The organism is Pseudomonas poae RE*1-1-14 (genome assembly GCF_000336465.1).
In the GTDB taxonomy this organism is placed as follows: Bacteria; Pseudomonadota; Gammaproteobacteria; order Pseudomonadales; family Pseudomonadaceae; genus Aquipseudomonas; species Aquipseudomonas poae.
In genome coordinates, this window is the sequence record NC_020209.1 from 4128025 (window position 1) to 4243367 (window position 115343).

Here is a 115343-nt window from a genome sequence, read left to right on the forward strand (position 1 = left end):
TACCAACGGAGGTGTGAATGATGCCGTTTTTGTCGGTGCGATAACGAACCTGACCAGCCTTCGCGTTTTTAACAGCGGTGGCTACGTCTGGCGTTACGGTGCCGACTTTAGGGTTAGGCATCAGGCCGCGTGGACCCAGGATCTGACCCAACTGACCTACAACGCGCATCGCATCCGGGGAAGCAATAACGACGTCATAGTTCAGGTCGCCGCCTTTCATTTCGGCAGCCAGGTCGTCCATGCCAACGCGATCTGCGCCGGCAGCCAGAGCAGCTTCAGCTGCCGGGCCTTGGGTGAAGACAGCTACACGTACAGTCTTGCCAGTACCGTGTGGCAGCACAGTAGCGCTACGAACGACCTGGTCGGATTTACGTGGGTCAACACCCAGGTTTACAGCAACGTCAACGGACTCGCTGAACTTGACGGTCGACAGCTCGGTCAGCAGGGCAGCAGCGTCTACAAAGTTGTAGGCCTTGCCTGCTTCGATTTTGCCGGCGATAGCCTTTTGGCGCTTGGTCAGCTTAGCCATTACACACCCTCCACGTTAAGGCCCATGCTACGAGCAGAACCGGCGATGGTACGCACGGCTGCATCCATATCAGCTGCAGTCAGATCCGCGTTTTTGGTTTTCGCGATTTCTTCCAGCTGAGCACGGGTAACAGTGCCAACCTTAACGGTGTTAGGACGAGCGGAACCGCTAGTCAGACCAGCAGCTTTCTTCAACAGAACCGAAGCCGGTGTCGACTTGGTTTCGAAAGTGAAGCTACGGTCGCTGTATACAGTGATGATCACTGGAGTCGGCAGACCTGGCTCAAGACCCTGAGTACGGGCGTTGAAGGCCTTGCAGAATTCCATGATGTTCACGCCGTGCTGGCCCAGAGCTGGACCGACGGGTGGGCTAGGGTTGGCCTGAGCGGCCTTCACTTGCAGCTTGATGTAAGCGGTAATCTTCTTGGCCATGAGGCACTCCAATTACGGGTTCGAACGCCTCGAAAGGCTCCCCGGCTACTTGCGCGTTTATCCCAGTGACGACAAAACCCCACAGCCTAAGGCTGCGGGGTTGGGATGCTTTGCCAGCTAGACCTTTTCGACCTGGCTGAACTCCAACTCCACCGGAGTGGAGCGACCGAAAATGAGCACTGCCACCTGGACACGACTCTTTTCGTAGTTAACTTCTTCGACAGTACCGTTGAAATCAGCGAACGGACCATCTGTGACACGAACAACCTCACCCGGCTCGAACAACGTCTTCGGCTTGGGCTTGTCGCTACCATCAGCAACACGACGCAGAATCGCTTCCGCCTCCTTGTCGGTGATAGGAGCAGGCTTATCAGCGGTACCGCCGATGAAACCCATCACACGAGGAGTGTCCTTGACCAAGTGCCAAGTACCTTCATTCATGTCCATCTGAACCAGCACGTAGCCAGGGAAGAACTTGCGCTCACTCTTGCGCTTCTGGCCATTCCGCATTTCAACCACTTCTTCAGTGGGAACCAGAATTTCGCCAAAGCCATCTTCCATGCCTGCGAGCTTTACGCGCTCCAGCAAAGAGCGCATAACATGCTTCTCGTAACCAGAGTAAGCATGCACAACGTACCAACGCTTAGCCACGGGACACCCTTAGCCAACAATCAAGGAAACAAGCCAGCCGAGCAAGGAATCGAGCCCCCACAACAGCAACGCCATAACCAGAACAACAGCTACCACAATCAACGTGGTCTGCGTGGTTTCTTGGCGAGTCGGCCAAACGACTTTACGGATTTCGGTACGAGCTTCCTTCACCAACACTGCGAAAGACTTACCCTTTGCAGTCTGCAGACCTACAAAAGCAGCTACAGCAGCCAGGGCAAGCAAAGCGAGTACACGGTACAGGATCGGCGAAGCAGAATAGTACTGGTTGCCAACAACGCCTACGACCACCAAAGCGACAACAACAAGCCACTTGACCAGATCGAAACGAGAGCTTTGAGCTTCAGCCTTAGGAGTCATCTGTGAAGATCCTGTGAAAAGAAAGCCAGACACATTACGTGAATCTGGCAGGTCAGGAGGGAATCGAACCCCCAACCTACGGTTTTGGAGACCGTCGCTCTGCCAATTGAGCTACTGACCTAAAACAAAATCAGGCCGACCATTATGCAGGCCTGAAAAAGACTTTACAACAACCAACCCAAGAGACCTGAATCCACCTAGCTTTAAAGCCAGAAGCAAAACGATCAAGCCGAGGCAGCCGTTAAAACAAAGGCAGATATTTTCATATCTGCCTTGTTATATGGAGCTCTTGAGCGGATTTGAACCGCTGACCTCACCCTTACCAAGGGTGTGCTCTACCAACTGAGCTACAAGAGCAAAACACTGCGCACAACCTGCAAAATCTGGAGCGGGTAGCGGGAATCGAACCCGCATCATCAGCTTGGAAGGCTGAGGTTCTACCACTAAACTATACCCGCGGAGCTTGCAGCTCACGCTAAAAATGGTGGAGGGGGAAGGATTCGAACCTTCGAAGTCGTAGACGTCAGATTTACAGTCTGATCCCTTTGGCCGCTCGGGAACCCCTCCTAAGCGAGCCGGCATTTTACATTACGCCGACCTTCTGTCAAGCATTTTCTCATTTAAAAATATGAGGTTAGCTGCGTTGACGCTGCCTCGCAGTAAAAACTTAAAAGCTCTTCACTGCGAAGCGGGCGCCATTCTATGCAAACTATTCGCGAGTTGCAATGCCTTCGCACAGCATTATTTTACGTTTTAACCCATTGAATTCCTTAGCAAGGTTTTCAAAGGGCAGATCGTTAGCCAGGCGCCGACTCTCTGGCGCGACTCTAAGCCAGTAACCCACCGCATCTACTGTATTCAGCGACTGGACGCTTACCTTTATATCCAGACTCACTAGACGCTGTTCAAGGGTCTGCGCCAGCCTGACATCAGTAAAACCACCGATGTACATACAGGTGTTCTGTTCTTCTGACGTTTTTGCTTTGTCTGTGCGAGCCACCGCATCGGTCGACTCACTTAAGAGGCGAATGTCCCGCTGAGTACCCCGATACAAATTCAGCGGCGTAACGTCCTTGGCGCGCAGTGGCGCCTCTTGCTGATGCCATATGTAATAAAAGACGTTGAGAACGAGCAAAAGCAAAAACAGCCAGCGCATATTCACCTCAAGATAAAGGGCATGCCATTGCCAACCCGACGAATACAAGATCAGGAACCAAACGAGCTTGTGGAACAGCGTCAAATACCAGCTCGGCATCTCCACCCGTCAGGAAGACAGTAAATTCATCCGCCCAATAGCTACGGGCCAGCTCGAGCTGAGTCAATACAAACCCCTGGAGCATCAAAGTACACCCGCGCTCGACCGCCTCGGCGGTTGTTCGACCAGGGTGGAAACACTCCAACGCGCGCTCTGCTGCCGTATCGTCGTAGCGTATCTTGCGGGTGTGCGTTCGTAACTGGTTACGCATCAGCGGCATACCAGGACAAATAAATCCACCCAGATGCTCGCCATCGGCTGCAACGAAGTCTGCAGTGGCAGCGGTTCCGAAATCGAGCACCAGACATGCCCCTGCAGCCAGGTTGTATCCGCCAAGCACTGCCAGCCAGCGATCAAGTCCAAGCCGCTCGTAATCCTCGTATCCGTTACGCACTCCAGCCATCTCCCTGGCAGAAGCCGCACAAGACACATCAACTCCAAATGCCTCCTCCAGTGTCGCGACCAACTTGTTGGTTTCCTCTGAAGCGCGAACGCTTACGAGCCGGCAGCGCTTAAGTAGCAGGCCAGGAATGGCTACCAGACTGTCGATAAGAGCGCTATCCGAGCCTACAATACCTTCTGCATAGGCAATCGCTTTATCCGAGCCGATTACGCGCCACTTGATAAAGCTATTCCCACAGTCGAGCTCAAGAATCATCACGCAACCTCAGGCTTAACTCACCGCCACTGTATATTTTTTCGACACCATCAACATCCAGGCGCAAAGCACCCTGACGATCCACTCCCAAGACGACACCATCTACCTGACTGACACCTGCAATGAGCGACACAGCCTTACCCTGCCACAGATGATTGAGCTCCCACTCTTCCTGAAACGCTGAAAAGCCTGAAGCCTTATGTCGCTCTAGATAGCCGCATAGCTGCAGGCTCAGTCGCGCAACCAGATTATTGCGATCAACCGATGCACCAGTCTCCAGTTGCACCGATGTCCACTCCCGATCAACATCGGTAGCCTTCTGCATATTCGCGTTGATACCAACACCTAACACGACGTGACAAATATCAGCAGGATCACCCACTAGCTCTAACAAGGTGCCGGCAATTTTCTTTTGTCCGACCAGAACGTCATTCGGCCATTTCAATGCAGCACCCTGCACTCCCGACTCCCGCAATGCGTGCATTACGGCCAATCCGACAACGAGACTTAACCCCTCCAATTGTCGCAAACCACCCTCGACTCGCAGAACGAGGCTGTAATAGACGTTCTGCGCAAATGGGCTAACCCACTTACGACCGCGCCTCCCCCTACCGGCCGTTTGCCGCTCCGCCAATATAAGGAACGGAGCCTCCTCACCGGCACTGACAAGGCGCAAGGCCTCAGCATTGGTGGAGTCAATCGAATCGAAAATTTGAACAGGCCATGACAGAGCGGCCGCATTCAATGCGATTTCGTCAGCACTCAAGAACACAAGCGGCGATCCCAACTGGTATCCGCGACCACGGACTTTGTGGATAGGTAAATTCAACTCTGCCTCAAGATTCTGCAGCTGCTTCCAGACAGCACTGCGACTGACTCCCAGGGCAGCGCCCAGCGCTTCTCCTGAGTGGAATCGACCATCTTTCAGAAGTTTCAACAACGTCAGCATGCACGTATCGCCTCGCAAAGAGGCACGCATGATAGCCATGCGCAGAGTCATTGCATAGAAAGGCCGAACGCAGGGGCGCCGAGAATGGCAGTAGACACACCATCAGACTTTCCGATCGCCCAAAACAAAACCCCATCTGCTTTCGCAAATGGGGTTTCGGAATTTAATCTTGACGATGACCTACTCTCACATGGGGAAACCCCACACTACCATCGGCGATGCATCGTTTCACTACTGAGTTCGGGATGGGATCAGGTGGTTCCAATGCTCTATAGTCGTCAAGAAATTCGGGTACTGAGTCGTGACCAGATGGCCTCGCTTCAGCAAATTGGGTATGTGACAGCTGTCGGTGTTTTGTGAGCGTCGAACTTTCGGTTCATCTCGTCTTCACACACCGCAATCTGGCCTTTCGACGCAAATTGCTTGGGTGTTATATGGTCAAGCCTCACGGGCAATTAGTATTGGTTAGCTCAACGCCTCACAGCGCTTACACACCCAACCTATCAACGTCGTAGTCTTCGACGGCCCTTCAGGGAACTCAAGGTTCCAGTGAGATCTCATCTTGAGGCTAGTTTCCCGCTTAGATGCTTTCAGCGGTTATCTATTCCGAACATAGCTACCCGGCAATGCCACTGGCGTGACAACCGGAACACCAGAGGTTCGTCCACTCCGGTCCTCTCGTACTAGGAGCAGCCCCTCTCAAATCTCAAACGTCCACGGCAGATAGGGACCGAACTGTCTCACGACGTTCTAAACCCAGCTCGCGTACCACTTTAAATGGCGAACAGCCATACCCTTGGGACCGGCTTCAGCCCCAGGATGTGATGAGCCGACATCGAGGTGCCAAACACCGCCGTCGATATGAACTCTTGGGCGGTATCAGCCTGTTATCCCCGGAGTACCTTTTATCCGTTGAGCGATGGCCCTTCCATACAGAACCACCGGATCACTAAGACCTACTTTCGTACCTGCTCGACGTGTCTGTCTCGCAGTCAAGCGCGCTTTTGCCTTTATACTCTACGACCGATTTCCGACCGGTCTGAGCGCACCTTCGTACTCCTCCGTTACTCTTTAGGAGGAGACCGCCCCAGTCAAACTACCCACCATACACTGTCCTCGATCCGGATAACGGACCTGAGTTAGAACCTCAAAGTTGCCAGGGTGGTATTTCAAGGTTGGCTCCACGCAGACTGGCGTCCACGCTTCAAAGCCTCCCACCTATCCTACACAAGCAAATTCAAAGTCCAGTGCAAAGCTATAGTAAAGGTTCACGGGGTCTTTCCGTCTAGCCGCGGATACACTGCATCTTCACAGCGATTTCAATTTCACTGAGTCTCGGGTGGAGACAGCGCCGCCATCGTTACGCCATTCGTGCAGGTCGGAACTTACCCGACAAGGAATTTCGCTACCTTAGGACCGTTATAGTTACGGCCGCCGTTTACCGGGGCTTCGATCAAGAGCTTCGCGTTAGCTAACCCCATCAATTAACCTTCCGGCACCGGGCAGGCGTCACACCCTATACGTCCACTTTCGTGTTTGCAGAGTGCTGTGTTTTTAATAAACAGTCGCAGCGGCCTGGTATCTTCGACCGGCATGAGCTTACGGAGCAAGTCCTTCACCCTCACCGGCGCACCTTCTCCCGAAGTTACGGTGCCATTTTGCCTAGTTCCTTCACCCGAGTTCTCTCAAGCGCCTTGGTATTCTCTACCCAACCACCTGTGTCGGTTTGGGGTACGGTTCCTGGTTACCTGAAGCTTAGAAGCTTTTCTTGGAAGCATGGCATCAACCACTTCGTGTTCTAAAAGAACACTCGTCATCAGCTCTCGGCCTTAAGATCCCGGATTTACCTAAGATCTCAGCCTACCACCTTAAACTTGGACAACCAACGCCAAGCTGGCCTAGCCTTCTCCGTCCCTCCATCGCAATAACCAGAAGTACAGGAATATTAACCTGTTTTCCATCGACTACGCTTTTCAGCCTCGCCTTAGGGACCGACTAACCCTGCGTCGATTAACGTTGCGCAGGAAACCTTGGTCTTTCGGCGTGGGTGTTTTTCACACCCATTGTCGTTACTCATGTCAGCATTCGCACTTCTGATACCTCCAGCAAGCTTCTCAACTCACCTTCACAGGCTTACAGAACGCTCCTCTACCGCATCACTTACGTGATACCCGTAGCTTCGGTGTATGGTTTGAGCCCCGTTACATCTTCCGCGCAGGCCGACTCGACTAGTGAGCTATTACGCTTTCTTTAAAGGGTGGCTGCTTCTAAGCCAACCTCCTAGCTGTCTAAGCCTTCCCACATCGTTTCCCACTTAACCATAACTTTGGGACCTTAGCTGACGGTCTGGGTTGTTTCCCTTTTCACGACGGACGTTAGCACCCGCCGTGTGTCTCCCATGCTCGGCACTTGTAGGTATTCGGAGTTTGCATCGGTTTGGTAAGTCGGGATGACCCCCTAGCCGAAACAGTGCTCTACCCCCTACAGTGATACATGAGGCGCTACCTAAATAGCTTTCGAGGAGAACCAGCTATCTCCGAGCTTGATTAGCCTTTCACTCCGATCCACAGGTCATCCGCTAACTTTTCAACGGTAGTCGGTTCGGTCCTCCAGTTAGTGTTACCCAACCTTCAACCTGCCCATGGATAGATCGCCCGGTTTCGGGTCTATTCCCAGCGACTAGACGCCCTATTAAGACTCGCTTTCGCTACGCCTCCCCTATTCGGTTAAGCTCGCCACTGAAAATAAGTCGCTGACCCATTATACAAAAGGTACGCAGTCACCTAACAAAGTAGGCTCCCACTGCTTGTACGCATACGGTTTCAGGATCTATTTCACTCCCCTCTCCGGGGTTCTTTTCGCCTTTCCCTCACGGTACTAGTTCACTATCGGTCAGTCAGTAGTATTTAGCCTTGGAGGATGGTCCCCCCATATTCAGACAAAGTTTCTCGTGCTCCGTCCTACTCGATTTCATGACTAAGAGATTTTCGCGTACAGGGCTATCACCCACTATGGCCGCACTTTCCAGAGCGTTCCGCTAATCTCAAAGCCACTTAAGGGCTAGTCCCCGTTCGCTCGCCACTACTAAGGGAATCTCGGTTGATTTCTTTTCCTCAGGGTACTTAGATGTTTCAGTTCCCCTGGTTCGCCTCTTACGCCTATGTATTCAGCGTAAGATAACCATCTTATGATGGCTGGGTTCCCCCATTCAGACATCTCCGGATCAAAGTCTGTTTGCCGACTCCCCGAAGCTTTTCGCAGGCTACCACGTCTTTCATCGCCTCTGACTGCCAAGGCATCCACCGTATGCGCTTCTTCACTTGACCATATAACCCCAAGCAATCTGGTTATACTGTGAAGACAACATTCGCCGAAAATTCGAATTTCTCAATTAAGAGAACTCACAAATTTTACCTTAGCCTGATCCGTTACCAGTGAAAGTAACGTTCAGTCTATCTTTCTATCACATACCCAAATTTTTAAAGAACGATCTAATCAAAGACTAGAAATCAACATTCACCATCATCACAATGGAATGCTCATTTCTAAGCTTTCATACAACAGAAGCAGTAGTGGTGGAGCCAAACGGGATCGAACCGTTGACCTCCTGCGTGCAAGGCAGGCGCTCTCCCAGCTGAGCTATGGCCCCGTATTTCTACAGGCGTTTCCCACACAAAATTGGTGGGTCTGGGCAGATTCGAACTGCCGACCTCACCCTTATCAGGGGTGCGCTCTAACCAACTGAGCTACAGACCCAATTTCGGGCTGCTTCTTATCGTCTTCTTCAATGAATCAAGCAATTCGTGTGGGAACTTATGGAGCAGCTGATGTCGTCGATTAAGGAGGTGATCCAGCCGCAGGTTCCCCTACGGCTACCTTGTTACGACTTCACCCCAGTCATGAATCACACCGTGGTAACCGTCCTCCCGAAGGTTAGACTAGCTACTTCTGGTGCAACCCACTCCCATGGTGTGACGGGCGGTGTGTACAAGGCCCGGGAACGTATTCACCGCGACATTCTGATTCGCGATTACTAGCGATTCCGACTTCACGCAGTCGAGTTGCAGACTGCGATCCGGACTACGATCGGTTTTATGGGATTAGCTCCACCTCGCGGCTTGGCAACCCTCTGTACCGACCATTGTAGCACGTGTGTAGCCCAGGCCGTAAGGGCCATGATGACTTGACGTCATCCCCACCTTCCTCCGGTTTGTCACCGGCAGTCTCCTTAGAGTGCCCACCATGACGTGCTGGTAACTAAGGACAAGGGTTGCGCTCGTTACGGGACTTAACCCAACATCTCACGACACGAGCTGACGACAGCCATGCAGCACCTGTCTCAATGTTCCCGAAGGCACCAATCTATCTCTAGAAAGTTCATTGGATGTCAAGGCCTGGTAAGGTTCTTCGCGTTGCTTCGAATTAAACCACATGCTCCACCGCTTGTGCGGGCCCCCGTCAATTCATTTGAGTTTTAACCTTGCGGCCGTACTCCCCAGGCGGTCAACTTAATGCGTTAGCTGCGCCACTAAAAGCTCAAGGCTTCCAACGGCTAGTTGACATCGTTTACGGCGTGGACTACCAGGGTATCTAATCCTGTTTGCTCCCCACGCTTTCGCACCTCAGTGTCAGTATTAGTCCAGGTGGTCGCCTTCGCCACTGGTGTTCCTTCCTATATCTACGCATTTCACCGCTACACAGGAAATTCCACCACCCTCTACCATACTCTAGTCAGTCAGTTTTGAATGCAGTTCCCAGGTTGAGCCCGGGGATTTCACATCCAACTTAACAAACCACCTACGCGCGCTTTACGCCCAGTAATTCCGATTAACGCTTGCACCCTCTGTATTACCGCGGCTGCTGGCACAGAGTTAGCCGGTGCTTATTCTGTCGGTAACGTCAAAACAATCACGTATTAGGTAACTGCCCTTCCTCCCAACTTAAAGTGCTTTACAATCCGAAGACCTTCTTCACACACGCGGCATGGCTGGATCAGGCTTTCGCCCATTGTCCAATATTCCCCACTGCTGCCTCCCGTAGGAGTCTGGACCGTGTCTCAGTTCCAGTGTGACTGATCATCCTCTCAGACCAGTTACGGATCGTCGCCTTGGTGAGCCATTACCCCACCAACTAGCTAATCCGACCTAGGCTCATCTGATAGCGCAAGGCCCGAAGGTCCCCTGCTTTCTCCCGTAGGACGTATGCGGTATTAGCGTCCGTTTCCGAACGTTATCCCCCACTACCAGGCAGATTCCTAGGCATTACTCACCCGTCCGCCGCTCTCAAGAGAAGCAAGCTTCTCTCTACCGCTCGACTTGCATGTGTTAGGCCTGCCGCCAGCGTTCAATCTGAGCCATGATCAAACTCTTCAGTTCAAACATCTTTGGGTTTTTAAGAAACCCTAAACTTGGCTCAGCAATCGTTGGTTATTCTTTGATTTCTCGCGGAGTAACTTGTGATGCTGATAATCTTGTTGACTATCAGTCTGACTCCACAAGCACCCACACGAATTGCTTGATTCAGTTGTTAAAGAGCGGTTGGTTAAGATCTTTCGTCTCAACCGAGGCGCGCATTCTACAGCAGCCTCATTTGCTGTCAAGTGATTATTTTCAGAAGCTTTCGAAGAATTCTTCAACAACTTCAACCACTTGCGCTTCCGATCTCTCGTCAGCGGGAGGCGAATTCTACAGCGTTACACGCTGCTGTCAACACCTCTTTTCTCCGCTTTCGACCGAGAAGATCGAAACATTAATAGCGCCAAACAACACCGCACTATCAACTCCTTCTGGGCTTCGATGACCTGAAGCAACTCGCTGCCGAATTCTGCGTAACCACTTGTTTACCAAGGAGTTTTCCGTTTCGACTGCGCCGGAAGTGGGGCGAATTATAGAGAGATATAAAACGCCGTCAACACCTAATTTCAGTTTTATTCGGATTTGAGCGTAATACGCGCAAATGCCTTCTTGCCTGCCTGGCAAATGTGGGTCGCGCCCAGTTCGTATATAAAGGCGCGATCCACAACCTCACCATCTATACGCACACCGCCAGAACCCAACAGGTCACGCGCAACCGCCGAGTTCTTCACCAAGCCTGCCTTATTAAGGACAGCCGCAATCGGCATCGCCTCTGCCGCGGTCAGTTCGATCTCCGGCAAATCATCCGGCAGCTCGCCATCTTTCATACGGTTACCGGCAGCACGGTGAGCATTCGCCGCAGCCTCTTCACCATGAAAGCGCGCGACAATCTCTTCAGCCAGCTTGATCTTCACGTCACGCGGATTGGCGCCCGCCTCGACTTCAGCGCGCAGCGCATTGATCTCATCCATCGAGCGGAAGCTCAACAGCTCGAAGTAACGCCACATCAACGCATCCGGAATCGAAACCAGCTTGCCGTACATCACGCCCGGCGCTTCCTGGATACCCACATAGTTACCCAGGGACTTCGACATCTTCTTGACGCCGTCCAACCCTTCCAGCAACGGCATGGTCAGGATGCATTGGGCCTCTTGCCCATACGCACGCTGCAGCTCACGGCCCATCAGCAGGTTGAACTTCTGATCAGTACCGCCCAACTCAACGTCCGCACGCAATGCTACCGAGTCATACCCCTGAATCAGCGGATAGAGGAACTCATGAATAGCGATCGGCTGATTGGTGGAATAGCGTTTATCGAAGTCATCACGCTCAAGCATGCGCGCCACTGTGTACTGAGACGTCAGGCGGATAAAATCCGCCGGCCCCATCTGGTCCATCCAGGTGGAGTTGAACGCCACTTCGGTCTTTGCCGGATCGAGAATCTTGAAGACCTGAGTTTTATAGGTCTCGGCATTGTCGAGAACCTGCTCACGGGTCAACGGCGGGCGTGTAGCGCTCTTCCCGCTCGGATCACCGATCATCCCGGTGAAGTCACCTATAAGGAAGATGACCTGATGCCCCAACTCCTGGAACTGACGCAGCTTATTAATAAGCACGGTATGCCCCAGATGCAGATCCGGTGCCGTCGGATCAAAGCCGGCCTTGATACGCAGAGGCTGGCCACGCTTGAGCTTTTCGACCAGCTCGGCCTCGACCAACAGTTCTTCCGCACCACGTTTTATCAGCGCTAGCTGCTCTTCAACCGACTTCATAACAGACCCGCAAGGCTCAGATTCAAAAGGGGAACAACCATACAAGATCAGGGACTAATTACAAGTTTTGCCCTGCGCACGGACACCGTTGGGCAAGCCCAGCGTTCGCGAGCTTGCGCCACAGATGATTTGGTTATATTTTATACAGTTATTTCATCTTCATCATGTCATTCATCTTTTCCATTTCATCTTCAAAGTCAAAAATTACCTATGACCACTGAACCGTCTAAAGCGCCACCGCTTTACCCGAAGACCCACCTGCTCGCCGCAAGTGGTATCGCCGCCCTTCTTAGCCTGGCACTCCTGGTATTCCCTTCCAGTGACGTAGAAGCCAAACGAACCTCCCTGAGCCTTGAGCTGGAAAGTCCCGCTGATCGACTGACACAAGATCAAGACGCTTCCGACGCACAACAAGCCACAAACGCTGCGACAGAATCACCATTTGCCCAGATAGAAAACACACCAGAAGATACCCGGCAAGCCGAAGCAAAGCCCGCAGCTGACAGCGCCAAGAACCCGCAACACCGCGAAGTGATCGTAGCCAAAGGCGACACGCTTTCCACTCTGTTTGAAAAAGTCGGCCTTCCTTCCGCCACCGTTGGCGAGGTATTGGCCACTGACAAACAAGCCAAGCAATTTACCCAACTCAAGCGCGGTCAGAAGCTTGAGTTCGAACTGACCCCAGACGGCCAGTTGAGCAACCTGCACACCGCTCTCAGCGACCTGGAAAGCATCAGCCTGAGCAAAGGCGCCAAAGGTTTTGCGTTCAATCGCGTAACCACCAAACCCGTGATGCGCTCCGCCTATGTGCACGGCGTGATCAACAGTTCCTTATCGCAATCGGCTGCCCGCGCGGGCCTGTCCCACAGCATGACCATGGACATGGCCAGCGTGTTCGGCTACGACATCGACTTCGCCCAGGACATCCGCCAGGGTGACGAATTCGATGTGATCTACGAGCAAAAAGTCGCCAATGGCAAAGTGGTCGGCACCGGCAATATCCTTTCCGCACGCTTTACCAACCGCGGCAAAACCTACACCGCCGTGCGCTACACCAACAAACAAGGCAACAGCAGCTACTACACCGCCGATGGCAACAGCATGCGCAAGGCGTTCATCCGCACCCCGGTCGACTTCGCCCGTATCAGCTCGCGTTTCTCCATGGGCCGCAAACATCCCATCCTGAACAAAATTCGCGCGCACAAAGGTGTCGACTACGCGGCCCCTCGCGGCACGCCCATTAAAGCGGCGGGTGACGGCAAGGTATTGCTGGCAGGGCGCCGTGGCGGATACGGCAACACCGTGATCATCCAGCACGGCAACACCTACCGCACCCTGTACGGCCACATGCAAGGCTTCGCCAAAGGCGTCAAGACCGGCGGATCGGTCAAACAGGGCCAGGTAATCGGCTACATCGGCACTACCGGCCTGTCTACCGGCCCGCACTTGCACTATGAGTTCCAGGTCAACGGCGTGCACGTGGATCCATTGGGCCAGAAGCTGCCAATGGCTGACCCGATCGCCAAGGCCGAGCGCGCGCGCTTCATGCAACAGAGCCAGCCGCTGATGGCGCGCATGGATCAGGAGCGCACCACCTTGCTGGCCTCGGCGAAGCGTTAAGGGATGCCTCTATATATAGGTGTGATGTCCGGGACCAGCCTTGATGGCCTGGATATCGCCTTGATCGAACAGGACTCGGCGGTCAACCTGATCGCCACCCACTACACCCCCATGCCGGATACCTTGCGCGCCGAGCTGCTCAGCCTGTGCGCCAGCGGCCCGGACGAAATCGCCCGCTCCGCCATCGCTCAACAGCACTGGGTGGAACTTGCCGCCAAGGGCATCAGCGCATTGCTGGCTCAGCAAAACCTCAAACCTCAGGATATTCGCGCGATTGGCAGCCACGGCCAAACCATTCGTCATGAGCCCGCACGCGGCTTCACCGTACAGATAGGCAACCCGGCGCTGCTCACCGAGCTCACCTGCATCACTGTGGTAAGCGACTTCCGCAGCCGTGATGTCGCGGCCGGCGGCCAAGGTGCGCCCCTCGTACCCGCGTTCCACGAAGCGCTGTTTGGCGAACGTACCGGCAACCGTGCGGTATTGAATGTCGGAGGCTTCAGCAACCTCAGCCTGATCGAGACGGGCAGACCTGTAGCCGGTTTCGACTGTGGCCCGGGCAATGTCTTGCTGGACGCCTGGATTCACCTGCAACAGGGCGAGCACTTTGACCGTGACGGCCAATGGGCGGCCAGTGGCAAGGTAGAGCCTGCGCTACTCAGCGCGCTGCTCAGCGATCCGTTCTTTATGACCAAAGGCCCAAAAAGCACGGGGCGCGAAGTGTTCAACCTGCCATGGCTGCAACAGCATCTTGCGAAACTGTCAGCCTTCGAACCCCAGGATGTACAGGCCACCCTGCTCGAGCTGACCGCACTGACCATCGTCCACGCCCTGCAAGCCGCGCAACATCAGACCGAAACCCTTTTGATCTGCGGCGGCGGCGCCCATAACGCCACGCTGATGAAGCGCCTGGCCGCACTGCTTCCTGCCACCCAGGTCAGCAGCACCGCCGTTTATGGCGTTGACCCGGACTGGGTGGAGGCAATGGCGTTCGCCTGGCTGGCCCACTGCTGCCTGGAAGGCATCGCCGCCAACCGCCCCAGCGTCACCGGCGCCCGTGGGTTGCGAGTATTGGGCGCGATCTATCCCGCCTGACTGACCGCAAAACCGGCAGACAAAAAAACGCCGCTTGAACGATCAAATCCAAGCGGCGTTTTATAGGCGGTGCGAACCCGTTTATCGATCAGATCGAAAACGAAGACCCGCAACCACAGGTCGTCGTCGCGTTAGGGTTCTTGATCACGAAACGCGAACCCTCCAGACCTTCCTGATAATCCACCTCGGCACCTGCCAGGTACTGGAAGCTCATCGGGTCCACGACCAGGCTCACGCCCTCGCGCTCAACGATAGTGTCATCGTCGGCCACATCTTCATCAAAGGTAAAACCATACTGAAACCCTGAACAACCGCCGCCCGTAACAAATACGCGCAGCTTCAAGCGATCATTACCCTCTTCATCGACCAGGCTCTTCACCTTGTGCGCAGCACCTTGGGTGAATTGCAAAGCCGTGGGGGTGAAGGATTCAACGCTCATGCTGATAATCTCCCGGCGTAACGCCGCCATATGCGTAATGGCCGGTATTATCCGCTTCTCCTAGAAAAGCGGTCAACTATTGTTACGGTATAGCAAATCGGCCATGCGCCTATAAAGACACAAAAGGCCCGATTAACGGGCCTTTGCACCTTTGCAGGAAATGCCTTAAGGCAACATGCCCGCGTGGGAAAGCCCCAGCTTCTCATCCAGGTCAAACAGAATGTTCATATTCTGCACCGCCTGGCCCGATGCGCCCTTGACCAGATTATCGATCACCGACAGTACCACCACCAGGTCACCATCCTGCGGACGATGTACCGCAATCCGGCACACATTGGCGCCGCGCACACTGCGGGTTTCCGGATGACTGCCGGCCGGCATCACATCGACAAACGGCTCATTGGCATAGCGCTTTTCGAACAGCGTCTGCAGATCGACCGAACGATCGACCACTGTTGCGTACAGCGTGGAATGAATACCGCGAATCATCGGCGCAAGGTGCGGCACGAAGGTCAGGCCCACGTCCTTGCCCGCTGCCCGGCAAAGGCCCTGGCGAATCTCCGGCAAATGACGATGCCCTTTAACGGCATAAGCCTTCATGCTTTCGGCAGTCTCGGCGTACAACGAACCTACCGCCGCACCACGACCGGCGCCGCTCACTCCCGACTTGCAGTCTGCGATCAAACGTGAAGCGTCCGCCAGCCCGGCTTCCAGCAAAGGCAGAAAGCCCAGCTGGGTTGCGGTCGGGTAACAACCTGGCACCGCAATCAAGCGGGCTTGCCTGATCTGCTCACGATTGACTTCCGGCAGGCCATACACCGCCTCCTCCAGCAACTGCGGCGCGCCGTGCGGCTGGCCGTACCACTTGGCCCACTCATCGGCGTCCTGCAGGCGGAAGTCGGCAGACAGGTCGATGACCTTGGTGCCGGCAGCCAGCAGTTCGCCGGCCAACGCATGGGCTACCCCGTGAGGAGTGGCAAAGAACACCACATCACAGGCGCCCAGCGTCTTGACGTCGGGCACGCTGAACGCCAGGCCGTCGTAATGGCCGCGCAGGTTCGGGTACATGTCCGCAACAGCCAGGCCGGCCTCGGATCGAGAGGTGATGACCACCACTTCAGCCTGTGGATGCTGGGCCAACATACGCAGCAATTCGACACCGGTGTAACCCGTGCCGCCGACAATACCGACCTTGACCATAACCCTGCCCTCAACGAACCACTGGAAAGCCGTCGATAATAGGGGTCGTATCGCCCTGCGACAACCGTCAACGTGACGTATGGGCGCATCAGCCACTACTATCCTCACTACCGTGAACCTGGGAATAACTAGAAATGCTATATCTATGGATCAAAGCCTTCCACATCATCAGCATCGTCTGCTGGTTTGCCGGGCTGTTCTACCTGCCCCGCCTGTTCGTCTACCACGCTCAAAGCGAGGACACCGTCAGCAAGGAACGCTTCAGCGTCATGGAGCGCAAGCTGTACCGCGGCATCATGGGGCCGGCGATGATCGCCTCACTGGTGTTCGGCATCTGGCTGATCGTCCTCAACCCGGGCATCTTCCAATCCGGCGGCTGGATCCACGCCAAGCTGACGCTGGTGGTATTGCTCATCGGCTATCACCATATGTGCGGCGCTCAAGTAAAACGTTTCGCCCGTGGCGAGAACACCCGCAGCCACGTGTTTTATCGCTGGTTCAATGAAGTGCCTGTTCTGATGTTGCTGGCTATCGTCATTCTGGTGGTGGTCAAACCGTTCTAAATGCAATGAGGCCAGGGTGTCGGCGAGACCAACGACCTGCCCGGCGTAGAACTCGTTGCGCGCCTGGATGCCGAATACCGCACGGCGCGCGAGCAGACTGCACAGTTGCGCTGATCACGCTGATACACTCGCCGGGCCCGCCGATAAAGCAGGCCGGCCCACCTTCCCTTACGACTGACAAGGATGCCCGCATGAGCGACAACCGTTTCAAGATTGTGTTTGACGGAGCCCTGCTCCCGGGTGTCGAAAGCACCACCGCCAAATTGAATCTGGCCGAACTGTTCAAGAGCGATGTGGCCGCGATCGAGAAACTCTTCACCGGCCGCCCGGTCGCGCTCAAGCGCGATCTGTCGCGGGCCGATGCCGAGACCTACCTCACCGCGCTGAAGAATGCCGGGGTCGATGCCCGTATCGAGGCGGAGCAACCCGTTGCTTTCAGCCTGGCTGAAGCTCACGAAACCGGCTCTACCGACTTCTCCCGCCCTGCCGCTTCTCCCTATGCGCCACCACGCGCCGCCGTCGGTGATGAACTGCCGGAATTCGCCGACTTGAAGGTGTTCACCATCAATGGGCGCATCGGGCGCCTGCGCTACCTGGCCTGGACGCTGGTGCTGACCATCGCCATGCTGGTGGCGGGTGGCATCATCAGTACCGCCAGTTTCGCCGTGGCGACCGCCTCGCCGACAGCGGCCATCATTCTCGGCGGCGTGCTGGGTTTCGCCCTGTTTATCGCACTGATCGTGGTCAGCGTGCAGATCGGCGTGCAGCGTCTGCACGACCTGGGCTGGTCCGGCTGGCTGTACCTGTTGAACCTGGTGCCGCTGGTCAACAGCGTATTCCCGCTGCTGATGCTGGTACTGCCAGGTAACGCAGGCGCCAACCAATATGGCGCTCCGCCTCCGCGCAACTCCACTGCGGTCAAAGTGCTCGCGACGCTGTGGCTGGCGTTCATCCCAGTGATGCTGGCAATCGTGGTGACATTGGGCATGAACGGCTACCTGGACCAGCTCGAAGCCAACATGGACAGCAATTATGAAAGCAGTTCGGTCATCACCGATGAGGCCGGCGACCAAACCGTCATCATGGAGGATGAAGACGCGCAAAGTGCTGACGACGCAGGCGAACCTGTAGACTCTCCGGAACAGTAAAGAAACGCCCGCCGCCTGTGACGCCTCTGTCACAGGCAAGGCGGCGTTGCGATGGAGAAAGGCATGACCCGTTACGCTCTGATCACCGGTGCCTCAAGCGGCATCGGCTTGGCCCTGGCCGAAGCCCTGGCTCGGCGTGGCCGCAGCTTGATTCTGGTGGCCCGCCAGCGTGATCAGTTGGAAAGCATTGCACTCGAATTGACTCAACGCTTTGGCGTGGAGGTGCTGTTTCGAGCCTGCGATCTGGGCGAACCATTGCGCTTGTCCGGCTTTTTGCTGGAGCTGGAAGAAGGCGAGCGGCAGATCGACCTGCTGGTCAACTGCGCCGGCATCGGCACCAGCGGGCCGTTCCTGGCCCAGGACTGGATGACCGAGCAGGACCTGATTGAAGTCAACATCCTCGCCCTAACCCGCCTGTGTCACTCACTGGGCAACGCCATGGCGCTGCAGGGCGGCGGGCAGATTCTGAATGTGGCCTCCGTTGCGGCGTTCCAACCCGGCCCGTGGATGAGCAGCTATTACGCCAGCAAGGCTTATGTGTTGCACTTCTCCGAAGGCTTGCGCGAAGAGCTCAAAACCTGTGGCATCAAAGTATCCGTGTTGTGCCCCGGCCCCACGCGCACTGCATTCTTCGGCACTGCACAAATGGACACCGCCAGGCTCGACCGCAGCCAGCAACTGATGAGTCCCGAAGAAGTCGCGCTGTACGCCGTGCGTGCCCTGGAAAAGAACAAAGCCATCATCATTCCCGGTCGACGCAATCGCTGGCTGACATTCAGCTCCCGTCTCAGCCCGCGCTGGCTGACACGCAAGATCGCCGGCGCCATCAACAAGGCCTATTGCCTGCGCTGACCGCCTGGGTACACTCACTCGCATACCAATAAAGGGAGAAACCGCTGTGGATACTCTGTTCACCAAGATCATCAACAGAGAAATACCTGCCAACATCATCTACGAAGATGAACAGGTTCTGGCCTTCCACGATATTGCACCGCAGGCACCGGTACATTTTCTGGTGATTCCAAAAAAACCCGTCCGCACACTGAACGACCTGACCGAGGACGATAAGGCGCTGGCTGGCCACATCCTGTTCACGGCTCAGCGCCTGGCGCTGGAACTGGGCTGTGAAGCAGGGTTTCGGGTGGTCATGAACTGCAACGAGATGGGCGGCCAGACCGTTTATCACATCCATATGCATGTACTGGGTCAGCGCCAGATGAACTGGCCACCGGGCTGAAACAGCCTATTGCGTAAGGTCGTGGCCGCTGGCCGTGACCTCGTGCCCCCTGACTGCGCGCAAACGCTTCGCCCTCTCTTGCGGTAGACTGGCCGCTGAGATTTTTCCCGGAGGTCTGCATGACTACCCAACGTCACTACTCGCCGATTGACCGCCTGCTGCTGCAAGCCGACACCGCCATGCGCACGCTGCTGCCCTTCAGCGGCCAGCCTCACCGGCCCTCGCCGGCCATCGTGCAACCCGATGCCCAAATGAGCACCACCGAGACGCGCCATGTCGCCGGCCTGATGCGCATCAACCATACCGGCGAAGTCTGTGCCCAGGCGCTGTATCAGGGTCAGGCCCTGACCGCCAAGCTGCCGCAGGTGCGCGCAGCGATGGAGCACTCGGCCGAAGAAGAAGTTGACCATCTTGCCTGGTGTGAGCAACGCATCCGCCAACTGGGCAGTCATCCCAGCGTACTCAATCCGCTGTTCTATGGTTTGTCGTTTGGCATCGGCGCTGCCGCCGGCCTGATCAGCGACAAGGTGAGCCTGGGGTTTGTCGCCGCCACCGAACATCAGGTATGCAAACATCTGGATGAACACCTCGAACAATTGCCGGCCGAAGACGAAAAGTCCCGGGCAATCCTCGAACAGATGCGCATTGATGAAGCCCACCACGCAGACAGCGCGCTGGACGCCGGCGGCTTCCGCTTCCCGGCGCCGGTGCGGTTCGGCATGGGCCTGCTGGCCAAGGTGATGACCAAAAGCACCTACCGCATCTAACAGGAGCGAGCATGCTCGCTCCTGTCGCTCAACCCAGTTCGATAATCTCGTAATCATGGGTGATGGCCACACCGGCCGCACCCAGCATGATCGACGCCGAGCAATACTTCTCTGCCGACAGCTCGATAGCCCGCTTGACCTGGGCCTCCTTCAGCGCCCGCCCCTTCACCACAAAATGCATGTGAATCCGGGTAAACACCTTGGGATCTTCGGTGGCGCGCTCGGCCTCCAGAAACGCTTCGCAGCTCTCCACGGCCTGACGGGACTTTTTCAGGATACTGACCACGTCGAAATTGCTGCAGCCACCCACGCCCAGCAGGAGCATTTCCATCGGCCGCACGCCGAGGTTGCGGCCACCCGCTTCCGGCGGACCGTCCATCACGACCACATGGCCGCTGCCCGATTCACCGAGGAACATGGCTTCGCCCGCCCATTGGATGCGTGCCTTCATCGCCCAGACTCCACTGCTAAAAAAGGGTCGCCAGCTTAGCACAGGGCCCGGCAGCCACAGTGTTTGGCACCACCCCGATCAATAAAAGCGTTTACCCGATAAATTGTCTAATCGAGTCAGAATGTGTCTGTTAAGCTGGCGCCAATTCGATGGCGTATTGCCACCCTTCGGAGACCATAATTCCAATTCCTTCGCGTCTCCTTTCGGGAAACAACCATGGTTGCCCTTACTCCCACACCCAAGATCAAGAATCTCGACAAGCTGTTGATGCATTGCCAGCGTCGACGCTACCCGGCCAAGCACAACATCATCTGCGCCGGCGAACGCTCCGAAACACTGTTTTTCATCATCAAGGGCTCGGTCACCATTCTGATCGAGGACGATGACGGCCGCGAGATGATCATTGCCTACCTCAACACCGGCGATTTCTTCGGCGAGCTGGGCCTGTTCGAACAAGCCGGCAAAGAACAGGAACGCAGCGCCTGGGTACGCGCCAAGGTCGAATGCGAAGTGGCCGAGATCAGCTATACCAAGTTTCGCGAACTGTCCCAGCAGGACCCCGACATTCTGTATGCCCTGAGTGCTCAGATCGCCCAGCGTCTGCGCGACACCACGCGCAAGGTCGGCGATCTGGCGTTTTTCGATGTCACCGGCCGCGTGGCCCGTTGCCTGTTGGAATTGTGCAAACAACCCGATGCCATGACCCACCCGGATGGCATGCAGATCAAAGTCACGCGGCAAGAGATAGGACGCATTGTCGGCTGCTCACGGGAAATGGTCGGCCGCGTGCTCAAGGACCTGGAAGAGCGCAACCTCGTGCACGTCAAAGGCAAGACAATGGTGGTGTTCGGCACGCGTTAAGCGGGCATGAAACCGGCGAGCATCTGACGGTACAACGTGTCGAGCCTGGGGATGGCATCCGGCGCGGCATAAGCCTCATGCAAAGCGATATGGCTGTCGGCGCGCACCCGCTGCTCCAGGCCACAGGCTTGATTGAACCGATTGACCGCCGCAATCAATGCCTCGCGATCGTCATCCAGCAATAACGCGCCGTGCACCAGTCCCACCGGGCGACCGCCGCTTTGCCGCCAGCGCTGGGCGGTGCCTACCATCTTGCGGCCGTTGAGATTGACGTTGTAACGCCCGTCGCAGAAGGCGCCCTCGACTTCACCCACACTGGCATCGCCGCCCAGCTCAATCAGCAAGTCACAGATCGGCTGGCACAAACGCTGATAACCGGTTTCGATCCGCCCCTGGTCACCTTCGCTGCGGGGTGGCGCATAGACCAGCGCGATATTCACCGTGGCGCCCGACTGCGGCACCGGCTCACCGCCGGTTTCGCGCAGCAGCACCGGCCAACCCGCCTGCGCGGATACCTGGCTTGCCGCCTCGAACGCCGGCAACCGGCTCAAGCGACGCGGCATCACCAGGGCCTGGTCAGTGGGCCGCCAGAACAGCAACCCGAATGCCTGCTCGCCTGCGCAAACGGCGGCCAGCAAATCCTGCTCGGCGGCAAGGCCAGCTTCAACAGTCATTGCCATCGGTTGAATCATCCGCTGCCTCCCTGAATATCCTCAAACCCAATGTGAGAGGGGGCTTGCTTCCGATAGCGGAGGCTCAGTCGAAATACCCATCAACTGAACGACTGCCATCGGGAGCAAGCCCCCCCACCGGTTGACCGTGTTTCAATCAGTCCAGTGTCGATCCGCCAACCGGCACGCCACGCTCCGGGAAGAACAGCCGTTGCAGCTCCGCTCCAGGATGCTCGGCGCGCATGAACGTCTCGCCTACCAGGAATGAATACACCCCATTGATTTCCATCAGCTCCACATCGGCACGGTTGGCGATGCCACTCTCGGTGATCACCAGGCGGTCACGCGGAATGCGTGGCAGCAGGTCGAGGGTGGTTTCCAGGCTGACTTCGAAGGTGTGCAGGTTGCGGTTGTTTACCCCAACCAACCGCGTGTCGACGGTGTTCAATGCGCGCTCCAGCTCATCGCCATCGTGCACTTCAACCAACACGTCGAGACCGACGCTCTTGGCCACCGCCGCCAGCTCGGCCAGCTTCACGTCATCCAGCGCGGAGACGATCAGCAGTACGCAGTCGGCGCCCAGGGCACGGGCTTCGATGATCTGATACGGGTCAACCATGAAATCCTTGCGGATCACCGGCAGCTTGCACGCCGCCCGCGCCTGCTGCAGGAACAGGTCGGAGCCCTGGAAGTAGTCGATGTCGGTCAGCACCGAGAGGCAGGTCGCCCCGCCCTTCTCGTAACTGGCGGCAATTTCGGAGGGAACGAAGTGTTCACGAATTACGCCTTTGCTCGGCGAGGCCTTTTTCACCTCGGCGATCACCGCAGGCTGCTTGAGCTTTGCCTGGGCGATCAAGGCATTGGCAAAACCGCGCGGGGCATCGGCAACTTTCGCCTGCGCTTCCAGCTCGGCCAGGCTCACGCGCGCGCGGCGCTCGGCGACTTCTTCTGCCTTGCGGGCCAAAATCTTTTGTAGAACGGTTGGCACACTCATCCTTCATTCTCCATCTTGAATACCGCAGTGAATGCTCCCAGCTCCTCGAGTTTTTCGCGAGCCAGACCGGTGTGAAGTGCATCGTGAGCCAAGGCGACACCCTCTTTAAGACTATAGGCATGGTCGGCGGCGTAAAGTGCCGCGCCGGCATTCAGAACAATCATCTCAGCTGCTTTTTGACCGTTCTCGGTCTTGCGACGCCCCAGGGCATCGCGGATCAACTCCAGGGACGCGGCGGGGCTTTCCACTGCCAGGCCGTGCAGGCTCTGGCTCTTCATGCCGAGGTCTTCAGGTTCGACCCAATACTCGGTGATCTGGTCGTTTTTAAGCTCCGCCACAAACGTCGGCGCCGCCAGGCTGAATTCGTCCAGGCCATCCTTGGAATGCACCACCAGCACATGCTTGCTGCCCATGCGTTGCAACACTTCGGCCAGCGGCCGGCACAGGGCCTCGCTGAACACGCCCACCACCTGATGCTTCACACCGGCCGGATTCGTAAGCGGGCCAAGCATGTTGAACAGGGTGCGCAGGCCAAGGTCCTTGCGTGGACCGGCGGCGTGCTTCATCGCGCCGTGATGGGACTGGGCAAACATGAAGCCGATGCCGACGCTGTCGATGCAGCGCGCCACTTGCACCGGCGTCAGGTTCAGGTAGATGCCTGCCGCTTCCAGCAGATCGGCACTGCCGCTCTTGCCGGACACCGCACGGTTACCGTGTTTGGCCACCGTGCAGCCCGCCGCCGCAACAACAAACGAAGACGCCGTGGACACGTTGAAGATATTCGCGCCATCGCCGCCGGTACCGACCACGTCAACCACGCCGTCGAGGGTTTTGAGTTCAACCTTGTCCGCCAGCTCGCGCATTACCGACACAGCGCCGACGATCTCGTCGATGCTCTCGCTCTTCATGCGCATGGCCATCATGAACGCGCCGATCTGTGCGTCGGTGCATTGACCGGTCATGATCTCGCGCATCACATCGCTCATTTCCGCGGTGCTCAGGTCCAGGTGGCCAACGATACGGCCCAGGGCAGTCTTGATATCCATGAAAAGTCCTTAGCGCGTGCCGCCGCTCTGCTTGAGAAAGTTGGCGAACAGCTCGTAACCCTGCTCGGTCAGGATCGACTCAGGGTGAAATTGCACCCCTTCGATATTCAGCGTCTTGTGGCGCAGGCCCATGATTTCGTCGACCGAGCCGTCTTCCAGCTGGGTCCAGGCGGTCGGTTCCAGGCACTCGGGCAGGGTTTCACGCTTGACCACCAGGGAATGGTAACGGGTCACTGTTACGGGATTGTTCAATGCCTGAAAGACGCCAAGGTCCCTGTGGAACACCGGGCTGGTCTTGCCGTGCATCACCTGGCGCGCGCGCACCACATCACCACCAAAGGCCTGGCCGATGGACTGATGGCCCAGGCACACGCCCAGGATCGGCAGCTTGCCGGCGAAATACTGAATGGCTTCGAGGGAGATGCCCGCCTCGGTCGGGGTGCAGGGACCAGGCGAAACCACGATGCGCTCGGGGTTCAGCGCCGCGATCTGCGCCACGCTCAGTTCGTCGTTGCGCACCACCTTGACCTCGGCACCGAGTTCGCCCAGGTACTGCACAACGTTGTAGGTAAAGGAATCGTAGTTATCAATCATCAGCAACATGTGGGTTCAAACCTCTTGAATTCACTGATTTCGAATGTCCGCCTTCCAGGGCGTGACCCGCTGCCGAACGCACGTTCCAGTTGCCGGCCGAGCCGACACGGGGCGTCAAACAAAGGGTGAAGAAGGCAAATCGGTACAGGTCCGGCGAGGCCGGCAGGGAACAGTCAGGCGCGCCAACGCCAACGGGCGTGAGCCTTGATGACGCGCATCAAGAGTTTGCTGATGATCAACACGGGGAGGGTCTCGTTCATACGTTGGGGCACAGTAGCCTAGCCTCGCGAGCGGTGCAATATCGCCGCGCAAATACCCGAGCAGGGCTGCATTGGTTTATAGGAAAAAGCTGTTTTCACTTGAAGAACATTCTCAATGTCTGGTTAATGTTTCGCTTCCGATACAACAAAACCAAATGGAATTTGTCATGCAAAGACCCGCCCTTCTCGCTCCGCTCGCCGGCTGCCTGTTGTCCCTGGCCTGTGCCCAGGCGTTTGCAGCCTCCTCGCCCTATTCAACCATGGTGGTGTTCGGCGACAGCCTGGCCGACGCTGGCCAGTTCCCGGACGGTAATGCCGGGTCGACGCTGCGCTTTACCAACCGCACCGGGCCGAACTTTCAGGGTGACTTCGGTTTGGTCTCATCGACCTTGCTCGGCACCCGGCTGGGCGTTGCACCCAACGACCTGAACGCCTCCACCTCACCAGTGCGCGCCGCCCAAGGCCTGCCCGACGGCAACAACTGGGCGGTTGGCGGCTACCGTACCGACAACATCCTGGACTCGATCAACTCGATCTCCAACGCGACGATCCCGCCCAACAACCCGGGCGGTGGCACGGTGCTGCGCAGCCGCCAGGGCTACCTGCCGGCCAACGGCGGGCGGGCGGATCCAAACGCGCTGTATTTTCTCTCCGGCGGCGGTAACGACTTCATTCAAGGCCGCGTCCTCAGCGCGGGCCAGGCCGTCGCCGCTGGCAGTCGCCTGGCCGACAGCGCCCAGGCCCTGCAGCAGGCCGGCGCCCGCTACATCATGGTGTGGATGCTGCCCGACCTGGGGCTCACGCCGGCCATCAACGGCACACTGCTGCAGGCGCCGAGCTCGGCCCTCAGCAGCCTGTTCAACCAGTCGCTGGTGCAACGGCTGTCGCAGATCGACGCCCAGATCATCCCGCTGAACATTCCGCTGCTGCTCAATGAAACCTTCGCCAACCCCGGCCGCTTCGGCCTGGCCACCGGGCAGAACCTCACTGGCACCTGCTTCAGCGGCAACGGCTGCACCGCCAACCCGACCTACGGCATTGGCGGCACCACCCCGGACCCGACCAAGCTGATCTACAACGACGCCGTGCACCCCACCATCGCCGGGCAACGCCTGATTGCCGACTACGCCTACTCATTGCTGTCGGCGCCCTGGGAGCTGACCCTGCTGCCCGAAATGGCCCAAGGCACCTTGCGCGCCCACCAGGACGAACTGCGCAACCAGTGGCAAGCCGATAACGGCAACTGGCAGGCGGTAGGCCAATGGCGCGCGATCGTCGCGGCCGGTGGTCAGCATGTGGACTTCAATCATCAGGACAGCGCCGCAAGCGGCGACGGCACCGGCTACAACCTGAACGTCGGCGGCAGCTACCGGCTCAACGAGGACTGGCGTGTTGGCGTGGCAGCCGGTCTGTACCGCCAGACCCTGGAAGTCGGCGCCAACGATTCGGACTACAAGCTCAACAGCTACATGGGCACCGCCTTCGCCCAATATCAGCAAAATCACTGGTGGGCCGACGCCGCCTTGACTGGCGGCAAGCTGGACTTCGACAGCCTCAAGCGCAAGTTCGCCCTGGGCGTCAGCGAAGGCTCCGAAAAAGGCGACACCGACGGTTGGCTGTGGGCCTTGAGCGGCCGCCTGGGCTACGACATTGCCGCGCCAGGCAGCGACTGGCACCTGTCGCCGTTCATCAGCGCCGACTACGCGCGGGTCGAAGTCAACGGCTACTCGGAGAAAGACAACCGCTCCACCGCACTGACCTTTGATGACCAGCAACGCGACTCCAAACGCCTGGGCGCGGGCCTGCAAGGCAGCTACCGGGTAACGCCACAAACCCAGGTGTACGGCGAAGTGGCTCACGAGCATGAGTTCGAAAATGACACGCAGAAGGTGAACATTTCGCTCAACAGCGTGCCGGGCATCGACTTCAAGCTCGACGGCTATACGCCACGCAGCAACTCGGATCGCCTGAGCCTGGGCGTCAGCCACAAGCTCACACCGGAACTGGCGTTGCGGGCGGCGTATAACGTGAGGAAGGATGACAACCTGACCCAGCAGGGGGTCAACGTTGGCGTGAGTCTGGATTTCTGATGCAGTCTTGAGCGCTGTACAACGCAACTGTGGGAGCTGGCCTGCCAGCTCCCACATTTTGCTCAATGCCAGCCTTTAGCTTTGCGGGGTTTGCTCGGCCAGGGCCACCGCCCGGAACATTGCCCGACGCTTGTTCAGGGTTTCTTCCCATTCAAGGGCCGGTACTGAGTCGGCGACAATCCCGCCACCCGCCTGCACATGCAGTTCGCCGTCCTTGATCACCGCAGTGCGAATCGCAATCGCCGTGTCCATGTTGCCGTTCCACGCAAAATACCCCACGGCGCCGCCGTAGACACCGCGCTTGACCGGCTCCAGTTCATCGATGATTTCCATTGCCCGGATCTTCGGCGCGCCCGACAAGGTGCCCGCCGGCAGAATCGCGCGCAGCGCGTCCATGGCGGTCAGCCCGGCCTTCAACTGGCCGGTGACGTTGGAGACGATGTGCATCACGTTGGAATACCGCTCGATCACCATCTTCTCGGTCAATTTCACCGAGCCGATTTCCGAGACACGCCCGGTATCGTTACGGCCCAGGTCGATCAGCATCAGGTGCTCGGCAATTTCCTTGTCGTCGCTCAGCAGGTCTTCTTCCAGCGCCAGGTCGGCTTCTTCGGTCGCACCACGGGGGCGCGTGCCGGCAATCGGGCGCACGGTGATCAGGTTATCCTCGACGCGCACCAGCACTTCCGGCGAACTGCCCACAACGTGGAAGTCGCCAAAGTTGAAAAAGTACATGTACGGCGTCGGGTTGAAGCAGCGCAGCGCGCGATACAGGTCGATCGGCGCGGCCTTGAAGTCGATGGACATGCGCTGCGACGGCACTACCTGCATGCAGTCACCGGCGAGGATGTATTCCTTGATGGTATCGACTGCGCGCTCGTAGTCATCCTGAGTAAAGCTGGAACGGAAGACTGGATCGGCAGCCGGCGGACGGCTGAGGTCCAGGCCGCGACGCGGGGTGATCGGCTGACGCAGTTTGTCCAGCAAGGCTTCGAGGCTGGCCAGGCCCTGCTCGAACGCATCGGCCTGGGCCGGGTCGGCGAGCACGATGGCGTGCATCTTGCCGGCCAGGTTGTCGAATACCACCACCGCGTCGGAGACCATCAGCAGAATGTCCGGCACGCCCAGCGGGTCCGGGTTCGGGCATTTGCCCAGGCGCTTTTCCACGTAGCGCACGCAGTCGTAGCCGAAATACCCCACCAGGCCGCCGTTGAAACGCGGCAGGCCCGGGATGGTCGGCACGTTGTAGCGGGCCTTGAAGCTTTCGACAAAGGCCAGCGGGTCTTCCACGTCATGACTTTCGATCTCGACGCCATCGAGGGTGATGCTCACGTGGTGATCATGCACCCGCATCACCGTGCGACACGGCAGGCCGATGATCGAGTAACGGCCCCACTTCTCGCCGCCCTGTACCGATTCGAGCAGGTAGGAGTTGGGCTCGTCGGCCAGTTTCAGGTAAATCGACAGCGGCGTGTCGAAGTCGGCCAGGGTGTCGCAGGCCAGGGGAATACGGTTATAGCCGGCAGCGGCCAAACGCAGGAATTCTTCGCGGGTCATGATGTGCCTCGTGGCATGAGGGTCTAGCGGTCGGGTAAGCAAACGTGCCGCAGGGTGCGGCCAGGAGCAGTCAGGCGCGCCAACGCCAGCGGGCCAGGGCCTTGATGACTTTCATCCAGAGTTTGCGGGTAACCACCACGATGGCATTTCCAGAAGGGGACGGGTCGATGTCGGGCAACGTTATCCCAGCGCCCGCTCCCAGGCAACCGGGGATTAGCAAACGCAGATCATCAATCACCAGCGCCGGCGATTCTTCGGCAATCGGCCGGCCATGGTTGTAGCCATAACTCAAGGCCACGCACTGCACGCCTGCGGCTTTCGCGGCCTGCACATCGCTGCGCGAATCGCCGACGAACAACGACTGGGACGCGGGAATATTGGCCATTTTCATCACGAAAAACAGCGCCGCCGGGTCGGGTTTCTTCTGCGGCAAGGTATCGCCGCCGATGATCCAGCGGAAATAACGACCGATTTTCATCTGGTCCAGCAGCGGCGCGACGAAGCGCTCCGGCTTGTTGGTGATCAGGGCCATTTCCACGCCCTTTTTGTGCAACCACTTGAGGGTGTCGCGCACGCCGGGATACACCACCGTCAATTCATGGCTGCTTTCATAGGCCGCATTGAACAGTTCCAGGGCGTGCTCGGCCTCCACCTCGTCGACACCCGAGGCGTCGATATGGTTGGCCAGGGCCCGGCGCACCAGCATCGGCGCGCCATTACCGACCCATTCGCGCACCGCCTCGATCCCTGCCGGCTTGCGTCCCAGCTTGAGCAGCATGGTGTCCACCGCCGCGGCCAGGTCAGGCACCGAATCGATCAAGGTACCGTCCAGATCGAACATCACCAGCCGTGGCAGCTTGCCGGGGAACAGCTGCTCGAAGCCGCTCATGGACGCGTCAGCGCCAGTTCGGCGCGCATCGTGTCGATGACCTGCCGATAGTCCGGTGCATTGAAGATCGCCGAGCCGGCGACGAACGTGTCAGCGCCGGCCGCGGCGATCTCGCGGATATTGTTGACGTTTACCCCGCCGTCGATCTCCAGGCGGATATCCCGCCCCGAGGCATCGATCAGCGCCCGCGCTTCACGCAGCTTGTTGAGGGTGCCCGGGATGAATTTTTGCCCGCCAAACCCCGGATTGACGCTCATCAGCAGCACCATGTCGACCTTGTCCATCACGTACTCGAGTACGCTCAGGGGGGTGGCCGGGTTGAACACCAGGCCCGCCTTGCAGCCGCCTTCGCGGATCAGTTGCAGGGTGCGGTCGACGTGCAGCGTGGCTTCCGGGTGGAAGGTGATGTAAGTGGCGCCAGCCTCGATGAAGTCACCGATGATGCGGTCGACCGGGCTGACCATCAGGTGCGCGTCGATCGGCGCGGTGATGCCGTACTTGCGCAGCGCCGCGCAGACCATCGGGCCGATGGTCAGGTTGGGCACGTAGTGGTTGTCCATGACATCGAAGTGCACGAAGTCGGCACCGGCGGCCAACACCTTGTCCACTTCTTCACCCAGGCGGGCGAAGTCGGCGGAGAGAATCGATGGAGCAATGACGAAGGGCTGCATGACGCACCTTTTCTGAGCTAAATCACGATGGCGCGCATTGTATACCTCATGCTTTGCCGCGCGCACCGTGACCTCGCTCACGGATCAGAAAGCGGCCCGGTAGATTTTCTCGATATCCGCCGCGCTGAGCTTGCGCGGGTTGTTGCGCATCAGGCGCTCGATGCCCGCCGCTTCCACCGCCATGGCCGGGATCGCGTCCTCGGGCACCCCGAAACTGTGCAGCCCGGCCGGAATTTCCACGGCGGCGCACAGGCGCGTCATCGCCTCGACAGCCTGATCGGCGGCGTCATTGGCGCTCAGTCCGGTGACATTGACGCCCATGGCCTGGGCTATGTCCTGCATGCGTTCGACACAGGCCAGTTTGTTCCAGTGCATCACGTAGGGCAGCAACAGCGCGTTGCTCACGCCGTGGGCAATATTGAAGCGCCCGCCCAGCGGGTACGCCAGCGCATGCACCGCGCCCACGCCGGCATTGCCGAACGCCATGCCGGCCATCAGGCTGGCGGTGGCCATATCGTCACGGGCCTTGAGATTGGCCGGGTTGGCATACGCCTTGGGCAACGCGTTGGCGATCAGCTTGACCGCGCCAATGGCCAGCGCATCGGTGATCGGCGACGCGTTCAGCGACAGGTAGGACTCGATGGCATGCACCAGCGCATCCAGGCCGCTGGCGGCGGTGACGCTGCGCGGGCAGGTCAAGGTCATTTGCGGGCTGATCAGCGCCACATCCGGCAGCAGGTAATCGCTGACGATGCCCTTCTTCAATTGCGCAGCCTTGTCGGAGAGGATCGCCACATTGGTGACCTCCGAGCCGGTGCCGGCCGTGGTGGGGATGGCGATCAGCGGCGGCCCCTTGCGCGGCACCTGGTCGACGCCGAACAAGTCCGCCAGGGCGCCGTGGTAACCGGCATAGGCCGCCACGCTCTTGGCGATATCGATGGCACTGCCGCCGCCCAGGCCGATAAGCCCGTCGTGCCCGCCGTCGCGGTAGACCTGCATGCAGTCTTCGACGATGGCGATTTCCGGGTCGGGCAGCACGCGATCGAAAATCTCATAGGTGCGCTCGCCCAAGTGTTCGAGCGCCAGCGCCACGGTGCCGGACTTGACCAGCGCGGCATCGGTGACGATCAGCGGGTTATCCACATCCAGGCGCGTGAGTTCGGCGGCGAGTTGCTCGATGGCGCCAGCGCCAGTGAGCAGTTTGTGGGCGATCTTGAATGAGGAAGTACTCATGTGCGCGGCCTCTTATCGGTGATGGGCTGGCACAAGGATAGCTGACAGATGAGAGTTGTCTGCCATTCAGCATCTGAATGCATACCCTCCCACAATGGATCTCATTTCTAGACCTGTGCCGTCCGCAGTTTCTCGCTGCGCCCACGCAACCATTCCAGCGTCAGCAACAGCAGCACCGAGAACCCGATCAGCAGGGTCGCCGCCGCTGCAATCGTCGGGCTGAGGTTTTCGCGGATACCGCTGAACATCTGCCGTGGCAGGGTCGCTTGTTCGGGGCCGGCGAGGAACAGCGTCACCACCACCTCATCGAACGAGGTGGCAAAGGCGAACAGGGCCCCGGAAATCACCCCCGGCGCAATCAACGGCAAGGTCACCCGACGAAACGCGGTCAACGGTGAAGCCCCGAGGCTCGCCGCCGCGCGCACCAGATTATGGTTGAACCCCTGCAAGGTCGCCGACACGGTGATGATTACGAACGGCACACCCAGCACCGCATGCACCACGATCAGCGAAAAAAAGCTGTTGCCCAGCCCCAACGGTGCGAAGAACAGGTAACTGGCCACGCCGATAATCACCACCGGCACTACCATCGGCGAAATCACCAGGGCCATCACCAGCGCCTTGCCGGGAAAATGGCCACGCGTCAGACCAATCGCCGCCAGCGTGCCGAACACCATCGCCAGCACGGTGGCCGCCGGCGCCACGATAATGCTGTTCTTCAGCGCGCGCATCCACTCGGCCGAGGCAAAGAAGTCCTCATACCACTGCAGCGAAAACCCCTGCAACGGATACACCAGGAAACTGCCGCTGTTGAACGACAGCGGGATGATCACCAGCACCGGCAAAATCAGGAACAGCAGGATCAGGCCGCACAGCACCCGCAGGCTGTAGAACCACACCCGCTCCACCGGGGACATATAAGGACTCAGCATCGCAAGGTCTCCTCAGCTCAGGCGCAGGCGGCTGGCGCCCACCAGCCGGTTGTAGATCAGGTACAGCAACACGGTGGCCAGCAGCAGCAGGCCGCCCAATGCCGTGGCCATGCCCCAGTTGATGCTGGTGTTGGTGTAGAACGCCACGAAGTAGCTGACCATCTGGTCGTTCGGGCTGCCCAGCAGGGCCGGGGTGATGTAGTAACCAATCGCCAGGATGAACACCAGCAGGCAGCCGGCGCCGACACCGGCGTAGGTCTGCGGGAAGTACACCCGCCAGAAACTCGCGAACGGATGGCAGCCCAGGGAAATCGCCGCACGCATGTAGGTGGGCGAAATCCCCTTCATCACGCTGTAGATCGGCAGAATCATGAACGGCAGCAGGATGTGCACCATGGAGATGTAGACCCCGGTGCGGTTGAACACCAGTTCCAGCGGGCTGTCGATCAGGCCCAGGCCCATCAGCGCGCTGTTGATCAGGCCGCCGGACTGCAGCAACACGATCCACGCCGCCACCCGCACCAGAATCGACGTCCAGAACGGCAGCAGCACCAGAATCATCAGCAGGTTGCTTTTGCGCGCCGGCAGGTTCGCCAGCAGGTAGGCCAGCGGATAGGCCAGCAGCAGGCAGATCACGGTGATCACCAGGCCCATCCAGAAGGTACGGGCGAAGATGTCCAGGTAGATCGCCTGGTCAGGCGTGGCCGGAGCGATCTCGCCGAGGTCGTCGATACGGTGATCGACGGCCGCCAGCAGGTAGTACGGCGTCACGCTGCTGGTATTGCGCCGGATCGCCTGCCAGTAAGCCGGGTCGCCCCAGCGTTCGTCGAGGTTTTCCAGTGCCTGTTTATAAGAGCCGGGCGTTTCGGCAAACGGCAACGCCCGCGCGGTTTTCGTCAGCAGGCTGCGATAGCCGGCCAGTTCCATGTTCAAGCGTTTGGACAGATCGCCCAGGGTCTGGTTTTTACGCGCCTCGCCCAGGTCTTCGCTGAGCGCCTGGTACACCGGTTCGCCCGGCAGGCCGCGTCCGTCCCACGCCGTCACGGCCACCACGGTACGCGGCAAACCGCCCACCACTTCCGGGTTGCCGACACTCTTGAACAACAGCGCGACGATCGGCACCAGAAACACCAGCACCAGGAACAGCACCAGCGGCGCAATCAAGGCCTGGGCCTTCCAGCGGTTGAGCCGCTCGGCGCGCGCCAGGCGCTGCTTGAGGGTGGGGATGGCCATGACAAACTCCGAAAATATGGGTGGACGCGCGCCCTGTGGGAGCTGGCTTGCCTGCGATGGCATCGACTCGGTAAATCAGTTGCACCGAGGTGTCTGCATCGCAGGCAAGCCAGCTCCCACATGAGCCGGTTTTGCCAGAAGGTTATACGGTGTTACTTGGCTGCCCAGGAATTGAAGCGCTGCTCCAGCTGCTCGCCGTTATCGGCCCAGAAGCTCACGTCGATCTGCACCTGATTGGCGATGTTTTCCGGGGTGGTCGGCATATCCTTGAGGATGTCCTTGGCCAGCAACGGCACCGCCTGGGTGTTCGCCGGGCCGTAGGCGATGTTTTCCGAGTAGGTCTTCTGCTGCTGCGGCTGCACCGAGAAGGCGATGAATTTCTTCGCCGCTTCCGCGCGGTCCTTGGCCAGGCCTTTAGGGATGGCCCAGGCGTCGAAGTCGTAGATGCCGCCGTTCCACACGACTTTGAGGTTGCTTTCTTTCTGCACGGCGGCAATGCGACCGTTGTAGGCCGAGCTCATCACCACGTCACCCGAGGCCAGGTACTGCGGCGGCTGTGCGCCGGCTTCCCACCACTGGATCGACGGTTTGAGTTCGTCGAGCTTCTTGAAAGCGCGGTCCTGGCCATCTTTGCCAGCCAGTACTTTGTACACGTCCTTGGGCGCTACACCGTCGGCCATCAGTGCAAATTCCAGGGTGTACTTGGCGCCCTTGCGCAGGCCGCGCTTGCCAGGGAATTTCTTGGTGTCCCAGAAATCCGCCCAACTGGTCGGCGCGCTGGTCAGCTTGTCGGCGTTGTACGCCAGCACGGTCGACCACACGAAGAAGCCAACGCCACACGGCTGGATCGCGCCCTTCACGTAGTCGGCGGTGTTGCCAAACAGTTTCGGGTCCAGCGGCTCAAACATGTCTTCGTCGCAGCCACGGGACAGTTCCGGCGACTCCACTTCCACCAGGTCCCAGGACACGCTCTTGGTGTCGACCATGGCTTTGACCTTGGCCATCTCACCGTTGTATTCACCAGCGACGATCTTGCCGTTGCCTGCACTCTCCCACGGCGCGTAGAACGCCTTGACCTGGGCCGCCTTGTTCGCGCCACCGAACGACACCACGGTCAGGTCGGGACCTGCCATGGCCTGTGTGGCGCCCATCAAGCCAAGTGCCAGGGCCGAATACTTAAGGGATTTCAACATTGTTGTGCTCTCCACGTGCAGGGTTGGTGAAGCCAGGGGGCGATCAGTTCGCCTCTAGAAGTGGGTCGAGTGCGCGAACGTGCTCGACTTGCCAGCCAATCGGTACCACGTCGCCGACCGCCAGGGCCGGGTCCAGCTCGGCAATCGGTTGTTTCACAAAGAAATCGGTCTTGCCACAGACTTCCAGGCGCACGCGCACGTGGTCGCCCAGGTAGATGAACTCCGCCACGCGCCCGGAGAAACGGTTGACGCAGCGTTCGCTGGTGCCATTGAGGCTGACGCGCTCCGGGCGCACCGACAGGGTGACGGGGCCGCCGACCTGGCCGACGTTCACCGCCAGCGCCTCGACCTTCTCGCCCCGCGCCAGCTCCACCACGCAACGCTCGCCGGTGTGGCTGTGCAGACGGCCATTGAGGCGGTTGTTCTCGCCGATAAAGTTGGCAACGAAGGTGTTTTTCGGTTCTTCATACAGGCTGCGCGGCGCGGCGATCTGCTGGATTTCGCCCTGGTGAAATACCGCCACGCGGTCTGACATGGTCAAGGCTTCGCCCTGGTCGTGGGTCACGTACACCACGGTCAAGCCGAGGCGCTGGTGCAGGTGCTTGATCTCCATTTGCATGTGTTCGCGCAGTTGCTTGTCGAGGGCACCGAGGGGTTCGTCCATCAACACCAGCTGTGGCTCGAACACCAGCGCCCGGGCCAGTGCCACACGTTGTTGCTGGCCGCCGGACAACTGCGCCGGGTAGCGCTGGGCGAAGGCATCGAGCTGGACCATGCTCAGCACGCGTTTGACCCGCTCGCTGATATCGGTCTTGCTGAGCGAGCGTACCGACAAGGGAAAGGCGAGGTTTTCGGCGACGGTCATGTGCGGGAACAGCGCGTAATTCTGGAACACCATGCCGATATCGCGCTTGTGCGGCGGCACGTTGTTGATGGAGCGCCCGGCCAGCAGGATCTCCCCGGCGGTGGGCGTCTCGAAACCGGCGAGCATCATCAGGCTGGTGGTCTTGCCCGAGCCGGACGGCCCGAGCAAGGTGAGGAACTCGCCCTTGCGAATCTCCAGGTTGAGGTCCTTGACGATCAGGTTCTCGCCGTCGTAGCTCTTCTGCACGCCACGAAAGCTGACCAGCACATCATTTGAATCCACCTCGCTCATACCCGCACCTTTGTGTTTTGGACTGCCGTGGCACAAGCGTAGTCCAGGCGCGAGGCCCCGCAAATCGGGGGCCCGGAGAGAATCGCATCAGCCGGATGGACGATAATGGGTAAGGATTGCCCTACACCGATGGCGGGCATTGGACGGTGCCGCTGCAAGGCGCGAGCTGCACGCGGCAGGAATGGCGCAACGGTGGGTTTTCGGGACGTCGTTATTGGATATGCCGCTAAAGAAGCTTGTGCTCCATGGCGTACTTCACCAACTCGGCCAATGAGGTGATATGCAGCTTCTGCATCAACCGCGCCTTGTGGGTGCTGATGGTCTTGTTGCTCAGGGCCAGTTGCTGGGCGATGTCATTGACGTTCGCGCCCTGGGCCAGGCGCTCGAACACCGAAAACTCCCGCTCCGAAAGCAGCGAATGCAGCGGCCGCGAGTCGGTGAGGCCGACTTCGAAGACCATCCGGTCGGCCAGGTCCGGGTCGATATAGCGCCCACCCGCCGCCACCTTGCGAATCGCCGCCAGCAGCAGCGCGGGGTCGCTGTCCTTGGTGGCGTACCCTGCCGCACCGACTTTCAGGGCGCGCGCGGCCATCTGCGCTTCGTCGTGCATCGACAGCACCAGGATCGCTGGCGGATCGTTCAGCGCGCGAATACGTGCAATCGCTTCCAGCCCATTGACGCCCGGCATCGAGATATCCAGCAACACCACCTCGCAGGGCACGTGGCGCAAGGTCTCGAGCAACTGCTCGCCGTTACTGGCCTCGCCGACCACCAGCAGGTCTTTGGCCAGGCCGATCAATTGCTTGATGCCTTCTCGAACAATGGTGTGGTCTTCGGCAACCAGTACGCGGATCACAGGCGTTTCCTTTTGTAGTTAGGCATCCAGCGGCACCGTGACACTCAGGGTGGTGCCCTCCCCCAACGCGCTGTCCAGGGTCAACCGCCCGCCCATGATCAGCACCCGCTCGCGCATGCCCACCAGGCCGAACGACACCGGGCGCTCGCCGGTCTGGACGAACCCCACACCGTCATCGCTGATGCTCAGCCGCAGAGACTCGCCGTCTAGCGCCAGGGTCAGCTCGACAGTATGCGCCTGGGCATGGCGCATCACATTGGTCAGCGCCTCCTGCAGGATACGAAACAGGCCGATGGCCTTGGCATCACTCAGCGTCGGCAGGTGTTCCGGCACCTGCACCAGGCAGGGAATCTGCGTGCGCGCTTCGAAACGCCGCGCCTGCCATTCGATGGCCGAACCGATCCCGGCGTCCAGAATCGGCGGGCGCAGGGCCGTGGCCACGTCGCGCACCAGTTGGAACAGCTGGGCGATCAGGCGCTTCATGCTGTTCAAACGCTCATGCAGCCCAGGATCCAGCTGCGCATAGGCCAGCTCGCACATGGAGGTTTCCAGCTTGAGTACCGTGAGCATCTGCCCGAGCTCGTCGTGCACCTCGCGAGCGATGCGCGCCTTTTCTTCTTCGCGCACGGTTTCCAGGTGGGCCGAGAGCTCGCGCAGCTGCGCTTCGCTTTGCAACAAGGCGGCGAGGGTGCGGCGCAGTTCGGTGACGTCATTGAGGTAGACCACCAGGTATTCGGCTTCGGCAAAGCGCAGAAAACTCAGCGACACCGTGACTGGCAGGACGCTGCCATCGGCGCGCGTGCAGTCGGTGGCGAAGTTCTGCGGTGCCTCTTCGTTGGCCCGCGCGCGCTTCCACAGGTTGAGCCAGCGGTCCATGTCCAGCGTGGGATCCAGCGCGACCAGTGGCCGTTCGATCAGCGCCCCGGGGCCGTAGCCGAGCATGCTTTCAGCCGCACGGTTGGCATAGCGCACATGGCTGTCCCAATTGACCCAGAGGATGCCAACGGTGCTTTGATCGATGGAGAACTGCGTCAGCCGCAGCGCTTCAGCCCCGGCGGCGCGGGCGGCACTTTCTTCACGGGCGGCCAGCAGGCTGCGTTCGAGCCCACGCTGCTGACGACGCTGCCAGGCCACCAGCGTCAGGCTGGCAAACAGCAACAGGCCCAGCAGCAGGCAGAGGTTTTGCCACAGACCAGGGGATGCGGACAGCCGTGGATACTGGGGTTGCAGCCAGCGATTGTGCAATTGATCGAGGTCGCGCGCGGGGATGGCGCGCAGGGCGCCCTGCATGATGCCCGCCAACTGCGGCCAGTCGCGGCGCGTGGCCACCCGCAGCAATTGCGGCAGGCCGACATCGCCGACCACCGCCAACCCCGCGAACTCCGCCTCGCCCGACAGGCGGCTCAGTTGCGCTTCGTCCACCACCGCATAGCGGGCCTGCTGGCTCACCAACAATTGCAGGGCCTGGCGCTCCGTGGGCACGCCCTGCAGGTTGAGACCGGGATAAGTGCCGCGCAGGTAATCGGCCACTGCGCTGGGCATGCGCACGGCAATGCGCGAGAGGCTGTCGAGCTTTTCCAGTTCCACCGCGCCGCCGCCCTCGCGGGTGCCGACGACGTGTTGCGGCACGCGCATGTAGGGATCGCTGAACGACCACAGGCGCAAGCCGGCCGGGGTTTGCTGCAAGCCGGGGGCGATGTCGATCTCGCCGTCGCCCAGGGCGGCTTCGAGCTGCTCCTGAGTGGGAAAGTTGCGCCATGACAGCTCGATGTTCAGCGCTTTGGCCAGCCACTGCATCAATTCCACATTGGCCCCGGACAAGCGCTGCAACCGCCGGTCGTATTGTGCATACGGCACCTGCAGCACCAGGCCGACGCGCAGTTGCGAATGTCCGGCCAGCCATTCCCGTTGCTCGGCGTTGAGCTGCGCCTGCGGAATGCCCGGCGCAGGGGCGGCTTTGGCGATCAAGGCGAGACACAGACAGCCGATAACCAGCAAACAGCGAAAACCCATGATCACGTCTCACGTCACTGACAAATACTGACCAACCCATTAGGCTGCTGGAATCATTCCGGCCGGGAAGCAACGATGCCATCACACAACCGCTCAGCAGTGCCAGCATTGTGCCTGTCGCTGTTATTTACCAGCGCCTTTTCTGTCCAGGCCGCTGACGCCCCTGAGCCCGCCACCGAAAAACCGGCCGAGCGCCAGCCCCTGGTGGAGCGCAGTCAGGAAGAATCCACGGCCCTTGAACGCCAGATCCCGCGCGGCGAGCAGCAACAGTTGCAGGCCGGCAGCGAGTCATTTTTGGCCCTGTGGAAGCCGGCCAACAGCGCCGAGCCCGAAGGCGTGGTGATTATTGTGCCGGGTGCCGGGGAAACCGCGGACTGGCCGCAGGCAGTCGCGCCGTTGCGGCGTAAATTGCCGGATGCCAACTGGGGCACTCTGAGCCTGTCGCTGCCGGACGTGAACCTCGACACCCTGCCGCCTCGGGTGGCCGAATCGCCCAAGGTCGCCGTCGACACCAGCAGCAAGGAAGGCAGCACCGCCGCCAAGCCGATCGAACAGGCCGCCAGCGCCGAGGCCGAAGGCACCGACCCGGCCGTGGTACCCGGCGCCGATGAACAGGACAAGACCGACGCCAAGCGTATCTTCGACCGCATCGATGCCGCCGTCGCCTTCGCCCAGACCCAGAGCGCGCGCAGCGTGGTGCTGCTCGGCCACGGCACCGGTGCCTGGTGGGCCGCGCGTTACCTGAGCGAAAAACAACCAGCCCAGGTGCAGAAACTGGTGATGGTGGCCGGCAAGACCCCGCCAGCCCGACAGCCGGACCTGCTGCAACTGGCACCGGCGCTGAAACTGCCGACTGCGGACGTCTTCTATCAAGACAGCGCAGCCGCCAGCAAAAACGCAATGGCACGCAACCAGGCCGCCAAGCGCGCGAAAAATGAGGGTTACAAACAGGTGTCGCTCAAGACGCTGCCCGGCAACAGCTCTGCCGAGCAGGAGCAGCTGTATCGCCGGGTTCGCGGCTGGCTGAGTCCGCAGGGCAGTGCCGACTGACGTTGTTGCTCAACCACGGCGTAGCCCCAGTAAATCAGGGGACACTTGTGGGGCAAGCCCCAATGCCGTTCAGTTAAGCGCAGAGTCCCTGTGGCGAGCAGGCTTGTCCTGCGTTGTGCTGCGCAGCAGCCCCAAAACCAGGCGCTGAGCCTTATCAGGTACACCGCGTTTTGCTGGATTGGGGGCGCTTCGCACCCCAACGCGGGGCAAGCCCGATCGCCACAAAGGCGTTGGGGCGGGAGCAACTTTCATCGGGTTGTCATTTCGACACGGTCAGCGAAAATCCCGCCGCTCGCGAATCAGCGCATACGCGTTGTGCAACTCGCGGGTGCGTTCGGTGGCCTCGCGCACTTGTGCGGGGCTGGCGCCTGAGCCGGCGATTTTATCCGGGTGATGGCGGCTGAGCAGACGACGGTAAGCACGCTTGATCACCGAAGGCTCGCTTGTGGCGGTCACCCCCAGAATGCGCAGAGCGTCCTGATAGGCGCCGCCCCGGTTGGCCACCGGCTTGCGCTCCGGCGCATAGTCGGACGCCAGCGCCTGCAGCTGTTGCGGGGTCCAACCCAGCCATTTGCCCCACAGGTCGATGAGGTCGCGCTCGGCGTTATCCGCCTTGCCGTCCGCCCAGGCCATGCGCCAGCAGGCGCGCAGCACGCCCTCCGCCGCATGGGGCTGGGCCTTGAGTACGCGCAGATAGGTGCGCACCCGGTCGGATCCGGACTTGCCACGGTTAAAGGCGGCAATCGCCCGACGCCGGGCTGGCTCGCTCATGTCCAACGCGCGCATTTCCTGGCGGGCCTGCTGGATATGCCCTTCCACCACCTGGCCGTTGCTCTTGGCCAGGCGGCCCAGCAGCACGAACAACAGTTCGTCGTTGCGCAACGCCGGACGCCCGCCCAAGCGTTCACGCACCTGCGCCCAGCTTTGCAACTGCAAGCGACGGTCCAGCGCCTGCCCCAGCAATGCACCCAACAAAGCCCCCGGAATACTGGCAATGGCATAGCCAGCCCCGGCGCCGATCAGCGTCCCTGGCCACAACATGCTAACGCCCCGCTGTCAGCAGGGTTTCGACTTGCGCCAGGCGCTCCAGCGTGCCGACATCAATCCAGCGTCCCGTCATGTGCTCTCCCGTTACCTGATCCCTGGCCATCGCCTCGCGCAACAACGGCGCGAGTTTGAAGGCGCCAGCGCTGCAACCCGCGAACACGCGTGGGTCGAGCACTGAAATGCCACTGAAGGTCAAGTTATCGGCACCGGGCGCCGCATCATGAAGCAGCCCGTCATCCAGGTAAAAATCCCCGCCCGAAGGATGATGCGCCGGGTTGTCCACCATCACCAGGTGAGCCAGGCCCTGAATGGGCTGCTTGAGTCGGGCGAAATCGTAGTCGGTCCAGATATCGCCATTGACCACCAGAAACGGCTCATCCCCCAGCAGCGGCAAGGCCTGGAAAATCCCGCCGCCGGTTTCCAGCGGTTCGCCCTCAGGGGAATAACGGATGCGCACGCCGAACTGCGCGCCGTCACCGAGGTAGCGCTCGATCTGCTGGCCGAGCCAGGCATGGTTGATCACGATGTCGGTAAAGCCGGCCCTGGCCAGCGCCTCCAGGTGGTATTCGATCAAGCGCTTGCCGCCGGCCTGCACCAGCGGCTTGGGCGTGTGCAGGGTGAGTGGGCGCATGCGCTCGCCCTTGCCGGCCGCCAGGATCATCGCCTTCATGGCAAGGCCTCGGCCGGTTGACGCAAGCTGCAAAGCAGTTCACCCAGCGCATCGAGTTCGGGGCGCTCGGCGAGGACAGCTTCTATATAAGCAAAGAAACGCGGCACATCCGCCAGGTAACGCGGCTTGCCGTCGCGATGACAGATGCGCGCGAAGATGCCGATGACCTTGAGGTGACGCTGCACGCCCATCAAGTCGCTGGCGCGCAGGAAGTCGTCGAAATCCGCCTGCACCGGGATGCCCAGCTGTACGGCGCGCTCCCAGTAACCGCGCTGCCATTCACGCACGCGGGCCTGGGGCCAACTGAGGAAGGCGTCCTTGAACAGGCAGGTGATGTCGTAGGTCACCGGACCATAAACCGCGTCCTGGAAATCCAGCACGCCGGGGTTGGGCGTGCTGAGCATCAGGTTGCGCGGCATGTAGTCGCGATGCACCAACACCTTGGGCTGGGCCAGGGCGCTGTCGATCAGCCGGTCGCTGGCGCGCTGCCACAGCGCCTGCTGCTGCGGGTCCAGTTCGAGGCCCAGGTGCCGACGCACATACCATTCGGGGAATAATTCCAGCTCGCGACGCAGCAAGGCCACATCGTAACTGGGCAGCGGTTCGTCCATCGGCAGTTGCTGGAAGGCCAGCAAGGCATCGATGGCATCGGCGAACAAGGGATCGGCATTTTGCGTGTCGATCACGTCAAGGAAGGTCTTTGTGCCCAGGTCATTGAGCAAAAGAAAGCCGCGCGGCAGATCTTCTGCATAAATTTTTGGGACATTTATTCCTGATTTCGCCAGCAAATAAGCGATATCGACGAAAGGTTTGCAGTTTTCCTGGGGGGGTGGCGCGTCCATCACAACCAATGTGCGGCCGCCGCCTTCCCAGCGGAAGTAGCGCCTGAAACTCGCGTCGCTGCTGGCCGCGGTCAATGTGGCCGGGGGTACGGGGCCCCAGTCCTGAGCGTTGAAAAGGATCGGCAACTGCTCATCCAGCCAGACTTCCAGCTGTTGTAAACGTAGATCGTGCTCGGGCATTACAAGGGTCTCCGACGGCGCTAGCCGTCAAGCGGGGCATGCTTTATTATCACGCATCTTTTTCAGACCATCGAGAGGCGTGCGGCCCAAACCGCGGGCAGATGGCACGCAGGAAGCCCGGACTAATAAGATGGCATTGAAATCCCCCGCGTTTCGTAGAAAATTTCCGTTGCTGGTAACCGGCAGTCTGCTGGCCATGCAACCTTTCGCCACCTCATTCGTGGTCGCCGCGGAACAGTATGACTGCTCAGTCTCTGCTTCGGGTGCCTGGGATTGCGCGCCGAAAACCGCCGCCGCCCCATTACCACCGCGCCCGGTGCATGACGGCGCCGCCGCAAGCTCGGCCAACAGCACGGCCCAGGCCGCTGCGGGTGGCACTGCCGAGGCCGAGCCGAAGACGGCGCTGGTCACCGAATCCAAGGGCCGTGGCCTGCGTTCGCGCAGCGCCGACTACAGCCACCTGGACTGGGTGCCTCGCGACAAGCTGACCGCAGCCCAACTGGCCGAAACCGGCCCGTATTGCGGCGGTGCGTACATCGAGCCGATTCGTCCTGGCATGAACGACAAGACGGACAAGAGCGACGCGCCCACCTTCATCGGCGCGAAGGCCTCTCGTTATGAGCAGGAATCCCAAGTCGCGACGCTGGCCGGTGACGTCGTCATGCGCCAGGGCAGCATGCAGCTCGAATCCCAGGAAGCCAGCCTGTACCAGGCCGAGAACCGTGGCGAGCTGAACGGTAATGTGCGTCTGCGCGACAACGGTGCGCTGATCGTCGGCGACCGTGCCGAGGTTCAGCTGGACACCGGCGCCGCACAAATCGACAACGCTGAATACGTGATGCACAAGTCGCGTATCCGCGGTAACGCGCTGTACGCCAAGCGTGCCGAAAACGCGATCATCCGCCTCAAGGACGGTACGTACACCACCTGCGAGCCGGACAGCAACGCCTGGCAACTGCGCGGCAACAACATCACGTTGAACCCGGCCACCGGTTTCGGTACGGCCACCAACGCGACGTTGCGGGTCAAGAACATCCCGATCCTGTACACCCCGTACATCTACTTCCCGATCGATGACCGTCGTCAGTCCGGCTTCCTGCCGCCGAGCTTCGCCACCGGCAGCGAGAGTGGCTTTGCACTGACAACGCCGTACTACTTCAACCTGGCGCCGAACTACGACGCCACGTTGTACCCGCAGTACATGACCAAGCGCGGCCTGTTGATGGAAGGCGAATTCCGCTACCTCACAAAGTCCAGCGAAGGCCAGTTCGGTGGTGCGTACCTCAACGACGACAGCGACGAGCGCAGCAAGCAGACGGATTCGGAAAAAACGCGCTACATGCTCAACTGGCAGCACAAGGGCGGGCTGGATTCGCGCGTGCTCACGCAAGTTGACTACACCAAGATCAGCGATCCTTATTACTTCCAGGACCTTAAGTCCAACCAGATCGGGATCGAGACTTCGGACTTCGTCAATCAGCAGGGCTCGGTGTCTTATCGTGGCGACAGCTATCAGGCACGTCTGAACCTGCAGGCGTACCAGTTGGCAACCGTGACGCAGATCACTCCCTACGACCGCCTGCCACAGATCACCTTCAACGGCGCGTTGCCTTACCATCCTGGCGGCCTGGATTTCAATTACGAAACCGAAGCTGTCAGGTTTGAACGCGACCTCATGTCCGGCAACTATGTCGACAAGGATGGCGGACCGGTCAACGCGGATGGCAGCATCGGCACGCGTCGTTTGGATAACAACGTCCCGGGGCTGACTCGTGCAAATGGTACGCGCCTGAATCTTGCCCCAAGCATGTCGCTGCCGATGAACTGGACTTACGGCTTCATCACGCCGAAGCTCAAGTACGTATACACCAAATACGATCTTGACCTGGACAGCAAAGGCAAGAGCGACATCATTGCAGCGCAGAATGCAGCAACGGCAGCTTCCCCTTACGCCGGCGGTGTATTCAAAAGCTCTCAGGATCGCGCAATCCCTATAGCCAGCATCGACAGCGGCCTGTACTTCGACCGCAAGACCAACTGGTTCGGCAAGGACTACAACCAGACCCTCGAGCCGCGCGCGTTCTACCTCTACGTCCCGAATAAAGACCAGAGCGACATTCCGGTCTTCGACACCAGCGAAAACACGTTCAGCTACTCCTCGCTGTTCCGCGACAACCGCTTCAGCGGCAGTGACCGGATCGGTGACGAGAACAAGCTGTCCCTGGGCGTAACCAGCCGCTGGATCGAAGATAACGGCTTTGAGCGTCAGCGCGTGGCTATCGGCCAGGCCCTGTACTTCAAGGATCGCAAGGTTCAACTGCCTGGCATTCTGGCCGCTGACCGCGACGACGCCAAGACCGACGTATCGCCAATCGCCCTGGACTACGAGTTCCGCTTCAACCGCGACTGGCGCGCCACTGCCGACTACAACTGGGACCCCGAGAGCCATGCTCCACGTTCCGGCAGCGCAATGTTCCACTACCAGCCGGAAGACAACCCGAACAAGATCATCAACCTTGGCTATCGCTATCGTAACGACCAGGTGGTCTACAACCAGTTGACCGGCAAATGGCAGTTCGGTGGTGACTACAGCGTTCCGTCAGACACCGCGAACTACGTCAAGGATTACTACAAAATCCAGCAACACGACTTCTCGATGATGTGGCCAATCATTCCGCAGTGGAACCTGATCACCCGCTGGCAGTATGACTACGCCCGCAACCGCACTCTGGAAGCCTTCGGTGGTTTCGAGTACGACAACTGCTGCTGGAAACTGCGCGTCATCAACCGTTACTGGGTTTCCAACGACGAATACACGCAGATCGCCCCGCTTAACGAAAAGGGTGACCACGGGCTCTTCTTCCAGATCGTCCTCAAAGGACTCGGCGGCCTGACAGGCGCCAAGGTAGAGAGCTTCCTCGACAAAGGCATTCAAGGTTATCGTCAACGTGAAGATCAAGCTTTCTGATTGTGTGCGCCCGCTCCTGCTGGGCGCGTTGTTCCTGGGTGCCGCATCGGCGCACGCTGCGGTTCAACAGCTGGATAAGGTCGTGGCCATCGTCGATAACGACGTGATCATGCAGAGCCAACTGGACCAACGCGTCAAGGAAGTCCAGCAGACCATCGCCAAGCGTGGCGGTGGTGTGCCGCCGACCAGCGTGCTGGACCAGCAGGTACTGGAACGCCTGATTGTCGAGAACCTGCAACTGCAGATCGGCGAGCGTTCCGGCATCCGTATTTCGGACGAAGAACTGAACCAGGCCGTCGGCACCATTGCTCAGCGCAACAACATGAGCATTGACCAGTTCCGCGCCGCCCTGGCCCACGACGGTCTTTCCTATGATGACGCCCGCGACCAGATCCGCCGCGAGATGATCATCAGCCGTGTACGCCAGCGCCGCGTGGCCGAGCGCGTTCAGGTGTCCGAGCAGGAAGTGAAGAACTTCCTGGCTTCGGATCTGGGCAAGATGCAGCTGTCCGAAGAACTGCACCTGGCCAATATCCTGATCCCGACCCCGGACAGCGCCAACTCCGAGCAGCTCAACGCCGCCGCCGCGAAAACCCAGGCTATCTATGATCGTCTGAAAGCCGGCGCCGACTTTGCGCAAATGGCCATTGCCCAATCCGGCAGCGACAACGCCCTCGAAGGCGGTGACATGGGCTGGCGTAAAGCCGCGCAACTGCCACCGCCTTTCGACCGCGAGCTGAGCGCCATGGAAGTCGGCGGCATTACTCAGCCGGCCCGTACCCCGGGTGGCTTCATTATCTTGAAGCTGCTGGAACGCCGTGGCGGCGAGACCTCGCTCAAAGACGAAGTGCATGTGCGTCATATCCTGGTCAAGCCGAGCGAAATTCGCACCGAAGCGCAAACCAAGGAACTGGCCCAGAAGATCTATGACCGCATCGAAAGCGGTGAAGACTTCGCCACCCTGGCCAAAAGCTTCTCGGAAGACCCGGGTTCTGCCCTCAACGGCGGCGACCTCAACTGGATCGACCCGCGTGCGTTGGTGCCGGAGTTTCAGGACGTAATGGCCAAGACCCCGCAAGGCGTACTGTCCAAGCCGTTCAAGACCCAATACGGCTGGCACGTGCTGGAAGTCCTTGGCCGCCGCGCCACTGACAACACCACCCAGGCCCGCGAGCAACAAGCGCTGACCGTGCTGCGTAACCGCAAGTACGACGAAGAGCTGCAAACCTGGTTGCGTCAGATCCGTGACGAAGCCTACGTGGAAAACAAGCTGCCAGGCGCCGAGCAAACAGGCACCGACCAGGCAACTCAGTGAAACCACAGCGTTTCGCAGTGACACCCGGCGAGCCGGCCGGCATTGGTCCAGACCTGTGCCTGCTGCTCGCCTCGCACGCCCAGCCCCATCCCCTGATCGCCATTACCAGCCGCGACCTGCTCATTGAGCGGGCCGCGCAGTTGGGTGTGGCTGTCACGCTGCTGGACGTGGCGCCGGGCAACTGGCCGGAGCTGCCAGCCCCGGCGGGCAGCCTGTACGTGTGGGACACGCCCTTGCAGGCCAAGGTCGTTGCCGGTCAGTTGGACAAGGCCAATGCGGCCTTCGTGCTCGAAACCCTCACCCGCGCAGGCCTTGGTTGCCTCAACGGCGACTTCGCCGGCATGATCACCGCCCCGGTGCACAAGGGCGTGATCAATGAATCCGGCATTGCCTTTTCCGGGCATACCGAATTCCTCGCCGAACTGACCCATACCGAACAAGTGGTAATGATGCTGGCCACCCGTGGCCTGCGCGTCGCCCTGGTGACCACGCATCTGCCACTGCGGGATGTCGCCGACGCCATTACCGCCGAGCGGGTGGAACGCGTAACGCGCATCCTGCACGCCGACCTGCAACACAAATTCGGCATTGCCCGGCCCCGCATCCTGGTCTGTGGGCTCAACCCCCACGCCGGTGAAGGCGGCCACCTGGGCCATGAAGAAATCGACATCATCGAACCCACCCTGGAGCGTCTGCGTCAGGAAGGCATGGACCTGCGCGGTCCGCTGCCGGCAGACACTCTATTTACCCCCAAATATCTGGAGCACTGCGACGCAGTGCTGGCGATGTACCACGACCAGGGACTGCCCGTGCTGAAGTACAAAGGCTTCGGCGCCGCCGTCAACGTGACACTGGGCCTGCCGATCATCCGCACCTCCGTCGACCATGGCACCGCCCTGGACCTGGCGGGCAGCGGCAGGATCGATACCGGCAGCCTGCACGTGGCCCTGGAAACCGCCTATCAGATGGCCGAGACCCGTTTATGACCGAGCATTACCAACACCGGGCGCGCAAGCGCTTCGGGCAAAACTTCCTGCACGATGCAGGCGTAATCGACCGCATCCTGCGCTCCATCCACGCCAAGCCAGAAGATCGCCTGCTGGAAATCGGCCCGGGCCAGGGCGCACTGACCCAGGGCCTGCTGGCCAGTGGCGGCCAGCTCGATGTGGTTGAGCTGGACAAGGACCTGATCCCGATCCTCAACCAGCAGTTCGCCGGCAAGGCCAACTTCAACCTGCACCAGGGCGACGCGCTGAAGTTCGACTTCAACAGCCTCAATGCCGCGCCCAACAGCCTTCGGGTGGTGGGTAATCTGCCCTACAACATCTCAACGCCGCTGATCTTTCATCTGCTCAACAACGCCTCGATCATCCGCGACATGCACTTCATGCTGCAAAAGGAAGTGGTCGAGCGTCTGGCGGCAGGCCCTGGCGGCGGTGATTGGGGGCGTCTGTCGATCATGGTTCAGTACCACTGCCGCGTAGAGCATTTGTTCAACGTAGGCCCCGGCGCCTTCAACCCGCCGCCGAAAGTCGATTCGGCCATCGTGCGTCTGGTGCCTCACGCCGTGCTGCCGCACCCGGCCAAGGATCACAAGCTGCTGGAGCGCGTGGTGCGCGAAGCGTTCAACCAGCGCCGCAAGACCTTGCGCAACACGCTCAAGGCACTGCTGAGCAATGCTGAAATCGAAGCCGCCGGCGTCGACGGCAGCCTGCGCCCCGAACAGCTGGACCTCGCCGCCTTCGTGCGCCTGGCCGACCAGTTGGCGATCCAGCCTGCGCCAGCAGTGGAATAAGGCTCAAGCCTCGAAACAATCCAAATGTGGGAGGGGGTTTGCCCCTTCCCACAATTGAACCCAGTGATGCCGGCAGATGTTCAAAGCCCCCGGAGAGCATGTCTGGCCTAGTGACCTCCTCTTGGCCTAGACTGGTCCGCATCTGCTGTCCTCCGCTTTTGCTTTTAAGGCCTCTTGCATGTCCGATCCTCGCTACCAGATCGACGTCAGCGTCGTCACCCGCTTCCTGGCGGACCAATCCCAGCCCGAGCACAACCGCTTCGCCTTTGCCTACACCATCACGGTCAAGAACAACGGCCTGGTGCCGGCCAAGCTGCTGTCGCGCCATTGGGTGATTACCGACGGCGACGGCCAGGTCGAGGAAGTACGTGGCGCGGGCGTGGTCGGCCAGCAGCCGTTGATCGACAGCGGCGCCAGCCACACCTACAGCAGCGGCACGGTGATGACCTCCAGGGTCGGCACCATGCAGGGCTCCTATCAAATGAAAGCCACCGACGGCCAGTTGTTCGACGCCATCATCAAGCCGTTTCGCCTCGCCGTGCCCGGTGCTTTGCACTGATGGCGACGTATGCGGTCGGCGACCTGCAGGGCTGCCTGGATCCCCTCAAGTGCCTGCTTGAGCGCGTGGCCTTTGACCCGGCGCAAGATCGCCTGTGGCTGGTGGGCGACCTGGTCAACCGCGGTCCGCAGTCCCTCGAAACCCTGCGCTATCTCTATGGCCTGCGTGACTCTCTGGTGTGCGTGCTGGGCAACCATGACCTGCACCTGCTGGCGGCCGGCCGTAACATCGAACGTCTGAAAAAGGGCGACACGCTGCGCGAAATCCTCGAAGCGCCGGACCGCGACGAGCTGCTGGAATGGGTGCGTCGGCAAAAAATCCTGCATTACGACCAAGCGCGCAACATGGCAATGGTGCATGCGGGGATTCCGCCGCAATGGACGCTGAAAAAAGCCCTCAAATGCGCCGCCGAGGTCGAAATCGCCCTGGCCGACGATAACCTCTACACCGCCTACCTCGACGGCATGTACGGCAATGAACCGGTCAAATGGGACAATGACCTCATGGGCGTCGCACGCCTGCGGGTGATCACCAACTACTTCACGCGTATGCGCTTCTGCACCGCCGACGGCAAGCTGGACCTCAAGACCAAAGAAGGCGCCGACAGCGCGCCGCCGGGCTACAAGCCCTGGTTCGCCCACAAGGAACGCAAGACCCGCGACACGAAAATCATCTTTGGCCACTGGGCCGCCCTCGAAGGCCACTGCGACGAGCCCGACGTGTTTGCCCTTGATACCGGCTGCGTGTGGGGCGGCGCCATGACCCTGATGAACATCGATTCCGGCGAGCGCTTCAGTTGCCGGTGCGAACCCCCACTGCCCACCCAGCCCTAGGAGCCCGCCATGAGCGAATTCAAACGTATCCCCCCTGAACAAGCCCAGGCCCTGCGCGAGCAAGGTGCCGTGGTGGTCGACATTCGTGATCCGTCGACGTATGCCGCCGCTCATATCAGCGGCGCGCAGCATGTGGATAACCACAACATTCAGGACTTCATCCGCGCCGCCGATCTCGATGCGCCGCTGATCGTGGCCTGCTACCACGGCAACTCCAGCCAGAGCGCCGCCGCTTACCTGGTCAGCCAGGGGTTCTCCGACGTCTATAGCCTGGACGGCGGCTTTGAGCTGTGGCGTACGACCTATCCCGCAGAAATTTCTTCCGGCGATCCGCAATAATTTTTTTCACACCCCGCTACCCCGCGTGACGCTTGGGCTTGCGCCGTTTCTGACGAACGGCGCGGGCAAACTAATTACGCATCACGCCTTGACCTCCACGATTCCGAACTATCCTTAAGCGCAGGCCATCCAAATCAGGGGAGAGCCGGTACACCGGCGCACGGGTCATCGGTAGCGTTTCAGGGTGTTCTGGGGGGAAACAGCCATTGGCGTCTGCCAATGGCTGCCAGCATCGACTGATTGATCCGGCGTCGGCTCCACGTATCGAGCGAGGTGACGACGTCATGAGTATCTTTAGCCACTTCCAACAACGCTTCGCGTCCACGCAGCAGGAAGAACTCACGCTTCAAGAGTATCTGGAGCTGTGCAAACAGGACCGCAGCACCTACGCATCGGCCGCCGAACGCCTGCTACTGGCGATAGGCGAGCCGGAGCTGGTGGAGACCGCCAACAACTCGCGCCTGTCGCGCATCTTCTCCAACAAGGTGATCCGCCGCTATCCGGCCTTCGAAGACTTCCACGGCATGGAAGAATGCATTGACCAGATCGTCTCCTATTTCCGCCATGCCGCCCAAGGCCTGGAAGAGAAGAAACAGATCCTCTACCTGCTCGGCCCAGTGGGCGGCGGTAAATCGTCCCTCGCCGAAAAGCTCAAACAGTTGATCGAGAAGGTGCCCTTCTACGCCATCAAGGGCTCGCCGGTATTCGAATCCCCCCTGGGGTTGTTCAACGCCACCGAAGATGGCGCGATTCTCGAAGAAGACTTCGGCATACCGCGGCGTTACCTCAATACCATCATGTCGCCCTGGGCCACCAAGCGCCTGGCCGAGTTCGGTGGTGATATCAGCCAGTTCCGCGTGGTCAAGCTCTACCCGTCAATCCTCAACCAGATCGGGGTGGCCAAGACCGAGCCCGGCGACGAAAACAACCAGGATATTTCGGCGCTGGTGGGCAAGGTCGATATCCGCAAACTCGAGGAATTCCCGCAGAACGACGCCGACGCCTATAGCTACTCGGGCGCGCTGTGCCGGGCCAACCAGGGCCTGATGGAGTTCGTGGAAATGTTCAAGGCACCGATCAAGGTGCTTCATCCACTGCTCACCGCTACTCAGGAAGGTAACTACAACAGCACCGAGGGCCTGGGGGCGATTCCATTCAACGGCATCCTGCTGGCCCACTCCAACGAATCGGAGTGGCACACCTTCCGCAACAACAAGAACAACGAAGCCTTTATCGACCGGATTTATATCGTCAAGGTGCCGTACTGCCTGCGCGTCAGCGACGAGATCAAGATCTACGACAAGCTGCTGTTCAACAGCTCCCTGTCCAAGGCCCATTGCGCGCCGGACACCCTGAAGATGCTGGCGCAGTTCACCGTGCTGTCGCGCCTCAAGGAGCCGGAAAACTCGAATATCTATTCGAAGATGCGCGTGTACGACGGCGAAAACCTCAAAGACACCGATCCGAAGGCCAAGTCGATTCAGGAATATCGCGACACGGCGGGTGTGGACGAGGGCATGAACGGTCTGTCGACGCGCTTTGCGTTCAAGATCTTGTCCAAGGTCTTCAACTTCGATCCCCACGAAATCGCTGCGAACCCGGTGCACCTGCTCTATGTGCTGGAACAGCAGATCGAACAGGAGCAGTTCCAGGCCGAAACGCGCGAGCGCTATTTGCGCTTTCTCAAGGAGTATCTGGCGCCGCGCTATATCGAGTTCATCGGCAAGGAAATCCAGACCGCGTACCTCGAATCCTACAGCGAGTATGGCCAGAACATCTTCGACCGCTACGTGCTGTACGCCGACTTCTGGATTCAGGATCAGGAATACCGCGACCCGGAAACCGGCGAAATCCTCAACCGCGTAGCCCTCAACGAGGAGCTGGAAAAAATCGAAAAACCGGCCGGTATCAGCAATCCGAAGGATTTCCGCAACGAAATCGTCAACTTCGTGCTGCGTGCCCGCGCCAACAACAATGGCAAGAACCCCACCTGGCTCAGCTACGAGAAGCTGCGCGTGGTCATCGAGAAGAAAATGTTCTCCAACACCGAGGACCTGTTGCCGGTCATCAGCTTCAACGCCAAGGCCAGCAAGGAGGATCAGCAAAAACACAACGACTTCGTCACACGCATGGTCGAGCGAGGCTATACCGACAAGCAGGTACGGCTGCTGTCGGAATGGTACCTACGGGTCCGGAAATCGCAGTGAGAGAAATAGCTGCAAGCTTCTAGCTGCAAGCTGCAAGAGAACAGCGCACGCCGCTCCAACTTGCCGCTTGCCGCTTACGACTTGAAGCTCCCCGGAGGGGCCCCATGAGCTATGTGATCGACCGACGCCTCAATGGCAAGAACAAGAGCACGGTAAACCGCCAGCGTTTCCTGCGGCGTTACCGTGACCACATCAAAAAGGCCGTGGAAGAAGCGGTCAGCCGCCGCTCCATCACCGATATGGAGCATGGCGAGCAGATCAGCATCCCCGGTCGGGACATCGACGAACCGGTGCTGCATCACGGGCGCGGCGGCAAACAGACGGTCGTGCACCCCGGCAACAAGGAGTTCACCACCGGCGAACACATCCAGCGGCCTCAAGGTGGCGGTGGCGGCAAGGGTGCGGGAAAGGCCGGCAACTCTGGCGAAGGCATGGACGAGTTCGTGTTCCAGATCACCCAGGAAGAATTCCTCGAATTCATGTTCGAGGATTTGGAACTGCCCAATCTGGTCAAACGCAACCTCACCGGCACCGACACCTTCAAGACCGTGCGCGCGGGGATCAGCAACGAGGGCAACCCGTCGCGCATCAATATCATCCGCACCCTGCGCTCAGCCCATGCACGGCGCATCGCTCTCTCCGGCAGCAGCCGCGCCAAACTGAGGGAGGCCAAGGAAGAACTGGCGCGGCTCAAACGCGAAGAACCGGATAATTTCGGCGATATCCAGCAGATCGAGGCGGAAATAGAGAAACTCAGCGCGCGTATTCATCGCGTGCCTTTTCTCGACACCTTCGACTTGAAATACAACCTGTTGGTGAAGCAACCCAACCCCAGCTCCAAGGCCGTGATGTTTTGCCTGATGGACGTGTCCGGCTCCATGACACAGGCCACCAAGGACATTGCCAAGCGCTTCTTTATCCTGCTGTACCTGTTTCTGAAGCGGAACTACGACAAGATCGACGTGGTATTCATCCGTCACCACACCAGTGCCCGGGAAGTGGACGAGGAAGAGTTCTTCTACTCGCGGGAAACCGGCGGCACCATCGTGTCCAGCGCGCTGAAGTTGATGCAGGAGATCATGGCAGAGCGCTACCCGGCCAATGAGTGGAACATTTACGCGGCCCAAGCCTCCGACGGTGACAACTGGAACGATGACTCGCCAATCTGCCGCGACATTCTGATCAACCAGATCATGCCGTTCGTGCAGTACTACACCTACGTCGAAATTACCCCCCGTGAGCACCAGGCCCTGTGGTTCGAATATGAGCGCATCGGCGACGCCTTTGCCGACACATTCGCCCAGCAGCAACTGGTCTCGGCCGGCGATATCTACCCGGTCTTCCGTGAACTCTTCCAGCGCAGGTTAGTGACATGACCGCCAAAAAAGAGACTAGGCGCCAACCTCTTTCCACTGGGTCCGAGTGGACCTTCGAACTGATCCAGGCCTATGACCGGGAAATCAGCCGCATTGCGGCCGGTTATGCGCTGGACACCTACCCCAACCAGATCGAAGTGATCACCGCCGAACAGATGATGGATGCCTATGCCTCGGTGGGCATGCCGCTGGGCTACCACCACTGGTCCTACGGCAAACACTTCCTCAGCACCGAGAAATCCTACACGCGGGGCCAGATGGGCCTGGCCTACGAGATCGTGATCAACTCAGACCCGTGCATCGCCTACCTGATGGAAGAAAACACCATCTGTATGCAGGCGCTGGTGGTGGCCCATGCCTGCTACGGGCATAACAGCTTCTTCAAGGGCAACTACCTGTTCCGCACCTGGACCGATGCCAGCTCGATCATCGATTACCTGGTGTTCGCCAAGCAATACATCATGCAGTGCGAGGAGCGTCACGGCATCGATGCGGTGGAAGACCTGCTCGACTCCTGCCATGCATTGATGAATTACGGGGTCGACCGCTACAAACGCCCCTATCCGATTTCCGCCGAGGAAGAACGCCTGCGCCAGACAGAGCGCGAGGAGCATCTGCAGAAGCAGATCAACGACCTGTGGCGCACCATTCCTAAAAAGGCCGGCAAAAACAGCGACAAGGATAATGCACGCTTCCCCGCCGAACCACAGGAAAACATCCTCTATTTTCTGGAAAAACATGCGCCGCTGCTCGAACCCTGGCAGCGCGAAATTGTGCGTATCGTGCGCAAGATCGCGCAATATTTTTATCCGCAACGCCAAACCCAAGTGATGAATGAAGGCTGGGCAACGTTCTGGCACTACACCCTGATGAACGATCTGTACGACGAAGGCCTGGTCACTGACGGATTCATGATGGAATTCCTCACCTCCCACACCAGCGTGGTGTTCCAGCCCGGCTTCGACAGCCCTTATTACAGCGGCATCAACCCTTACGCCCTGGGCTTCGCGATGTACCGTGACATACGGCGCATGTGCGAACACCCCACCGAGGAGGATCGCCGCTGGTTCCCGGAAATAGCCGGCAGCGATTGGCTATCGACCATCAAGTTCGCCATGAGCAGTTTCAAGGACGAGAGTTTTATCCTGCAGTATCTGTCGCCTCAGGTGATCCGCGATCTCAAGCTCTTCAGCATCATGGATGACGACCTCAAGGACGACCTGGTGGTACCGGCCATCCACGATGAACCCGGCTACCGCATCATCCGCGAAACCCTGGCGGCGCAGTACAACCTGGGCAACCGCGAGCCCAACGTGCAGATCTACAGCATTGATGTGCGCGGTGATCGCTCGCTGACCCTGCGCCACCAGCAGCACGATCGCAAACCCCTGGGCGAATCCACCGAAGAAGTACTCAAGCACTTGCACCGGCTGTGGGGCTTCGACATTCACCTGGAAACCCTGCAAGGCGACCAGGTGATGAAAACCCATCACGTACCACCGCGCAGCGATCAAGGTGATGGCGACTATGGCCGTCTGGATTTGTCCGTGGTCCATCTCTGAAACGGCAAAGCCTCCATTGGCCAGGCACAGGCGGTATCCTGTGGCGCTAATGGAGGCTTTTTCATGAAAATCTACAAAGTCGGCGGCGCCGTACGCGACCGCTTGCTGGGCATCAAGGTCACCGACATCGACCGCGTGGTGGTTGGTGCAAGCGCCGAAGAAATGCTCGCCAAGGGCTACAAACCGGTGGGCGCGGACTTTCCGGTATTCCTCGACCCGAACAACGGCGACGAGTACGCCCTGGCCCGCACTGAACGCAAGAGTGGTCGGGGCTACGGCGGCTTTGTGTTTCATGCCAGCCCCGACGTGACGCTGGAGGAAGACCTGATCCGCCGCGACCTGACGATCAACGCCATGGCGGAGGACGACGACGGCCATGTGATCGACCCGTATCACGGCGAGCGCGACCTGCAAGCACGGGTTCTTCGCCATGTTTCACCTGCGTTCGCCGAGGATCCGTTACGTGTGCTGCGTGTAGCGCGCTTTGCTGCCCGTTACGCGCCCCTGGGTTTTACCGTGGCGCCGCAGACGCTGGAACTGATGCGCCAACTCAGCGAATCCGGCGAACTGGAAGCGCTGACGCCTGAACGCAGTTGGAAAGAAATTTCCCGTGCACTGATGGAAGATCAGCCTCAGGTCTTTATTCAGGTGCTGCGCGACTGCAACGCGCTGAAAACTTTAATGCCGGAAGTGGACGCCCTGTTTGGCGTGCCGCAGCCTGCAGCCCATCACCCCGAAATCGACACGGGGGTGCACACCTTGAGTGTGCTGGAACAGGCTGCCGTGCATCAGCAACCCCTGACGGTACGCTGGGCCTGCCTGCTGCACGACCTGGGCAAGGGCGCCACGCCTGTGGATAAGTTGCCGCAGCACATTGCCCATGAACAGCGAGGTTTGAAGCTGATCAAGGCAGTGAATGAACGCTTCAAGGTGCCGAGGGATTGCCAGGAGCTGGCACTGCTGGTTGGCCAATATCACACTCACGGCCACCGAGCGCTTGAGCTTAAGGCCTCGACGTTACTGGAGTTGCTGCAAAGTTTTGATGTTTACCGCCGGCCACAGCGCTTTGAAGAGTTTGTGGTGAGCTGTGAAATGGATGCGCGGGGTCGCAAGGGGCTGGAACAGAGAAGTTATCCACAAGCGGATTATTTGCGCGGCGCAGCGAAAGCGGCGCGCGAGGTGCCAGTGGCGCCGCTGCTTGAAAAAGGCTTCAAAGGCCCGCAACTGGGCGAGGCACTCAAGCGCGAACGCCTCAAGGCACTGCAGGCCTATAAATCACTGTAGACGCGAGCTTGCTCGCGCCTATAGGAGGGCGTCTGGCGTCAGTTGCTGGCCTTGCCACTCGAAGCCGACGGGCGTCAGCACCTGGTCGATCTGTGCATCGCGCCACAGCTCGGCCAGGGTCTTGCAGGCCAGCGGATGCACACGATCCGGCGCCATCATCGACAGCGGCCAAAGCACGAAGGCGTTGGTGAGGATCTCTGCGCGCGGCAGGACCAAGCCTTCAAAATCACCCACCAGCTCGCCATACAACAGCACGTCGATATCCAGCGGCAGCCCTTTGCGGTCGGGTGCATAGCGGCCGTTTTCGGCCTCGATGAATTTCAGCCTGCGGTCCAGCTCCTTCAGCGGCAGGTCGGTATACGCCGACACCACCAGGTTGAAAAACGGCCCGCTCTTGATGCCAACCGGCTGGCTTTCGAACACGGCCGAGCAACGCATCCCGGTCAGAAAACCCGCCAATGCATCCAGCCCGGCGCGCAAACGAGGCTCACGCTCGATATTGCTGCCAAGGCCTAGGTAAACCTGAGTCAGCGACATCCGCGCTCGATCTCCACGCCCACGCCCCTGGCGGCCGGTACAGCGCCTGGCTTGGTCAACTTGAGGTGCAACCAGGGAATCTGAAACTCACTCATCAGTACTTGCGCCAGGCGTTCGGCGAAGGTTTCCACCAGTTGGTACTGGGACTCGTCGGCAAAGGCCTGGATGCGCGCGGACACGCTGGCGTAATCCAGCGCCAGGGTCAGGTCGTCACCGGCTGCGGCCGGGCGATTGTCCCAGGCGAAGCTCAGGTCCAGGCGCAAGCATTGCTTGATGCCGCGCTCCCAGTCGTAGGCGCCGATCACCGTGTCGACTTCCAGGCCTTCGATAAACACTCTGTCCAAGCACTCTTCTCCGCAGCACGACAAGGGCGCGATGCCCCGTTAGAATCAGGGCGTCCTCGCCCGGAATAGTTAGCATGTTTTGGTCACTGGCGATTTTCGCCTACCTGCTCGGCTCGCTGTCCTTCGCCATTTTGCTCAGCCGCCTGACGGGCAATCCCGATCCGCGAATGAGTGGCTCAGGCAATGCCGGCGCCACCAATATGTTGCGTTTGGCCGGCAAGAAACTTGCCGTATTGACCCTGCTGGGCGACGTCTGCAAGGGCGTGGTGCCCGTGCTGATCGCCAGCTTCGCCGGTCTGACCCTGCAACAGCAGGCCTGGGTGGGCGTATGCGCCGTCCTGGGCCATCTGTTTCCACTGTACTTTCGCTTTCGCGGCGGCAAAGGCGTCGCCACGGCGGCCGGCATGCTGCTGGGAATCTACCCTCCAGCAGCATTGCTGGCCATCACGGCATGGCTGCTGGCGTTCTACCTGACCCGCACCAGCTCGCTAGCCGCGCTGATCGCCACGCCGCTCAGCCTGCCGCTGCTGGCCTGGCAGGCACCGGCAGCGTTGTTGCCGATGAGCGTGCTGACGCTGCTGATCGTCTGGCGCCACCGCGGCAATCTACGCGACCTGTTTGCCGGGCGCGAACGGCATTTTTAAATACGCCCGCTGAACCCGGTTCACGCGCAAGCCTCACAACGGTGACAACTGCTCCATCGGCCAGCGCGCCTGCACGCTGATCGCCAGGCTTTCATGCTGCCCGGCCTGCAGGCGCTGGCAGCCGGCGTAGGCGATCATCGCGCCGTTGTCGGTGCAGAACTCGGGGCGCGCATAGAACACTTCGCCCTTCATGTCTGCGAGCATTTTTTCCAGCGAAGCGCGCAAGGCCTTGTTGGCGCTGACGCCGCCAGCGATCACCAGGCGCTGCATGCCCGCCTGCTTGAGCGCGCGCTTGCACTTGATAGTCAAAGTCTCCACCACGGCCTGCTGGAATGCCAGAGCGATGTCGCAACGGGCTTGCTCACTGTCGTCCCCGGCGCTGACGCTGTGTTGCCAGGTGTTGAGCGCCGAGGTTTTCAAGCCGCTGAAGCTGAACATCAGCCCCGGACGATCACACATCGGACGCGGGAATGTGTAGCGACCGGCCAAACCCTTTTCGGCCAGACGCGCGATTTCCGGGCCACCAGGATAATTGAGGCCCATCATCTTGGCGGTCTTGTCGAACGCTTCACCGGCAGCATCGTCCAGGGACTCGCCCAACAGCGTGTATTGACCGATCCCATCGACCTGAACCAGCTGCGTATGGCCGCCCGACACCAACAAAGCGACGAACGGAAACTGTGGTGGTGTTTTTTCCAGCATGGGGGCCAGTAAATGGCCTTCCATGTGGTGCACACCGAGGGCGGGAATGCCCCAGGCAAACGCCAGCGCCTGGGCGCAAGAGGCCCCAACCAGAAGGGCTCCAACCAATCCGGGGCCGGCGGTGTAGGCGATGGCATCGATCTCGGTCGGCACACAGCCAGCCTCGTCCAACACCTGGCGGATCAACGGCAGCATGCGCTTGACGTGATCACGGCTGGCGAGCTCCGGCACTACGCCGCCATAGGCACGGTGCAGGTCGATCTGACTGAACAGTGCATCGGCCAAAAGCCCGCGTTCACTGTCGTAAAGTGCGACACCGGTTTCGTCGCAGGAGGTTTCAAGTCCCAGTACTAGCATGGGTTTGCGCCTTGTAGAGGCTGAATTCGAAGGCGCGCATAATAGTCGCCACTCCCCCTCCCGCCTAGCGGTTTTCGATCAGAGGCTTTGCATTCCGAGCAATGAGGGGTTAACATCCGCAACCCTTAAAAACCGACGACCTCAGCCGCGAATTTTTTGCGACGAGAACGTTGAATCCCGGTAATGAAAGAAGGTAGCTCTGGATGCCAGCCGTCAAAGTAAAAGAGAACGAACCCTTCGACGTAGCTCTGCGTCGTTTCAAGCGCTCCTGCGAAAAAGCCGGTGTTCTGGCTGAAGTTCGTAGCCGCGAATTTTATGAGAAGCCAACTTCTGAGCGTAAGCGCAAGGCAGCAGCCGCTGTTAAGCGTCACGCCAAGAAAGTTCAGCGCGAACAGCGCCGCGCCGTTCGTCTGTACTAATACACAGACGTTCGTAGCAAGCTTCTGCCAAGCCCGGCCCTCAGCCGGGCTGTTGGCATTTGCGGATATCGCTTGATGTTTCACTGTTGACGCCGCACACGCGACCGATACAACCGCTTCACACGTCAGGACTGGCTCTTTTGCCAGCGGTGCGCGTCTCTTCTGACGAGCCTAACAAGGCTACTGACGAGCACACTTATTCTTCAAACAGACGATCAACCGTGTCGGCTGTGCCCATTGACGAGTTCCGAGGCCGCCCACAGGCCAAGACCGGATACCGGGGCAACATTTCCATGCCGACGCCTGATAGAAACTTAACGTCAGAGAATATTCGGCAGATACACTTCCTGACAATCCATGCAGACGTAAGCGGGTCGAGCACGCGATAGCCGCGCTTGAACACTTCATGGACCCCGATTGACACGCAGTGATGACGAGAACGCCATGGCCGGGCTGATTCCCCAGAGCTTTATTGACGACCTTCTGAACCGCACCGACATCGTCGATGTTGTCAGCTCACGCGTGCAATTGAAAAAAGCCGGCAAGAACTACACCGCCTGCTGCCCGTTCCACAAGGAAAAGACCCCGTCATTCAGCGTCAGCCCCGACAAGCAGTTCTACTATTGCTTCGGCTGCGGCGCAGGCGGCAACGCCCTCGGTTTCCTCATGGACCACGACAACCTGGATTTCCCCCAGGCAATCGAGGACCTGGCCAAAGCCGCCGGCATGGAAGTCCCCCGCGAAGAAAGCGGTCGCCCGCACAAACCGCGCCAGCCCACCGACTCGCCGCTGTACCCGCTGCTGACCGCTGCCGCCGACTTTTATCGTCAGGCGCTCAAGAGCCATCCGCAACGCAAGGCCGCCGTCGACTACCTCAAGGGCCGCGGCCTCACCGGCGAAATCGCCCGTGACTTCGGCCTGGGCTTCGCGCCACCCGGCTGGGACAACCTGTACAAGCACTTGAGCAGCGATACGCTCCAGCAAAAAGCCATGATCGATGCCGGCCTGCTGGTGGAAAACGCCGAAACCGGCAAGCGCTACGACCGCTTCCGCGACCGCGTGATGTTCCCGATTCGCGACAGCCGTGGTCGCATCATCGCCTTTGGCGGGCGCGTGCTGGGCGACGACAAGCCCAAATACCTGAACTCACCGGAAACCCCGGTGTTCCACAAGGGCCAGGAACTCTATGGCCTGTATGAAGCACGCAAGAACAATCGCAACCTCGATGAGATCATCGTGGTTGAAGGCTATATGGACGTGATCGCCCTGGCCCAGCAAGGTTTGCGCAACGCCGTGGCAACCCTCGGCACAGCCACCAGCGAAGAACACCTCAAGCGTCTGTTTCGCGTAGTACCCAGCGTGCTGTTCTGTTTCGATGGTGACCAGGCCGGCCGCAACGCCGCCTGGCGCGCCCTCGAGGCCACGTTGTCGAGCCTGCAGGACGGGCGCCGCGCGCGCTTCCTGTTCCTGCCCGAAGGCGAGGACCCGGACACTCTGGTACGCGCCGAGGGCACCGACGCATTCCGTGCGCGCATCAACCAGCATGCCCAGCCATTGGCGGATTATTTCTTCCAGCAGCTGACCGAGGAAGCCGACCCGCGCTCCCTTGAGGGCAAGGCCCACATGGCCACCCTCGCCGCGCCACTGATCGACAAGGTTCCGGGCGCCAACCTGCGCACCCTGATGCGTCAACGGCTGCTGGAAATCACCGGCCTGAGTGGCGAGGCCGTCAGCCAACTGGTGCACAGCGCACCGCAGAACGCGCCACCGGCCTATGACCCGGGCATGGACTACGATGCCATGCCGGACTACGCCGACTTTCACCAGCCGCAGGACGCCTATGCGCCGCAGCAGGACTGGACGCCAAAGAAACCCGGCGCTGGCGGCAAGAAATGGGAAAAGAAACCCTGGAGCAAGAATTTCAAGCGCGGTGATCGCGACGAGGCTTATGCCCCCCGAACTCCGGTCGCCGTCGAAGCCCCTACGCTGATTGCCCTGCGCACGCTCATCCATCACCCGGAACTGGCGGGCAGGGTTGAAAGTGCCGAGCATTTTGCCAACGAGAGCAACACGTACGCTCAGGTGCTGATTGCCCTGATCGAAGCCGTGCAGAAAAATCCTAAGCTAAACTCCATCCAGCTGATGGCTCGCTGGCATGGCACCGAACAGGGCCGTTTGTTGAAAGCACTCGCGGAAAAGGAGTGGCTAATTGACGGCGATAACCTTGAACAACAGTTTTTAGACACCATTACTAGGTTATCCGCGGGTCAGCATACGCAGACCCTCGATGAGCTCATCAAGAGAGCCAGGCAGCCAGGATTGTCGGCTGAAGAGCAAATTCAGATAGCAAAACAGATGCGCGACCTATTAAAACAGAATGTTTCAGCATCTAACCCGACCTCAGCTGGCGTGTGAGGTCATAGCTCGGGTATAATCCTCGGCTTGTTTTTTGCCCGCCAAGACCTTCAGTGGATAGGGTGTTATGTCCGGAAAAGCGCAACAGCAGTCTCGTATCAAAGAGTTGATCACCCTTGGTCGTGAGCAGAAGTATCTGACTTACGCAGAGGTCAACGACCACCTGCCTGAGGATATTTCAGATCCCGAGCAGGTGGAAGACATCATCCGCATGATCAATGACATGGGGATCCCCGTACACGAGAGTGCTCCGGATGCGGACGCCCTTATGTTGGCCGACGCCGATACCGACGAGGCAGCCGCTGAAGAAGCCGCTGCCGCGCTGGCTGCGGTGGAGACCGACATCGGTCGCACGACTGACCCTGTGCGCATGTATATGCGTGAAATGGGCACCGTCGAGTTGCTGACGCGTGAAGGCGAAATCGAAATCGCCAAGCGCATTGAAGAGGGCATCCGTGAAGTGATGGGCGCAATCGCGCACTTCCCTGGCACGGTTGACCACATTCTCTCCGAGTACACTCGCGTCACCACCGAAGGTGGCCGCCTGTCCGATGTCCTGAGCGGTTATATCGACCCGGACGACGGCATTGCGCCACCTGCTGCCGAAGTACCGCCGCCGGTCGATCCGAAAGCCCCTAAAGCGGACGACGAGACCGAAGACGACGACGCTGAAGCCAGCAGCGACGACGAAGACGAAGTCGAAAGCGGCCCGGATCCGGTCATCGCTGCCCAGCGTTTTGGTGCGGTTTCCGATCAAATGGAAATCACCCGAAAGGCTCTGAAGAAGCATGGTCGCTCCAACAAGCAGGCAATTGCCGAGCTGTTGGCCCTGGCCGAGCTGTTCATGCCGATCAAGCTGGTGCCCAAGCAATTCGAAGGCCTGGTTGAGCGCGTTCGCAGCGCCCTTGAGCGTCTGCGTGCACAAGAGCGCGCAATCATGCAGCTGTGTGTGCGTGACGCACGCATGCCGCGCACCGACTTCCTGCGCCAGTTCCCGGGCAACGAGGTTGACGAAAGCTGGACCGACGCGCTGGCCAAGGGCAAGGCGAAATACGCCGAAGCCATTGGTCGTCTGCAGCCCGATATCATCCGCTGCCAGCAGAAGCTGACCGCGCTTGAGACCGAGACCGGTCTGACGATTGCCGAGATCAAGGACATCAACCGTCGCATGTCGATCGGTGAGGCCAAGGCCCGCCGCGCGAAGAAAGAAATGGTTGAAGCCAACTTGCGTCTGGTGATCTCCATCGCCAAGAAGTACACCAACCGTGGCTTGCAATTCCTCGATCTGATCCAGGAAGGCAACATCGGCTTGATGAAGGCTGTGGACAAGTTCGAATACCGTCGCGGCTACAAGTTCTCGACCTATGCCACCTGGTGGATCCGTCAGGCGATCACTCGCTCGATCGCCGACCAGGCACGCACCATCCGTATTCCGGTGCACATGATCGAGACGATCAACAAGCTCAACCGCATTTCCCGGCAGATGTTGCAGGAAATGGGTCGCGAACCGACCCCGGAAGAGCTGGGCGAACGCATGGAAATGCCTGAGGATAAAATCCGCAAGGTACTGAAGATCGCCAAAGAGCCGATCTCCATGGAAACCCCGATTGGTGATGACGAAGACTCCCATCTGGGTGACTTCATCGAAGACTCAACCATGCAGTCGCCAATCGATGTCGCCACTGTTGAGAGCCTTAAGGAAGCGACGCGCGACGTACTGTCCGGCCTCACTGCCCGTGAAGCCAAGGTACTGCGCATGCGTTTCGGCATCGACATGAATACCGACCACACCCTTGAGGAAGTCGGTAAGCAGTTTGACGTGACCCGCGAGCGGATCCGTCAGATCGAAGCCAAGGCGCTGCGCAAGTTGCGCCACCCGACACGAAGCGAGCATCTGCGCTCCTTCCTCGACGAGTGATACCAGAACCCCCGGCCCAGGCCGGGGGTTTTGCTTTCTGCATATTTCTTTCTACTTATTAACAGCTTCCCCCCTCCCTCCCCCCGCAATGCCCGTCTACACTCGAACCATTCCCCGTGCCATAACGAGACCGTTATGCCCAGATTGCCGACCGTGATACTGCTGTCGCTGCTGACCTGGACCGCAACGGCTGGCGCGTTGACGCTTACTGATGAAGAGCGTGGCTGGCTGTCGGACCATCAGGAGCTGAAACTCGGTGTGGACCCTTCATGGCCACCTTTTGAATACCGTGATGAAAATGGCCGCTACCAAGGCCTGGCGGCCGATTATGTTCGCCTGATTCAGGACCGACTGGGCGTCAGGGTCGAATTGATCGAGCCCGGAAGCTGGGGGGCGGTGCTTGAGCAGACCAAACGCAGTCAGCTCGACCTGCTGCCCAGCGTCATGTCCACTCCCGAGCGTCAGAGCTTCATCGCGTTCACGCGGCCCTACCTGGATTTCCCCATTGTCATCCTGGCCCACGAGGGCGGCGCCAAACCGCGCAACCTTCAGGACCTATACGGGCTGAAAATTGCCGTGGTAGAAAACTACGCACCCCACGAGCTGCTGCGCAACCACCATCCCGACCTCAATCTGGTGGCCATGCCCAATGTCAGCTCGACCCTGCAAGCGCTTGCCACGGACGAGGTGGACGCGGTAGTCGGCGACCTGGCTTCCAGCGTCTGGAGCCTGCGCCAACTCAAGCTTGAAGGCCTCTACGTCAGTGGCGAAACGCCCTACCGCTATCAGCTGGCAATGGGCGTGCCGCGCGACAACAAGATCCTCGTGGGCATCCTCGATAAGGTGCTTGCGGACCTCGCCCCAGGCGAAACCGAAGCCATTCAGCAACGCTGGGTAGGCGGCATCAGCGATCACCGCACCTTCTGGAACGACCTGCTGACCTACGGCTTGCCCGCCGTGCTGGTGTTGATCACCGTATTAGCCATCGTAATTCAGATCAATCGCCGGCTCAGTTCGGAGATTTCCCGCCGCGTCGCCCTCGAACAGGAACTGCGCAGCAGCGAATACCACTACCGTGGCCTGGTCGAGAGCCTGTCTGCCATCGCCTGGGAAGCCAGCATCACCGATTTCACCTACAGCTACGTGTCGCCCCACGCTGAAGACTTACTCGGCTATCCACGTGCCCATTGGCTGATCCCGGGCTTCTGGCGCAACATCATCCACCCCGCCGACCTGTCCCGCGCCGAAGCCTATTGCCACCGCGAAACCCGCGCCAACCGTGACCACAGCATCGATTACCGGGTGATCACCGCCGACGGCCATTGCCTGTGGGTGCGTGACATCGTGAGCCTGATCGAACACGGTCACGAACCGGTGCTGCGCGGGTTGATGATCGATATCAGCGAAGCCAAGCGCACAGAAGAGGCCCTGCAGCGCTCGGAGCAAAAATTTGCTTCAGTGTTCCAGCAATGCCCGGACATCCTGGTAATTGCCCGCCTTTCCGACGGTTGCCTGCTGGAAGTCAACAAAGCCTTCGAAGACCAGATTGGCCTGAATGCCGAGCAAGTGCTCGGCAAGGCCGGCACGGAGCTGGATATCTGGGGCATTCCAGGCATCGGCTCGGAGTTGCTGCAACGCGTCCAGACCACCAGCATCCGCAACCTTGAACTGCCCTTTCGGCGCAGCAATGGCCAGGCTTTTGTAGGGCTGATTTCCGCCGAACCGTTCCTGCTCGATACCACCGAGGCCATCGTCGTTGTAGTGCGCGATATCACCCAGCTCAAGGAAACCCAGCAACAACTGCAAACCTCCGAAGAGAAGTTCGCCAAGGCTTTCCATGCCTCGCCAGACGGTCTGTTGCTGAGTCGCCAGCGGGACGGCCTGTTGATTGAGGCCAACGAAGGCTTCAGCCGTCTCACCGGCTACCCCTGCGCCACGCCTCTGGAACACTCCGCCATGGAGTTGGGCATCTGGGTCGACCTCAACGAACGTAAACACATGCTGGAACTGATACGACGCGACGGCTTCGTGCGTGATTTCATTTGCCACATACGACGCAGCGACGGGGAGATCCGGCTCTGCGAAGTGTCCAGCCGGCCCCTGCCCATTGGCGATGAAGCCTGCATACTGACCATCGCCCGCGACATCACCGAACGCCAGTTGATGCAGGAGAAACTGCAACAGGCCGCCACCGTGTTCGAGAGCACCGCGGAAGGCGTGCTGATCACCGACACCTCGCAGAACATCAGCGCAGTCAACCGTGCCTTCAGCGAAATCACCGGCTACAGCGAGGCTGAAGCCCTCGGCCAAACCCCGCGCCTGCTCGCTTCCGGCCAGCACGACAGTGCCTTCTTCGCTGCGATGTGGCACCAGTTGGCTGCCCATGGGCATTGGCAAGGCGAGATCGCCAACCGCCGCAAGGATGGCGAGGTTTACCCCAGCTGGCTGACCATCAACGCCGTGCGTAATCGCGATGATGTGATCACCCACTTCGTTGCCGTGTTCGCCGATATCTCCAGCCTCAAACTTGCCCAGGCCCGCCTTGATTACCAGGCGCACCACGACCCGCTCACCGGCCTGCCCAACCGCACTCTGTTCGAAAGCCGGCTGCAGGCCGCGCTCAATAGTCACCAGGAAACCGGCCAGCAAGGCGCCGTTCTATTCCTCGACCTGGACCGTTTCAAACACATCAACGACAGCCTCGGCCACCCTATCGGCGACCTGCTGCTCAAAGGCATCGCCGTGCGCCTCAAAGAGCAACTGCGTGACATCGACACCGTTGCTCGCCTGGGCGGCGATGAATTCATCATCCTGCTGCCCGGCCTGCAAAACGCCAGCGACGCCGACTACCTGGCCAACAAGCTGCTCGCCTGCTTCACGCAGCCGTTCCAGGCGGGAGAACACGAATTCTTCATCAGTGCCAGCATCGGCACCAGCCTGTACCCCGAGGACGGCACCGACGTCGCTACCCTGGTCAAGAATGCCGACGCCGCCATGTACCGTTCCAAGGCCAAAGGCCGCAACCGGGTCGAAAGCTACACCAGCGACCTGACCACCCAGGCCAGCGAACGCGTGGCACTGGAGCACGAACTGCGCCGCGCCATTGAACGGGACGAACTGAGCCTGTATTACCAACCCAAACTGAGCCTGACGAGCCAGGAACTGATCGGCGCCGAAGCCCTGATCCGCTGGCACCACCCCACTTTTGGCGAAGTGCCGCCCGAGCACTTCATCGCCCTGGCCGAAGAAAACGGCACCATCCTGCAGATCGGCGACTGGGTACTGGAACAGGCCTGCCAGCAGCTGCAGGCCTGGCAAGGCACCTTTGACACATTCGGCCCGCTGTCAGTCAACCTCGCCGGCGCCCAACTGCGCAGTCCCAACCTGCTGGCACGCATTGAACAACTGCTGCACGACTACCACCTCGAACCGAGCTGCCTGCAACTGGAGATCACCGAAAACTTCATCATGAGCCAGACCGAGGAAGCCCTGGGCGTGCTGCATCAGCTCAAACACCTCGGCGTGCAACTGGCAATCGACGACTTCGGCACAGGCTACTCCTCCCTCAGCTACCTCAAGCGCCTGCCCCTGGACTTCCTGAAAATCGACCAATCCTTCGTCCGCGGCCTGCCCGACGACCCGCACGACGCCGCCATCGTCCGCGCCATCATCGCCCTGGGCCACAGCATGCAATTCACCATCATCGCCGAGGGCGTGGAGAACGCGGCGCAACAGGAATTTCTGGCGGCAGAAGGGTGCGAACAGATGCAGGGCTACATCGTCAGCCTGCCACTACCGCCGCAGCTTTTTGCCGACGCGTTTCTTCGTACGAAGATTGAGAACTTTACGGATGGCACAGTGAAGAAACCGTCGTTATAATCCGCGACCTACTGAGGGCCTATAGCTCAGTTGGTTAGAGCAGGGGACTCATAATCCCTTGGTCGTAGGTTCGAGTCCTACTGGGCCCACCATACTCAAAGCCGCGCATTGCGCGGCTTTCGTCGTTTTTGGCCTCTGGAATTTCAGCGTGAATTTCCGCCGTAAACGCCAAAGTGTCCAGAAAGTGTCCACACCCGTCTCGCTGACATCCCCATACAAGCCTGTAACATGCCCCCAAACGCCCCTCATCCCGGAGCCCCCTTTGGCCACCCTAGACGAAATCGACCGCCAACTGATCGCCGCGCTGCAACTCAACGCCCGCGAAAGCGTGGCCATGCTCGCACGGCAACTTGGCATCGCGCGCACTACGGTCACCTCGCGCCTCGCGCGGCTGGAGAAAACCCAGGTAATCACCGGTTACGGCGTGCGCCTCAGTCAACGCGTCGCCGATGGGGGTTTGCAGGCGTATGTTGGCATCACCGTGCAACCGCGCTCCGGCAAGGAAGTGCTGCGCAAACTCAGCGCCATGGCCCAGGTGCAGCAACTCTGCGCCGTCAGCGGCGAGTTCGATTACGTGGCCTGGCTGCGCACTGATTCCCCGGAGCAACTCGACCAACTGCTCGACCAGATCGGCAGTGTCGACGGTGTTGAAAAAACCACCACGTCGATCATCCTCAGCAACAAATTGGATCGCGCACAACCAATTTGACCAATCTTCTCGTCATATTGGCTAAAAAAAGCTCAATATGACGACACATTGCGTCTTATTAATAACCTCTGCGCTCCCTAAACTGGCTGCCATCTTTTCCTATACTCAGCGGATCGCGTCCCGTCGAGTCGTCCACAAGGTCAGCCATGAGCATTCCGTCCAGCACCCTCAGCAAGACCCTTCGCCACCCCGCCGACGGCAAAAAACCGATCACGATCTTCGGTCCGGATTTTCCGTTTGCCTTTGATGACTGGATCGAGCACCCGGCTGGCCTGGGCAGTATTCCTGCCGCCAATCACGGCGCCGAGGTGGCGATTGTCGGCGCGGGGATTGCCGGGTTGGTCGCGGCCTATGAGTTGATGAAGCTGGGCCTCAAGCCGGTGGTGTACGAAGCCTCGAAAATGGGCGGCCGTTTGCGCTCCCAGGCGTTTGAGGGCGCCGAGGGCATTATTGCGGAGCTGGGCGGCATGCGTTTTCCGGTGTCGTCCACGGCGTTCTATCACTATGTGGACAAGTTGGGGCTGGAAACCAAACCCTTCCCCAACCCACTCACGCCGGCCTCCGGCAGCACGGTGATTGATCTGGAAGGCGAGACCCATTACGCGCAGAAACTGTCGGACTTGCCGGCGCTGTTCCAGGAAGTGGCCGACGCTTGGGCCGATGCGCTGGAGGCCGGCTCGCAGTTCGGCGATATCCAGCAGGCGATCCGCGACCGCGATGTGCCGCGTCTGAAAGCACTGTGGAACAAGCTCGTGCCGCTGTGGGACGACCGCACCTTCTATGATTTCGTGGCCACCTCGAAGGCGTTCGCCAAGTTGTCGTTCCACCATCGCGAAGTGTTTGGCCAGGTGGGTTTCGGCACCGGCGGCTGGGACTCGGACTTCCCCAACTCGATGCTGGAGATCTTTCGCGTGGTGATGACCAACTGCGACGATCACCAGCACCTGGTGGTCGGCGGCGTGGCGCAGGTGCCCATGGGCATCTGGCGTCATGTGCCGCAGCGTTGCGCCCACTGGCCGGCCGGCACCAGCCTCAGCTCATTGCACTGCGGCGCGCCACGAGCCGGGGTCAAGCGCATTGCCCATGCGGCGGACGGCCGTTTCGCAGTGACCGACAACTACGGTGATACCCGCGAGTACGCTGCGGTGCTCACCACCTGCCAGAGCTGGCTGCTGACCACGCAGATCGAATGCGATGAAACCCTGTTTTCGCAAAAGATGTGGATGGCCCTGGACCGCACGCGCTACATGCAGTCGTCGAAAACCTTCGTGATGGTCGACCGCCCGTTCTGGAAGGACAAGGACCCGGAAACCGGCCGCGACCTGATGAGCATGACCCTCACCGACCGTCTGACCCGTGGCACTTACCTGTTCGACAATGGCGACGACAAGCCGGGCGTCATCTGCCTGTCGTACTCGTGGATGAGCGATGCGCTGAAAATGCTGCCGCAGCCCATCGACAAGCGGGTGAAACTGGCGCTGGACGCCCTGAACAAGATCTATCCGAAAGTTGACATCAAGGCGCGCATCATCGGCGATCCGATCACCGTGTCCTGGGAAGCCGACCCGCATTTCCTCGGTGCCTTCAAGGGCGCATTGCCCGGCCACTATCGCTACAACCAGCGGATGTACGCGCACTTCATGCAGAAGGACATGCCCGCCGAGCAGCGTGGGATTTTTATCGCCGGCGACGATGTGTCCTGGACGCCTGCGTGGGTCGAAGGCGCGGTGCAAACCTCCCTCAACGCGGTGTGGGGCATCATGAATCACTTTGGTGGCAGCACTCACCCCGAGAACCCGGGGCCGGGTGATGTGTTTGCTGAAATCGGGCCGATTGCCCTGCCTGAATAACTGCCCGAATCAAGGAGCTGCGTCATGCGTGTCGCCCTGTATCAATGCCCGCCACTGCCGCTGGACGTGTCCGGCAACCTCAAGCGCCTGCATCAGGTGGCGCAAGAGGCGGCCGGCGCCGATGTGCTGGTGCTGCCGGAGATGTTCCTCAGCGGCTACAACATTGGCGTCGAAGCGGCAGGCGCCCTGGCCGAGGCGCAGGGCGGGGATTCTGCGCAGGCCATTGCCGAGATTGCGCGAAACGCAGGGTTGGCGATTGTGTACGGTTACCCGGAGCGCGCCGAAGATGGCCAGATCTACAACGCCGTGCAGTTGATCGACGCGCAGGGTCAGCGTCTGTGCAACTACCGCAAGACGCACCTGTTCGGCGACCTCGACCGTTCGATGTTCAGCGCCGGCGGCGATGATTTTCCGCTGGTGGAACTCAACGGCTGGAAGCTGGGACTGCTGATTTGCTATGACCTGGAGTTCCCGGAAAACACCCGGCGCCTGGCCTTGGCCGGGGCCGAGCTGATTCTGGTGCCCACGGCCAACATGGTGCCGTTCGACTTTGTGGCTGACGTCACCGTGCGGGCGCGGGCTTTCGAAAACCAGTGCTATGTGGCCTACGCCAATTATTGCGGGCATGAAGGCGAGATCCAGTATTGCGGGCAAAGCAGCATCGCCGCGCCGGACGGTCAGCGTGTCGCCCTGGCAGGATTGGACGAAGCCTTGATCGTGGGCGCGCTGGATCGCCAATCGATTCTCACTGCCCGGGCAGCCAACCATTATCTGCAAGACCGGCGCCCGGAACTGTATGGCGCGCTGCACAAGTCCTGATCCAGCGGGTTTGTTAGCATAGGCACTTCCCTCGCTTCGGAAGTGCCCATGCCCGCGCCGGCCCAATCTCATCCCATCCATCTGACCTTGGCCAACGGCCTGCGTGTCTCGCTGCGCCATGCGCCGCGCTTGAAGCGTTGCGCCGCAGCCTTGCGCGTAGCTGCCGGTAGCCATGATGTGCCGTTGGCCTGGCCTGGGCTGGCGCATTTTCTTGAGCATTTGTTGTTCTTGGGGACCGAGCGCTTTCCTGCAAGCGAGGGGTTGATGGCCTATGTGCAGCGACACGGTGGGCAGGTCAACGCCAGCACTCGCGAGCGCACCACCGACTTTTTCTTTGAACTCCCGGTATTGACCTTTGCCGATGGGCTCGACCGGCTGGCAGACATGCTGACCCACCCTCGGCTGACTACCGAAGACCAGCTGCGCGAACGGGAAGTGCTGCACGCGGAGTTTATCGCCTGGTCCCAGGATGCGGCTGCGCAGCAGCAAGTGGCGCTTTTGCAGGGCCTGGCGGCCGATCATCCGCTGCGGGGTTTTCACGCAGGCAATCGCGACAGCCTGCCGGTGGAAAACGAGGCCTTCCAACAGGCCTTGCGGGCCTTTCACGCGCATTTTTATCAAAGCGGGCAGATGACGTTGAGCCTTGCAGGCCCCCAGCCGTTGGCAGAGCTCGAAGCGTTGGCGCAGCGCTTCAGTGAAGCCCTGGCTTCAGGCCCCCTGCACCCGCAAAGCGCGCCACCGACGCTGATGTCTGGCCAGGCACGGGGTTATCAACACCTGGCCGGCAATCACTTGTATCAGGTCATTTGCTGCGAAGCCCCTCGCGAAGCCCTGGAATTTCTGTCTACCTGGCTCAACGCATCGGCACCGGGCGGACTGCTGGCCGAGCTGAAAACGCAGCAACTGGCCACCGCGCTGCACGCCTCAGTGCCGTACGACTTTGCGGGGCAGGCGCTGCTGGTTATCGACTTCACCGTCGAGACTCAAGAAACGACGCAGATCGAGGCACTGCTGCACGATTGGCTAAGTTTTTTCGCCCACAGTGACTGGACGTCCTTGCGCGAAGAGTTCGCCCTGCTGGCCGCTCGCCAACAGCAGACCCAGGGCGCACTGGCACTGGCCCGCAACCACAGCGAAGCACTGTCGGAACCTGCGGTCGCAGCACTCAAGGCCATGCTCGACTCATTGCACCTGCCCATGTCCCAACACAGGTGGCAGCTTGCTCCCAACAACCCATTCCTGCGTGCCCCCATCAAGGAGGAGCGTGCAGGCCTGATTCGCGGCCAGACCAGTGCCCACCGTGGGTTGCGCACCTTTGCCCAGGATCGTTCACGGGGCCGCAAGGACGCATCGGCGCTGACGTTCAGCCATGCGATGGCCACTGACAGCGATGAAGGCGCGCTGTATCTGCAATGGCGCCTCAAGGCGGGCGCCCCTGAGCTGGGCAGCACGTTGCAGACATTGCGCGAAAATGCCGGCCAGGCCGGCGTCGAATTGTCTTTCGAGGCTACGGGTAATGACTGGCGAGTAAAGATGATTGGTCTTCAACAGCCAATGCCTGCGGTGCTCGAAGCCGTGGCCCATGCGCTGAACCAGCCGCAAGCGCCAGCTCCCGCGCCGGTGCCGATGATCGCTATTCGGGCGCTGCTCAACGCGCTGCCTGAGTACTGTGCCAACGCAACCGCCGCCGATGAGACGCCAGCGTCATGGTCCGACGCCCGCTGGCAAGGCTTGGGTATTGGCCTGACAGCCACGTGCGAGGCAGCAGTCAAAGCGGCCGCAGCGCGCTTGCCTGGGCAACCCGCGATCATCGAACGCGACGTGGCAGATCTTGCCGGCCAACACCTGTGGCACGCCGTAACAACCGACACGAGCGAAGCCGCCCTGCTGCTGTTCTGCCCCACACCGAGCGGATCCCTGGCCGATGAAGCCGCCTGGCGCCTGCTCGGGCATTTGCTGCAGGCGCCCTTCTACCAACAGCTGCGCGTGGATCTGCAGTTGGGCTACGCCATATTCAGCGGCGTCCGACAGATCAACGGGCAAACCGGACTGCTGTTTGGTGTGCAATCGCCCACAGCGTCACTGGAATATATCGTCGAGCACCTGCAAACCTTCCTCCAGCAGTTGCCAGCGTTGATCGAGTGCAGCGACGAGTTGGGCAACCAGCCCTTGGCTGCACAGTTTGCTCCTGAAGCGCTGCCAACCGCCCAAGCCGCGGAGCTGCTATGGCACGCCCATCTGGCAGGCCACTCGTCGGATTACCTGCCGCAGTTGCAACAACGGATTCTGGCCTGCACCCAGAGCGACCTGCTGCAGGCCGCCCGGCAGTTGCAAGATGCGGCTGGCGGCTGGCGCTTTGTCGCCAATGGTCCGCGTGCGATCGGCTGAACAGCGATCATTGCTGCCTTTGCAAAAGGCTTTTTCCATCAAGACAGCGCTAACTTGAAAAGAATTGCGTAACATTCACACGCACACATCTGAACATCTCCGACAGGAGATGGACTATATGTATTACACATCCCATCCCTACGTAGGAGTAAGAACATGACCTGGTCCAAACCTGCTTACACTGATCTGCGCATTGGTTTCGAAGTCACCATGTACTTCGCCAGCCGTTAATCCGCTGGGTAATACAACGCCTCGGTTCGCCCGGGGCGTTTTTGTTTTGAGCTTTGCTTGATGGAGCGGCCATGTTTGTCCAGATTCTAGGTTCCGCCGCCGGCGGTGGTTTCCCGCAGTGGAACTGCAACTGCGTGAACTGCGCAGGTTTTCGCGACGGCAGCCTGCGCGCCCACGCGCGTACCCAGTCATCCATTGCGATCTCCGATGATGGCGTGAATTGGGTGCTGTGCAACGCCTCGCCGGATATCCGCGCGCAGTTGCAGGGCTTTGCGCCGATGCAACCGGGCCGCGCCCTGCGTGACACCGGCATCAGCGCGATCATCCTGATGGACAGCCAGATCGACCACACCACCGGCCTGCTGAGCCTGCGCGAAGGTTGCCCGCACCAGGTGTGGTGTACCGACATGGTTCATGAAGACCTGAGCACCGGCTTTCCGCTGTTCACCATGCTCACCCACTGGAACGGCGGCCTGGCCTGGAACCGCATCGAGCTGGACGCCAGTTTCACCATCCCGGCCTGCCCGAACCTGCGCTTTACCCCGCTGCCGCTGCGCAGCGCCGCGCCACCTTATTCGCCCCATCGCTTCGATCCGCATCCCGGCGACAACATCGGCCTGATCGTCGAAGACCTGCGCACCGGCGGCAAGCTGTTTTACGCCCCAGGCCTGGGCAAGGTCGATGCGCCGTTGCTGCAGATCATGGCCGGCAGTGACTGCCTGCTGGTGGACGGCACGATGTGGGACGACGATGAAATGCAGCGCCGCGGCGTCGGCACGCGCACCGGCCGCGAGATGGGCCACCTGGCGCAGAACGGCCCCGGTGGCATGCTGGAAGTACTTGAGCAATTGCCCGAGCAGCGCAAGGTGCTGATCCACATCAACAACACCAATCCGATCCTCGATGAAGACTCACCCGAGCGAGCGGAACTGGCAAGGCGCAATGTCGAAGTGGCTTACGACGGCATGAGCATTGAATTGTAGGAGCGACCGAAATGACTGATACGGCCCTGACCACCGCCGAATTCGAAGCAGCCCTGCGCGCCAAGGGTGCCTTCTACCATATCCATCACCCGTACCACGTGGCGATGTATGAAGGCCGCGCCAGCCGCGAGCAAATCCAGGGTTGGGTCGCCAACCGCTTCTACTATCAGGTGAATATCCCCCTGAAAGACGCCGCGATCCTGGCCAACTGCCCCGACCGCGAAATCCGCCGTGAGTGGATCCAGCGCCTGCTCGACCATGACGGTGCGCCGGGTGAAGATGGCGGTATCGAAGCCTGGCTGCGCCTGGGCCAGGCCGTGGGCCTGGACCCCGACCAGTTGCGCTCCCAGGAACTGGTGCTGCCCGGTGTGCGCTTCGCGGTGGACGCCTACGTCAACTTCGCCCGCCGCGCCAGTTGGCAAGAAGCCGCCAGCAGCTCACTGACCGAGCTGTTCGCACCGCAAATTCATCAGTCGCGGCTCGACAGCTGGCCCCAGCATTACCCGTGGATCGACCCGGCTGGCTATGAGTATTTCCGGACCCGTCTCGGCCAGGCGCGCCGCGACGTGGAGCACGGCCTGGCGATCACGCTTGAGCACTACACCACCCGCGAAGGCCAGGACCGCATGCTGGAAATCCTGCAATTCAAACTGGACATTCTGTGGAGCATGCTCGACGCCATGAGCATGGCTTACGAACTCAAACGCCCGCCGTATCACAGCGTGACCGAGCAGCGGGTCTGGCATAAAGGGATCACCCTATGAGCTTTGATCGCAGCAGAAAACCCGTGTGGCGCCAGGGCTATCGCTACCAGTACGAGCCTGCGCAAAAAGGCCATGTGCTGCTGTATCCGGAGGGCATGATCAAGCTCAACGAGAGCGCCGCACTGATTGGCGGCTTGATTGACGGCGAGCGGGACGTGGCGACCATCATCGCCGAGCTCGACCAGCAATTTCCCGGCGTGCCTGAACTTGGTGAAGACGTCGAGCAATTCATGGAGGTCGCCCGTGCTGAGCACTGGATCGAACTTGCCTGAAAAACCGCCTGTCGGCCTGCCGCTATGGCTGCTCGCCGAACTGACCTACCGCTGCCCGCTGCAGTGTCCTTACTGCTCCAATCCACTGGATTTTGCCGAGCAGGGCAAGGAGCTGACCACGGAGCAGTGGATAAAGGTATTTCGCGAGGCGCGCGAGATGGGTGCTGCTCAGCTGGGGTTTTCCGGTGGTGAACCGCTGGTGCGCCAAGACCTTGCCGAACTGATCGGCGAGGCGCGCAAACTCGGGTTCTACACCAACCTGATCACCTCCGGCATCGGCCTCACCGAACAGAAGATCAGCGACTTCAAAAAAGCCGGCCTCGACCATATCCAGATCAGCTTCCAGGCCAGCGACGAGCAGGTGAACAACCTGCTGGCCGGCTCGAAAAAAGCGTTCGCACAGAAACTGGAAATGGCCCGCGCCGTAAAAGCTCACGGTTATCCGATGGTGCTGAACTTCGTCACCCATCGGCACAACATCGACAAGATCGACCGCATCATTGAGCTGTGCATTGCGCTGGAGGCGGACTTTGTCGAGCTTGCCACCTGCCAGTTCTATGGCTGGGCGCAGCTCAATCGGGTGGGACTGCTGCCGACCCGAGAGCAACTGGTGCGCGCCGAGCGCATCACCAATGAATACCGCGCCAAGCTCGAAGCCGAGGGCCATCCCTGCAAGCTGATCTTTGTGACGCCGGATTATTACGAGGAGCGCCCCAAGGCCTGCATGAACGGCTGGGGCAGCATCTTCCTGACCGTCACACCGGACGGCACTGCCCTGCCCTGCCATGGCGCGAGGCAAATGCCGGTGCAGTTCCCCAATGTGCGGGACCACAGCATGCAGCACATCTGGTATGACTCGTTCGGCTTCAATCGTTTTCGCGGCTATGACTGGATGCCCGAGCCGTGCCGTTCATGCGACGAAAAGGAAAAGGACTTCGGCGGCTGCCGCTGTCAGGCGTTCATGCTCACGGGCGATGCCAGCAATGCCGACCCTGTGTGCAGCAAGTCCGAGCACCACGGCATCATCCTGCAAGCACGCGAAGAAGCCGAGCACGCTACTCAGACCATCGAACAACTGGCGTTTCGCAATGAACGCAATTCACGGCTGATCGCAAAAGGCTGAGGGAACATCAGGAGGTCTAAAAATGTGGGAGGGGGCTTGCCCCCGATAGCGGTGTTTCAGTCAACATATCAGTGACTGCTCCACTGCCATCGGGAGCAAGCCCCCTCCCACATTTGATCTTCGGCGCAATAGCGCACACCTCAACGCTTGGCGATGATGTACACCGCATGGATGATGCCGGGGAAGTAACCGCACAGGGTCAACAGGATGTTCAGCCAGAACGCGCCGCCGAAACCTACTTGCAGGAACACACCCAGTGGCGGCAGCAGAATGGCGATGATGATGCGAATGATGTCCATGGGTCAGCTCCAGAAAATCGGCTCGTGTGAGCCGTGTAGCTAATCGACCTTTGGCGTCCGCGAGGGTTCAGTGGTTTCTGGCATTGCGCCATCGTTGGAACCTGCCTGACTTTTTCGCAGGCAAAAGAAAACCCCGCCGAAGCGGGGCTTTGCAGACTGTTTCCCTGACATCCATTTCACTCCGCCATCCTGGCAGAATCCTACGTGTCCATGTTGTTGCTTTGCGCTTCCTGCGCGACGTCCATGTGAAGTAGATTATCGATGGATCCAATTTGGCGATAGAGGACGAATAGCAGTACGTCATGTAAGAGAATGCTTACACGCCCTTCAAAGCCTTTAGAACAGGGCTTCATCCAGCAAAAACAATGATTCACTACCGGCTTTGACCGACGCACTCAGCGAATGAATACGCGGCAACAGGCGCGCAAAGTAGAAGCGCGCAGTGCCCAGCTTGCTGGCATAAAAGTCTTCCTGCGCCTGTTTGCCCCACGCTGCCTTGGCCATGCGTGCCCACATATAGGCGTAGGCCATGTAGCCAAAGGCGTGCAGATACTCCACCGACGCCGCACCGACTTCGTTCGGGTTGGTCTTGGCGCGATCCAACACCCAGGCGGTCAGCTCATCGAGGTTATCCACTGCCTTGCCGAGCGGACGGGTGAACTCGCCCAGTTCGGTGCCGGCGGTGGCGATGAACTCGCGCACCTCATCGGCGAACAGTGTGTAGAACGCGCCGTTACTGCCGACGATCTTGCGACCCACCAGGTCCAGCGCCTGGATGCCGTTGGTGCCTTCGTAGATCTGGGTGATGCGCACATCACGCACCAGTTGCTCCTGGCCCCACTCGCGAATGTAACCATGGCCGCCAAACACCTGCTGACCCAGCACAGTGGTTTCCAGGCCAATGTCGCTGAGGAAGGCCTTCGACACCGGCGTCAGCAACGCCACCAGGTTGTCCGCACGCTCACGCGCGGCAGCGTCTTCGCTGAACTTGGCGATGTCCAACTGCGTCGCAACATACGTGGAAAACGCGCGACCGCCTTCGTTTGACGCCTTCATGGTCAGCAGCATGCGGCGCACGTCAGGGTGCACGATGATCGGGTCGGCCACTTTGTCTTTGGCCTGGACCCCGACTGGCGAGCGGCTTTGCAGGCGGTCGCGTGCGTATTCAATCGCGTTCTGGTAAGAGCGCTCACCGGACGCCAGGCCCTGGATACCCACGCCCAGACGCTCGTAGTTCATCATGGTGAACATCGCCGCGAGACCACGGTTGGGCTCGCCCACCAGGAACCCCACGGCCCCATCGAAATTCATCACACAGGTGGCGGATGCCTGGATCCCCATCTTGTGTTCGATGGAGCCGCAGCTCACCAGATTACGCGCGCCCAGGCTGCCGTCGGCATTGACCATGAACTTGGGCACCAGAAACAGCGAAATGCCCTTGGGCCCGGCCGGCGCATCAGGCAGCTTGGCCAGAACCAGGTGGATGATGTTTTCAGTGAGGTCGTGTTCGCCACCGGTGATGAAGATCTTGGTGCCACTGAGGGTGTACGAACCATCCGCTTGCGGTTCGGCCTTGGTGCGGATAATGCCTAGGTCGGTGCCGGCATGGGCCTCGGTCAGGCACATGGAGCCGGCCCACTCACCGGAATACATCTTCGGCAGATAAGTGGCCTTGAGCGCTTCGGTGGCATGGGTGGCGATCGATACGCAGGCCCCGGAGGTCAGCATCGGGTACAGGCCAAACGCCAGGCTGGCCGAGTTGATCATTTCTTCAACCTGAGCCGATACCGCTTTGGGCATGCCCATGCCACCAAAAGCAGGATCGCCGCCCACACCCACCCAGCCGCCTTCGGCGTAGGTTTTGTAGGCCTGTGGATAACCGTCCGGGGTAAACACGGCGGTGTCGTCCCAGCGACACCCTTGTTCATCGCCGCCACGGCTGATCGGGGCGATGGATTTGGCGGTGACTTTGCCGGCTTCCTCGAGGATCGCCTCGACGGTTTCGGCGTCGACGCTGTCTGCCAATGCCGGCAATTGGGCCCAGGTGGTGGCGACCTCAAACACTTCGTTGAGGACGAAGCGCATATCACGCAGCGGCGCTTTGTAATCAGCCATGGCAAACCTCGTGAGAACGTAAAAGTGATTCAATGGGATCGGTTTTACAGGCTCCAAGTGTAACCGAACAACTTTTCAGACACATAGCGTCAGTTCGTGACTGCCAGGTATTTAAAAGTCACACCCAATCAATGTGGGAGGGGCTTGCCCCCTCCCCTACAGTTACAGCGCAAACCCATTCGCCGGCAAACTCATCAGGCAGTCACTGCCCGCCTCGACCGCCGCCCGGTGCATGCCCGTACGCGGCAGCAACCGCTTGAAGTAAAAGTCGCACGTCGCCAGCTTGGCCTGGGCAAACTCCGCATCATCCTGCGCCTGCGCGGCAATCGCCATGCGCAACCACAGGTAGGCGAGGATGATGTAACCGCTGTACATCAGGTAATCCACCGCCGCCGCACCCACTTCGTCCGGGTTCTTCATCGCCGCCATCCCCACGCTGCTCGTCAACTCGCCCCACTCCTGGTTCAGTTGATTGAGCTGCGCCACCTGCGCTTTGAGCTGCGCATGCTCGGCGTTCGCCCCACAGAACTTATGCACAATTTTAGTAAACCCGCGCAGCAACTTGCCCTGGCTACCCAGCACCTTGCGGCCCAGCAGGTCCAGGGCCTGGATGCCATTGGTGCCTTCATAAATCGGTGCAATCCGTGCATCGCGCGCCAACTGCTCCATACCCCATTCGCGGATATAGCCATGCCCGCCAAATACCTGCATGCCGTGGTTGGTTACCTCAAGCCCCGTGTCGGTCATGAAGGCCTTGCAGATCGGCGTGAGGAACGCCAGCAGGTCGTCGGCTTCCTGGCGCGCCGTGGCGTCGCTGCTCAGGTGCGCCGTGTCGATCAACTGCGCGGTGAAGTAGGTCAGCGCGCGGTTGCCCTCATTGAAGGCTTTCATGGTCAGCAGCATGCGCCGCACATCGGCGTGCACGATGATCGGGTCGGCGGCTTTGTCTGATGCCTTGGCGCCGGTCAGCGAGCGCATTTGCAGGCGGTCGTTGGCGTATCTCACCGCCCCCTGGAAGCTCGTCTCGCCATTGCACAGCCCCTGCATCCCGGTGCCCAGCCGCGCGTGGTTCATCATGGTGAACATGCAGTTGAGGCCCTTGTTCGCCTCGCCGATCAAAAATCCCTTGGCACCATCGAAATTCAGCACACACGTCGCGGACGCCTTGATACCCATCTTGTGTTCGATGGACCCGCAATGCACCGCGTTGCGCTCGCCCGAGTCGGCGTGGAACTTGGGCACGATAAACAACGAGATCCCCTTGGTGCCCGCCGGCGCATCCGGCAACTTGGCCAGCACCAGGTGGATGATATTGGCGCTCAGGTCGTGCTCGCCGGCCGAGATGAAGATCTTGCTGCCGCTGACCGCATAGCTGCCATCGGCCTGGGGCACGGCGCGGGTCTTGATCAGGCCCAGGTCAGTGCCGCAATGGGCTTCGGTGAGGCACATGGTGCCCGTCCACTCGCCGGCGGTGAGTTTGCTCAGGAACGTGGCTTTCTGTTCCTCGGTGCCGTGGGCGTGGATCGCCGACATCGCGCCGTGGGTAAGGCCGGGGTACATGCCCCAGGACGTGTTGCTGGAACCGATCATCTCGCTCAGCACCAGGCCCAGTGACTGCGGCAGGCCCTGGCCGCCGTAGGCCGGGTCAGCCGCCAGGCCATGCCAGCCGCCTTCCACGTACTGGGCGAAGGCGCCCTTGAACCCCTTGGGCGTGGTGACCACCCCGTTGTCGAAATGGCAGCCTTCTTCATCGCCGCTGCGGTTGAGCGGCGCGAGTACGTTTTCGCAGAATTTCGCGCCTTCTTCGAGGATCGCGCTGACCATGTCCGGGCTGGCATCGGTTGCACCCAGAGCGGCGTAGTGGCCGTGGAAATCAAACACGTTGTCGATCAGAAAGCGCATGTCGCGCAGGGGAGCTTTGTATTCAGGCATGACAGTTTCTCCGGCAGCAGATGGTTTCAACCTACTGCTGGCCGCTGCCGCGAACAATCACTGTAGCGCCGCTGAATACAGCACCATCACTCAACCCGCAGCGCGCTCCATGCGTACCGCGCCGCGCCGGTTCTGCCCGGCCGCCACCACGCAGTTACGCCCCGCGCCCTTGGCCGCGTACAGCGCCTGATCGGCGGACTTGAGCACTTCTTCGGGCGTGCGCTGCTCGGCCTGGCGTTCGGCCACGCCAATGCTGACGGTCACCGATACACTCGACGCGCCGCTGTCAGCACGACGCTGGCGGCCTTGTTGATCGTCGTTGGGCCGATCCGGGTTGCGCAACTTGATGTCGTAATGGGCGACGATCTCGCGAATTTCCTCCAGGTGCGGCATGCACTCGTCCAGCGTCTTGCCGGCAAACACCACGGCGAATTCTTCCCCGCCGTAGCGATAGGCGCGCCCGCCGCCGTTGACCTTTGACAGCTTGCTCGCCACCAGGCGCAGCACCTGGTCGCCCACATCGTGGCCGTGGGTGTCGTTGAAGCGCTTGAAGTGGTCGACGTCGGTCATTGCCAACACATAGTTGCGACCCAGGCGCTGCATGCGCTCGTTCAGCGCGCGGCGCCCCGGCAAACCGGTCAGCTCATCGCGAAACGCCATTTGATAAGCCTCATGCGCAACGCCGGCCGCGATCATCAGCATCACCTGGCTGCACATGATGTTCAGGGTAAACGGCAGGATGAACGTTTGCGGCAGCATCCAGAACAGCCCCAGCAACCCCACCACCTGCGCCGCATGCAAAGGGCGCGGCTGATACCAGTACTGGGCGGCCAGGGTGACGAACCCCACCAGGAACATCGGGTACGACAGCTGAATCAGGCTCATCCAACTGCCATGCAGCATCGGCCAGCGAATCTCCGCCAGCCAGTCCAGCAGCCCCTCGGGATAACGCTGCTCAACGGCCAGCGCTACGCTGCCCAGCGCCAGCAACACCGCGCAACGTGCGATGAAATCGCGGAACAGGTGGGTCTTTTCCTGCCACAGCGCGTAGACGCTGAACAGCAACGGCAGCAACAGGCAACACAGGTGAAAAACCACCGCCGCATCTGCGCGAACGCGGCCGTTGTCGCGGTAGAAGTCGGTCTGGGTGTCGAGCAGGAAATACACGATGTACACGGTGATCATCAGGAACAGCTCGCGCTGACGGCGATAGACCGCGCAGTACGCACCGCCCAGCAGCAGCACCAGGGTTGGCAGTACGTTGAACAGTGAGGTGAAGAACACGTTGAGGTCCTTCAGGTACGCAGCCGAAAGCCCCGCCAGCAAGAGCAGCAATGAAGGCAGGAAATGACTGAAGCGCACTGCGGACACGCGTGACAAGGGTTGAACTCCGACCCGCAAATGGAGGATGGCATCGAGACACGGCGGCGACAGTTAAACATATTCTGCGGAGCATGCATCAAATTGCCAGCACTTTAACGGCAGGCCGCCGCAATCCCTGAGCGTGACACCGTTTTTTTGTATTCAACATCAATTGAATGCGGGAAGAGGCTTGCTCCCACAAAAAAACCGCCGCCCCTGAGGGCGGCGGTTTCAGAAAACTTCGAAGGCTTAGTAAGCCAGGCCGAAGTGTTCTTCTTTCATGTCCATCAGGTTGTTGGCGCCCGACAGCATGGTAGCCACGTGGGTACGGGTACGCGGCAGGATGCGCTGGAAGTAGAAGCGCGCGGTCTGCAGCTTGGCGGTGTAGAACGCCTCGTCACTGGTGCCGGCCGCCAGCTTTTCGGCCGCCACTCGCGCCATGTCGGCCCAGAAGTAGGCCAGGCACGCGTAACCGGAATACATCAGGTAGTCCACCGAAGCGGCACCGACTTCTTCACGGTCTTTCATCGCGGCCATGCCGACCTTCATGGTCAACTCGCCCCACTCCTTGTTCAGCGCAGCCAGCGGCGTCACGAACTCCTGGACCGCCTCGACACCTTCGTTGGCCTGGCAGAACTTGTGCACGATCTTGGTGAAGCCCTTGAGCGCTTCGCCCTGGGTCATCAGCACTTTACGGCCGAGCAGGTCCAGCGCCTGGATGCCGGTGGTGCCTTCGTACAGCATCGAAATGCGGCTGTCGCGAACGTTCTGCTCCATGCCCCACTCGGCGATAAAGCCGTGGCCACCGTAGATCTGCACGCCGTGGTTGGCCGATTCAAAGCCGACTTCGGTCATGAACGCCTTGGCGATCGGGGTCATGAAGGCCAGCAGGCCGTCAGCCTGTTTCTTGGCTTCGTCGTCGGTGCCGTACTTGACGATGTCCACTTGCTTGGCGGTGAAGTACACCATCGCGCGATTGCCTTCGGCGAACGCTTTCATGGTCAGCAGCATGCGGCGCACGTCCGGGTGCACGATGATCGGGTCGGCGGCCTTTTCCGGCGCTTTCGGGCCGGTGAGGGAGCGCATCTGCAGGCGATCACGCGCGTATTTCAAGCCACCCTGGAAGCCGATTTCGGCGTGGGCCAGGCCTTGCAACGCAGTGCCCAGGCGAGCGGTATTCATAAAGGTGAACATGCAGTTCAGGCCTTTGTTCGCCGGGCCGATCAAGTAGCCGGTGGCCGCGTCGAAGTTCATCACGCAGGTGGCGTTGCCGTGGATGCCCATCTTGTGCTCCAGGGAGCCACAGGTCACCGCGTTGCGCGCGCCGATCGAGCCATCTGCCTCTGGAATGAACTTGGGCACGATAAACAGCGAAATGCCTTTGGTGCCGGCCGGGGCGTCCGGCAGGCGGGCCAGTACGATGTGGACGATGTTGTCGGCCATGTCGTGTTCACCGGCCGAGATGAAGATCTTGGTGCCCGATACTTTGTAGGAACCGTCGGCCTGAGGCTCGGCCTTGGTGCGCAGCATGCCCAGGTCGGTGCCGCAGTGCGGTTCGGTCAGGCACATGGTGCCGGTCCACTCGCCCGACACCAGCTTGGTCAGGTAAGCCTCTTGCTGCTCGGGAGTGCCGTGCTCGGAGATGGTGTTCATCGCACCATGGGACAGGCCCGGGTACATGCCCCACGACCAGTTGGCCTCGCCGACCATTTCGCTCACCGCCAGGCCCAGGGATTCCGGCAGGCCTTGGCCACCGTGCTCCACATCGTGGGCCAGGCTCGGCCAGCCACCTTCGACGAACTGCTTGTAGGCTTCCTTGAAACCGGTCGGGGTCTTAACGCCTGACTCGCTCCAGGTGCAGCCTTCGATGTCGCCCACGCGATTCAGCGGTGCCAGCACCTGCTCGCAGAACTTGGCGCCTTCTTCGAGGATGGCGTCAACCATGTCCGGCGTAGCGTCCTGGCAAGCCGGCAGGCTTTGATAGTGCGCTTCATAGCCGAGCAGTTCGTCACGAACGAAGCGAATATCACGCAAGGGGGCCTTGTAGTCAGGCATAGCGATAAACCTCTGCTGATGAATCTGGGATGAACAAACCGCGCGGAAGTGCCAGGGCGGTCAAACAGGTGTTTGAAACATACGTTTACGACCTGGGGTTGTCAAGGGTCGTACGGGCACCGTTTGTCTTGACGCAAATAAGCGCCACGCACGACAAAGCGCCCGCAAAGCCACTGCGTGAAAGTGAGTGTAGAGATTGATCAGGGGAGAAGAGGGACAACTATGGGAGAGGCAGCCCCCTCCCATATTTCAACTGTCAGGCATAGGTGTCGATCAAGCTGCCCAGCATTTCATCGGAAGCCTTGGCGACTTTTACGCCCAGCTCCACCTGAAATTTACCCTGAGCCATTTCAACCATGTTGCTCGCCGAATTGGTCGCCTGGGCACGGTCATTGGCTTGCAGCCGGTCGCTTTGCGCGGCCGAAGGCTGGGTGGTGGCGGCGCTGGCGATTTTGCCGGCGGCCTGGTCGACACGGCTTTGCCCGGTCTGAATGCTGCTCAGTCCCGAGTAAAACGCGCTGCTTCCAGAGATTTCCATGGCGTAGGCCTGCCTTTAGAGAATCGTGAACCTGAATTGAAGCAGACAAACTGGCAAAAGGCCCGCTAAAAACACTAATGGCACAATGCCTGTCGATAGCCAAAATCAGTCAAGCACGTTCAGATGCAGATAGTTGGCGACCGCTTCAGCCCCGGCGTGCGTGAGTTTCGGCACGCGCCCAAGGCAGGGCGCCGGAAGGCGCTCGGCCAGGGTGGCAAGGTTTTCTTCCAGACGGGAGGTCGCGGGATCAATGATATTCGCGACCCACCCCGCCAGCGTCAAACCGTCCCGCGCAATCGCTTCGGCCGTCAGCAGCGCATGGCTGATGCAGCCAAGACGTACGCCCACCACCAGAATCACCGGCAGCTTGAGCGCCATGGCCAGGTCCGACAGGTTGTCTTGATCCGCCAGGGGCACACGCCAGCCGCCCGCGCCCTCGATCAAGGTGAAATCCGCCTGGCGCGCAAGGATCTGCTGCATCGGCCCAAGTAATGACGGCACCGTCAAAGCCACACCCGCCTCGCGCGCCGCCAGGTGCGGCGCGATGGCTGGCTCGAAGGCGATCGGGTTGACCTCGGCATAGGTCAGCGGCACGGAACATTCGGCCAGCAACGCCAGGGCATCGGCATTGCGCAAGCCATTGGGTGTGACCTCACAACCCGACGCCACCGGCTTGCCCGCGGCGGTGCTTTTACCGGCGCGGCGCGCGGCATGCAGCAGGCCGGCGGCGACGGTGGTTTTGCCGACATCGGTGTCGGTACCGGTGATGAAATACGCTGCGTTCATCAAGGTTTCTCCAGTACGGCGTACACCACTTGATAGGTGGCCGGCAGGCCCAGGGGCTGACGAAACCGCTCATAAGCGTCCACCAGTGCAACCATCCGCGAGCGGCCGGTCAGGCCTCCCGGACGGCCCGGGTTCAGGTTGTGCGCCCCCAGCGCCTTCAGTTCGTGGGTCAGGCTGCGCACATCCGGGTAGTGCAACACATGGGCACGCCGCTCCAGGCTCACCACCCGCAAACCACTGGCCGCACACAACCGTTGATAGACCTCGAATGTGCGGAACCGATTCACATGAACCATGCCATCGGCCGCGCGCCAGCTTTCACGCAATTCATCCAGCGTACCCACGCACAAGCTGGCAAAGGCCAGCGCCCCGCCCGGTTGCAGCACGCGCGATGCCTCATCGAGCACCGCTTCGAAATGGCCACACCATTGCACCGCCAGGCTGGAGAAGAGCAGTTGCACGCTGTCAGCCTTGAGCGGCAAGCGTTCGGCATCCCCGGCGATGAACTGAGAAGCGCCACCCAGCGGCCGCGCGTGGTTGAGCATGCCTTCGGCAATGTCCAGCGCGATGCCTTGGCTGGCGGGCCAACGCTCGCCCAGCACACGACTGAAATAGCCAGTGCCGCAGCCCATGTCCAGCCAGCGTTCTGGCGCGCAGGCCGCTGGCAAGCGCGCCAGCAGCGCATGCCCTACCGCGCGCTGTAACTCGGCCACGCTGTCGTAGCTGGCCGCGGCGCGGGAAAAAGAAGCTGCGACCTGGCGCTTGTCCGGCAAAGCGCCCGGCAAGGAAGGATGGGAGAGATCAGTCATCAACGCACTCGTGCAAAAAAGCCTGGATGGCCCCCGCGACACCGTGGGGATCCTCCAGAAGAAAAGCGTGACCGGCCTGTTCAATCAGGCCGATTTCCACATCGGGGAGCAACGCCAGCAAGTCGCCGGCCGCCTCGGCGGGCACCAGCTCGTCGTGGCCCGCAAACAGGTGCAACTGCGGCCCGCGAAACCCTTGCAGGGCGGCGCGGGTGTCCAACTGGGCGAGCAATTCCAGGCCCGGCATCAGCACACTGGGGGCAGAATGCGGCGCGCCACTGACCAACAGCCGCGACATCCCGCGAGGGTCCGCGCTGCCCTTGGCACACAACAAACCAAAGCGTTTGAGAGTGACCTGGGAATCGGCGTGGCAGCCAGCGAGGAACGCATCGAAGGTCTCAGCTGGCATGCCGTGAGGCCAGCCGTCGTGGGCGACAAAACACGGGTTGCTCGCCAGGGTCAGCAGGCCACAGCAGCGCTCGCCGCGCCGCGCCGCGAGTTCCGAGGCGAGCATGCCGCCCAGGGACCAGCCGCCCAGCCAGGCGTTGTCCGGCAGCGCGGCATCGAATTCGTCCAGCCATTCATCGAGGTTGCTGGAGGCCAGCGTCGGCAGCGGCTCGACCTGTACCTGCAGATGCGCGTCAAGCCCCAGCAGCGCGGCGGCCAGCGGTTCCAGCGGCGACACGCCAAGGCCCCAGCCGGGCAGCAGAATCAGGCGATCACGCATGCTCGGCCTCCAGGCACGCACACACCTCCAATGCGTTCAGCAACTGTTGCACCTGCGCTTCGCTGTGGGCTGCGGTCAACGTCACACGCAAACGGGCGCTGCCGACGGGCACGGTGGGCGGACGAATGGCAGTCACCATGATGCCGTGCTCGCGCAGCCGCCTGGACAGGCGCATGGCCTTGGCGCTGTCGCCAATCAGGATCGGCTGGATCGGCGTGAAACTGTCCATCAGCGCCAGGCCCATCTGCTCGGCCCCCTGGCGGAACTGGCGGATCAGCCCGTCAAGGTGCTCGCGCCGCCAATGCTCGGTGCGCAACAGCTCAAGGCTTTTAAGCGTGGCGCAGGCCAGCGCCGGCGGTTGGCTGGTGGTGTAGATGTACGGCCGGGCGAACTGGATCAGGCTTTCGATCAGTTCCTCACTGCCCGCCACAAACGCGCCAGCGGTGCCGAACGCTTTGCCCAGGGTGCCGACCAGTACCGGCACGTCCTCCTGGCTCAAGCCGAAATGCTCGACGATGCCACCACCATTGGCGCCCAGCGGACCAAAGCCATGGGCGTCGTCCACCATCAACCAGGCGCCCTTGGCGCGGGCTGCACGGGCCAGCGCAGGCAGATCGGCCAGGTCGCCGTCCATGCTGAACACGCCATCGGTGACCACCAGCGTATTGCCGGTGGCTTTCTCAAGGCGCTTGGCCAGACTCTCGGCATCGTTGTGCAAGTAGCGATTGAAGCGCGCGCCGGACAACAGTCCGGCATCCAGCAGGGAGGCATGGTTGAGACGGTCTTCAAGCACCGTATCGCCCTGCCCCACCAACGCCGTGACCGCGCCGAGGTTGGCCATGTAACCGGTGGTGAACAACAGCGCACGCGGGCGACCGGTGAGATCGGCCAGGGCTTCCTCCAGTTCATGGTGCGGCGTGGCATGGCCCACCACCAGATGCGAAGCACCGCCGCCCACGCCCCAACGCGACGCACCGGCGCGCCAGGCCTCGATCACCTGCGGGTGATTGGCCAGGCCCAGGTAATCATTGTTGCAAAAGGCCAGCAACGGCTGGCCGTCGACCACCACCTGCGGCCCTTGCGGGCTCTGCAGCAACGGACGTTGGCGGTAAAGGTGTTCGGCACGGCGGGCAGCGAGGCGCGCGGCGAGATCGAAGGACATGAGGCCTCGGTTTATCAGATTCAACTCGGCCAAAACTGTGGGAGGGGGCTTGCGCCCGATAGCGGTGTGTCAGTCAATGCATCTACCTGCTGACACGCCCTCATCGGGAGCAAGCCCCCTCCCACACTGGTCTCTGATTTCAATCAATCAAACAGCAGCGTTATAGAACTGCTCGCTGCTCTTGTGCTCCACCAGCGCCTGCTCGATTGCCGCCTGGTGCACCTCATCGGCGTGCTCTTCACGGGCCTCCGGCAGAATCCCCAGGCGCGAGAACAATTGCATGTCCTTGTCCGCCTGCGGGTTGGCGGTGGTCAGCAGCTTGTCGCCGTAGAAGATCGAGTTGGCACCGGCAAAAAACGCCAGCGCCTGCATCTGCTCGTTCATCGCCTCACGGCCAGCCGACAGGCGCACGTGGGACTGCGGCATCAGGATACGGGCCACGGCGAGCATGCGGATGAAATCGAACGGGTCGATGTCCTCGGCGTTTTCCAACGGCGTGCCGGCCACTTTCACCAGCATGTTGATCGGCACCGACTCCGGATGCTCCGGCAGGTTGGCCAGTTGGATCAGCAGGTTGGCGCGGTCGTCGAGGGACTCGCCCATGCCCAGGATGCCGCCGGAGCAGATCTTCATCCCTGAATCGCGTACGTAGGCCAGGGTTTGCAGGCGCTCGCCGTAGGTGCGGGTGGTGATGATGCTGCCGTAGAACTCAGGCGACGTATCCAGGTTGTGGTTGTAGTAATCGAGCCCGGCCTGGGCCAGGGCTTCGGTCTGGTCCTGGTCGAGACGGCCGAGGGTCATGCAGGTTTCCAGGCCCATGGCCTTCACGCCCTTGACCATCTCCAGCACGTAGGGCATGTCCTTGGCCGACGGGTGTTTCCACGCCGCGCCCATGCAGAAGCGAGTCGACCCGATGGCCTTGGCGCGGGCGGCCTCTTCGAGGACCTTCTGCACTTCCATCAGTTTTTCTTTTTCCAGGCCCGTGTTGTAGTGGCCCGACTGCGGACAATATTTGCAATCTTCCGGGCAGGCGCCGGTTTTGATCGACAACAGGGTCGACACCTGTACGCGGTTGGCGTCGAAATGCGCGCGGTGCACGGTATGCGCCTGGAACAACAGGTCATTGAACGGCTGCACGAACAGTGCTTTGACTTCGGCCAAAGACCAGTCGTGACGAAGAGTGGCAGTGAGGCTGGCGCTCATGGGCGATTCCTTGATTATGCTTGGGCAAACGCTGCGGGAAGGGCAATACCCACAGGCACGACACGGATGCTCGGCATAGTTAAGGAAGATTCATGCACTGTCAACTGAAGCGCAAACACGAAGTTTACATCTGGTTAAAAACCAACCAAACCTGTTTGGTCTGCGATGAAGCGACCCAATGCGCTGATAGTGTATGCAACGCCTGCGAAACCGAATTGCCCTGGCTGATGGACGCATGCGAAGTCTGCGCACTGCCTCTGCCGATGGAGGGTCTGACCTGCGGCCAGTGCCAGACAAAACCGCCGGCGTTTAACCACGTGATTGCGCCCTGGACCTTCAGCTTTCCCGTCGACACGCTGATCAGCCGCTTCAAGCATCAGGCCCGCTGGCCCCTCGGGCACATGCTGGCGCGCTTGCTCGGGGACTATCTGCAACACCGCTTTGACACCACCGGACTCACGCGCCCCGACTGCCTGCTGCCGGTGCCCATGGCGCCCAGGCGCCTGCGCGAGCGCGGCTACAACCAGGCCCTGATGCTGGCGCGCTGGCTCAGTACCGCCCTCGACATCCCCTGCGATGCCGACCTGTTGCTGCGCCCTTTCGAGACCGTGGCCCAGCAGGATCTCGACGCCAAGACCCGCAAACGCAACCTGCTGCGCGCCTTCACCCTGGCCCCCGGCGCCCAGGTGCAAGGCCGTCACCTGGCACTGGTGGACGACGTCCTCACCACCGGCGCCACCGCCCACAGCCTGGCGCGGCTGTTGATGGCCGCCGGCGCACGCCGGGTCGACGTGTACTGCCTGGCCCGCACGCCCAAGCCCGGCACTTGACTCTCATGCGCCACGGCGGCAACGTCCGCTCATCTCACTCACAATGTGCGCCCATGTCTCTGCCCACCTCCCTCAGCCAGCACATCATCCGCCGCCCGCAGCGCATTGCCCTGCTCGGGCATATCGCCGAGCAGGGCTCCATCACCCGCGCCGCCAAAGCGGCCGGCTTGAGTTACAAGGCTGCCTGGGATGCGATTGATGAACTCAATAACCTGGCGCAAAAGCCGTTGGTGGAACGCAGCGTCGGCGGCAAGGGCGGTGGCGGCGCCAGGCTGACGGCTGAAGGTGAGCGCGTGTTGCGCCTCTATCAGCGCTTGCAGGCATTGCAGACTGAAGTGCTTGGCACGGACGAAGCGGCCCACGACTTCAACCTGCTGGGGCGCTTGATGTTGCGCACCAGCGCGCGCAACCAGTTGCACGGTCAGGTCATCGCCATCCAGGCCCAGGGCCGTAACGACCTGATCCGTCTGGAACTGCCCGGCGGACTTACCCTCGATGCGCGCATCACCCACGACAGCACGCAAAGGCTGGAACTGGAGCCAGGCGTGGAAGTGGTGGCCCTGATCAAGGCCGGCTGGCTGCAACTGCTGGCAACCGACCACACTGCAACACCTGGACACAATTGCCTGAGCGGCACAATCGAGACGATTCTCGACGCCGACGACGGCCCCAGCGAAGTGCGCATCATCCTGCCCAATGGCCCGGTAGTGTGCGCCCTGGCGCAGCCCGCCGCGCTCACGGCACTCGATGCCGTCGAAGGCCAGCCGATCCAGGTGCAATTCGCGCCTGACAATGTCCTGCTCGGTACGCCCGTCTAGGCGCAGAGCGTCTTCAAGCTGCAACAATTTCGTCACGCGCGCTCCCTAAGGTGTCTGCAAAAACCGCTGGGAGCCTGCAATGAACCTATTAGAAGAAAACCAAGCCACCGACCTTGAACAGATGGTCGGCCTCACCCGCCGCCGCTTTATCGGCGCCGGCGCCCTGTGCGGTGCCGCAATGTTCCTCGGCGGCAACCTGCTCAGCCGTAGCGCCCTGGCCGTCAATGCCGCGTCCGCCAGTCCGCTGCTGGGCTTTGCCGGCATCGCCGCCGATACCCGCGACACCATCACCCTGCCGCCGGGTTACAGCGCTTCGGTGCTGATCAGTTGGGGCCAGCCGCTGAGCCGGCACGCTCCGGCCTTCGATCCGTCCGGCAACGGCAGCGCCAAGGCCCAGGAACAACAGTTCGGCGACAACAACGACGGCATGAGCCTGTTCGCCTTTCCCGGCGACAACAACCGCGCGCTGCTGGCGATCAACAACGAGTACACCAACTACCGCTACCTCTATGCCCACGGCGGCGCGCCGCAGTCGACAGAAGACGTGCGCAAGGCGTTGGCCAGCGAAGGCGTGTCGGTGATCGAGGTACGGCGCAGCGGCGACACCTGGCAGTTCGTCCAGAACTCACGCTACAACCGACGCATCCACGGCAACTCGCCGATTCGCCTGAGCGGCCCCGCCGCCGGCCATGACTGGCTGAAAACCAGCGCCGACAACACCGGCAAAAAAGTCCTCGGCACGTTCCAGAACTGCGCCAACGGCAAGACGCCGTGGGGCACATACCTGACCTGTGAAGAAAACTTCACCGACTGTTTCGGCAGCAGCAACCCGCAGCAGGCCTTCGATGCCGCGCAAAAACGCTATGGCGTGGTCGCCGCCAGCAAAGAGATCAACTGGCACCCCCACGACCCGCGCTTCGACATGGCCAAAAATCCCAACGAACTCAATCGCCACGGCTGGGTGGTGGAGATCGACCCGTTCGACCCGCAATCCACCCCGGTCAAGCGCACCGCCCTGGGCCGCTTCAAGCACGAAAACGCAGCCCTGGCCGAAACCCGCGATGGCCGCGCCGTGGTGTACATGGGCGACGATGAGCGCGGCGAATTCATCTACAAGTTCATCAGCCGCGATCCGATCATCCACGACAATCCCAAGGCCAATAAAGACCTGCTCGACCACGGCACCTTGTACGTGGCGATCTTCGACGCGGGCGATGGCGACGCGGATCACCCCAGGGGCAAGGGCCAATGGGTCGAACTGACCCACGGCAAAAACGGCATCGACGCCAGCACCGGGTTTGCCAGCCAGGCCGAAGTGCTGATTCACGCACGCCTGGCCGCCAGCCTCGTCAAAGCCACGCGTATGGACCGCCCGGAATGGATCGTGGTGAGCCCCACGGACGGCCAGGTCTACTGCACCCTCACCAACAACGCCAAGCGCGGCGAAGACGGCCAGCCCGTGGGCGGGCCCAACCCGCGCGAGAAGAACGTGTATGGCCAGATCCTGCGCTGGAAGGCCGACGCCGATAACCATGGCAGCAGCACATTCAGCTGGGACCTGTTCGTGGTGGCCGGCAATCCCGGCGTGCACGCCGGCCAGCCCAAAGGCGGCTCGTCCAACATCAACCCGCAAAACATGTTCAACAGCCCCGATGGCCTGGGGTTCGACAAGGCGGGGCGCTTGTGGATTCTCACCGACGGCGACTACAGCAACGCCGGCGACTTCGCGGGCATGGGCAATAACCAGATGCTCTGCGCCGACCCGAATACCGGCGAGATCCGCCGATTCATGGTCGGGCCGGTGGCATGCGAGGTGACGGGCATCAGCTTTTCACCGGATCAGAAGACGCTGTTCGTGGGGATTCAACATCCTGGGGAAACCGGCGGGTCGACTTGGCCGGAGCATTTGCCCAATGGCAAGCCACGGTCCTCCGTGGTCGCGATCCGGCGCGACGATGGGGGCATTGTCGGCGCCTGACCGCTATAGCCGCCTACCTTGATTTCAGCCAACCCAAAACCCTGTGGCGAGCGGGCTTGCCCCGCGTTGGGGTGCGAAGCGCCCCCAATTCAGCAACACGCGGTGTACCTGATACGGCTCAGTGCCTGGCTTTGGGGCTGCTGCGCAGCCCAACGCAGGACAAGCCTGCTCGCCACAGTAAGCCCGCTCGCCGCAGAGGTATCGCCACAGACACCACCCATTCCAGTCCCGGTGCGCTACCATGCGAGGCCCGACGCGGCGCCCTGCTGCGCGCAGGAGTTCGCATGGCCCACCCGTTTGAAACACTCACCCCCGATCTGGTCCTCGACGCCGTCGAAAGCATCGGTTTTCTCAGCGATGCGCGCGTGCTGGCGCTCAACAGCTACGAAAACCGCGTGTACCAGGTGGGCATCGAAGACAGCGAGCCGCTGATCGCCAAGTTCTACCGGCCGCAGCGCTGGACAAACGAGGCGATCCTCGAAGAACACCGCTTCACCTTCGAGTTGGCCGAGTGCGACGTGCCGGTGGTTGCGCCTATGGTCCACAACGGCGAAAGCCTGTTCGAACACGCAGGCTTCCGCTTCACCCTGTTTCCACGCCGGGGTGGCCGAGCGCCGGAGCCAGGCAATCTGGATCAGTTGCATCGCCTTGGGCAACTGCTCGGCCGCTTGCACGCGGTGGGCTCCACCCGCCCGTTCGAACACCGCGAAGCCCTGGGCGTGAAGAACTTCGGCCATGACTCCCTCGCCACCCTGCTCGAAGGCAACTTCATCCCCAAAAGCCTGCTGCCCGCCTACGAGTCGGTCGCCCGCGACCTGCTCAAGCGCGTGGAAGAGGTGTACAAGGCCACGCCGCACAAGAACATCCGCATGCACGGCGATTGCCATCCCGGCAACATGATGTGCCGTGACGAAATGTTCCACATCGTGGACCTGGACGATTGCCGCATGGGCCCGGCGGTGCAGGACCTGTGGATGATGCTCGCCGGTGATCGCCAGGAATGCCTGGGGCAGTTGTCGGAATTGATGGATGGCTACCAGGAGTTCCATGACTTCGACCCGCGCGAACTGGCGCTGATCGAGCCGCTGCGCGCCCTGCGTCTGATGCACTACAGCGCCTGGCTCGCACGGCGCTGGGACGACCCGGCGTTCCCCCACAGTTTCCCTTGGTTCGGCAGCGAGCGTTATTGGGGCGATCAGGTGCTGGCGTTGCGCGAGCAGCTGTCGGCGCTCAACGAAGAACCCCTGAAGCTGTTTTAACAGGTGGGAGGGGGCTTGCTCCCTCCCACATAGAGCAAAGCCATCCCCCAGGCTGACAAATATCCTTACAATCGCGCTTTGTCAGCTGCCTGAGCAAGGATTCTGCAATGCACGCCGCCAACCCCCGCAAGGGGTACTTTCTGGGCCTGAGCGCCTACATCATCTGGGGCCTGTTCCCGCTCTATTTCAAAGCCATCGCCAGCGTGCCCGCCGCCGAGATCATCGTGCACCGGGTGTTGTGGTCGGCGCTGTTCGGCGGCTTGCTGCTGATGGTGTGGAAACACCCCGGCTGGTGGCGCGAGCTGCGCGACAACCCCAAGCGCCTGGCGATCCTGGCCCTCAGCGGTTCGCTGATCGCGGCCAACTGGCTGACGTACGTGTGGTCGGTGAACAGCGGGCGCATGCTCGAAGCGAGCCTGGGTTACTACATCAACCCGTTGGTGAATGTGCTGCTGGGCATGCTGATCCTCGGCGAGCGCCTGCGCCGCCTGCAATGGGTGGCTTTAGGCCTGGCGGCGGTGGGCGTGGCGCAGCAGGTGTGGCAGGTCGGCAGTTTGCCGTGGGTGTCGCTGGTGCTGGCACTGACCTTCGGTTTCTACGGGCTGATCCGCAAGCAGGCGCCGGTCAAGGCGCTGCCGGGGCTGGTGGTGGAAACCTGGATGCTGGTGCCGATTGCCGTGGCGTGGTTGCTGTTCAACCCTTCGGCCCACAGCGCACAGATGGCATTCTGGAGCACTTCCGAAGCCTGGTGGCTGGTCGCGGCCGGTCCGGTCACGCTGGTGCCGCTGGTGTGTTTCAACGCCGCCGCACGGCATTTGCCTTACACCACCCTGGGCTTTTTGCAGTACATAGCGCCCACCCTGGTGCTGCTCCAGGCCGTGCTGCTGTTCGGCGAACACCTGGCGCCGGCCACGCTGGTCGCCTTCGCGTTCATCTGGGCCGGGCTTGCGGTGTACAGCGTGGACATCGGCTTGAGCGTGCGCAAACGCTGATCACTCCTCGCTGCGCAGCTCCACCATCAAGTCATCGGCCAGGGTTTCCAGGGATTCCTGCAAGGTTTCCAGGGACAAGCCGGACGGCACCTGCAGCAGGGCTTCGGCGCTGAACAGCGGGTCGCCACTCATGGGCGCCGGGCGCACATCGGTGCTCAGGCGCTCCAGGTTGACGCCCTGGCGGCTGAGCAGCGCCGTAATCTCGCGCACGATACCCGCGCGGTCATTGCCCAGCAGCGTCATCACGATCGACTTGGACGTCGACGCCTGCCCGCTGCTGCCCTCGCCCACCAGCACACGAATGCCATGGGTGGACAGGTCCTCCAGCGCGCCCACCAGCGCCTGTCGGCTCTCGGCCGGCACGCTCACCCGCAGAATCCCGGCAAACTGCCCGGCCATATGGGCCATGCGGCTTTCCAGCCAGTTGCCACCGTGGGCGGCGATGTTCTGCGCAATGCGTTCGACGAGGCCGGGTTTGTCGGCGGCGATGATAGTGAGTACAAGATGGTCCATGGCATAGCCCTCTGGAAATCAATCTACAAGGTGGACCCGCAGGTCCCTGAAAACAAATCGTGTACCATTTTTATTTTTATCTGGAACAATCCAACGGTTTCTTGAGAACATCCGACTCTTCGCTGTGACCGCCTGACCAAAATGGGTCGCCAAACGACCTGTTTAGTCTGATGTTCACAAGCACAAATCATCATGTAGTATGCCCAACCGTGCACTACATAATGAACATCAGATAAAGCGCATAAGCTCCGCAGAGTGAGGCAAGCAATGACTGAACACGTTCAAGTCGGTGGCCTGCAGGTCGCCAAAGTCCTGTTCGACTTCGTCAACAACGAAGCGATTCCCGGCACCGGCCTCACGGCCGAGCAGTTCTGGGCCGGCGCCGACCAGGTCATTCACGACCTCGCGCCGAAGAACAAGGCCCTGCTCGCCAAACGCGACGATTTCCAGGCGCAGATCGACGCCTGGCACCAGGCTCATGCTGGCCAGGCCCATGACGCGGTGGCCTACAAGGCCTTCCTGCAAGACATCGGCTACCTGCTGCCGGAAGTCGCCGACTTCCAGGCCACCACCGAGAACGTCGACGACGAAATCGCTCGCATGGCCGGCCCGCAGCTGGTGGTTCCGGTGATGAACGCGCGCTTTGCCCTCAACGCCTCCAACGCCCGCTGGGGCTCGCTGTACGACGCGCTCTATGGCACCGACGCCATCAGCGAAGCCGACGGCGCCGAGAAGGGCAAGGGCTACAACAAGGTGCGTGGCGACAAGGTCATCGCGTTCGCCCGCGCTTTCCTTGACCAGGCCGCGCCACTCAGCGCCGGCAGCCATGCCGAGTCCACTGGCTACAAGATCGTCGATGGCGTGCTCATCGTCGCCCTTAAAGGCGGCAGCAACAGCGGCCTGCGCGACGATGCCCAGCTCATCGGCTTCCAGGGCCCGGCAGCCGAGCCGATTGCGATCTTGCTGAAAAACAACGGCCTGCACTTCGAAATCCAGATCGACGCCAGCACCCCGGTCGGCCAGACCGATGCCGCCGGCATCAAAGACATCCTGATGGAAGCCGCACTCACCACCATCATGGACTGCGAAGACTCCGTGGCCGCCGTTGATGCCGACGACAAAGTGGTGATCTACCGCAACTGGCTCGGCCTGATGAAGGGTGACCTGGCGGAAGAAGTCGCCAAGGGCGGCACCACCTTCACCCGCACCATGAACCCTGACCGCGTCTACACCGGCGTGCACGGCGAGGACGTGACCCTGCACGGCCGCTCGTTGCTGTTCGTGCGTAACGTGGGTCATCTGATGACCATCGACGCAATCCTGGACAAACACGGCAACGAAGTGCCCGAAGGCATTCTCGACGGCCTGCTCACCAGCCTGGCGGCAATCCACAGCCTCAACGGCAACAGCAGCCGAAGCAACAGCCGCACCGGCTCCGTGTACATCGTCAAACCGAAGATGCACGGCCCCGAAGAAGCCGCGTTCACCCACGAGCTGTTCGGCCGCATCGAAGACGTGCTGAACCTGCCACGTAACACCCTCAAGGTCGGGATCATGGACGAGGAGCGCCGCACCACGGTCAACCTCAAGGCCTGCATCCAGGCGGCCAGCGAGCGCGTGGTGTTCATCAACACCGGTTTTCTCGACCGCACCGGCGATGAAATCCACACCTCCATGGAAGCCGGCGCGATGGTGCGCAAGGCCGCCATGAAAGCGGAAAAGTGGATCGGTGCCTACGAAAACTGGAACGTCGACGTTGGCCTGCGTGCCGGCCTGCAGGGCCGCGCCCAGATCGGCAAAGGCATGTGGGCCATGCCCGATCTGATGGCCGCCATGCTCGAGCAGAAAATCGCCCACCCGCTGGCCGGTGCCAACACCGCCTGGGTGCCGTCGCCCACCGCCGCCGCCCTGCATGCGCTGCACTATCACAAGGTCGACGTATTCGCCCGCCAGGCCGAACTTGCGCAGCGCGAACGCGCCTCGGTAGACGACATTCTGACGATTCCGCTGGCCGGCACTACCGATTGGTCTGACGAAGAAATCCGCAACGAGCTGGACAACAATGCCCAAGGCATCCTCGGTTACGTGGTGCGCTGGATCGACCAGGGCGTAGGCTGCTCCAAAGTGCCGGACATCAACGATGTAGGCCTGATGGAAGACCGCGCCACCTTGCGTATCTCCAGCCAGCACATTGCCAACTGGCTGCGCCACGGCATCGTCAGCCAGTCCCAGGTGCTGGAAAGCCTCAAGCGCATGGCGCCGGTGGTAGACCGCCAGAATGCCGGGGATGCGCTGTACCGGCCGTTGGCACCGGACTTCGACAGCAACATCGCGTTTCAGGCGGCGGTGGAGTTGGTGATTGAAGGAACCAAACAACCCAATGGTTACACCGAGCCGGTGTTGCACCGCAGGCGTCGGGAGTTCAAGGCCAAAAACGGGCTGTAAATGAAAAAGCCCTGATCGTGAGATCAGGGCTTTTTCTTTGGTTTGCGGGTAACTGGAATGGCGCTATCGGGAGCAAGCCCCTCCCACATTTGGAAGGTATTCACAGCTGGACCTGTGGGACTTGCTTGCGATGAGGCCAGCAACCTCATCCAACATCAGGAAATCATCCCCAACTCCTGCTTCACCATCTGCGCCAACTTCACGCTATCAATCGGCTTGAGCAAAAAATCCACCACACTCAAATGCATCGCTTCAATCACATCCGGTGCCTCGGCGTCACCCGACATGATGATGATCGGCAACGCTGCGCGGGTGGATTCACGCACCTGACGGATCAACTCAAGACCGCTACCGGGGGCCATGCGCAGGTCGGTAATCAACAAGCCGATCGAGCTGCTGGTTTTCAATAGCTCCCACGCTGCCTCACCACTGTCGGCCGTCATGCAGCGAATGCCGTCCAGCCCCAGGATCTCCGCCAGCAGTTCACGCGCATCCTTGTCGTCATCAACAATCAACACACGTTGTGGCGGTAAATCAGGCTCCAGCATCACGGCGCTAAGCGCCTCGCGCTCGGCATCACTCAAAATATCGTGGTCGGACATACAGTTCTCAGCAGTTCTAATCAATCTCGCAGCACACTCGTCAGACATCTGCGCAAGGGCGTTCAATGTGCACTTCGTCGGAAACTTTGCCTAGTGGGCGTTCCACGGGGTTTGCATGACGGTCCCATAGGGTTTTCCCTAGTCCATGCAGTCACTTCGCTACCTAGACTTACGTCCAATGGGCACCCGCCGTGCACGAGTCGACCATGCAGCACGATAACGACAAAAACATTGCGGTCACTGTTATGAGTAAAGCTGATGCTTTCACCCAGGCGGGAAAAACCGCCGTCTTGCAGAATATCCACGGCACCCTGCAATTCCTGCAGCGTTTTCCACCCTTCAACCAGATGGAAAACGCACACCTCGCGTTTCTGGTGGAGCAATGCCAATTGCGCTTCTACGGCCCCGGCGACAGCATCCTCAAGCCGTCGGGCGGGCCAGTAGACCACTTCTATATCGTCAAGCAAGGCCGCGTGGTGGGCGAGCGCCCGGACTCGACCGAAACCACCTTCGAAATCACTACCGGTGAGTGCTTTCCGCTGGCCGCGTTGCTCGGTGAACGGGCGACCCGCACCGAACACAAAGCTGCTGAAGACACCTTCTGCCTGCAACTGAACAAGCCGGCCTTTATCAAGCTGTTTGCGCTGTCCAGCCCGTTCCGCGATTTCGCCTTGCGCGGCGTCAGCAGCCTGCTGGACCAGGTCAACCAGCAGGTGCAGCAAAAGGCCGTGGAAACCCTCGGCACCCAATACTCCCTGAACACCCGCCTGGGCGAATTGGCCATGCGCCATCCGGTCATGTGCAGCCCGCAGACACCGCTGCGCGAAGCGGTGACGCAGATGCACGAGCAGCAAGTGGGCAGCATCGTGATCGTCGACGATCAGCAGGCGCCTCAGGGCATCTTCACCCTGCGCGACCTGCGCCAGGTGGTGGCCGACGGCACCGGCGACTTCAGCCAGGCCATCGTGGGGCACATGACCCAGGCGCCGTTTTTTCTCACCCCGGACCACAGCGCCTTCGACGCCGCCATCGCCATGACCGAACGGCACATCGCCCACGTGTGCCTGGTCAAGGACCAGCGACTGTGCGGCGTGGTGTCCGAACGCGACCTGTTTTCCCTGCAACGGGTCGACCTGGTGCACCTGGCGCGCACCATCCGCAACGCGCCCAGGGTCGACCACCTGGTGGCGATGCGCGGCGAGATCGGCCAACTGGTGGAGCGCATGCTCGCCCACGGTGCTTCGTCCACCCAGATCACCCACATCATCACGCTGCTCAACGACCACACGGTGTGCCGGGTGATCGAGCTGAGCCTCGCCGAAAAGGGCGACCCGGGCGTGCCGTTCAGTTGGCTGTGCTTCGGCAGCGAGGGTCGCCGCGAACAGACGCTGTACACCGACCAGGACAACGGCATCCTGTTCGAGGCCAGGGACGCCGCTGAAGCCGCCGAGCTGCGCGGGCGGCTGCTGCCGTTGGCGCAACAGATCAACCAGAGCCTGGCGCTGTGCGGCTTCAGCCTGTGCAAGGGCAACGTCATGGCCGGCAACCCCGAGCTGTGCCTGTCACGCGCCGAATGGGCGCGCCGGTTTGCGGCGTTCATTCGCGAGGCCACCCCGGAAAACCTGCTGGGTTCGAGCATCTATTTCGACCTGCGCGTGGTGTGGGGCGATGAGCAGGGCTGCGAGCAACTGCGCCAGAGCATCCTTGACCAGGTCGCCGACAATCGGCTGTTCCAGCGCATGCTGGCCGAGAACGCCCTGCGCCAGCGCCCGCCGGTTGGACGCTTCCGCGACTTCGTGCTGACGCGCAACGGCGCCGAAAAAGCCACCCTGGACCTCAAGGTGCAGGGCCTCACGCCATTCGTTGACGGCGCCCGCCTGCTGGCCCTGGCCAATGGAATCCACGCCAATAACACCCTGGAGCGCCTGCGCCAGCTGGTGATCAAGGCCGTGATCGAGCCGCTGGACGGCGCCGCGTATGAAGAGGCCTATCACTTTATCCAGCAGACCCGCATGCAGCAGCACCAATTACAAAGCCGGGAAAACCAGCCGTATTCCAACCGCGTCGACCCGGACAGCCTCAACCACCTGGACCGGCGCATCCTGCGCGAATCCCTGCGCCAGGCCCAACGCCTGCAGACCAGCCTGACGTTGCGGTATCAGCTGTGAGCTGGTTCGGCTGGCTGCGTCAGAAAACACCGGGGCTCGACGCCGCGCAACAGCAGCGCCTGGCGCAACTGCCCACACCCTGCGCACTGGGCGACGCTTCTTTGCGCAGCCAGCGCTGGGTGGTGCTGGACCTGGAAACCAGCGGTCTGAACCTCAACCGTGACGAGGTGCTGTCCATCGGCGCGGTGGTGATCGAGGACGGCGCGGTGGACTTCTCGCAACTGTTCGAACGCACGCTGCACCGCGCCGACAGCCGGCTGCGCCCCAGCGTGCTGATCCACGGCCTGGGCCCCAGCGCCATCGCGGCCGGCAGCGACCCGGTAGAGGCGTTGCTGGACTTCATGGCATTTGTCGGCGACAGCCCGCTGCTGGCCTTCCATGCGCCGTTCGATCAACACATGCTGGGCCGCGCGCTCAAAGACAGCCTGGGCTATCGCCTGGCCCACCCGTTCCTCGACGTGGCCGAGATCGCCCCGCTGCTGTGCCCCGACACGCCAATGCGTGAAGCCGGGCTGGACGACTGGATCCATCACTTTGGCCTGCACGTGGGCGAACGCCATCACGCCAGCGCCGATGCCCTGGCCACGGCGGAACTGATGCTGATCCTGTTCAGCCGCGCGCACCGCCAACACATCGACTCGCCAAAGGCCTTGCAGGAACGCCTGGGCCAATGGAGACGGCGCAAACACGCGCCATCGTTTTAGTGTCATCTCCCGACAAACGCCAATTGCGCCTGCCCGATGCCTCTGCCACAATCGCGAATAATTCTCGTTAGTTTAAACAATTCGTTTATCCGGTGATGCCTTGTCGTCAGTCCAGCCTCCCCACAGTGAGCTTGTTGGCGCGTTGTACCGCGACCATCGTGGCTGGCTGCTGGCCTGGCTGCGGCGCAATGTGGCCTGCGCCAGCCGCGCCGAAGACCTCAGCCAGGACACCTTCGTGCGCCTGCTGGGGCGTACCGAACTGCGCGAACCCCGCGAACCGCGCGCCTTTCTGGTGGCCATCGCCAAGGGCCTGCTGTTCGACTACTTCCGTCGCGCGGCGCTGGAACAGGCCTACCTCACCGAATTGATGCTGATCCCGGAGAGCGAACATCCCTCGCCCGAAGAACAGCAATTGATCCTCGAAGACCTCAAAGCCATCGACCGCCTGCTCGGCAAACTCTCGAGCAAGGCCCGCGCCGCGTTTCTGCACAGCCGCCTCGATGGCATGGGCCACGCCGAAATCGCTCAGCGCCTGGGCGTCTCCGTGCCACGCGTGCGTCAGTACCTGGCCCAGGGGATACGCCAGTGCTACATCGCCTTGTACGGCCAGCCGCTGTGATAGGCGCCAAACCGGTCTCGGCCCGAGTGCTGGATGCCGCGATTGCCTGGCAACTGTCCCTCGACGCGGGCGATGCCAGCGCGGTGGAGCAGGAAGAATTGCGCAAATGGCTGGCCAGCGATGCCGAACACGCCCGCGCCTGGCGCCAGTTGGGCATGCTCGATCAGCGTTTCAGCGCAGCCTCGGGCCCGGCACGCGCGGCCTTGCTGCAATCACGCGACGGCATTCGCCACCGCGTGCGCAAGCTGGGCCGGGGCCTGGCGAGTATCGCTCTGGTGTGCGGGCTCGCGCTGTTTGCCGGCGAGCGCTATGTGCCGCTGCATTACTGGCTGGCTGACCAACGCACCGCCACCGGCGAGCAACGCACCCTGACACTGGCCGATGGCACCTCGATCAACCTCAACACCCACAGCGCCATCGACGTGCGCTTTGATGAAAAGCGCCGCCTGATCGTGTTGCAGGCCGGGGAAATCCTCATCGAAACCGGCCATGACGACGCCCGCCCGTTTTACGTGCAAACCCCCGACGGCAGCCTGCGGGCGCTGGGCACGCGGTTCATGGTCAAGCGCGAAGACGACGCCACGCGCCTGAGCGTCTTGCAGTCGGCGGTGGCGGCGCAGCCTGAAAAGTTGCGTCAACCACAGATCGTCAAGGCCGGCCAGCAAGTGCTGATGCGCAGCGATGGCCTGGGGCCCGTGTTGGCCGCCTCCCCCGGCGCCGACGCCTGGACGCGCGGCATGCTGGTGGTCGACAACGCGCGTCTCGGCGACGTGATCAAGGAGCTCGGCCGCTACCGCAGCGGCCACTTGGGCGTGGACAAAAACGTGGCCGACCTGCGTATCACCGGCAGTTTCCCGCTGCGAGACACCAACCTGGCGCTCAATGCATTGCTGCCGACGCTGCCGGTGCAGATCGAGCAGCACACGCCGTGGTGGGTGACGGTGAGCGCCAAGCCTTAAAAAATCCAAAAAATATTGACCCCCTGCCCTATCACTTTCCAATTCTCATCCGGCACCTAGGCAATCAAGAGATATTTTCAGGAGCCGCCCTTCATGTCCCGCACGCTCGACACCCTGTTGCGCCCCAGCCTGTTAGCCGTGGCCATTGCCTTCGGCACCCCGCTCGCCAGCCCCTTGCTGCTTGCCGCCGAACAAGCCGCCAGCGTGCGCGCCTACAACCTGCCGTCTGCGCCTCTGGCCAGCACCCTGAACCAGATCGCCAGCCAGGCCGGCCTTGCGCTGACCCTCAACCCGACCCTCGCCGCCGGCAAGACCTCGGCACCGGTCAAGGGCCAGTTCGATGCACAGAGCGCGCTGCGTGAAGCCTTGCGCGGGACGGGGCTGCAACTGGAGCAAGGCACGGCAGGGACGTTTACGTTGGTGCCGATTCCGGACGGGGTTGTGGCGTTGCCGCAGACCAGCGTTATCGGGCAGGGGGACTATGAGAGTGCGTGGGGGCCGGTGGAGGGTTATGTGGCCACACGCACGGCGGCGGGCACCAAGACCGACACACCCATTGCTGAACTGCCGCGCTCGGTCTCGGTCATCACTCGCCAGCAAATGGATGATCGCTCGGTGCTGAACCTCAACGACGCCCTGCGCTACACGGCTGGCGTGCAGAGCAGTGGCTATGGCTCCGACTCACGCAGTGACTGGCTGCTGGTGCGCGGCTTTGTCCCGACGCAATTCCTGGATGGCCTGCCCCTGCCAAGAGGTAACTACGCCACGCCGAAGATCGATACCTGGAACCTGGAGCGGGTCGCCGTACTTCGCGGCCCAGCCTCGTCGGTTTACGGACAGACACCCCCAGGCGGTCTGCTGGACATGGTCAGCCGCCGCCCACAAGCCCAGAGTTCAAACGAACTTGAAGTGCAGGCCGGCAGCAATAACCACAAGCAGATCAACTTCGACAGCACTGGCAAGATCGATGACGAGGGCCAGTTCCTCTATCGCATCAGTGGCGTTGTGCGTGACAGCAATACCGCCGTGGACCACATTCCGGACAAACGCTACAACGTGGCACCCAGCCTGACCTGGAACATCAACGACGATACCCGGCTGACACTGCTCACCCAGTTCACCCGCGACGATACCGGGATCACCGGGCAGTTCCTGCCACTGCAAGGCACCAAACTGGGCTCGCCCGCCGGCAAGATCTCCCACCACAAGAACCTGGGTGATCCGGACTGGGAATTCTACGATCGCACTTATTACGCGCTGGGCTATGCCTTCGAAACCCGCCTGAACGACACCTGGCAGTTTCACCAGAACCTGCGCTATACCAAAAATGACCTTTCGTTTCAGGGCATCACGGCCGGTGGCGCATTCTTTCCTAATGGCCCGGAAGTCGCGGTAGACGCCGCTGGCAACGTGAGTCGATCGGCCGGCAAGGTCGATGAAAACGTCGGTCAGTTCGCCGTCGACAACAACTTCCAGGCTGACTTCAGCACTGGCGCAGTCAATCACACGCTGCTGCTGGGCCTCGATCACCAGCGTTCCGACAGCGATGCGCGCTGGCTGTGGGGTTCGGCAGGGGTGCCGACTATCAACTTCAACCGACCGGTGTATGGACAGGACTTCTCCAAAGTCCAGTACTTCACCATGTACGACTACACCCAAAAGACTCAGCAGACCGGCCTTTACGTCCAGGACCAGATGGCCCTCGACAACTGGCGCCTGACCCTTGGCGGGCGTGAAGACTGGGTGCACACCGGCACCACGTTCCATAATCAGAACGACGCCACCAACACGCAGCGTGACAAACATTTCAGCGGCAACGCGGCGTTGAGCTACGTCTTCGAAAACGGCATCACGCCCTACCTTTCCTACGCCGAATCGTTCCAGGCCGGGATTGGCACGCAAGTGGGCAGCACCGGTGCATTCAAACCCACCGAAGGCAAGCAGTACGAGGCCGGTATCAAATATCAGCCACCCGGCACCAAGGCCTTGTTCACTGCTGCGGTGTTCGACCTGACCCAACAAAACACCTCGGTGACCGAAGGCAGCATCACCCGCCAAGTCGGTGAGGTTCGGGTTCGCGGCCTTGAGCTGGAAGCCAGCGCCGACGTCACCGAAAGCCTGAAGCTGGTGGGTTCATACACCTACAACGACAGCGAAATCACCGAAGGCGTGGCCTCTGAAAAAGGTAATCGAATGAACCAGCTGCCGCGTAATCAGGCCACAGGTTGGGCTGACTACACCTGGCGCAGCGGGATGCTCGATGGCTTCGGTGTCGGTGCAGGCGTGCGCTACGTGGGTGATACCTACGGCAACGCCGCCAACACCGAACTGGGCCATGTTGGCTCGTACACCGTATATGACGCCTCTGTGCACTACGACCTTGGCCGCGTGAACAACACACTGAAAGGTGTCACCGTGGCGGTGGATGCCAAAAACATCTTCAACAAGGATTACCTGTCCACCTGCGATGGTTTCTACTGCTACTACGGCGACCAGCGCAACGTAGTCGCCAGCGTGAACTACAAATTCTAAGACGGTGAAAAACCGCTGATAAAGGGCCGCCTGATCCGCGGCCCTTTTGCCTTTGGAGCCGTGATGAAAAGCAAAACCATCCGCCGCTGGTCCTTCATCCACACCTGGACCAGCCTGATCTGCACTGTTTTCCTGCTGCTGCTCGCCCTCACCGGGTTGCCGCTGGTGTTCCATCACGAGATCGACCACCTGCTGGGCAACGAGCCGACGCTTGCGCAGATGCCGGCCGACACGCCGCAGCTCGATCTGGAACAACTGGTCGCCAAGGCCCAGGCCCATCGACCGGGCGAGGCCATGCAATACCTGGCCTGGGACGAGGACGACAAAAACGGGGTGATCGCGATCATGGCGGCGACGGCCGGCACCGAGCCCAATTCGTCGCACACTTTCATGCTTGACGCGCGCACCGGTGAATCGGTGGACATGCCGTCGGCTAATGGCGGCTTCACGCTGTTCGTGCTGCGCCTGCATGTGGACATGTTCGCCGGCCTGCCGGGCAAGCTGTTGCTGGCGTTCATGGGCGTGCTGTTTGTGCTGGCGATTGTCTCGGGCACGGTGCTGTACCTGCCGTTCATGCGCCGCTTGAAGTTCGGGATGGTGCGCCAGGATAAATCCACGCGCCTGCGCTGGCTCGACCTGCACAACCTGCTCGGCGCGGTCACCCTGACCTGGGCCCTTGTGGTGGGCGTAACCGGCGTGATCAGCGCCTGCGCCGACCTGATCATCGCCGCCTGGCGCACCGACAGCCTCAGCGCCATGATCGAACCCTACAAACACGCCCCGCCGCTGACGCAACGCGCACCGGCCAGCGAGTTGCTGAACATTGCCGCCAGGGCCGCGCCGGGCATGCAACCGGACTTCATCGCTTTCCCCGGTACGCGTTTTTCCAGCGAGCACCACTACGCCGTGTTCATGAAGGGCAGCACGCACCTGACCTCGCACCTGCTCACCCCGGTCCTGATCGACGCCCGTACCTTGGCCGTGACCGCCATTGCCGAGCGGCCGTGGTACATGGACGCCATGGGCATGTCGCAGCCGTTGCACTTCGGTGACTACGGCGGCATGCCGATGAAAATCCTGTGGGTATTCCTGGATGTGCTGACCCTTATCGTGCTGGGCAGCGGCGTGTATCTGTGGATCGTGCGGCGCAAGGCGGGCAAGGCATGAAACCGCGCCAGTCGAGTTTCTGGAAGGTGTTTGCCGTACCGCTGGGGATCGGCCTGCTCAGCGCGGCCGGGCTGTTTGCGGCGCTGTTGGGGGATGGGCTGTGGGACGTTTTGAGCTGGCTGGGGTTGGGGGTTCCTGCAGTGATTGGCGCCTGGGGGTTGTTGGGGCGGCGCGGCTGATGAGACCCGCAAAAACACCACAATCCCCTCGCCAGCCATCGCCCAACCTTCTAGGCTAGGCCCCAGTCCATTTCGAGGAATGCCCATGTCCACGCCCAGCATGACCTTGTTCCACAACCCCGCTTCGCCCTTCGTGCGCAAAGTCCGTGTGCTGCTGATCGAGACCGGCCAGCAGGATCGCGTGGCGCTGCACAACTGCGTGCCAACGCCTGTCAGCGCGGACGCCGAGGTGGTGCAAGGCAACCCTGTCGGCAAAATCCCGGCCCTGCGCCTGGCCGATGGCAGCATGCTGCATGATAGCCGGGTGATCCTTGATTACCTCGATCACCAGCACGTCGGCAACCCGCTGACGCCTCGCGACGGCTCGGCCCGTTGGCGCCGCCTGACCCTGGCCTCGATGGCCGACGGCATCCTGGATGCTGCCGTGCTGACGCGCTACGAAGTCGCTCTGCGCCCGGTGGAAAAGCACTGGGCTGCATGGCTGGATGAACAACGCAACAAGATACGCCGCACCCTCGACGAGCTGGAACACGAGGCAACGGCCGAGCTGACCAGCCACTTCGACATCGCCGCCATCAGCGTGGCCTGTGCACTGGGCTACCTCGATTTCCGCCATGCGGACCTGCAATGGCGGGCGAATAACCCCAAGCTTGCGCAGTGGTATGCCGAGGTCAGCCAGCGTCCTTCGATGCTGCAGACCCAGCCACCTGCCTGACATTCTGTGGCGAGCGGGCTTGCCCTAATGCCGTTGAGTTAAGCGCAGATTCCCTGTGGCGAGCAGGCTTGTCCTGCGTTGGGCTGCGCAGCAGCCCCACAACCAGGCGCTGAGCCGTATCAGGCTCACCGCGTTTTGCTGGAGTGGGCGCGCTTCGCACCCCAACGCGGGGCAAGCCCGCTCGCCACAGCAGCGTGTTGATCCTGCTCACCAACTGGTCCCTTAACTGTTGATCCTCGCGCAAGCCCATCATGGCTGAGCCCCCTTGCGTCGGCCCACGCCGTACCAATCCAGTTTTCGCGTCAGCACCATCACCGTGCCGAGCAGGGCGAACAGCAGCAGTGAGCCCATCAACAGCGCATAATCCTCGGCGCTGAGCAGCCCGTACAACAGGCCATACAGTGCCGCCAACCCCGCCGAAAACCCCAGGCCATGGGCAACGCTGCGCAGCACATGACACACGTAAAACCCGATCAACAGCACACAGGCACTCGCCGAGATCAGGTAGGCCAGGGCGAACCCCAGGTGCTCGGCCAACGACAGCAGCAGCAGGTAAAAGAAGGCCAGGGCCGCGCCCACCAGAGCGTACTGGATCGGGTGCACTGCCAGGTTCTTCAGCACTTCGAACAGGAAGAAGGCGCCAAAGGTCAGGGCGATGAACAGCAACGCGTATTTGATCGCGCGGTCGCTCTTGAGGTACTGGTCTACCGGGTCGATGAAGTTCACGCCGAAGCTGCGGTTGTTGAAGTCGTCACAGGCCTGGCGGTCCAGGCAGGTCTGCAGGGCCTGCTCAAGGTTAGTGGCGAAAAACGAGGTCTGCCAGTGGGCGGTAAAGCCCTTGTCCGTAACGTTCCTTTGCGTCGGCAGGAAGTTGCCGATAAAGCTGGGGTGCGGCCAGTTGGACGCGAGTGACACCTGGCTGGTCTTGCCTACTGGCACCACTTGCAACTGCTCGGTGCCTTGCAGGCGCAGGTCAAAGGCGAACTCCAGCGCGGCGGGCTTGTGGCTGTCCAGCGCCGGCAGCGCCACGTGCACGCCCTCCCCCAGCCAGTCAACCTGGGAGCCCGGCGCGAATTCAAGGCGCTGGCTGCCCAGTTCCAGTTTCAGCGCATTTTCGATGCCGCGAATATCGCTGACACCCACCGCCAGAAACGCCGGCTCAAAGCGGTAATCGGCAAAATGCTCAGTAATGCCCAATTGCTCTGGCAACTCGAAACGCCCGCTGATGCGGTTATTGGCATGGAACAGCCGCGCCTGGTAAATGCCCCGTGCACGCAGTTCGGTCTGCACCTGACCGTCGAGCTCAAAACGCTCAGGCAGGAAATACAGACGGCCGCGTTCTTCACGGGTTTGTTCGTAGCGTTGATTGAGTTTTTCATTGAGCTTCCACTCGCGCACGGTCCTGCGATACGGCACTACCATCACCGGCCCGGTGAGGCGCTGTGCGTAACTGGAGCTGCGGGCGATATCTGTCAATACGTCGTCGCGCCTCTGCTGGCGGTCACTGATGATGCCGTTGATCATCAGCAGCGGAATCAGCAACAGCAACATCAACAGCGCAATGGCGCCAAGTTTGAAAAGCAGGCTGCGGTTCATCGGGGCTCTCCCTGTTTTGGATGGGCAGAGCGTGAAACCCGCATGTGGGCGATTTATGTGGGCATCGTGGAGACTGTGTGGAGATGCAGCACCACTTGCACGCCGCCCGGCACATTGCCGATGTCCATGGCGCCGCCGTGCAGCTTCATCACTTCCTCGACAAAGTTGAGGCCCAGGCCGGTGCTTTTGCGTCCGCTGGCCGGGCGCGGCAGCGAGTAAAAGCGCTCGCTCAGGCGCGGCAGTGCGTAGTCAGGAATCGGCTGCGCCTGGTTGAACAGACTGACGTCTACATCGTGATGCAGCACCTGCGCGCTGAACCTCAGCGTGCCGCCCGCCGGGGTGAAATCCAGGGCGTTATCCAGCAGATTGCCCAGGGCCTGGCGCAACAGAAAGGGCTCGCCGAACACCTGCACATCCGCCGCAATGGCCTGCTCGACTTGCAGCCCGGCCCCTTCGATACGCGCGCATTGCGCCTTGAGCACCTCATCGACCAACGCGGCCAGCGAGATACTCGCCTGCTCGTCCAGCCCCTGGCGCTGTTCGACCTGCGCCAGATTCAGCAGGCGTTCGATCAACTGCTGCAGGCGCGCGCTTTCACTGTCGATATTGCCGACGAAGCGCTGCTGCTGCTCGCGGCTCATGTCGCCCTGCAACAACTCCGCAGCGCCGCGAATCGCCGCCAGCGGGCTTTTCAATTCGTGGGTCAGGGTGTGCACGTAATGCTCAACGTACGCCTTGCCTTCCAGTTGCGTGCGCATGTGCTCTACGGCGGTGGACAACTGCTTGAGCTCACCGCCACGATAATGCGGCAACTCGGCGCGGCGTCCTTCGCTGACCGCCTCGGCATAGGCGGTGAGGCGCCGCAAGGCAGCGCTCAGCCACCACGACAACAACGCGCCGAGCAGCAGGCCGAGAACCACCAGCCCGGCGCCGTACCACAGCAAGCGGCGCTCGGTGCGGTCGACATAGGGCTGCAATGAGCTGTTGGGCTTGGCCACGGTGACCACGCCGATGATCTGGCCGTTGTCGCGGATCGGCGCGCCCACGTGCATCACCGACGAGGCCGGGTCGTCGGGGTCGCTGCGGGTGGAACGCGCGCCGTACTCGCCGCGCAGGGTCAGGTACACGTCGTTCCAGCGGGAATAGTCCTGGCCCAGCGCTTGCCCCGTGGAGTCGAGCAGCACACGGCCCTGGGCGTCGGTCACGTAGATGCGGTGGTTGACCTGGTTTTTCGGCAGGCCCCAGATGGTCGCGCCCGGTTGGCGGCTGCCGTAAGCCTTGAGCAGTTCGGGCCAATGGCTTTGGCCGAGGGTGCCGTTCTGCACGTCATTGCGCAGCACTTCGGCCAGCAGGTTGGCGGTGTCCACCAGGGTTTCCTCGGTGGACTGACGCACGCCGGGGCGAATTTCGTTCATGACGGTACTGAGCACGAAATAACCGGTAAGGCCGATAAACAGCGCATACACCAGGAAAATCCGCAGCCCCAGGCGCATCAGCTGTTGCCGGGGCTGTAGCTGTAGCCGAGGCCGCGATGGGTCTGGATCGGCTCGGCCTGCGCCGCCACGCTGCGCAATTTGCTGCGCAGGCTTTTGATGTGAGTGTCGATATTGCGCTCGTAGCCGGCGTCGGCGGGCACGCCCACCGCGTCCAGCAGTTGCTCGCGACTGAATACCCGCTCGGGCTGTTCCAGCAGGCTCTGCAGCAGGCGGAATTCATGGCGGGTCAGGCTCAGGGGCTGGCCGCGATAGGTGATCTGCATGCGCTCCAGATCGATCTGGAACACCGCCGGTGCCACCACCGGGCCGACCCGCTTGAGAATCGCCCGCACCCGCGCCGCCACTTCACGCGGGCTGAACGGCTTGACCACGTAGTCGTCGGCGCCGATCTCCAGCCCCACCACCCGGTCGATCTCGCCATCCCGGGCGCTGAGGAACATCACCGGCACTTCGCTGAAACGGCGCAGTTGCTTGCAGGTTTCAAAGCCGCTGATGTCCGGCAGGCCAATGTCGAGAATCACCAGGTCGGCCGGGGTCTGGCGCTGATGCGCAAGCGCCGCCTGGCCGAGGGTCAGCCAGGTGGTGGTGAACCCTTCGCCCTGCAGGGCGAAGATCAGCGTATCGGCAATTGCGGCTTCGTCTTCGACAATCAGGATGTGCGCCATGGCGGTCCGTCAGCAGTCCGGTTTATCGGCAGTGTAGCGCCGCGCCGGGTTCACCGCCGCGCCGAATTCGCGCAAGGCCTTGGCGCCGATCAGCAGCGGATAGTTGAAGCTGCTGCGGTCGGTGAGGTTGACCTCGACAGTGCGTTTGACGTCGCCCAGGCACATTTCCAGGTCAATCACCGGGCGTTTGGTCACGCTGGACTCGTCCTTGTCGTCATCCTCGTCGGCGCGGCTCTTGATTTTGCTGATGCGCGCAACCTTGTGCTCGTAGACCTTGTTCGACGCGTCCTGGCCGCCGAGGCGAAAGCGCACCCAGTCGTCGCCGTCACGGGTGAAGGTCTGGATGTCGCGGGCCGACAGCGAGGCGGTGAGCGCACCCGTGTCCATCTTGGCCTTGAAGGTCTCGCCGATCTCCGGCAACTGGATGTATTCGTAGCGCCCGTAGAGGGTCGGTTCGGCGGCCATGACGGGCAGGGCAACCAGGGTGAACGCGGCAAGGAGCAATTTCACGGCGTGATTTCCTCGAAAGAAGGTGGGCGGATTCTAGACCGCAAACCCGGCACTTAGTTGGATGACCGAGCATAGCGTGCCCGGTGTGAAACATTCGTCGGGCGATTTGCGATTTGGCCTGCGGACGTTGCTTGCTTATGATGAGCGGCCCACAGGAATTCCAAGAGTTGCTTATGCGCCGCCTGCTCACCGGCTGTTGCGTCACGTTGCTGCTGTTGCTCAATACGCTGATCCTGATCGGCCCGTTGCTGGTGTTCGCGCTGCTCAAGCTGGTCGCGCCAGGACGCTGGCGCGACCATGCCTCGGCGGCGGTGATGTGGATCGCCGAGACCTGGGCCGAGATCGACAAGCTCATTTTCTCGCTGTGCATCCCGACCCAATGGGACATTCGCGGCGGCGCCGACCTGCGACGTGACACCTCCTACCTGGTGATCAGCAATCACCAGTCGTGGGTGGATATCCCGGCCCTGATCCAGGCACTCAACCGGCGCACGCCGTTCTTCAAGTTTTTCCTGAAAAAAGAACTCATCTGGGTGCCCTTCCTGGGCCTGGCCTGGTGGGCGCTCGACTACCCGTTCATGAAGCGCTACACCAAGGCGTTCCTGGCCAGGCACCCGGAGCTGGCGGGGCAGGACCTGAAGATCACCAAAGAGGCGTGCGAACTGTTCAAGCGCCAGCCGGTGACGGTGGTCAATTACCTGGAAGGCACACGGTTCAACGAAGCCAAGCGGGCACAGCAGGCGTCGCCGTTCAGCCGCCTGCTCAAGCCCAAGGCGGGCGGCGTGGCGTTTGTGCTGGCAGCGATGGGTGAACAGCTGGACGCGATCCTCGACGTGACCGTGGTCTATCCACAGCAAAGGATCCCCGGATTCTGGGACTTGATCAGCGGCGGCGTGCCAACGGTGATCGTCGATATCCGCACCCGCGAGCTGGATCCGGCGTTGTGGCAGGGGGATTACGAGAACGATCCGGTGTTTCGCCAGACCGTCCAGAACTGGGTCAACCAGCTCTGGAAGGAGAAAGACGCGCGCATCGAACAGCTGCGCGCGCAGCAGGTTTAGCTGCCGGTGCCCCAGGCCTGGGCCAGCTTGCCCAGTACCGAGCCGTTGGCCCCCTGACTGCCCAGGTATTGCAGGATCACTGGCGCAAACTGGCCGATCATCCCGCTGTCCATGCCCAGGGCGCTGAACGCCGTGTTCAGGTCATTGGTGTTTTTCACGTTGCCCAGCAGGCCGTCCAGGCCGCGGGTCTTGCTGCCGCCGCTCTGGCCGAGCATCCCGCTCAAGGCCCCGAGGCTGCCCAGTGCATTGTCGCCGGACAGCTTGTCCAGCCCCGGCACGCTCTTGGCCAATTGCGAATAGTCGTTGCCGCTCAGTTGGTTTTTGGCCAGGCCCAGCATGGCGCCGGTGCCGCCAACGGCCTGTTCGGGGGTAACGTTGAGTTGCGAGGTGAGTGCGCTTAGCAAACCGGCCGTCTCGGACGACGGTGCGGCGGCAGCGGCCTTGTTGTTGCCACCCTGCATGCCGGAAATCGCATTGGCCGCATCACCCAGGCTGAACCCTGCGGCAAACACCGGGGCCGCTACCAGGGTCATCAGGCAGGAAAAAGCGAAACCGCGTGAAATCTTCATCGAAACAACCTCTGCAGGTGGGGGGTGAAAGCAGGTGTTGGACTGGCGATGACAGGGCTTGTTCCCAACCGCATCCGAAACGCTGCGGCCTGCGTATAGCACTGACAGGCCGCCTCGGAGCTGGATGGAATGACTGCGCAAATTGAATTACCCTCTGCCCACCGTGCGCAGTCCCGTCGCCCTCGTTCGAGAGCCTGGAGAAAACCCATTACGCTGACCGATGCTGACCCATTACGCCCGCTGCTGGCCCAATGCGCCCTGGGCAACCGCCAGGCGTTCGAAACTCTGTACCGCAGCGTTTCGCCGCGCCTGCACGGGGTAGCCTATCGCTTCATGGGCCGTTCGGACCTCGCCGAGGAGGTCTTGCAGGAGGCCTTCGTGCGCATCTGGTACAACGCGTCGCGCTACGAGCCACACCTGGCGGCGCCCATGACCTGGATGGTGAACATCACCCGCAACCTGGCCATCGACCACTTGCGCAAACGCCGTGAGCAGCCTCTCGCTGATGGCCAGCAGGACGCCCTACTCGACGACAGCCCCAGCGCCCACGACCAGCTCGACAGCGAACGCAACGCCCGCGCACTCAACCGCTGCCTGGACACCCTCGACGGCATGCAGCGCCAATCGATCACCATGGCTTACTTTCGAGGCCTGTCGTGCTCGGAGCTGGCCGAACACCTGGCGGCCCCCCTGGGCTCGGTCAAATCCTGGATTCGTCGCGGCATGGAGCGCCTGCGCAGGTGCCTTGAATCATGAACTACCACACCACCGCCCTGCGCCGCGCCCTGGCCGCCGACTACGCAATCGGCCTTATGCCCGCCACCGCCCGTCGCCGCTTCGACGCCCTTCTGCTC

General features: G+C 60.8%; 101 protein-coding genes, 7 tRNA genes, 3 rRNA genes and 1 pseudogene (2 of these 112 only partly in view). 54 read left to right on the forward strand and 58 right to left on the reverse strand.

Annotated features, from left to right (window positions below; all coding sequences use genetic code 11):
* From rplA to tyrS, 17 genes are all read right to left on the reverse strand, one after another.
* Nucleotides 1-529: the 5' portion of a 50S ribosomal protein L1 gene (rplA, locus tag H045_RS18050; RefSeq protein ID WP_003232403.1), read on the reverse strand. 167 nt of this gene lie to the left of the window's left edge; the window shows 529 of its 696 coding nt (coding positions 1-529); it begins with the start codon at nucleotides 527-529; its stop codon lies beyond the left edge, outside the window.
* The gene (gene rplK / locus H045_RS18055) at nucleotides 529-960 is read right to left on the reverse strand and encodes a 50S ribosomal protein L11 (RefSeq protein ID WP_003176435.1); all 432 of its coding nucleotides are present in this window, start codon (nucleotides 958-960) and stop codon (nucleotides 529-531) included. The genes rplA and rplK overlap by 1 nt, the downstream gene beginning before the upstream one ends.
* Nucleotides 961-1077: 117 nt before the next feature.
* Nucleotides 1078-1611 carry a transcription termination/antitermination protein NusG gene (gene nusG, locus H045_RS18060; RefSeq protein ID WP_003232401.1) on the reverse strand — a complete coding sequence of 178 codons (534 nt, stop codon included), beginning with the start codon at nucleotides 1609-1611 and terminating at the stop codon, nucleotides 1078-1080.
* 9 nt (nucleotides 1612-1620) lie between these two features.
* Complete coding sequence (gene secE / locus H045_RS18065) at nucleotides 1621-1989, reverse strand: preprotein translocase subunit SecE (RefSeq protein ID WP_003232399.1); 369 nt, start codon at nucleotides 1987-1989, stop codon at nucleotides 1621-1623.
* A gap of 45 nt (nucleotides 1990-2034) precedes the next feature.
* Nucleotides 2035-2110, reverse strand: a tRNA-Trp gene (locus H045_RS18070).
* Nucleotides 2111-2270: 160 nt separating this feature from the next.
* Nucleotides 2271-2346, reverse strand: a tRNA-Thr gene (locus tag H045_RS18075).
* 27 nt (nucleotides 2347-2373) lie between these two features.
* Nucleotides 2374-2447: transfer RNA gene (locus H045_RS18080), tRNA-Gly, on the reverse strand.
* Nucleotides 2448-2471: 24 nt separating this feature from the next.
* A tRNA-Tyr gene (locus H045_RS18085) sits at nucleotides 2472-2556 on the reverse strand.
* A 142-nt stretch (nucleotides 2557-2698) separates the two neighbouring features.
* Nucleotides 2699-3145, reverse strand: coding sequence for a hypothetical protein (locus tag H045_RS18090; protein WP_015373074.1), 447 nt, complete (start codon nucleotides 3143-3145; stop codon nucleotides 2699-2701).
* Nucleotides 3146-3152: 7 nt separating this feature from the next.
* Nucleotides 3153-3902, reverse strand: a complete 750-nt coding sequence (locus tag H045_RS18095; protein WP_003232396.1) for a pantothenate kinase — start codon at nucleotides 3900-3902, stop codon at nucleotides 3153-3155.
* Nucleotides 3892-4851: a bifunctional biotin--[acetyl-CoA-carboxylase] ligase/biotin operon repressor BirA gene (birA, locus tag H045_RS18100; protein ID WP_015373075.1), complete on the reverse strand. Its 960-nt coding sequence runs from the start codon at nucleotides 4849-4851 to the stop codon at nucleotides 3892-3894. The genes H045_RS18095 and birA overlap by 11 nt, the downstream gene beginning before the upstream one ends.
* A 167-nt stretch (nucleotides 4852-5018) precedes the next feature.
* A 5S ribosomal RNA gene (gene rrf, locus H045_RS18105) occupies nucleotides 5019-5134 on the reverse strand.
* Nucleotides 5135-5285: 151 nt separating this feature from the next.
* Nucleotides 5286-8177, reverse strand: a 23S ribosomal RNA gene (locus tag H045_RS18110).
* 247 nt (nucleotides 8178-8424) lie between these two features.
* A tRNA-Ala gene (locus tag H045_RS18115) sits at nucleotides 8425-8500 on the reverse strand.
* Nucleotides 8501-8530: 30 nt separating this feature from the next.
* Nucleotides 8531-8607: transfer RNA gene (locus tag H045_RS18120), tRNA-Ile, on the reverse strand.
* A gap of 82 nt (nucleotides 8608-8689) precedes the next feature.
* Nucleotides 8690-10226: ribosomal RNA gene (locus H045_RS18125) — 16S ribosomal RNA — on the reverse strand.
* Together the 16S, 23S and 5S rRNA genes with 2 tRNA genes alongside form the textbook arrangement of a ribosomal RNA operon.
* 551 nt (nucleotides 10227-10777) lie before the next feature.
* On the reverse strand, nucleotides 10778-11977 hold the full coding sequence (tyrS, locus tag H045_RS18130; RefSeq protein ID WP_015373076.1) for a tyrosine--tRNA ligase: 1200 nt from the start codon (nucleotides 11975-11977) through the stop codon (nucleotides 10778-10780).
* A 210-nt stretch (nucleotides 11978-12187) separates the two neighbouring features.
* Between tyrS and H045_RS18135 the strand changes: the two genes are divergently transcribed.
* Nucleotides 12188-13597, forward strand: coding sequence for a peptidoglycan DD-metalloendopeptidase family protein (locus H045_RS18135; RefSeq protein ID WP_041931531.1), 1410 nt, complete (start codon nucleotides 12188-12190; stop codon nucleotides 13595-13597).
* Between the two features lie 3 nt (nucleotides 13598-13600).
* A complete protein-coding gene (locus H045_RS18140) occupies nucleotides 13601-14692 on the forward strand; it encodes an anhydro-N-acetylmuramic acid kinase (protein WP_015373078.1) in 1092 nt (363 codons plus the stop codon).
* 88 nt (nucleotides 14693-14780) lie between these two features.
* Here the strand turns inward: H045_RS18140 and erpA are convergent, their stop codons facing one another.
* Nucleotides 14781-15131: an iron-sulfur cluster insertion protein ErpA gene (gene erpA, locus H045_RS18145; RefSeq protein ID WP_007918905.1), complete on the reverse strand. Its 351-nt coding sequence runs from the start codon at nucleotides 15129-15131 to the stop codon at nucleotides 14781-14783.
* Between the two features lie 165 nt (nucleotides 15132-15296).
* On the reverse strand, nucleotides 15297-16331 hold the full coding sequence (gene argC, locus H045_RS18150) for an N-acetyl-gamma-glutamyl-phosphate reductase (RefSeq protein ID WP_015373079.1): 1035 nt from the start codon (nucleotides 16329-16331) through the stop codon (nucleotides 15297-15299).
* Between the two features lie 134 nt (nucleotides 16332-16465).
* Here argC and hemJ point away from each other — a divergent pair, with 134 nt between their 5' ends.
* From hemJ to coq7, 6 genes and pseudogenes are all read left to right on the forward strand, one after another.
* Nucleotides 16466-16894 (forward strand): protoporphyrinogen oxidase HemJ, encoded by a 429-nt coding sequence (gene hemJ, locus H045_RS18155; protein ID WP_003232547.1) that lies wholly within the window; start codon nucleotides 16466-16468, stop codon nucleotides 16892-16894.
* A 9-nt stretch (nucleotides 16895-16903) separates the two neighbouring features.
* Nucleotides 16904-17008: pseudogene (locus H045_RS25550) on the forward strand (nitronate monooxygenase); the annotation flags it as partial.
* A 77-nt stretch (nucleotides 17009-17085) separates the two neighbouring features.
* The gene (locus H045_RS18160) at nucleotides 17086-18042 is read left to right on the forward strand and encodes a DUF805 domain-containing protein (RefSeq protein ID WP_015373080.1); all 957 of its coding nucleotides are present in this window, start codon (nucleotides 17086-17088) and stop codon (nucleotides 18040-18042) included.
* A gap of 63 nt (nucleotides 18043-18105) precedes the next feature.
* A complete protein-coding gene (locus H045_RS18165) occupies nucleotides 18106-18894 on the forward strand; it encodes an SDR family NAD(P)-dependent oxidoreductase (RefSeq protein WP_015373081.1) in 789 nt (262 codons plus the stop codon).
* Between the two features lie 46 nt (nucleotides 18895-18940).
* Entirely contained in the window at nucleotides 18941-19279 is a 339-nt protein-coding gene (locus H045_RS18170; protein WP_003232552.1) for a histidine triad nucleotide-binding protein, read from the forward strand.
* Between the two features lie 119 nt (nucleotides 19280-19398).
* On the forward strand, nucleotides 19399-20046 hold the full coding sequence (gene coq7 / locus H045_RS18175; RefSeq protein ID WP_015373082.1) for a 2-polyprenyl-3-methyl-6-methoxy-1,4-benzoquinone monooxygenase: 648 nt from the start codon (nucleotides 19399-19401) through the stop codon (nucleotides 20044-20046).
* Nucleotides 20047-20074: 28 nt separating this feature from the next.
* Here coq7 and H045_RS18180 read toward each other — a convergent pair whose 3' ends face one another.
* Nucleotides 20075-20497: an OsmC family protein gene (locus tag H045_RS18180; RefSeq protein WP_003210947.1), complete on the reverse strand. Its 423-nt coding sequence runs from the start codon at nucleotides 20495-20497 to the stop codon at nucleotides 20075-20077.
* Nucleotides 20498-20713: 216 nt separating this feature from the next.
* On the opposite strand from H045_RS18180, the gene crp reads away from it, so the two are divergent.
* A complete protein-coding gene (gene crp / locus H045_RS18185) occupies nucleotides 20714-21358 on the forward strand; it encodes a cAMP-activated global transcriptional regulator CRP (RefSeq protein ID WP_003232557.1) in 645 nt (214 codons plus the stop codon).
* Here crp and H045_RS18190 read toward each other — a convergent pair.
* The 4 genes from H045_RS18190 to H045_RS18205 form a co-directional block, all read right to left on the reverse strand.
* A complete protein-coding gene (locus H045_RS18190) occupies nucleotides 21355-22050 on the reverse strand; it encodes a lipoate--protein ligase family protein (RefSeq protein WP_003232559.1) in 696 nt (231 codons plus the stop codon). The genes crp and H045_RS18190 overlap by 4 nt on opposite strands.
* Before the next feature lie 136 nt (nucleotides 22051-22186).
* On the reverse strand, nucleotides 22187-23023 hold the full coding sequence (trpC, locus tag H045_RS18195; protein WP_015373083.1) for an indole-3-glycerol phosphate synthase TrpC: 837 nt from the start codon (nucleotides 23021-23023) through the stop codon (nucleotides 22187-22189).
* Nucleotides 23020-24069, reverse strand: coding sequence for an anthranilate phosphoribosyltransferase (gene trpD / locus H045_RS18200; RefSeq protein WP_015373084.1), 1050 nt, complete (start codon nucleotides 24067-24069; stop codon nucleotides 23020-23022). Before trpD ends, trpC begins: the two co-directional genes overlap by 4 nt.
* 9 nt (nucleotides 24070-24078) lie before the next feature.
* Entirely contained in the window at nucleotides 24079-24672 is a 594-nt protein-coding gene (locus H045_RS18205) for an aminodeoxychorismate/anthranilate synthase component II (protein WP_003232567.1), read from the reverse strand.
* A gap of 418 nt (nucleotides 24673-25090) precedes the next feature.
* Here H045_RS18205 and estP point away from each other — a divergent pair, with 418 nt between their 5' ends.
* Nucleotides 25091-27013 carry an esterase EstP gene (estP, locus tag H045_RS18210; RefSeq protein ID WP_015373085.1) on the forward strand — a complete coding sequence of 641 codons (1923 nt, stop codon included), beginning with the start codon at nucleotides 25091-25093 and terminating at the stop codon, nucleotides 27011-27013.
* Between the two features lie 75 nt (nucleotides 27014-27088).
* Here the strand turns inward: estP and trpE are convergent, their stop codons facing one another.
* From trpE to H045_RS18260, 10 genes are all read right to left on the reverse strand, one after another.
* The gene (trpE, locus tag H045_RS18215) at nucleotides 27089-28570 is read right to left on the reverse strand and encodes an anthranilate synthase component I (RefSeq protein WP_003232573.1); all 1482 of its coding nucleotides are present in this window, start codon (nucleotides 28568-28570) and stop codon (nucleotides 27089-27091) included.
* Between the two features lie 70 nt (nucleotides 28571-28640).
* Complete coding sequence (locus tag H045_RS18220) at nucleotides 28641-29459, reverse strand: phosphoglycolate phosphatase (RefSeq protein ID WP_003232575.1); 819 nt, start codon at nucleotides 29457-29459, stop codon at nucleotides 28641-28643.
* Complete coding sequence (rpe, locus tag H045_RS18225; RefSeq protein ID WP_003232577.1) at nucleotides 29456-30130, reverse strand: ribulose-phosphate 3-epimerase; 675 nt, start codon at nucleotides 30128-30130, stop codon at nucleotides 29456-29458. Before rpe ends, H045_RS18220 begins: the two co-directional genes overlap by 4 nt.
* An 84-nt stretch (nucleotides 30131-30214) precedes the next feature.
* Nucleotides 30215-31363, reverse strand: coding sequence for an iron-containing alcohol dehydrogenase (locus tag H045_RS18230; RefSeq protein WP_003232579.1), 1149 nt, complete (start codon nucleotides 31361-31363; stop codon nucleotides 30215-30217).
* A gap of 107 nt (nucleotides 31364-31470) precedes the next feature.
* A complete protein-coding gene (locus tag H045_RS18235; protein WP_003232582.1) occupies nucleotides 31471-32295 on the reverse strand; it encodes an ABC transporter permease in 825 nt (274 codons plus the stop codon).
* 12 nt (nucleotides 32296-32307) lie between these two features.
* A complete protein-coding gene (locus H045_RS18240; RefSeq protein ID WP_015373086.1) occupies nucleotides 32308-33528 on the reverse strand; it encodes an ABC transporter permease in 1221 nt (406 codons plus the stop codon).
* A gap of 152 nt (nucleotides 33529-33680) precedes the next feature.
* Nucleotides 33681-34721, reverse strand: coding sequence for an ABC transporter substrate-binding protein (locus tag H045_RS18245; RefSeq protein WP_003232586.1), 1041 nt, complete (start codon nucleotides 34719-34721; stop codon nucleotides 33681-33683).
* A 43-nt stretch (nucleotides 34722-34764) separates the two neighbouring features.
* The gene (locus H045_RS18250) at nucleotides 34765-35877 is read right to left on the reverse strand and encodes an ABC transporter ATP-binding protein (RefSeq protein WP_015373087.1); all 1113 of its coding nucleotides are present in this window, start codon (nucleotides 35875-35877) and stop codon (nucleotides 34765-34767) included.
* A gap of 226 nt (nucleotides 35878-36103) precedes the next feature.
* Nucleotides 36104-36733: a response regulator gene (locus H045_RS18255; protein WP_003232590.1), complete on the reverse strand. Its 630-nt coding sequence runs from the start codon at nucleotides 36731-36733 to the stop codon at nucleotides 36104-36106.
* Nucleotides 36734-36751: 18 nt separating this feature from the next.
* A complete protein-coding gene (locus H045_RS18260) occupies nucleotides 36752-38746 on the reverse strand; it encodes a PAS domain-containing sensor histidine kinase (protein ID WP_015373088.1) in 1995 nt (664 codons plus the stop codon).
* 75 nt (nucleotides 38747-38821) lie between these two features.
* Here H045_RS18260 and H045_RS18265 point away from each other — a divergent pair, with 75 nt between their 5' ends.
* Nucleotides 38822-39796, forward strand: a complete 975-nt coding sequence (locus tag H045_RS18265; RefSeq protein WP_041931532.1) for an alpha/beta hydrolase family protein — start codon at nucleotides 38822-38824, stop codon at nucleotides 39794-39796.
* A gap of 273 nt (nucleotides 39797-40069) precedes the next feature.
* Here H045_RS18265 and H045_RS18270 read toward each other — a convergent pair whose 3' ends face one another.
* From H045_RS18270 to H045_RS18280, 3 genes are read right to left on the reverse strand one after another with little or no spacing between them, the layout of a single operon-like run.
* Complete coding sequence (locus H045_RS18270) at nucleotides 40070-40837, reverse strand: TerB family tellurite resistance protein (RefSeq protein ID WP_015373090.1); 768 nt, start codon at nucleotides 40835-40837, stop codon at nucleotides 40070-40072.
* A gap of 1 nt (nucleotide 40838) precedes the next feature.
* A complete protein-coding gene (murU, locus tag H045_RS18275) occupies nucleotides 40839-41513 on the reverse strand; it encodes an N-acetylmuramate alpha-1-phosphate uridylyltransferase MurU (protein ID WP_003232598.1) in 675 nt (224 codons plus the stop codon).
* On the reverse strand, nucleotides 41510-42535 hold the full coding sequence (locus H045_RS18280) for an aminoglycoside phosphotransferase family protein (RefSeq protein ID WP_015373091.1): 1026 nt from the start codon (nucleotides 42533-42535) through the stop codon (nucleotides 41510-41512). The genes murU and H045_RS18280 overlap by 4 nt, the downstream gene beginning before the upstream one ends.
* 130 nt (nucleotides 42536-42665) lie before the next feature.
* Here H045_RS18280 and H045_RS18285 point away from each other — a divergent pair, with 130 nt between their 5' ends.
* The 11 genes from H045_RS18285 (at nucleotide 42666) to H045_RS18335 (ending at nucleotide 56773) form a co-directional block, all read left to right on the forward strand.
* Nucleotides 42666-45503: an LPS-assembly protein LptD gene (locus H045_RS18285; RefSeq protein WP_015373092.1), complete on the forward strand. Its 2838-nt coding sequence runs from the start codon at nucleotides 42666-42668 to the stop codon at nucleotides 45501-45503.
* A complete protein-coding gene (locus H045_RS18290) occupies nucleotides 45484-46818 on the forward strand; it encodes a peptidylprolyl isomerase (protein ID WP_015373093.1) in 1335 nt (444 codons plus the stop codon). The genes H045_RS18285 and H045_RS18290 overlap by 20 nt, the downstream gene beginning before the upstream one ends.
* Nucleotides 46815-47804 (forward strand): 4-hydroxythreonine-4-phosphate dehydrogenase PdxA, encoded by a 990-nt coding sequence (gene pdxA, locus H045_RS18295; protein WP_015373094.1) that lies wholly within the window; start codon nucleotides 46815-46817, stop codon nucleotides 47802-47804. Before H045_RS18290 ends, pdxA begins: the two co-directional genes overlap by 4 nt.
* Nucleotides 47801-48613, forward strand: coding sequence for a 16S rRNA (adenine(1518)-N(6)/adenine(1519)-N(6))-dimethyltransferase RsmA (gene rsmA / locus H045_RS18300; protein WP_015373095.1), 813 nt, complete (start codon nucleotides 47801-47803; stop codon nucleotides 48611-48613). The genes pdxA and rsmA overlap by 4 nt, the downstream gene beginning before the upstream one ends.
* Nucleotides 48614-48791: 178 nt before the next feature.
* Nucleotides 48792-49172, forward strand: a complete 381-nt coding sequence (apaG, locus tag H045_RS18305; protein ID WP_015373096.1) for a Co2+/Mg2+ efflux protein ApaG — start codon at nucleotides 48792-48794, stop codon at nucleotides 49170-49172.
* A complete protein-coding gene (locus H045_RS18310) occupies nucleotides 49172-50005 on the forward strand; it encodes a symmetrical bis(5'-nucleosyl)-tetraphosphatase (protein WP_015373097.1) in 834 nt (277 codons plus the stop codon). The genes apaG and H045_RS18310 overlap by 1 nt, the downstream gene beginning before the upstream one ends.
* 9 nt (nucleotides 50006-50014) lie before the next feature.
* The gene (gene glpE, locus H045_RS18315; RefSeq protein ID WP_015373098.1) at nucleotides 50015-50344 is read left to right on the forward strand and encodes a thiosulfate sulfurtransferase GlpE; all 330 of its coding nucleotides are present in this window, start codon (nucleotides 50015-50017) and stop codon (nucleotides 50342-50344) included.
* A gap of 284 nt (nucleotides 50345-50628) precedes the next feature.
* The gene (locus tag H045_RS18320) at nucleotides 50629-52551 is read left to right on the forward strand and encodes a PrkA family serine protein kinase (protein WP_003232611.1); all 1923 of its coding nucleotides are present in this window, start codon (nucleotides 50629-50631) and stop codon (nucleotides 52549-52551) included.
* Between the two features lie 104 nt (nucleotides 52552-52655).
* Nucleotides 52656-53927: a YeaH/YhbH family protein gene (locus H045_RS18325; protein ID WP_003232613.1), complete on the forward strand. Its 1272-nt coding sequence runs from the start codon at nucleotides 52656-52658 to the stop codon at nucleotides 53925-53927.
* Nucleotides 53924-55489, forward strand: coding sequence for a SpoVR family protein (locus H045_RS18330; protein ID WP_015373099.1), 1566 nt, complete (start codon nucleotides 53924-53926; stop codon nucleotides 55487-55489). The genes H045_RS18325 and H045_RS18330 overlap by 4 nt, the downstream gene beginning before the upstream one ends.
* Nucleotides 55490-55552: 63 nt before the next feature.
* Nucleotides 55553-56773, forward strand: coding sequence for a multifunctional CCA addition/repair protein (locus H045_RS18335; protein ID WP_015373100.1), 1221 nt, complete (start codon nucleotides 55553-55555; stop codon nucleotides 56771-56773).
* An 18-nt stretch (nucleotides 56774-56791) separates the two neighbouring features.
* Here the strand turns inward: H045_RS18335 and folK are convergent, their stop codons facing one another.
* Nucleotides 56792-57310, reverse strand: a complete 519-nt coding sequence (gene folK, locus H045_RS18340; protein ID WP_015373101.1) for a 2-amino-4-hydroxy-6-hydroxymethyldihydropteridine diphosphokinase — start codon at nucleotides 57308-57310, stop codon at nucleotides 56792-56794.
* Nucleotides 57301-57654 (reverse strand): dihydroneopterin aldolase, encoded by a 354-nt coding sequence (gene folB / locus H045_RS18345; protein WP_003232620.1) that lies wholly within the window; start codon nucleotides 57652-57654, stop codon nucleotides 57301-57303. The genes folK and folB overlap by 10 nt, the downstream gene beginning before the upstream one ends.
* A 74-nt stretch (nucleotides 57655-57728) precedes the next feature.
* On the opposite strand from folB, the gene plsY reads away from it, so the two are divergent.
* Complete coding sequence (gene plsY / locus H045_RS18350; protein WP_015373102.1) at nucleotides 57729-58298, forward strand: glycerol-3-phosphate 1-O-acyltransferase PlsY; 570 nt, start codon at nucleotides 57729-57731, stop codon at nucleotides 58296-58298.
* A 33-nt stretch (nucleotides 58299-58331) separates the two neighbouring features.
* On the opposite strand, the gene tsaD is transcribed toward plsY, so the two are convergent.
* Nucleotides 58332-59357, reverse strand: coding sequence for a tRNA (adenosine(37)-N6)-threonylcarbamoyltransferase complex transferase subunit TsaD (gene tsaD / locus H045_RS18355; protein WP_003232625.1), 1026 nt, complete (start codon nucleotides 59355-59357; stop codon nucleotides 58332-58334).
* A gap of 203 nt (nucleotides 59358-59560) precedes the next feature.
* Between tsaD and rpsU the strand changes: the two genes are divergently transcribed.
* From rpsU to pqqE, 14 genes are all read left to right on the forward strand, one after another.
* Nucleotides 59561-59776, forward strand: a complete 216-nt coding sequence (gene rpsU, locus H045_RS24680) for a 30S ribosomal protein S21 (RefSeq protein ID WP_002551877.1) — start codon at nucleotides 59561-59563, stop codon at nucleotides 59774-59776.
* A 444-nt stretch (nucleotides 59777-60220) separates the two neighbouring features.
* Nucleotides 60221-62191 (forward strand): DNA primase, encoded by a 1971-nt coding sequence (dnaG, locus tag H045_RS18365; RefSeq protein WP_015373103.1) that lies wholly within the window; start codon nucleotides 60221-60223, stop codon nucleotides 62189-62191.
* Nucleotides 62192-62258: 67 nt separating this feature from the next.
* Nucleotides 62259-64109, forward strand: coding sequence for an RNA polymerase sigma factor RpoD (gene rpoD / locus H045_RS18370; RefSeq protein ID WP_003232629.1), 1851 nt, complete (start codon nucleotides 62259-62261; stop codon nucleotides 64107-64109).
* A 135-nt stretch (nucleotides 64110-64244) separates the two neighbouring features.
* Nucleotides 64245-67988 carry an EAL domain-containing protein gene (locus H045_RS18375; RefSeq protein ID WP_015373104.1) on the forward strand — a complete coding sequence of 1248 codons (3744 nt, stop codon included), beginning with the start codon at nucleotides 64245-64247 and terminating at the stop codon, nucleotides 67986-67988.
* A gap of 15 nt (nucleotides 67989-68003) precedes the next feature.
* Nucleotides 68004-68080 (forward strand) — tRNA-Ile (locus tag H045_RS18380).
* Nucleotides 68081-68250: 170 nt separating this feature from the next.
* Complete coding sequence (locus tag H045_RS18385) at nucleotides 68251-68697, forward strand: Lrp/AsnC family transcriptional regulator (protein WP_003232633.1); 447 nt, start codon at nucleotides 68251-68253, stop codon at nucleotides 68695-68697.
* A 146-nt stretch (nucleotides 68698-68843) separates the two neighbouring features.
* Nucleotides 68844-70547 carry a flavin monoamine oxidase family protein gene (locus H045_RS18390; protein ID WP_003232635.1) on the forward strand — a complete coding sequence of 568 codons (1704 nt, stop codon included), beginning with the start codon at nucleotides 68844-68846 and terminating at the stop codon, nucleotides 70545-70547.
* 24 nt (nucleotides 70548-70571) lie between these two features.
* Entirely contained in the window at nucleotides 70572-71366 is a 795-nt protein-coding gene (locus H045_RS18395; protein WP_015373105.1) for a carbon-nitrogen hydrolase family protein, read from the forward strand.
* A 48-nt stretch (nucleotides 71367-71414) separates the two neighbouring features.
* Complete coding sequence (pqqF, locus tag H045_RS18400) at nucleotides 71415-73754, forward strand: pyrroloquinoline quinone biosynthesis protein PqqF (RefSeq protein ID WP_015373106.1); 2340 nt, start codon at nucleotides 71415-71417, stop codon at nucleotides 73752-73754.
* A 156-nt stretch (nucleotides 73755-73910) separates the two neighbouring features.
* Complete coding sequence (gene pqqA, locus H045_RS24685) at nucleotides 73911-73985, forward strand: pyrroloquinoline quinone precursor peptide PqqA (protein ID WP_003194766.1); 75 nt, start codon at nucleotides 73911-73913, stop codon at nucleotides 73983-73985.
* A gap of 71 nt (nucleotides 73986-74056) precedes the next feature.
* Complete coding sequence (gene pqqB, locus H045_RS18405; RefSeq protein ID WP_015373107.1) at nucleotides 74057-74968, forward strand: pyrroloquinoline quinone biosynthesis protein PqqB; 912 nt, start codon at nucleotides 74057-74059, stop codon at nucleotides 74966-74968.
* An 11-nt stretch (nucleotides 74969-74979) separates the two neighbouring features.
* Nucleotides 74980-75732, forward strand: a complete 753-nt coding sequence (pqqC, locus tag H045_RS18410; RefSeq protein WP_003232641.1) for a pyrroloquinoline-quinone synthase PqqC — start codon at nucleotides 74980-74982, stop codon at nucleotides 75730-75732.
* Nucleotides 75729-76004: a pyrroloquinoline quinone biosynthesis peptide chaperone PqqD gene (gene pqqD / locus H045_RS18415; protein WP_003232643.1), complete on the forward strand. Its 276-nt coding sequence runs from the start codon at nucleotides 75729-75731 to the stop codon at nucleotides 76002-76004. Before pqqC ends, pqqD begins: the two co-directional genes overlap by 4 nt.
* On the forward strand, nucleotides 75997-77127 hold the full coding sequence (gene pqqE / locus H045_RS18420) for a pyrroloquinoline quinone biosynthesis protein PqqE (RefSeq protein WP_015373108.1): 1131 nt from the start codon (nucleotides 75997-75999) through the stop codon (nucleotides 77125-77127). The genes pqqD and pqqE overlap by 8 nt, the downstream gene beginning before the upstream one ends.
* A gap of 140 nt (nucleotides 77128-77267) precedes the next feature.
* Here the strand turns inward: pqqE and H045_RS24690 are convergent, their stop codons facing one another.
* The 11 genes from H045_RS24690 to bioB all read right to left on the reverse strand — a co-directional run bounded on the left by H045_RS24690 (nucleotide 77268) and on the right by bioB (nucleotide 90112).
* Nucleotides 77268-77426 (reverse strand): YqaE/Pmp3 family membrane protein, encoded by a 159-nt coding sequence (locus H045_RS24690; protein ID WP_003194776.1) that lies wholly within the window; start codon nucleotides 77424-77426, stop codon nucleotides 77268-77270.
* A gap of 336 nt (nucleotides 77427-77762) precedes the next feature.
* A complete protein-coding gene (locus H045_RS18430; RefSeq protein ID WP_015373109.1) occupies nucleotides 77763-79541 on the reverse strand; it encodes an acyl-CoA dehydrogenase C-terminal domain-containing protein in 1779 nt (592 codons plus the stop codon).
* A 162-nt stretch (nucleotides 79542-79703) separates the two neighbouring features.
* The gene (locus tag H045_RS18435; protein WP_015373110.1) at nucleotides 79704-81473 is read right to left on the reverse strand and encodes an acyl-CoA dehydrogenase C-terminal domain-containing protein; all 1770 of its coding nucleotides are present in this window, start codon (nucleotides 81471-81473) and stop codon (nucleotides 79704-79706) included.
* A 90-nt stretch (nucleotides 81474-81563) separates the two neighbouring features.
* Nucleotides 81564-82853 (reverse strand): GGDEF domain-containing protein, encoded by a 1290-nt coding sequence (locus tag H045_RS18440; protein WP_015373111.1) that lies wholly within the window; start codon nucleotides 82851-82853, stop codon nucleotides 81564-81566.
* A 231-nt stretch (nucleotides 82854-83084) separates the two neighbouring features.
* Nucleotides 83085-84890, reverse strand: a complete 1806-nt coding sequence (locus tag H045_RS18445; protein WP_003232652.1) for a phenylacyl-CoA dehydrogenase — start codon at nucleotides 84888-84890, stop codon at nucleotides 83085-83087.
* Nucleotides 84891-85146: 256 nt separating this feature from the next.
* Nucleotides 85147-85428, reverse strand: a complete 282-nt coding sequence (locus H045_RS18450) for a hypothetical protein (RefSeq protein WP_003232654.1) — start codon at nucleotides 85426-85428, stop codon at nucleotides 85147-85149.
* Nucleotides 85429-85533: 105 nt separating this feature from the next.
* Nucleotides 85534-86214, reverse strand: a complete 681-nt coding sequence (gene bioD, locus H045_RS18455; protein WP_015373112.1) for a dethiobiotin synthase — start codon at nucleotides 86212-86214, stop codon at nucleotides 85534-85536.
* Nucleotides 86214-87023 carry a malonyl-ACP O-methyltransferase BioC gene (bioC, locus tag H045_RS18460; RefSeq protein ID WP_015373113.1) on the reverse strand — a complete coding sequence of 270 codons (810 nt, stop codon included), beginning with the start codon at nucleotides 87021-87023 and terminating at the stop codon, nucleotides 86214-86216. The genes bioD and bioC overlap by 1 nt, the downstream gene beginning before the upstream one ends.
* Complete coding sequence (locus tag H045_RS18465; RefSeq protein WP_015373114.1) at nucleotides 87016-87747, reverse strand: alpha/beta fold hydrolase; 732 nt, start codon at nucleotides 87745-87747, stop codon at nucleotides 87016-87018. Before H045_RS18465 ends, bioC begins: the two co-directional genes overlap by 8 nt.
* Entirely contained in the window at nucleotides 87740-88909 is a 1170-nt protein-coding gene (bioF, locus tag H045_RS18470; RefSeq protein WP_015373115.1) for an 8-amino-7-oxononanoate synthase, read from the reverse strand. The genes H045_RS18465 and bioF overlap by 8 nt, the downstream gene beginning before the upstream one ends.
* A 147-nt stretch (nucleotides 88910-89056) precedes the next feature.
* Nucleotides 89057-90112 (reverse strand): biotin synthase BioB, encoded by a 1056-nt coding sequence (gene bioB, locus H045_RS18475; protein ID WP_015373116.1) that lies wholly within the window; start codon nucleotides 90110-90112, stop codon nucleotides 89057-89059.
* A 92-nt stretch (nucleotides 90113-90204) separates the two neighbouring features.
* On the opposite strand from bioB, the gene H045_RS18480 reads away from it, so the two are divergent.
* The 5 genes from H045_RS18480 (at nucleotide 90205) to rarD (ending at nucleotide 95989) form a co-directional block, all read left to right on the forward strand.
* Nucleotides 90205-90942 (forward strand): ComF family protein, encoded by a 738-nt coding sequence (locus H045_RS18480; protein WP_015373117.1) that lies wholly within the window; start codon nucleotides 90205-90207, stop codon nucleotides 90940-90942.
* 53 nt (nucleotides 90943-90995) lie between these two features.
* Nucleotides 90996-91760, forward strand: a complete 765-nt coding sequence (locus tag H045_RS18485; protein WP_003232668.1) for a TOBE domain-containing protein — start codon at nucleotides 90996-90998, stop codon at nucleotides 91758-91760.
* A gap of 79 nt (nucleotides 91761-91839) precedes the next feature.
* Nucleotides 91840-93738, forward strand: a complete 1899-nt coding sequence (locus H045_RS18490; protein WP_015373118.1) for a PhoX family protein — start codon at nucleotides 91840-91842, stop codon at nucleotides 93736-93738.
* A gap of 284 nt (nucleotides 93739-94022) precedes the next feature.
* Complete coding sequence (locus H045_RS18495; RefSeq protein ID WP_003238024.1) at nucleotides 94023-94997, forward strand: serine/threonine protein kinase; 975 nt, start codon at nucleotides 94023-94025, stop codon at nucleotides 94995-94997.
* Between the two features lie 107 nt (nucleotides 94998-95104).
* Nucleotides 95105-95989 carry an EamA family transporter RarD gene (gene rarD, locus H045_RS18500; protein WP_015373119.1) on the forward strand — a complete coding sequence of 295 codons (885 nt, stop codon included), beginning with the start codon at nucleotides 95105-95107 and terminating at the stop codon, nucleotides 95987-95989.
* On the opposite strand, the gene H045_RS18505 is transcribed toward rarD, so the two are convergent.
* Complete coding sequence (locus H045_RS18505; protein ID WP_015373120.1) at nucleotides 95990-96502, reverse strand: glycine cleavage system transcriptional repressor; 513 nt, start codon at nucleotides 96500-96502, stop codon at nucleotides 95990-95992.
* A 267-nt stretch (nucleotides 96503-96769) separates the two neighbouring features.
* Here H045_RS18505 and H045_RS18510 point away from each other — a divergent pair, with 267 nt between their 5' ends.
* Nucleotides 96770-98947: a malate synthase G gene (locus H045_RS18510; RefSeq protein ID WP_015373121.1), complete on the forward strand. Its 2178-nt coding sequence runs from the start codon at nucleotides 96770-96772 to the stop codon at nucleotides 98945-98947.
* Between the two features lie 155 nt (nucleotides 98948-99102).
* Here the strand turns inward: H045_RS18510 and H045_RS18515 are convergent, their stop codons facing one another.
* On the reverse strand, nucleotides 99103-99549 hold the full coding sequence (locus H045_RS18515) for a response regulator (protein WP_003238032.1): 447 nt from the start codon (nucleotides 99547-99549) through the stop codon (nucleotides 99103-99105).
* A gap of 245 nt (nucleotides 99550-99794) precedes the next feature.
* Between H045_RS18515 and H045_RS18520 the strand changes: the two genes are divergently transcribed.
* The 8 genes from H045_RS18520 (at nucleotide 99795) to H045_RS18555 (ending at nucleotide 108592) form a co-directional block, all read left to right on the forward strand.
* The gene (locus tag H045_RS18520) at nucleotides 99795-101717 is read left to right on the forward strand and encodes a putative nucleotidyltransferase substrate binding domain-containing protein (protein WP_015373122.1); all 1923 of its coding nucleotides are present in this window, start codon (nucleotides 99795-99797) and stop codon (nucleotides 101715-101717) included.
* On the forward strand, nucleotides 101714-102421 hold the full coding sequence (locus H045_RS18525; RefSeq protein WP_015373123.1) for a 3'-5' exonuclease: 708 nt from the start codon (nucleotides 101714-101716) through the stop codon (nucleotides 102419-102421). Before H045_RS18520 ends, H045_RS18525 begins: the two co-directional genes overlap by 4 nt.
* Nucleotides 102422-102521: 100 nt before the next feature.
* A complete protein-coding gene (locus H045_RS18530; RefSeq protein ID WP_003238039.1) occupies nucleotides 102522-103040 on the forward strand; it encodes an RNA polymerase sigma factor in 519 nt (172 codons plus the stop codon).
* The gene (locus H045_RS18535; RefSeq protein ID WP_032871492.1) at nucleotides 103037-103999 is read left to right on the forward strand and encodes a FecR domain-containing protein; all 963 of its coding nucleotides are present in this window, start codon (nucleotides 103037-103039) and stop codon (nucleotides 103997-103999) included. Before H045_RS18530 ends, H045_RS18535 begins: the two co-directional genes overlap by 4 nt.
* A gap of 93 nt (nucleotides 104000-104092) precedes the next feature.
* Nucleotides 104093-106531 carry a TonB-dependent siderophore receptor gene (locus H045_RS18540; RefSeq protein WP_015373124.1) on the forward strand — a complete coding sequence of 813 codons (2439 nt, stop codon included), beginning with the start codon at nucleotides 104093-104095 and terminating at the stop codon, nucleotides 106529-106531.
* Between the two features lie 63 nt (nucleotides 106532-106594).
* Complete coding sequence (locus H045_RS18545) at nucleotides 106595-107698, forward strand: PepSY-associated TM helix domain-containing protein (RefSeq protein ID WP_015373125.1); 1104 nt, start codon at nucleotides 106595-106597, stop codon at nucleotides 107696-107698.
* On the forward strand, nucleotides 107695-107877 hold the full coding sequence (locus H045_RS18550; RefSeq protein WP_015373126.1) for a hypothetical protein: 183 nt from the start codon (nucleotides 107695-107697) through the stop codon (nucleotides 107875-107877). Before H045_RS18545 ends, H045_RS18550 begins: the two co-directional genes overlap by 4 nt.
* An 85-nt stretch (nucleotides 107878-107962) precedes the next feature.
* Nucleotides 107963-108592, forward strand: a complete 630-nt coding sequence (locus H045_RS18555) for a glutathione S-transferase (RefSeq protein ID WP_003238049.1) — start codon at nucleotides 107963-107965, stop codon at nucleotides 108590-108592.
* A 249-nt stretch (nucleotides 108593-108841) separates the two neighbouring features.
* Here the strand turns inward: H045_RS18555 and creD are convergent, their stop codons facing one another.
* The 4 genes from creD to rloA2 are packed head-to-tail and all read right to left on the reverse strand — an operon-like array spanning nucleotide 108842 to nucleotide 112859.
* The gene (gene creD, locus H045_RS18560; protein WP_015373127.1) at nucleotides 108842-110188 is read right to left on the reverse strand and encodes a cell envelope integrity protein CreD; all 1347 of its coding nucleotides are present in this window, start codon (nucleotides 110186-110188) and stop codon (nucleotides 108842-108844) included.
* Between the two features lie 53 nt (nucleotides 110189-110241).
* Nucleotides 110242-111681 carry a two-component system sensor histidine kinase CreC gene (creC, locus tag H045_RS18565; protein ID WP_003238053.1) on the reverse strand — a complete coding sequence of 480 codons (1440 nt, stop codon included), beginning with the start codon at nucleotides 111679-111681 and terminating at the stop codon, nucleotides 110242-110244.
* The gene (gene creB / locus H045_RS18570; protein ID WP_003238055.1) at nucleotides 111681-112349 is read right to left on the reverse strand and encodes a two-component system response regulator CreB; all 669 of its coding nucleotides are present in this window, start codon (nucleotides 112347-112349) and stop codon (nucleotides 111681-111683) included. Before creB ends, creC begins: the two co-directional genes overlap by 1 nt.
* Before the next feature lie 9 nt (nucleotides 112350-112358).
* On the reverse strand, nucleotides 112359-112859 hold the full coding sequence (gene rloA2 / locus H045_RS18575) for a retropepsin-like aspartic peptidase RloA2 (protein ID WP_003238058.1): 501 nt from the start codon (nucleotides 112857-112859) through the stop codon (nucleotides 112359-112361).
* Between the two features lie 173 nt (nucleotides 112860-113032).
* Here rloA2 and H045_RS18580 point away from each other — a divergent pair, with 173 nt between their 5' ends.
* Complete coding sequence (locus H045_RS18580; protein ID WP_015373128.1) at nucleotides 113033-113920, forward strand: acyltransferase; 888 nt, start codon at nucleotides 113033-113035, stop codon at nucleotides 113918-113920.
* Here H045_RS18580 and H045_RS18585 read toward each other — a convergent pair.
* Nucleotides 113917-114489 (reverse strand): DUF2780 domain-containing protein, encoded by a 573-nt coding sequence (locus H045_RS18585; RefSeq protein ID WP_015373129.1) that lies wholly within the window; start codon nucleotides 114487-114489, stop codon nucleotides 113917-113919. The two genes, H045_RS18580 and H045_RS18585, sit on opposite strands and share 4 nt — an antisense overlap.
* Nucleotides 114490-114618: 129 nt before the next feature.
* Between H045_RS18585 and H045_RS18590 the strand changes: the two genes are divergently transcribed.
* Both H045_RS18590 and H045_RS18595 read left to right on the forward strand, forming a co-directional pair.
* Nucleotides 114619-115245, forward strand: coding sequence for an RNA polymerase sigma factor (locus H045_RS18590; protein ID WP_015373130.1), 627 nt, complete (start codon nucleotides 114619-114621; stop codon nucleotides 115243-115245).
* Nucleotides 115242-115343 carry the 5' end (the start) of an anti-sigma factor gene (locus tag H045_RS18595; protein ID WP_015373131.1) on the forward strand. Its footprint extends 576 nt past the window's final position, so 102 of the gene's 678 nt are visible here — the first part of the coding sequence; the start codon lies at nucleotides 115242-115244; its stop codon lies off the right edge, out of view. Before H045_RS18590 ends, H045_RS18595 begins: the two co-directional genes overlap by 4 nt.

Bases quoted from the DNA above. Each gene is read 5' to 3' on its own strand.
- rplK (WP_003176435.1), bottom strand. From the start codon at position 960: ATGGCCAAGAAGATTACCGCTTACATCAAGCTGCAAGTGAAGGCCGCT.
- secE (WP_003232399.1), bottom strand. From the start codon at position 1,989: ATGACTCCTAAGGCTGAAGCTCAAAGCTCTCGTTTCGATCTGGTCAAG.
- H045_RS18090 (WP_015373074.1), bottom strand. From the start codon at position 3,145: ATGCGCTGGCTGTTTTTGCTTTTGCTCGTTCTCAACGTCTTTTATTAC.
- H045_RS18095 (WP_003232396.1), bottom strand. From the start codon at position 3,902: ATGATTCTTGAGCTCGACTGTGGGAATAGCTTTATCAAGTGGCGCGTA.
- birA (WP_015373075.1), bottom strand. From the start codon at position 4,851: ATGCTGACGTTGTTGAAACTTCTGAAAGATGGTCGATTCCACTCAGGA.
- tyrS (WP_015373076.1), bottom strand. From the start codon at position 11,977: ATGAAGTCGGTTGAAGAGCAGCTAGCGCTGATAAAACGTGGTGCGGAA.
- H045_RS18135 (WP_041931531.1), top strand. From the start codon at position 12,188: ATGACCACTGAACCGTCTAAAGCGCCACCGCTTTACCCGAAGACCCAC.
- H045_RS18140 (WP_015373078.1), top strand. From the start codon at position 13,601: ATGCCTCTATATATAGGTGTGATGTCCGGGACCAGCCTTGATGGCCTG.
- erpA (WP_007918905.1), bottom strand. From the start codon at position 15,131: ATGAGCGTTGAATCCTTCACCCCCACGGCTTTGCAATTCACCCAAGGT.
- argC (WP_015373079.1), bottom strand. From the start codon at position 16,331: ATGGTCAAGGTCGGTATTGTCGGCGGCACGGGTTACACCGGTGTCGAA.
- hemJ (WP_003232547.1), top strand. From the start codon at position 16,466: ATGCTATATCTATGGATCAAAGCCTTCCACATCATCAGCATCGTCTGC.
- H045_RS18160 (WP_015373080.1), top strand. From the start codon at position 17,086: ATGAGCGACAACCGTTTCAAGATTGTGTTTGACGGAGCCCTGCTCCCG.
- H045_RS18165 (WP_015373081.1), top strand. From the start codon at position 18,106: ATGACCCGTTACGCTCTGATCACCGGTGCCTCAAGCGGCATCGGCTTG.
- coq7 (WP_015373082.1), top strand. From the start codon at position 19,399: ATGACTACCCAACGTCACTACTCGCCGATTGACCGCCTGCTGCTGCAA.
- H045_RS18180 (WP_003210947.1), bottom strand. From the start codon at position 20,497: ATGAAGGCACGCATCCAATGGGCGGGCGAAGCCATGTTCCTCGGTGAA.
- crp (WP_003232557.1), top strand. From the start codon at position 20,714: ATGGTTGCCCTTACTCCCACACCCAAGATCAAGAATCTCGACAAGCTG.
- H045_RS18190 (WP_003232559.1), bottom strand. From the start codon at position 22,050: ATGATTCAACCGATGGCAATGACTGTTGAAGCTGGCCTTGCCGCCGAG.
- trpC (WP_015373083.1), bottom strand. From the start codon at position 23,023: ATGAGTGTGCCAACCGTTCTACAAAAGATTTTGGCCCGCAAGGCAGAA.
- trpD (WP_015373084.1), bottom strand. From the start codon at position 24,069: ATGGATATCAAGACTGCCCTGGGCCGTATCGTTGGCCACCTGGACCTG.
- H045_RS18205 (WP_003232567.1), bottom strand. From the start codon at position 24,672: ATGTTGCTGATGATTGATAACTACGATTCCTTTACCTACAACGTTGTG.
- estP (WP_015373085.1), top strand. From the start codon at position 25,091: ATGCAAAGACCCGCCCTTCTCGCTCCGCTCGCCGGCTGCCTGTTGTCC.
- trpE (WP_003232573.1), bottom strand. From the start codon at position 28,570: ATGACCCGCGAAGAATTCCTGCGTTTGGCCGCTGCCGGCTATAACCGT.
- H045_RS18220 (WP_003232575.1), bottom strand. From the start codon at position 29,459: ATGAGCGGCTTCGAGCAGCTGTTCCCCGGCAAGCTGCCACGGCTGGTG.
- rpe (WP_003232577.1), bottom strand. From the start codon at position 30,130: ATGCAGCCCTTCGTCATTGCTCCATCGATTCTCTCCGCCGACTTCGCC.
- H045_RS18230 (WP_003232579.1), bottom strand. From the start codon at position 31,363: ATGAGTACTTCCTCATTCAAGATCGCCCACAAACTGCTCACTGGCGCT.
- H045_RS18235 (WP_003232582.1), bottom strand. From the start codon at position 32,295: ATGCTGAGTCCTTATATGTCCCCGGTGGAGCGGGTGTGGTTCTACAGC.
- H045_RS18240 (WP_015373086.1), bottom strand. From the start codon at position 33,528: ATGGCCATCCCCACCCTCAAGCAGCGCCTGGCGCGCGCCGAGCGGCTC.
- H045_RS18245 (WP_003232586.1), bottom strand. From the start codon at position 34,721: ATGTTGAAATCCCTTAAGTATTCGGCCCTGGCACTTGGCTTGATGGGC.
- H045_RS18250 (WP_015373087.1), bottom strand. From the start codon at position 35,877: ATGAGCGAGGTGGATTCAAATGATGTGCTGGTCAGCTTTCGTGGCGTG.
- H045_RS18260 (WP_015373088.1), bottom strand. From the start codon at position 38,746: ATGGGTTTTCGCTGTTTGCTGGTTATCGGCTGTCTGTGTCTCGCCTTG.
- H045_RS18265 (WP_041931532.1), top strand. From the start codon at position 38,822: ATGCCATCACACAACCGCTCAGCAGTGCCAGCATTGTGCCTGTCGCTG.
- H045_RS18270 (WP_015373090.1), bottom strand. From the start codon at position 40,837: ATGTTGTGGCCAGGGACGCTGATCGGCGCCGGGGCTGGCTATGCCATT.
- murU (WP_003232598.1), bottom strand. From the start codon at position 41,513: ATGAAGGCGATGATCCTGGCGGCCGGCAAGGGCGAGCGCATGCGCCCA.
- H045_RS18280 (WP_015373091.1), bottom strand. From the start codon at position 42,535: ATGCCCGAGCACGATCTACGTTTACAACAGCTGGAAGTCTGGCTGGAT.
- H045_RS18285 (WP_015373092.1), top strand. From the start codon at position 42,666: ATGGCATTGAAATCCCCCGCGTTTCGTAGAAAATTTCCGTTGCTGGTA.
- rsmA (WP_015373095.1), top strand. From the start codon at position 47,801: ATGACCGAGCATTACCAACACCGGGCGCGCAAGCGCTTCGGGCAAAAC.
- apaG (WP_015373096.1), top strand. From the start codon at position 48,792: ATGTCCGATCCTCGCTACCAGATCGACGTCAGCGTCGTCACCCGCTTC.
- H045_RS18310 (WP_015373097.1), top strand. From the start codon at position 49,172: ATGGCGACGTATGCGGTCGGCGACCTGCAGGGCTGCCTGGATCCCCTC.
- glpE (WP_015373098.1), top strand. From the start codon at position 50,015: ATGAGCGAATTCAAACGTATCCCCCCTGAACAAGCCCAGGCCCTGCGC.
- H045_RS18320 (WP_003232611.1), top strand. From the start codon at position 50,629: ATGAGTATCTTTAGCCACTTCCAACAACGCTTCGCGTCCACGCAGCAG.
- H045_RS18325 (WP_003232613.1), top strand. From the start codon at position 52,656: ATGAGCTATGTGATCGACCGACGCCTCAATGGCAAGAACAAGAGCACG.
- H045_RS18330 (WP_015373099.1), top strand. From the start codon at position 53,924: ATGACCGCCAAAAAAGAGACTAGGCGCCAACCTCTTTCCACTGGGTCC.
- H045_RS18335 (WP_015373100.1), top strand. From the start codon at position 55,553: ATGAAAATCTACAAAGTCGGCGGCGCCGTACGCGACCGCTTGCTGGGC.
- folK (WP_015373101.1), bottom strand. From the start codon at position 57,310: ATGTCGCTGACTCAGGTTTACCTAGGCCTTGGCAGCAATATCGAGCGT.
- plsY (WP_015373102.1), top strand. From the start codon at position 57,729: ATGTTTTGGTCACTGGCGATTTTCGCCTACCTGCTCGGCTCGCTGTCC.
- tsaD (WP_003232625.1), bottom strand. From the start codon at position 59,357: ATGCTAGTACTGGGACTTGAAACCTCCTGCGACGAAACCGGTGTCGCA.
- rpsU (WP_002551877.1), top strand. From the start codon at position 59,561: ATGCCAGCCGTCAAAGTAAAAGAGAACGAACCCTTCGACGTAGCTCTG.
- dnaG (WP_015373103.1), top strand. From the start codon at position 60,221: ATGGCCGGGCTGATTCCCCAGAGCTTTATTGACGACCTTCTGAACCGC.
- rpoD (WP_003232629.1), top strand. From the start codon at position 62,259: ATGTCCGGAAAAGCGCAACAGCAGTCTCGTATCAAAGAGTTGATCACC.
- H045_RS18375 (WP_015373104.1), top strand. From the start codon at position 64,245: ATGCCCAGATTGCCGACCGTGATACTGCTGTCGCTGCTGACCTGGACC.
- H045_RS18390 (WP_003232635.1), top strand. From the start codon at position 68,844: ATGAGCATTCCGTCCAGCACCCTCAGCAAGACCCTTCGCCACCCCGCC.
- H045_RS18395 (WP_015373105.1), top strand. From the start codon at position 70,572: ATGCGTGTCGCCCTGTATCAATGCCCGCCACTGCCGCTGGACGTGTCC.
- pqqF (WP_015373106.1), top strand. From the start codon at position 71,415: ATGCCCGCGCCGGCCCAATCTCATCCCATCCATCTGACCTTGGCCAAC.
- pqqB (WP_015373107.1), top strand. From the start codon at position 74,057: ATGTTTGTCCAGATTCTAGGTTCCGCCGCCGGCGGTGGTTTCCCGCAG.
- pqqC (WP_003232641.1), top strand. From the start codon at position 74,980: ATGACTGATACGGCCCTGACCACCGCCGAATTCGAAGCAGCCCTGCGC.
- pqqD (WP_003232643.1), top strand. From the start codon at position 75,729: ATGAGCTTTGATCGCAGCAGAAAACCCGTGTGGCGCCAGGGCTATCGC.
- H045_RS24690 (WP_003194776.1), bottom strand. From the start codon at position 77,426: ATGGACATCATTCGCATCATCATCGCCATTCTGCTGCCGCCACTGGGT.
- H045_RS18430 (WP_015373109.1), bottom strand. From the start codon at position 79,541: ATGGCTGATTACAAAGCGCCGCTGCGTGATATGCGCTTCGTCCTCAAC.
- H045_RS18435 (WP_015373110.1), bottom strand. From the start codon at position 81,473: ATGCCTGAATACAAAGCTCCCCTGCGCGACATGCGCTTTCTGATCGAC.
- H045_RS18445 (WP_003232652.1), bottom strand. From the start codon at position 84,890: ATGCCTGACTACAAGGCCCCCTTGCGTGATATTCGCTTCGTTCGTGAC.
- H045_RS18450 (WP_003232654.1), bottom strand. From the start codon at position 85,428: ATGGAAATCTCTGGAAGCAGCGCGTTTTACTCGGGACTGAGCAGCATT.
- bioD (WP_015373112.1), bottom strand. From the start codon at position 86,214: ATGAACGCAGCGTATTTCATCACCGGTACCGACACCGATGTCGGCAAA.
- bioC (WP_015373113.1), bottom strand. From the start codon at position 87,023: ATGACTGATCTCTCCCATCCTTCCTTGCCGGGCGCTTTGCCGGACAAG.
- H045_RS18465 (WP_015373114.1), bottom strand. From the start codon at position 87,747: ATGCGTGATCGCCTGATTCTGCTGCCCGGCTGGGGCCTTGGCGTGTCG.
- bioF (WP_015373115.1), bottom strand. From the start codon at position 88,909: ATGTCCTTCGATCTCGCCGCGCGCCTCGCTGCCCGCCGTGCCGAACAC.
- bioB (WP_015373116.1), bottom strand. From the start codon at position 90,112: ATGAGCGCCAGCCTCACTGCCACTCTTCGTCACGACTGGTCTTTGGCC.
- H045_RS18480 (WP_015373117.1), top strand. From the start codon at position 90,205: ATGCACTGTCAACTGAAGCGCAAACACGAAGTTTACATCTGGTTAAAA.
- H045_RS18485 (WP_003232668.1), top strand. From the start codon at position 90,996: ATGTCTCTGCCCACCTCCCTCAGCCAGCACATCATCCGCCGCCCGCAG.
- H045_RS18490 (WP_015373118.1), top strand. From the start codon at position 91,840: ATGAACCTATTAGAAGAAAACCAAGCCACCGACCTTGAACAGATGGTC.
- H045_RS18495 (WP_003238024.1), top strand. From the start codon at position 94,023: ATGGCCCACCCGTTTGAAACACTCACCCCCGATCTGGTCCTCGACGCC.
- rarD (WP_015373119.1), top strand. From the start codon at position 95,105: ATGCACGCCGCCAACCCCCGCAAGGGGTACTTTCTGGGCCTGAGCGCC.
- H045_RS18505 (WP_015373120.1), bottom strand. From the start codon at position 96,502: ATGGACCATCTTGTACTCACTATCATCGCCGCCGACAAACCCGGCCTC.
- H045_RS18510 (WP_015373121.1), top strand. From the start codon at position 96,770: ATGACTGAACACGTTCAAGTCGGTGGCCTGCAGGTCGCCAAAGTCCTG.
- H045_RS18515 (WP_003238032.1), bottom strand. From the start codon at position 99,549: ATGTCCGACCACGATATTTTGAGTGATGCCGAGCGCGAGGCGCTTAGC.
- H045_RS18520 (WP_015373122.1), top strand. From the start codon at position 99,795: ATGAGTAAAGCTGATGCTTTCACCCAGGCGGGAAAAACCGCCGTCTTG.
- H045_RS18540 (WP_015373124.1), top strand. From the start codon at position 104,093: ATGTCCCGCACGCTCGACACCCTGTTGCGCCCCAGCCTGTTAGCCGTG.
- H045_RS18545 (WP_015373125.1), top strand. From the start codon at position 106,595: ATGAAAAGCAAAACCATCCGCCGCTGGTCCTTCATCCACACCTGGACC.
- H045_RS18550 (WP_015373126.1), top strand. From the start codon at position 107,695: ATGAAACCGCGCCAGTCGAGTTTCTGGAAGGTGTTTGCCGTACCGCTG.
- H045_RS18555 (WP_003238049.1), top strand. From the start codon at position 107,963: ATGTCCACGCCCAGCATGACCTTGTTCCACAACCCCGCTTCGCCCTTC.
- creD (WP_015373127.1), bottom strand. From the start codon at position 110,188: ATGAACCGCAGCCTGCTTTTCAAACTTGGCGCCATTGCGCTGTTGATG.
- creC (WP_003238053.1), bottom strand. From the start codon at position 111,681: ATGCGCCTGGGGCTGCGGATTTTCCTGGTGTATGCGCTGTTTATCGGC.
- creB (WP_003238055.1), bottom strand. From the start codon at position 112,349: ATGGCGCACATCCTGATTGTCGAAGACGAAGCCGCAATTGCCGATACG.
- H045_RS18580 (WP_015373128.1), top strand. From the start codon at position 113,033: ATGCGCCGCCTGCTCACCGGCTGTTGCGTCACGTTGCTGCTGTTGCTC.
- H045_RS18585 (WP_015373129.1), bottom strand. From the start codon at position 114,489: ATGAAGATTTCACGCGGTTTCGCTTTTTCCTGCCTGATGACCCTGGTA.
- H045_RS18590 (WP_015373130.1), top strand. From the start codon at position 114,619: ATGACTGCGCAAATTGAATTACCCTCTGCCCACCGTGCGCAGTCCCGT.